This is a genomic window from uncultured Roseovarius sp., from assembly GCF_913057115.1.
In the GTDB taxonomy this organism is placed as follows: Bacteria; Pseudomonadota; Alphaproteobacteria; order Rhodobacterales; family Rhodobacteraceae; genus Roseovarius.
The window spans coordinates 1-87029 of the sequence record NZ_CAJXNN010000012.1 but is presented as its reverse complement, the minus strand read 5'-3'; the positions used below and the strand labels follow the sequence as shown (position 1 = coordinate 87029).

The 87029-nt window shown below is 60.0% G+C and carries 87 protein-coding genes, 2 tRNA genes and 1 riboswitch; of the genes, 50 read left to right on the top strand and 39 right to left on the bottom strand.

The window, feature by feature from the left end:
• Positions 1-19: 19 nt before the first annotated feature.
• Positions 20-109 (bottom strand) — tRNA-Ser (locus QZ498_RS07415).
• A gap of 199 nt (positions 110-308) precedes the next feature.
• Between QZ498_RS07415 and QZ498_RS07410 the strand changes: the two genes are divergently transcribed.
• From QZ498_RS07410 to QZ498_RS07380, 7 genes are read left to right on the top strand one after another with little or no spacing between them, the layout of a single operon-like run.
• Entirely contained in the window at positions 309-1208 is a 900-nt protein-coding gene (locus QZ498_RS07410; protein WP_294621193.1) for an SPOR domain-containing protein, read from the top strand.
• Between the two features lie 13 nt (positions 1209-1221).
• A complete protein-coding gene (locus tag QZ498_RS07405; protein ID WP_294621192.1) occupies positions 1222-2388 on the top strand; it encodes a D-alanyl-D-alanine carboxypeptidase family protein in 1167 nt (388 codons plus the stop codon).
• Entirely contained in the window at positions 2385-3011 is a 627-nt protein-coding gene (gene tmk / locus QZ498_RS07400; RefSeq protein ID WP_294621190.1) for a dTMP kinase, read from the top strand. The genes QZ498_RS07405 and tmk overlap by 4 nt, the downstream gene beginning before the upstream one ends.
• The gene (locus QZ498_RS07395; protein ID WP_294621189.1) at positions 3008-4159 is read left to right on the top strand and encodes a DNA polymerase III subunit delta'; all 1152 of its coding nucleotides are present in this window, start codon (positions 3008-3010) and stop codon (positions 4157-4159) included. Before tmk ends, QZ498_RS07395 begins: the two co-directional genes overlap by 4 nt.
• A 24-nt stretch (positions 4160-4183) precedes the next feature.
• Positions 4184-4990 carry a TatD family hydrolase gene (locus tag QZ498_RS07390; protein WP_294621188.1) on the top strand — a complete coding sequence of 269 codons (807 nt, stop codon included), beginning with the start codon at positions 4184-4186 and terminating at the stop codon, positions 4988-4990.
• Positions 4990-5787, top strand: a complete 798-nt coding sequence (locus QZ498_RS07385; protein WP_294621187.1) for an MBL fold metallo-hydrolase — start codon at positions 4990-4992, stop codon at positions 5785-5787. The genes QZ498_RS07390 and QZ498_RS07385 overlap by 1 nt, the downstream gene beginning before the upstream one ends.
• A gap of 5 nt (positions 5788-5792) precedes the next feature.
• Positions 5793-6722: an AEC family transporter gene (locus QZ498_RS07380; RefSeq protein WP_294621186.1), complete on the top strand. Its 930-nt coding sequence runs from the start codon at positions 5793-5795 to the stop codon at positions 6720-6722.
• A 233-nt stretch (positions 6723-6955) separates the two neighbouring features.
• Here QZ498_RS07380 and QZ498_RS07375 read toward each other — a convergent pair whose 3' ends face one another.
• The 11 genes from QZ498_RS07375 to QZ498_RS07325 all read right to left on the bottom strand — a co-directional run bounded on the left by QZ498_RS07375 (position 6956) and on the right by QZ498_RS07325 (position 16421).
• Entirely contained in the window at positions 6956-7327 is a 372-nt protein-coding gene (locus tag QZ498_RS07375) for a hypothetical protein (protein ID WP_294621184.1), read from the bottom strand.
• 314 nt (positions 7328-7641) lie between these two features.
• Positions 7642-7929, bottom strand: coding sequence for a hypothetical protein (locus QZ498_RS07370; protein ID WP_294621183.1), 288 nt, complete (start codon positions 7927-7929; stop codon positions 7642-7644).
• 152 nt (positions 7930-8081) lie between these two features.
• The gene (locus tag QZ498_RS07365) at positions 8082-8360 is read right to left on the bottom strand and encodes a metalloregulator ArsR/SmtB family transcription factor (RefSeq protein WP_294621196.1); all 279 of its coding nucleotides are present in this window, start codon (positions 8358-8360) and stop codon (positions 8082-8084) included.
• A gap of 98 nt (positions 8361-8458) precedes the next feature.
• Positions 8459-9691 carry a mandelate racemase/muconate lactonizing enzyme family protein gene (locus QZ498_RS07360; protein WP_294621182.1) on the bottom strand — a complete coding sequence of 411 codons (1233 nt, stop codon included), beginning with the start codon at positions 9689-9691 and terminating at the stop codon, positions 8459-8461.
• A gap of 104 nt (positions 9692-9795) precedes the next feature.
• The gene (locus QZ498_RS07355) at positions 9796-10881 is read right to left on the bottom strand and encodes a zinc-binding dehydrogenase (RefSeq protein ID WP_294621181.1); all 1086 of its coding nucleotides are present in this window, start codon (positions 10879-10881) and stop codon (positions 9796-9798) included.
• 66 nt (positions 10882-10947) lie between these two features.
• Positions 10948-11664: an alpha/beta fold hydrolase gene (locus QZ498_RS07350; RefSeq protein WP_294621180.1), complete on the bottom strand. Its 717-nt coding sequence runs from the start codon at positions 11662-11664 to the stop codon at positions 10948-10950.
• The gene (gene pcaD / locus QZ498_RS07345; RefSeq protein ID WP_294621179.1) at positions 11657-12445 is read right to left on the bottom strand and encodes a 3-oxoadipate enol-lactonase; all 789 of its coding nucleotides are present in this window, start codon (positions 12443-12445) and stop codon (positions 11657-11659) included. The genes QZ498_RS07350 and pcaD overlap by 8 nt, the downstream gene beginning before the upstream one ends.
• Before the next feature lie 271 nt (positions 12446-12716).
• A complete protein-coding gene (locus QZ498_RS07340; protein ID WP_294621178.1) occupies positions 12717-13916 on the bottom strand; it encodes an endonuclease/exonuclease/phosphatase family protein in 1200 nt (399 codons plus the stop codon).
• An 11-nt stretch (positions 13917-13927) separates the two neighbouring features.
• On the bottom strand, positions 13928-14908 hold the full coding sequence (locus QZ498_RS07335; RefSeq protein ID WP_294621176.1) for a threonine/serine dehydratase: 981 nt from the start codon (positions 14906-14908) through the stop codon (positions 13928-13930).
• Complete coding sequence (locus QZ498_RS07330) at positions 14905-15738, bottom strand: alpha/beta hydrolase (RefSeq protein ID WP_294621175.1); 834 nt, start codon at positions 15736-15738, stop codon at positions 14905-14907. Before QZ498_RS07330 ends, QZ498_RS07335 begins: the two co-directional genes overlap by 4 nt.
• A 2-nt stretch (positions 15739-15740) precedes the next feature.
• Positions 15741-16421 (bottom strand): haloacid dehalogenase type II, encoded by a 681-nt coding sequence (locus QZ498_RS07325; RefSeq protein ID WP_294621174.1) that lies wholly within the window; start codon positions 16419-16421, stop codon positions 15741-15743.
• Between the two features lie 197 nt (positions 16422-16618).
• On the opposite strand from QZ498_RS07325, the gene QZ498_RS07320 reads away from it, so the two are divergent.
• Both QZ498_RS07320 and QZ498_RS07315 read left to right on the top strand, forming a co-directional pair.
• Positions 16619-17047, top strand: coding sequence for a peptidylprolyl isomerase (locus QZ498_RS07320; protein WP_294621173.1), 429 nt, complete (start codon positions 16619-16621; stop codon positions 17045-17047).
• A 106-nt stretch (positions 17048-17153) separates the two neighbouring features.
• Complete coding sequence (locus QZ498_RS07315) at positions 17154-17771, top strand: hypothetical protein (RefSeq protein WP_294621172.1); 618 nt, start codon at positions 17154-17156, stop codon at positions 17769-17771.
• Between the two features lie 122 nt (positions 17772-17893).
• On the opposite strand, the gene QZ498_RS07310 is transcribed toward QZ498_RS07315, so the two are convergent.
• Together QZ498_RS07310 and irrA are read right to left on the bottom strand one after the other, a co-directional pair.
• Complete coding sequence (locus QZ498_RS07310) at positions 17894-18880, bottom strand: NADPH:quinone reductase (RefSeq protein WP_294621171.1); 987 nt, start codon at positions 18878-18880, stop codon at positions 17894-17896.
• 11 nt (positions 18881-18891) lie between these two features.
• Positions 18892-19311, bottom strand: coding sequence for an iron response transcriptional regulator IrrA (irrA, locus tag QZ498_RS07305; protein ID WP_294621170.1), 420 nt, complete (start codon positions 19309-19311; stop codon positions 18892-18894).
• 349 nt (positions 19312-19660) lie between these two features.
• Between irrA and fabA the strand changes: the two genes are divergently transcribed.
• The 6 genes from fabA to QZ498_RS07275 all read left to right on the top strand — a co-directional run bounded on the left by fabA (position 19661) and on the right by QZ498_RS07275 (position 24490).
• The gene (gene fabA, locus QZ498_RS07300; protein ID WP_294621169.1) at positions 19661-20170 is read left to right on the top strand and encodes a bifunctional 3-hydroxydecanoyl-ACP dehydratase/trans-2-decenoyl-ACP isomerase; all 510 of its coding nucleotides are present in this window, start codon (positions 19661-19663) and stop codon (positions 20168-20170) included.
• A gap of 12 nt (positions 20171-20182) precedes the next feature.
• Positions 20183-20512, top strand: a complete 330-nt coding sequence (locus tag QZ498_RS07295; protein WP_294621168.1) for a zinc ribbon domain-containing protein YjdM — start codon at positions 20183-20185, stop codon at positions 20510-20512.
• Positions 20513-20693: 181 nt separating this feature from the next.
• Positions 20694-21923, top strand: a complete 1230-nt coding sequence (gene fabB, locus QZ498_RS07290; RefSeq protein ID WP_294621167.1) for a beta-ketoacyl-ACP synthase I — start codon at positions 20694-20696, stop codon at positions 21921-21923.
• A 7-nt stretch (positions 21924-21930) separates the two neighbouring features.
• Positions 21931-22722: an enoyl-ACP reductase gene (locus QZ498_RS07285; protein WP_294621166.1), complete on the top strand. Its 792-nt coding sequence runs from the start codon at positions 21931-21933 to the stop codon at positions 22720-22722.
• A 79-nt stretch (positions 22723-22801) separates the two neighbouring features.
• On the top strand, positions 22802-23083 hold the full coding sequence (locus QZ498_RS07280; RefSeq protein WP_294621165.1) for a hypothetical protein: 282 nt from the start codon (positions 22802-22804) through the stop codon (positions 23081-23083).
• Between the two features lie 105 nt (positions 23084-23188).
• Positions 23189-24490 (top strand): glycine cleavage T C-terminal barrel domain-containing protein, encoded by a 1302-nt coding sequence (locus QZ498_RS07275; protein WP_294621164.1) that lies wholly within the window; start codon positions 23189-23191, stop codon positions 24488-24490.
• Here the strand turns inward: QZ498_RS07275 and QZ498_RS07270 are convergent.
• Positions 24487-25356 (bottom strand): hypothetical protein, encoded by an 870-nt coding sequence (locus QZ498_RS07270; RefSeq protein ID WP_294621163.1) that lies wholly within the window; start codon positions 25354-25356, stop codon positions 24487-24489. The genes QZ498_RS07275 and QZ498_RS07270 overlap by 4 nt on opposite strands.
• 109 nt (positions 25357-25465) lie before the next feature.
• On the opposite strand from QZ498_RS07270, the gene miaB reads away from it, so the two are divergent.
• Complete coding sequence (gene miaB, locus QZ498_RS07265; protein ID WP_294621161.1) at positions 25466-26791, top strand: tRNA (N6-isopentenyl adenosine(37)-C2)-methylthiotransferase MiaB; 1326 nt, start codon at positions 25466-25468, stop codon at positions 26789-26791.
• 18 nt (positions 26792-26809) lie between these two features.
• Here the strand turns inward: miaB and QZ498_RS07260 are convergent, their stop codons facing one another.
• Positions 26810-27529 (bottom strand): hypothetical protein, encoded by a 720-nt coding sequence (locus QZ498_RS07260; RefSeq protein WP_294621160.1) that lies wholly within the window; start codon positions 27527-27529, stop codon positions 26810-26812.
• 489 nt (positions 27530-28018) lie between these two features.
• On the opposite strand from QZ498_RS07260, the gene QZ498_RS07255 reads away from it, so the two are divergent.
• The 9 genes from QZ498_RS07255 to trmB all read left to right on the top strand — a co-directional run bounded on the left by QZ498_RS07255 (position 28019) and on the right by trmB (position 35640).
• Positions 28019-28597: an OmpA family protein gene (locus tag QZ498_RS07255; protein ID WP_294621159.1), complete on the top strand. Its 579-nt coding sequence runs from the start codon at positions 28019-28021 to the stop codon at positions 28595-28597.
• A 12-nt stretch (positions 28598-28609) separates the two neighbouring features.
• Entirely contained in the window at positions 28610-28915 is a 306-nt protein-coding gene (locus QZ498_RS07250; RefSeq protein ID WP_294621158.1) for a hypothetical protein, read from the top strand.
• Between the two features lie 154 nt (positions 28916-29069).
• Positions 29070-30080, top strand: a complete 1011-nt coding sequence (locus tag QZ498_RS07245; RefSeq protein ID WP_294621157.1) for a PhoH family protein — start codon at positions 29070-29072, stop codon at positions 30078-30080.
• A gap of 21 nt (positions 30081-30101) precedes the next feature.
• The gene (locus QZ498_RS07240) at positions 30102-30479 is read left to right on the top strand and encodes a hypothetical protein (protein WP_294621156.1); all 378 of its coding nucleotides are present in this window, start codon (positions 30102-30104) and stop codon (positions 30477-30479) included.
• Between the two features lie 106 nt (positions 30480-30585).
• Positions 30586-31083: an rRNA maturation RNase YbeY gene (gene ybeY / locus QZ498_RS07235; protein ID WP_294621155.1), complete on the top strand. Its 498-nt coding sequence runs from the start codon at positions 30586-30588 to the stop codon at positions 31081-31083.
• Positions 31084-31130: 47 nt separating this feature from the next.
• Entirely contained in the window at positions 31131-32027 is an 897-nt protein-coding gene (locus tag QZ498_RS07230; protein WP_294621154.1) for a CBS domain-containing protein, read from the top strand.
• 4 nt (positions 32028-32031) lie between these two features.
• Complete coding sequence (lnt, locus tag QZ498_RS07225) at positions 32032-33555, top strand: apolipoprotein N-acyltransferase (protein WP_294621153.1); 1524 nt, start codon at positions 32032-32034, stop codon at positions 33553-33555.
• A gap of 39 nt (positions 33556-33594) precedes the next feature.
• Positions 33595-33642, top strand: a riboswitch (SAM-SAH riboswitch).
• A 6-nt stretch (positions 33643-33648) separates the two neighbouring features.
• Complete coding sequence (gene metK, locus QZ498_RS07220; RefSeq protein WP_294621152.1) at positions 33649-34815, top strand: methionine adenosyltransferase; 1167 nt, start codon at positions 33649-33651, stop codon at positions 34813-34815.
• Positions 34816-34923: 108 nt separating this feature from the next.
• The gene (gene trmB / locus QZ498_RS07215) at positions 34924-35640 is read left to right on the top strand and encodes a tRNA (guanosine(46)-N7)-methyltransferase TrmB (RefSeq protein WP_294621151.1); all 717 of its coding nucleotides are present in this window, start codon (positions 34924-34926) and stop codon (positions 35638-35640) included.
• Between the two features lie 24 nt (positions 35641-35664).
• Here trmB and QZ498_RS07210 read toward each other — a convergent pair whose 3' ends face one another.
• The gene (locus tag QZ498_RS07210) at positions 35665-36837 is read right to left on the bottom strand and encodes an FAD-binding domain-containing protein (protein ID WP_294621150.1); all 1173 of its coding nucleotides are present in this window, start codon (positions 36835-36837) and stop codon (positions 35665-35667) included.
• Between the two features lie 198 nt (positions 36838-37035).
• Between QZ498_RS07210 and QZ498_RS07205 the strand changes: the two genes are divergently transcribed.
• From QZ498_RS07205 to QZ498_RS07185, 5 genes are all read left to right on the top strand, one after another.
• The gene (locus tag QZ498_RS07205) at positions 37036-37674 is read left to right on the top strand and encodes an ATP-dependent Clp protease proteolytic subunit (protein WP_294621149.1); all 639 of its coding nucleotides are present in this window, start codon (positions 37036-37038) and stop codon (positions 37672-37674) included.
• A gap of 145 nt (positions 37675-37819) precedes the next feature.
• Positions 37820-39082 carry an ATP-dependent Clp protease ATP-binding subunit ClpX gene (gene clpX / locus QZ498_RS07200; protein ID WP_294621148.1) on the top strand — a complete coding sequence of 421 codons (1263 nt, stop codon included), beginning with the start codon at positions 37820-37822 and terminating at the stop codon, positions 39080-39082.
• A gap of 138 nt (positions 39083-39220) precedes the next feature.
• The gene (locus QZ498_RS07195) at positions 39221-39604 is read left to right on the top strand and encodes an NADH:ubiquinone oxidoreductase subunit NDUFA12 (RefSeq protein ID WP_294621146.1); all 384 of its coding nucleotides are present in this window, start codon (positions 39221-39223) and stop codon (positions 39602-39604) included.
• A 12-nt stretch (positions 39605-39616) separates the two neighbouring features.
• Entirely contained in the window at positions 39617-40072 is a 456-nt protein-coding gene (gene mlaD / locus QZ498_RS07190; RefSeq protein WP_294621145.1) for an outer membrane lipid asymmetry maintenance protein MlaD, read from the top strand.
• Positions 40069-40428, top strand: a complete 360-nt coding sequence (locus QZ498_RS07185) for a DUF2155 domain-containing protein (protein ID WP_294621144.1) — start codon at positions 40069-40071, stop codon at positions 40426-40428. Before mlaD ends, QZ498_RS07185 begins: the two co-directional genes overlap by 4 nt.
• On the opposite strand, the gene aat is transcribed toward QZ498_RS07185, so the two are convergent.
• Positions 40392-41042, bottom strand: coding sequence for a leucyl/phenylalanyl-tRNA--protein transferase (gene aat, locus QZ498_RS07180; protein WP_294621143.1), 651 nt, complete (start codon positions 41040-41042; stop codon positions 40392-40394). The genes QZ498_RS07185 and aat overlap by 37 nt on opposite strands.
• 93 nt (positions 41043-41135) lie before the next feature.
• Between aat and QZ498_RS07175 the strand changes: the two genes are divergently transcribed.
• Complete coding sequence (locus QZ498_RS07175; RefSeq protein ID WP_294621142.1) at positions 41136-41816, top strand: class I SAM-dependent methyltransferase; 681 nt, start codon at positions 41136-41138, stop codon at positions 41814-41816.
• Between the two features lie 51 nt (positions 41817-41867).
• Here the strand turns inward: QZ498_RS07175 and accC are convergent, their stop codons facing one another.
• The 3 genes from accC to QZ498_RS07160 all read right to left on the bottom strand — a co-directional run bounded on the left by accC (position 41868) and on the right by QZ498_RS07160 (position 44430).
• Positions 41868-43217, bottom strand: coding sequence for an acetyl-CoA carboxylase biotin carboxylase subunit (accC, locus tag QZ498_RS07170; RefSeq protein ID WP_294621141.1), 1350 nt, complete (start codon positions 43215-43217; stop codon positions 41868-41870).
• Positions 43218-43227: 10 nt separating this feature from the next.
• Complete coding sequence (gene accB, locus QZ498_RS07165; protein WP_294621139.1) at positions 43228-43722, bottom strand: acetyl-CoA carboxylase biotin carboxyl carrier protein; 495 nt, start codon at positions 43720-43722, stop codon at positions 43228-43230.
• A 171-nt stretch (positions 43723-43893) separates the two neighbouring features.
• Entirely contained in the window at positions 43894-44430 is a 537-nt protein-coding gene (locus QZ498_RS07160) for a LuxR C-terminal-related transcriptional regulator (RefSeq protein ID WP_294621138.1), read from the bottom strand.
• A gap of 127 nt (positions 44431-44557) precedes the next feature.
• Here QZ498_RS07160 and queC point away from each other — a divergent pair, with 127 nt between their 5' ends.
• From queC to queF, 4 genes are read left to right on the top strand one after another with little or no spacing between them, the layout of a single operon-like run.
• Entirely contained in the window at positions 44558-45256 is a 699-nt protein-coding gene (queC, locus tag QZ498_RS07155) for a 7-cyano-7-deazaguanine synthase QueC (protein ID WP_294621137.1), read from the top strand.
• Positions 45256-45612 carry a 6-carboxytetrahydropterin synthase QueD gene (gene queD, locus QZ498_RS07150; RefSeq protein ID WP_294621195.1) on the top strand — a complete coding sequence of 119 codons (357 nt, stop codon included), beginning with the start codon at positions 45256-45258 and terminating at the stop codon, positions 45610-45612. The genes queC and queD overlap by 1 nt, the downstream gene beginning before the upstream one ends.
• Positions 45591-46337: a 7-carboxy-7-deazaguanine synthase QueE gene (queE, locus tag QZ498_RS07145; protein ID WP_294621136.1), complete on the top strand. Its 747-nt coding sequence runs from the start codon at positions 45591-45593 to the stop codon at positions 46335-46337. Before queD ends, queE begins: the two co-directional genes overlap by 22 nt.
• Before the next feature lie 13 nt (positions 46338-46350).
• The gene (gene queF / locus QZ498_RS07140) at positions 46351-46815 is read left to right on the top strand and encodes a preQ(1) synthase (RefSeq protein ID WP_294621135.1); all 465 of its coding nucleotides are present in this window, start codon (positions 46351-46353) and stop codon (positions 46813-46815) included.
• Positions 46816-46953: 138 nt separating this feature from the next.
• Here queF and QZ498_RS07135 read toward each other — a convergent pair whose 3' ends face one another.
• The 7 genes from QZ498_RS07135 to QZ498_RS07105 all read right to left on the bottom strand — a co-directional run bounded on the left by QZ498_RS07135 (position 46954) and on the right by QZ498_RS07105 (position 54884).
• Complete coding sequence (locus tag QZ498_RS07135; protein ID WP_294621133.1) at positions 46954-47226, bottom strand: glucose-6-phosphate isomerase; 273 nt, start codon at positions 47224-47226, stop codon at positions 46954-46956.
• Between the two features lie 396 nt (positions 47227-47622).
• A complete protein-coding gene (gene acs / locus QZ498_RS07130) occupies positions 47623-49572 on the bottom strand; it encodes an acetate--CoA ligase (protein WP_294621132.1) in 1950 nt (649 codons plus the stop codon).
• 87 nt (positions 49573-49659) lie between these two features.
• Complete coding sequence (locus QZ498_RS07125; RefSeq protein ID WP_294621131.1) at positions 49660-50415, bottom strand: ABC transporter ATP-binding protein; 756 nt, start codon at positions 50413-50415, stop codon at positions 49660-49662.
• Positions 50416-50430: 15 nt separating this feature from the next.
• Entirely contained in the window at positions 50431-51186 is a 756-nt protein-coding gene (locus QZ498_RS07120) for an ABC transporter ATP-binding protein (RefSeq protein WP_294621130.1), read from the bottom strand.
• 12 nt (positions 51187-51198) lie between these two features.
• On the bottom strand, positions 51199-52401 hold the full coding sequence (locus QZ498_RS07115) for a branched-chain amino acid ABC transporter permease (RefSeq protein WP_294621129.1): 1203 nt from the start codon (positions 52399-52401) through the stop codon (positions 51199-51201).
• A 3-nt stretch (positions 52402-52404) separates the two neighbouring features.
• Positions 52405-53436 (bottom strand): branched-chain amino acid ABC transporter permease, encoded by a 1032-nt coding sequence (locus tag QZ498_RS07110; RefSeq protein WP_294621128.1) that lies wholly within the window; start codon positions 53434-53436, stop codon positions 52405-52407.
• A gap of 101 nt (positions 53437-53537) precedes the next feature.
• The gene (locus tag QZ498_RS07105) at positions 53538-54884 is read right to left on the bottom strand and encodes a substrate-binding protein (RefSeq protein WP_294621126.1); all 1347 of its coding nucleotides are present in this window, start codon (positions 54882-54884) and stop codon (positions 53538-53540) included.
• 222 nt (positions 54885-55106) lie between these two features.
• On the opposite strand from QZ498_RS07105, the gene QZ498_RS07100 reads away from it, so the two are divergent.
• The 7 genes from QZ498_RS07100 (at position 55107) to QZ498_RS07070 (ending at position 63827) form a co-directional block, all read left to right on the top strand.
• Positions 55107-56417: a helix-turn-helix domain-containing protein gene (locus tag QZ498_RS07100; RefSeq protein WP_294621125.1), complete on the top strand. Its 1311-nt coding sequence runs from the start codon at positions 55107-55109 to the stop codon at positions 56415-56417.
• Between the two features lie 71 nt (positions 56418-56488).
• Complete coding sequence (locus QZ498_RS07095) at positions 56489-56857, top strand: response regulator (protein WP_294621194.1); 369 nt, start codon at positions 56489-56491, stop codon at positions 56855-56857.
• Positions 56858-57132: 275 nt separating this feature from the next.
• The gene (locus tag QZ498_RS07090) at positions 57133-59823 is read left to right on the top strand and encodes a sensor histidine kinase (protein ID WP_294621124.1); all 2691 of its coding nucleotides are present in this window, start codon (positions 57133-57135) and stop codon (positions 59821-59823) included.
• A gap of 84 nt (positions 59824-59907) precedes the next feature.
• Positions 59908-60951, top strand: coding sequence for a FliM/FliN family flagellar motor switch protein (locus QZ498_RS07085; protein ID WP_294621123.1), 1044 nt, complete (start codon positions 59908-59910; stop codon positions 60949-60951).
• A 97-nt stretch (positions 60952-61048) separates the two neighbouring features.
• Positions 61049-61372: a TraR/DksA family transcriptional regulator gene (locus QZ498_RS07080; RefSeq protein ID WP_294621122.1), complete on the top strand. Its 324-nt coding sequence runs from the start codon at positions 61049-61051 to the stop codon at positions 61370-61372.
• Between the two features lie 85 nt (positions 61373-61457).
• Entirely contained in the window at positions 61458-61667 is a 210-nt protein-coding gene (locus tag QZ498_RS07075) for a hypothetical protein (protein WP_294621121.1), read from the top strand.
• A gap of 90 nt (positions 61668-61757) precedes the next feature.
• A complete protein-coding gene (locus tag QZ498_RS07070; protein WP_294621119.1) occupies positions 61758-63827 on the top strand; it encodes an enoyl-CoA hydratase-related protein in 2070 nt (689 codons plus the stop codon).
• Here QZ498_RS07070 and QZ498_RS07065 read toward each other — a convergent pair.
• Positions 63824-64039: a hypothetical protein gene (locus QZ498_RS07065; RefSeq protein ID WP_294621118.1), complete on the bottom strand. Its 216-nt coding sequence runs from the start codon at positions 64037-64039 to the stop codon at positions 63824-63826. The two genes, QZ498_RS07070 and QZ498_RS07065, sit on opposite strands and share 4 nt — an antisense overlap.
• Before the next feature lie 141 nt (positions 64040-64180).
• On the opposite strand from QZ498_RS07065, the gene QZ498_RS07060 reads away from it, so the two are divergent.
• Entirely contained in the window at positions 64181-64441 is a 261-nt protein-coding gene (locus QZ498_RS07060) for a DUF2312 domain-containing protein (protein ID WP_294621117.1), read from the top strand.
• A 10-nt stretch (positions 64442-64451) separates the two neighbouring features.
• On the opposite strand, the gene QZ498_RS07055 is transcribed toward QZ498_RS07060, so the two are convergent.
• Complete coding sequence (locus QZ498_RS07055) at positions 64452-65327, bottom strand: hypothetical protein (RefSeq protein ID WP_294621116.1); 876 nt, start codon at positions 65325-65327, stop codon at positions 64452-64454.
• Between the two features lie 129 nt (positions 65328-65456).
• On the opposite strand from QZ498_RS07055, the gene QZ498_RS07050 reads away from it, so the two are divergent.
• Positions 65457-65532 (top strand) — tRNA-Thr (locus QZ498_RS07050).
• Between the two features lie 12 nt (positions 65533-65544).
• Here the strand turns inward: QZ498_RS07050 and QZ498_RS07045 are convergent.
• The 5 genes from QZ498_RS07045 to QZ498_RS07025 all read right to left on the bottom strand — a co-directional run bounded on the left by QZ498_RS07045 (position 65545) and on the right by QZ498_RS07025 (position 71695).
• Positions 65545-66963: a pyridoxal-dependent decarboxylase gene (locus tag QZ498_RS07045; RefSeq protein WP_294621115.1), complete on the bottom strand. Its 1419-nt coding sequence runs from the start codon at positions 66961-66963 to the stop codon at positions 65545-65547.
• 61 nt (positions 66964-67024) lie between these two features.
• Positions 67025-68143 carry an acetoin utilization protein AcuC gene (locus QZ498_RS07040; protein WP_294621114.1) on the bottom strand — a complete coding sequence of 373 codons (1119 nt, stop codon included), beginning with the start codon at positions 68141-68143 and terminating at the stop codon, positions 67025-67027.
• A 244-nt stretch (positions 68144-68387) separates the two neighbouring features.
• A complete protein-coding gene (locus QZ498_RS07035; protein WP_294621112.1) occupies positions 68388-68858 on the bottom strand; it encodes a thioesterase family protein in 471 nt (156 codons plus the stop codon).
• Positions 68859-68907: 49 nt separating this feature from the next.
• Positions 68908-70416: an Asp-tRNA(Asn)/Glu-tRNA(Gln) amidotransferase subunit GatB gene (gene gatB, locus QZ498_RS07030; RefSeq protein ID WP_294621111.1), complete on the bottom strand. Its 1509-nt coding sequence runs from the start codon at positions 70414-70416 to the stop codon at positions 68908-68910.
• Positions 70417-70492: 76 nt separating this feature from the next.
• The gene (locus QZ498_RS07025; RefSeq protein ID WP_294621110.1) at positions 70493-71695 is read right to left on the bottom strand and encodes a hypothetical protein; all 1203 of its coding nucleotides are present in this window, start codon (positions 71693-71695) and stop codon (positions 70493-70495) included.
• Positions 71696-71952: 257 nt separating this feature from the next.
• On the opposite strand from QZ498_RS07025, the gene QZ498_RS07020 reads away from it, so the two are divergent.
• A complete protein-coding gene (locus QZ498_RS07020; RefSeq protein ID WP_294621109.1) occupies positions 71953-72597 on the top strand; it encodes a transglycosylase SLT domain-containing protein in 645 nt (214 codons plus the stop codon).
• A gap of 9 nt (positions 72598-72606) precedes the next feature.
• Here QZ498_RS07020 and pepN read toward each other — a convergent pair whose 3' ends face one another.
• The gene (gene pepN / locus QZ498_RS07015) at positions 72607-75159 is read right to left on the bottom strand and encodes an aminopeptidase N (protein ID WP_294621108.1); all 2553 of its coding nucleotides are present in this window, start codon (positions 75157-75159) and stop codon (positions 72607-72609) included.
• 106 nt (positions 75160-75265) lie between these two features.
• Between pepN and QZ498_RS07010 the strand changes: the two genes are divergently transcribed.
• The 5 genes from QZ498_RS07010 (at position 75266) to QZ498_RS06990 (ending at position 78762) form a co-directional block, all read left to right on the top strand.
• The gene (locus QZ498_RS07010) at positions 75266-75463 is read left to right on the top strand and encodes a hypothetical protein (protein ID WP_294621107.1); all 198 of its coding nucleotides are present in this window, start codon (positions 75266-75268) and stop codon (positions 75461-75463) included.
• Positions 75464-75502: 39 nt separating this feature from the next.
• Entirely contained in the window at positions 75503-76999 is a 1497-nt protein-coding gene (locus QZ498_RS07005; RefSeq protein WP_294621105.1) for an FAD-binding domain-containing protein, read from the top strand.
• Positions 76999-77154 (top strand): DUF2256 domain-containing protein, encoded by a 156-nt coding sequence (locus QZ498_RS07000; protein ID WP_294621104.1) that lies wholly within the window; start codon positions 76999-77001, stop codon positions 77152-77154. The genes QZ498_RS07005 and QZ498_RS07000 overlap by 1 nt, the downstream gene beginning before the upstream one ends.
• Positions 77155-77251: 97 nt before the next feature.
• Positions 77252-78028: a gamma-glutamyl-gamma-aminobutyrate hydrolase family protein gene (locus tag QZ498_RS06995; protein ID WP_294621103.1), complete on the top strand. Its 777-nt coding sequence runs from the start codon at positions 77252-77254 to the stop codon at positions 78026-78028.
• Positions 78029-78228: 200 nt separating this feature from the next.
• Positions 78229-78762, top strand: a complete 534-nt coding sequence (locus tag QZ498_RS06990) for a flavodoxin domain-containing protein (protein WP_294621102.1) — start codon at positions 78229-78231, stop codon at positions 78760-78762.
• A 24-nt stretch (positions 78763-78786) separates the two neighbouring features.
• On the opposite strand, the gene QZ498_RS06985 is transcribed toward QZ498_RS06990, so the two are convergent.
• The 3 genes from QZ498_RS06985 to QZ498_RS06975 form a co-directional block, all read right to left on the bottom strand.
• On the bottom strand, positions 78787-84639 hold the full coding sequence (locus QZ498_RS06985) for a Hint domain-containing protein (RefSeq protein WP_294621101.1): 5853 nt from the start codon (positions 84637-84639) through the stop codon (positions 78787-78789).
• A 3-nt stretch (positions 84640-84642) separates the two neighbouring features.
• Positions 84643-85137: a choice-of-anchor L domain-containing protein gene (locus tag QZ498_RS06980; RefSeq protein ID WP_294621099.1), complete on the bottom strand. Its 495-nt coding sequence runs from the start codon at positions 85135-85137 to the stop codon at positions 84643-84645.
• A gap of 192 nt (positions 85138-85329) precedes the next feature.
• The coding region (locus tag QZ498_RS06975) for a Hint domain-containing protein (protein ID WP_294621098.1) at positions 85330-87029 on the bottom strand (1700 nt) is incomplete at its 5' end.

Sequence of the window (87029 nt, the reverse complement as noted above, 5' to 3'; positions counted from 1 at the left end):
TTTATAAATAAAATATGGTTGGCGGAGGAGGTGGGATTCGACCCCACGGTACGCTTTCACGCACGCCGGTTTTCAAGACCGGTGCATTCGACCACTCTGCCACTCCTCCGCTGAAGTTCCTCTACACCGCCGATTCCGATTCTGGAAGGTGGCTGGTGTGGAAATCCGCCGAACCCATACCGGCAGACTTTTCTTGTCGCGCACAAGGCGTTAGGATGCCCTTGTGCGGCATCGCCCGCAGGATGGAATGAAAGCCGGGCAAACCGGCATCGTGCAGAGCGGCGCGTGTGACAGGCAAGGAATGAGGCATGACAGGTCAAGGCAATGGCAAACGGTGCGGTATGTGGCGCATCGCTATGATCAGCGCAGGGGTGCTGCTGGTCTCGGGATGTGACGAGACAGGGCAGTTCAACAACCCGTTCACGGCAAGTGGTGAAACCGCCGAGGCAGCGGGCACCACCGACAGCACTTCGGTCAAGCTGGTCGAGCGTGACGTCGAAGCCCCGGATGTCTTCCAAGTGACCGACATGGGCCTTTGGGATGGCCGCCCGTCACTGGGTGGTGTTTGGGTGGCGCATCCGGACGTGAAGGAACCCGAGCGGGTCATCATCCGCAACAACGAGAATTCCAAGTTCGTGATCGGGGCATTGTTCCGGCGCGAACGTGAGAACCCGGGCCCGGTTCTGCAAGTGTCGTCGGATGCCGCCGCGGCGCTGGGCATGCTGGCAGGGGCGCCGTCGCAGCTGAACGTGACCGCCCTGCGCCGCGAGCAAGCGCCTGACCCGGCTGCCGCCGACCCCGCCCCGGCCGGCGAGTTGGACGCGCCGGATGCCGTCGAGGAAACCGCGCTTGACCCGGTTGATCCGGTGGCCGGGGCCGCCGCGGCGCTGGACGATGTTGAAAGCACGAATGAGATTCAGCCCGCCGCCGCACCGCCTGAAACCACGCCCAAGCCACGGCCTGCGGCGTCGCCGCTTGAAAAGCCGTTCATCCAGATCGGCATCTTCAGCATTGAGCAGAACGCGCGCAACACCGCCACCGCCATGCGTCAGGCGGGAATGGTGCCCGTTGTGAAAGAGCAAACCTCACAGGGCAAGACATTCTGGCGCGTGATCGTTGGGCCGGCCGGATCGAAATCCGAGCGGTCGGTCTTGTTGAAAAAGATCAAGGGGGTCGGCTTTGACGATGCCTATCCCGTTACGAACTGAGGGCTGATCCAAAATGATCCGCATCTTCCGATTTTTTGCCGCTGTGTTGCTGGCTGTCGCGATGGGCTTGCCTGCACAGGCCTTTGAAACCCGGGCCAAGTCAGCCTTTGTGATGGACATGACCACCGGCACGGTGCTTCTGAGCAAGAATGCGGATCAACCCTTGCCACCGGCCTCCATGTCCAAGCTGATGACGCTTTACGTGACTTTCGAGGCCATTCGCGACGGGCGCCTGACATTGGATGAACGCCTGCCGGTCTCGCGCCACGCGATGAGTTACGGTGGCTCCACCATGTTCCTCGACACCACCGACCGGGTGCGCGTGGAAGACCTGTTGCGCGGGATCATCGTTTTGTCGGGCAACGACGCCTGCGCGGTGATTGCCGAGGCGCTGAGCCCGGATGGAACCGAGGCGGGTTTCGCCCGCTTCATGACCCAACGCGCACGGCAAATGGGCATGACCAATTCCACCTTCACCAATTCCAATGGCTGGCCTGCGGCGGGTCACCGGATGAGCATGCGTGACCTCGCGCTTCTGTCGCGCCGGTTGATCGAGGATTTCCCCGGCTTCTACCCGATGTTTGCCGAAACGGAATATGCCTTTGACGGGCGCGCGCCGCAAAACGTCCGCAACCGTAACCCGCTTTTGGGGCTGGGGATCGGGGCGGACGGCCTCAAGACGGGTCATACGCAGGAGGCGGGCTATGGCCTGACAGGATCGGCCAAGCAGGGCGAGCGGCGGATCGTCTTCGTCATTTCCGGGCTTGAGACGACCCGCGCCCGCGCCGAGGAGGCCGAAAGCATCGTCAATTGGGCCTTTCGGCAATTCGTCGAGAAATCCATCGTCAGCGCTGGGACTGAAGTGGCGCGGGCCAATGTCTGGATGGGCGACGCGACCAGCGTCGGCTTGACCCCGGCGGCGGATGTAACAACGCTCGTGCCGGTTCTGGGCGGGGACGAGATGCAGGCCGAAGTGGTCTATCACGGCCCCCTGCATGCGCCGATTTCGAAAGGCGACGAGTTGGGAGAGCTGATTTTCGCCCCGGGAGAGTTGCCCGAGACACGCGTGCCCTTGGTGGCGGTGCGGGATGTGCCGCGTGGCGGTTTCATGGCGCGGCTGCGCACGGTCTCGGAACACCTTTTGATGCGCTTGCGCGAAAGGTCCGAGGGCACGCTTTGAGCGGGCCGGGACGGTTCATCAGTTTCGAAGGTATTGATGGGTCGGGCAAATCCACCCAGGCACGGCGCTTGGCCACGCATCTCGAAGGGCAGGGGCATGACGTCGTCCTGACGCGCGAACCCGGCGGCAGCCCCGGTGCCGAGGATATCCGCGCGCTTGTGCTGGAAGGCGAGCCTGACCGTTGGTCGCCGGAAACCGAGATTTTGCTGTTTACCGCCGCCCGCCGCGACCATCTGGAGCGCACCATTCTGCCCGCGATCGAGGCCGGCAAAATCGTGATCTGCGACCGCTTTGCCGATAGCACCCGGATGTATCAGGGGTTGCGCCGCGACGGCCTGCGCGCATTGGTTGATCAATTGCATGACCTGATGATCGGACGCGAGCCTGACCTGACCGTGCTGATCGACATGGACCCCGCGACCGGTCTGCAAAGGGCCTTGTCACGCGGAGCCGGGGAGGAGCGGTTCGAATCCTTCGGCAATGACCTTCAGGCCAAGATGCGCGCCGGGTTTCTGGAATTGGCGGCCGAGTTCCCCGACCGTTTCGTGACCATCGACGGCAGCCGTGACATGGACGAGGTGGCCGCTGACGTCACCCGCACCGTGACGGGTTGGCTGTCATGAGCGACGCAGGCACCCCGCTTCCCGACCGCATAGACGGCGCGCCGCACCCGCGCGAAACCCAACGCCTGATCGGGCAGGGGGCCGCCGAACAAGGGTTCTTGGACGCCTTCAATACCGGCCGTTTGCACCACGGCTGGCTGATCACCGGGCCGCGCGGCGTGGGCAAGGCCACGCTGGCATGGCGCATCGCACGCTTCCTTCTGGCCAGGCCTTTGGAAGATGACGGCGGGCTTTTCGGTGATACCCCGCCACAGCCCACCACGCTGGACATCGACCCCGAACACCCCGTCGCCCGCCGGATCATGGCAGGCTCGGACCCAGGCCTTTACCTTGTCCGCCGGGGTGGGGCGGGCAGTTCCGACCGCGACCGCGACAAGAATTTTGAGGAAGGCAAGTTTTCGCAAGACATCCGCGTCAGCGAAATTCGCGGCTTGGCCCGCTTCATCCACCTCAGTTCCACCGAAGGCGGGCGGCGCGTGGTCATCGTCGATGCCGCCGACGAGATGAACATGCAGGCCGCGAATGCCCTGCTGAAGATGCTGGAGGAGCCCCCCGCCCGCACAACCCTTCTGCTGGTCAGCCACCAGCCCTCGCGGCTTTTGCCCACCATCCGCTCGCGCTGTCGTGAATTGCGGCTGACGGCCCTGGCGCCCGAGGACATGGCCGCCGCATTGGCGCAGGCCGGGGTTGACCCCGGCCCCGATACGGCGGCTCTTGCCGAATTGTCGGGCGGCTCGGTGGGTGAGGCCGTGCGGCTGATGAACCTTGGCGGCTTGCAGATCTATGCAGAACTGGTCGCCATTTTCAAAGGGCTGCCACAGCCGGACCGGGGCAGGGCGCTCAAACTGGCCGAGGCGGCGGCCACCCGTGGTGCCGAGGAAAAACTCGACCTGCTGATCTGGCTGGTGGACCTCTTTCTGTCGCGCCTCGCGCGCAGTGGCGCACTTGGCCCACCGCACGTCGAAGCCGCCCCGGGCGAAGCCGAATTGTTCACCCGCATGGCCCCGCACGCCCATGCGGGCCGTGCCTGGGCCGATTGCGCGCAGGAGGTCGGTGCCCGAACCCGCCACGCCCGGGCGGTCAACCTTGACCCTGCCGCATTGGTCCTAGATACCGTGTTCAAGATTCAGCAAACCGCGGCGGGATAATCGGCCCGCCTGCCAAGGGGCGACATGACCGACAAAATCCAGATCACCGATAGCCACTGCCACCTCGATTTCCCCGACTTCGACGAGGAGCGCGGCGCCGTCATCGACCGCGCGCTTGCGGCCGGCGTCACCCGCATGGTCACCATTTGCACCAAACTGCGGCTGGAACCGCAAGTGCGCGCCATCGCCGAGGAATACGCCCCCGTCTTCTACGCCGCAGGCACCCATCCGATGAGCGCCGCCGATGAACCCATGGCCACAGTGGAGGAACTGGTCACTCTCGCCCAACATCCCAAGTTTGTCGGTATAGGCGAAACGGGCCTTGATTACCACTACACCTCTGAGAGCGCCGAGGTGCAAAAGCAAAGCCTGCGCGTGCATATCGAAGCCGCCCAGGAAACCGGCCTGCCGCTCATTATCCACGCCCGCGCCGCCGATGACGACATGGCCCGCATCCTGACCGAAGGCTATGAGGCCAAGCCTTATACTTGCGTCATGCACTGCTTCTCGTCGGGCGCGGAGCTGGCCAAAACCGCCCTAGACCTTGGCTTTTACCTTTCGATGTCCGGCATCGCCGCCTTCCCCAAATCCACCGAATTGCGCGAGATTTTCGCCACCGCCCCGGTGGATCGTATCTTGGTGGAAACCGACGCGCCCTACCTTGCCCCGCCGCCCTATCGCGGTAAGCGCAACGAGCCGGCCTATACCATCCACACCGCCCAGAAAGGCGCCGAGGTCTTCGGGCTGGACTGGCCCGAGTTCGCCGCGCAAACACAGGCCAATTTCGACCGTCTCTTCTGGAAGGCCGCGCAATACAAGGCCGCCGCGTAATGGGCGAATTGCGGTTTAAAATCCTTGGCTGCGGCTCTTCGGGGGGCGTGCCGCGCTTGGGCGGCAACTGGGGCGATTGCGACCCGGAAAACCCCCGCAACTATCGCCGCCGCTGCTCGCTTCTCATTGAACGCGAAGGCGAAGGTGGGGTCACCCGCGTGTTGATCGACACCTCGCCCGACCTGCGCGCGCAGCTTCTGGATGCAGGCGTAGGCGAGCTTGACGCGGTGCTTTACACCCATAGCCACGCCGACCATGTCCACGGGCTCGACGATCTGCGGATGATCGTTTTCAACATGAAACAACGCCTGCCGGTCTGGGCCGATGGCGATACGCAAAACGCGCTTTACGCGCGCTTCGGCTATGCCTTCATCCAACCCGAAGACAGCCCCTATCCCCCGATCCTTGATATGCACACCATCACCGGCGATGTGACCATCGAGGGCGCGGGCGGGCCCGTGACGCTCACGCCGTTTGAGGTCAACCACGGCTCGATCGAGGCGCTGGGCTTCAAGGTGAACGGTGTGGCCTACCTGCCGGATGTGGCCCAAATCCCCGAGGATGTCTGGCCCGTGCTGGAAGGGCTGGAGTGCTGGATCCTTGACGCCCTGCGGCGCACCCCGCACCCCACCCATTCGCACCTTGAGCAATCGCTGGACTGGATCGCCCGCGCCGCCCCCAAGCGCGCGGTGCTGACCAACATGCATATCGACATGGATTACCAAACGCTGGTCGAGGAAACGCCCGACCACATCACCCCGGCCTATGACGGCATGACCCTGACCTTCCCGGTCTAAGCCCGATGCAGGCGCTGATCGAGGTCATCTTACCGGTCTTCGTGGTCATCGGCTTTGGCTATCTGGCGGTCTGGCGCGGTTGGTTTTCTCAGGCGGGCGTCGATGGGCTGATGAAATTCACCCAGAATTTCGCCATTCCCTGCCTGCTGTTCACCGCCATCGCCCGGCTCGATCTGGGCCAGCATTTTGACTGGCGGCTTTTGCTCAGCTTCTACACCGGCGCTTTGACGGGTTTCCTCTTGGGCCTCTTCGGCGCGCGCTTCATCTTTGGCCGCGATTGGGAAGATTGCGTCGCCATCGGCTTTTGCTGCCTGTTTTCCAACTCCGTCCTTCTGGGCCTGCCGATCACCGAACGCGCCTATGGTGTTGACGCTTTGGAGGCCAACTACGCCATCATCGCCGTCCACTCGCCCTTCTGCTACGGCATCGGCATCACGGTGATGGAGGTGCTGCGCGCGCGCGGCACACCGGGCCGGGCGCTGCTGGGCAAGGTGCTGAAGGCGATGTTCTCCAACGCGCTCATCATCGGCATCGCGGCGGGGTTCATCGTCAACCTCACCGGGTTGCCCATCCCCGGCGTGCTGAACGACGGGCTCGACATGATGGTGCGCGCGGCCTTGCCTGCGGCGCTCTTCGGCCTTGGGGGCGTACTGGTGCAATACCGCCCCGAAGGCGATTTGCGCATCGTGCTTTACGTCTGCGCTGTGGCCCTTCTGGCGCACCCGCTGGTGACCAGCCTGCTTGGCCGGGGCTTGGGCCTTACGACCGAGGCCTACCGCTCGGCGGTGCTGACCGGCGCGATGGCTCCGGGGATCAACACCTATATCTTCGCCAACATGTACGGCCGCGCCCGCCGCGTGGCGGCCTCGGCGGTACTCATCGCCACCGCCGTCTCGATCCTGACGGTCTGGATGTGGCTGGGGACATTGCCATAGGGCTCATTGCTACGCTCCTCGCGAAGACGCCCGTCAGGGCGGATGAGCGCGCCAGACACCCCGGACGCAACGCGTGGTTGCCTCGCCAGACATGTCCCTTTCTTTGCATTAACAGGGAACGGCGGCTTGAGGGCTCCACGTATGCCGTGTCCTGCCCGAATGGCGGCTTTGAGCAGTGCTGAAAAACAGCCAAGTCGCGGCGAATGATCGTCATGCAGTGATCGGCTGCAATTCTAGAATAACTCTCGTGGCTGGGCTTTTGCCGAGGCGAGGTCGCCCGGTTCGTTGATGGTGAAGGGGGCCGCAATGCTGTAGGAATTCTTGTCCCAAAAATCGGTGATTCCCGGTGGCCAGCGACCGCCTTCGATCAAGACCCTGATCAAATTGCCCTCGAACAGGCGCACGACAGTCTCGCCATCCTCTGCACGGGTGCCTTCGATCTCTTTCCTAACGTCAACCCGCTGCGCGCAAGCCATTTGAAAAACCCGATCACTCACAGTCATCTCGATATGGATTTCGTCCCGCTCGTCATCCCATGTGCCGGGCTGCGTCGTTTTTCTGATCCACCCGATCTCGGTCAAGGGAATGATCAGCGCAACCTCCATCGTCCTGCGCCCAGATCGGGTATATCCCGGGTGGAGGAGGTTCACCTGAACGTCGCGCGGCGTGAACCGCAGAAGCCACATTGGATGTTTCGCCCGTCGCCAACCTCGGATAAAGGCGAAGATTGCGTAGACGCCGAACAAGCAGGTTGCCAGGCCAAGTACGGCAGCAGCAAAAAGGATTATACCGTCCAATGGCTGTCGCAGAACACCATAGGTGGCAAAGCCGAAGAGAATGCAGAACATTCCAACCATGCCAGAGGTAACAAATTGGTCCCTTGCGCCATGAAACACGGTCAATTCGTCGGCTTGCACTCTTACATGGACCATCTTCCAATCCCACCTTTGCGAAAACACTCGACCGCAGCTTTTGAATAGCCGTAAATACCTGTCATCTCAATGCGTCCAAAGTCGGCAATCTCGATGCCGAGAACACCTTTCTTGGGCGCATCATCAGCCCGCACAAGCGGTCCATGCGGATCCGGATACCTGTTTCGAGGAATGACCATCGCGTCCTGTAGAGCCGAGGTTCGCAAACGCTTATCCTGCGCGAAGAAGCCCGTAAGGGCTGATGAGCGCGCGCCGGGTAAACGTACGAAACTCACGTACGTTTCGTACGTTTCTCACCGCGCGCCCTGTTAACCCGCCGGGGTGCCGACAAAAATACCGACGCGATACCGACGTTATACCGATGCGTTACAGCTAGGGGTTTCTGTTGTTAACCAAAGGGTTAGGGGAGATTCGCGGCGCTAGAGGATCACCCGCAGAATTGCCGGTACAAAAGTTCGATCAACTCTTGGGTCTTTTCATCGGCCAGGCGGTAGTAAATCGTCTTGCCCTCGCGCCGCGTGGCGACCCGGCCCTCCTGCCGCAACCGCGCCAGGATCTGGCTGACCGCCGCCTGCCGCATGTCCAACAGCTCTTCCAGTTCACCTACCGATTTCTCTCCCGAGCCCAAGTGGCAAAGCGTCATCAACCGTCCCTCATGCGCCACGGTCTTGAGAAAGGCAGCCGCCTCCTTGGCGCTTTGTTCCATTTCCTTGGGCGGGGCGATGGTTTCGGGTTTGGTCAATTGGGTCGTCCTGATACTGCGCGTTTCGCCTTATTTAGCACGGCTTTTCAGAAAGGCCCAGATCACTCCGTCTTGGGCGGCGCACCTCCGGCAAAGCAGTTGCCGTTGACGTAGTCACAAGGCTCTTCCTGCATCTGAAGATGCAAACCAGTGTCCTCATAAGGGTGGGCACGCGCCAAACCCTCGTCAACCTCGATGCCCAGCCCGGGGGCCTCAGGCGGGGTGATAAACCCGTGATCGACCTGAATTGTGCCTTTTATCAAGGCATTATGGAACGGGGTCTCGATGGTTTCGGCCATCAGCAGGTTGGGGATCGAGGCGGCCAGATGCACATTGGCGGCCCATTCCACGGGGCCTGCGTAAAGGTGCGGGGCCATCTGGGCGTTATAGACCTCGGCCATGGCGGCGATCTTCTTGCACTCCCAAATGCCCCCCGCGCGGCCCAAGGCCGGTTGCAGGATGCTGGCCGCCCCCTGGCGCAGGACGGGGGCAAATTCGGCCTTGGTACACAGGCGTTCGCCGGTGGCCACGGGGATGCGCACCGCACCTGCCACCTTGGCCATTTCGGCCACGCAGTCGGGCGGGGTGGGTTCTTCATACCAAAGCGGGCTATAGGGTTCGATCGCCTGTCCAAGGCGAATGGCCCCGGCGGTGGTGAATTGCCCATGGGTGCCGAACAGCAGGTCGGCGCGGGTGCCCACGGCCTCGCGGATGGCGCGGCAGAAATCGACCGACATCTGGATATCCGACATGGCGGGCATATGACCGCCGCGCATGGTATAGGGGCCGGCGGGGTCGAATTTCACCGCCGTATAGCCCCGGCCCACGCAATCCAAAGCGGCCTCTGCCGCCATCTCGGGCGAGGTCCAGAATTCGGGCATGGAGTGCCGGGGCAGGGGGTATAGGTATGTGTAGGCGCGGATACGCTCGTTCATCCGCCCGCCCAGCAGCGCCCAGACGGGCCGCTCGCGCGCCTTGCCCAGAATATCCCAACAGGCAATCTCGAGCCCCGCGAAGGCCCCCATGACCGTCAGGTCGGGCCGCTGCGTGAAACCCGAGGAATAGGCGCGGCGGAACATAAGTTCAATGTTTTCAGGGTTTTCGCCCTGCATGTGACGGACAAAGACATCTTCGATGACGGCGCGCATGGCCTCTGGCCCGACGCTGGCGGCGTAGCATTCGCCCCAGCCGGTGATGCCATTGTCGGTGGTGACTTTCACCAAGATCCAATAGCGCCCGCCCCAGCCGGGGGCCGGGGGCGCGGTGATGATGATATCGAGGTCTTGCAGCTTCATGGGCGGGCTCCGATGTTTGTGTTTCGGATCGCTTTGCGATCCGACCGGGGCGAGGGGCGCTGCCCCTCGCGCTCCCCGGAGTATTTGGAGAAAGATGAAACGGGTTACTTCAGCATGATCACGTTGCGCCGCGCATTGCCTTGTTTGGTATCCGCGATGGCCTCGTTGATTTGTTCAAGGCTCCAGCGGTTCGAGATCAATTCATCCAGTTTCAACCGGCCCTGTTGGTACATGTCGATCATCCAAGGGATGTCGCGCTTGATCACCACGTCACCCATTTTCGAGCCGACCATGGACTGCCCGGCGGCGGCGAAACTGCCGGCTTCATAGGTGGAGGCTGCCCCAGTGGCGGGCATGCCGACCATGATGACCTTGCCGCCGCCCGCGATGTAACGCGGAGCCTGATCATAGGCCTGTGCCGCGCCCACCGTGACCAGCACCGCATCGGCCCCGCGCCCCATGGCGGCCTTGGCCGCGCGCCAGGGTTTGTCTTGGGTGGCCAGAATGCCGTCGGTGGCCCCGAACGCCTTGGCGTCTTCGAGTTTATCTTCGTTCATGTCGACGGCCACGATACGCCGTGCGCCCGCGATCCGCGCGCCTTGGATAGCATTGAGGCCCACGCCGCCCGCGCCGATCACCACCACGTCTTGGCCCGCGCGCAGGTTGGCCGCGTTGACCACGGCACCCACGCCGGTGACCACGCCGCAAGCCAGAAGGCTGGCGGCATCCATGGCCATTTCGGCGGGGGTTTTGACCACTTGCGAGTGATGCACCACGACCTTTTCGGCGAAGGCCCCACAGGCCATGGCCTGGTGCAGCTTGCCGCCATCGGCCAGTGTCAGCGGGCCGTGGTCGCCGTCATAGGGCGTTTCGCACCCCGTAGGCCGGCCTGATCCGCAAGAGGGGCACTCGCCACAGGCGCGGATGAGGGTAACGACCACCGGGTCGCCCTCGGCCACCCCGGTGACACCCGCGCCCACGGCGGTCACATAGCCCGCGGCCTCGTGGCCATAGACGGCCGGGAGCGAACCACCCCAGGCCCCTTCGGCATAAGAGATATCCGAATGGCAGATCGCCACGGCCTCGAGCGTGACTTCGACCTCGCCCATTTCGGGCGCGCGAAGGTTGACCTGTTCTATGGTCATTGGTTGCCCGAAGGCGTGGCAGACGGCGGCCTTGATTGTCGGCATGGGTCCTCGCTCCCTGTTCTTTTGGCAAAGGGTTACGGGAATGGCGCGCGGGTGCAAGCGGGGATTTTACCGGGTCTGTTGTGTGACCTGATCAATGAGCTGCGCCAGTCGTCCGGGCATGGAAAAAAACGGCGAATGACTAGAGGGCAGGGCACGGATATCCGCCTCGGGCCAGCTTGCCGTCATGCTGCGTTGATACTCGGGCGGGATCGCCTGATCGTCGTCACAGCGGATGTAGGTTTTGGGCACGCTGGCATAGGCCGCGCCAAGGCGTATCGGAGTGGCTTGCGGCTTGATCGCCTGCACACAGAGGTTTTGGCGGGCATAGTCGACCGTGCCCTCCGGGCAATCGTGGTAAAGCGCCTTGGCCAAGTGACTGTCGCGGAAGGTAAAACCCAAGCCATCGGGGGTTTTCTCGATGGCCTCCAAAAGCGGCTGACGCGGGGCCTCCATCCGCATATCGACCAATGAGACCCCATCGCGCGGCGCATAGGCGCAGAGATAAACCAAGCGCGCGATTTTACCGGGGTTGGCTTCGGCGGCGGCGGAGATGGGAAAGCCTGCCATGGAATGGCCCACCACCACGGCGCGGCCGGTGATCGCGTCAAGGATGGCTTGCGCATAATGGTCCAGCGTTATCTCAGCGATGGGGCAGGGGTTGGCCCCATGACCGGGCAGGTCAATGGCGCGCACATCGTGCCCCAGCTCTTCCAGCTTGGGGATCACATCGCGCCAACACCAGGCGCCATGGCAGGACCCATGCACCAGGACGATCTCAGACATGGCCCACCTCCTTCAGAAACCCGGTCAGGACCTCGGCATAGGCCTTGGGCTGATCGACGCAAGGCAAATGCCCCGCCTTGCGCATCAGGTGAAAGCGCGCGCCGGGAATAAGATTGACGGTCTCGCGCACCAGATCGGGCGGGGTGGAACCATCCTCGGACCCGGCAATGCCCAGTGTGGGCAGGCGCAAACCGCTGGTGGGGGTGTAGAAATCCGTGCCCGCAATGGCCGCCGCACATCCCGCAAAACCGCGGGGCGGGGTGCGCTCCAACATATGCCGCCACGCGTTGATCTCGGGCGTGGCGCGAAAGGCGCGGGGGAACCACCGTTCCAAGGTCGCATTGGACAGGGCCGCAACACCGCCCTGTTTCACGGCGGCGATCCGTTCGGCCCACATCTCGGGCTGGCCGATCTTGGCGGCGGTGTTCGACAGCACCATGGCGCGCATCAGGTCCAGCCGCTTGACAGCCAAACCCTGCGCCACCATGCCGCCGATCGAGAGCCCCACGAAGACACAATCGCGCACGCGCAAATGATCCAATAAACGCTCGGCATCGCGCACAAGCGCCCCCATGGAATAGGGCCCCTTGGGGCAATCCGACAAACCGTGACCGCGCATGTCATAGCGGATGATACGCAAGCCTTTGGGCAGGTGCGGCAGCACGTCATCCCAAAGCCGCAGGTCGGTGCCCAGAGAATTGGCAAACACCAAGGGCGCGCCATCGGGCGTGCCATCCTCGCGATAGTGCAGGGCGATATCGCCCAGATCGGCCATTTGCATATGTCATCCTCCCTTGGCCTCAGATGCCCGCCCCTTGCCTCCGGGGTCAAGCCCTGACCCAAAGGCGCGGCTGCGCCGCAGAGGTTTGTTAGGATGAGGGGCGCTGCCCCTCTTGGCCTTTGGCCAATTCACCCCGGAGTATTTGGAGAAAGATGAAGGAAAAAGGTGCGTTTCATCTTTCAAAAAATACTCCCGCCGGAGGCACCCCGACGAGGCTGTCAGAGACAGACTCCGAGATGCCAAGCGAGCGCCAAGGGCGCGCTCAATCAGGTCAGTCCAGCCGGATATGCGCCATGATCTGGCCGTGATCGGAGGCCAGCTTGTTATAGGGGGCCTCGGCGTGGGAGCCGTCGGTGATATGGTCGTTGAACACGCTGAAATAGGTCATTTCGCCGATCCGGCCCGGGAATTCGGGGTGGAAGTGGCGGCTTAGGTAGATCTGGTCGATGGATTCGAAAACCCCGCCAAAGGCCGTCGTATAGACCATGTCGCGCAGGGATTTGCGCACAAACAGCCGCTCGGCGGGATGCAGTGACAGGCGTTCCACATCTTCGGTGATCTGGCGGTGTTCTTCGTCGGAGTAGCGGTCCGAAGGGGATTGCGCATCGTGGCGCAGCATCCAGGCGTAGTTTTTGAAGGGGCGTTCACCGCTGATGATTTCCGAGCTGACCGCATGTTCGCCATCGTTGAAATCGCCCAGCACCATCACCGGATGACCAGCCTCCAGTTCGGCCACGATTTCGCGCCGCAGGACCCAAGCCTCGGCCATGCGCCGGATGGCGGCGCGCAGGCTGCCCATGGCGCGGCCGACCGCGTCGTATTGGGTGAGGTCCTCTTCGGGGGCAAACTCCGCGCCTTGCGGTTTGATATATTCCCCAAGCTTCGATTTGAGGTGGCAGTTGAAGACGGTGACCACCCGGTCGCCCACCGGCACCCGCGCCTTGAGAATCGGCCGCGACAGGCGGCGCAGGGTGTAGTGCCCCGCCTCGGCATCTTCCATGCCGCGCAGCGGTGCGAAGGGGATGCGCAGTGGCTCTGGCAAGTCCTGAATGACCTCAGGTTGCCCATGAAAGCCAAAGCGCGACAGGATCGCCAGACCCGGGCGGCGTTTGCCCGGCACCCCTTCGTCGGCCGTGTTGGGAGCGAAGGCGAGGCTGGCCTCGCTATAGGGTTCCACCTTGAGCTTTTGAAAAATCACCTTGCGATGATAGCGCTTTGAGCGGTCGGGGATCGTTGCGTCATTCAATTCGGTGGCACGCGTATTGGTCTCTTCGATCACGGCGCGCAGGGCCTCTTGCTCGAAAATTTCCTGAAAGCCCACGATATCGGCGTTCATCGACAAGAGTTGATCCGCCATCCAATCCTCTTTCCACGCGTATTCCTCAGGCGTGTAGGATTGAAACTCGTAATATTCCTTATCGGGGCCAATCAGGTTTTTGACGTTGAAACTGGCAATCGTGAACTCGGTCATTGGGGCTCCTGTCAATCGCTAAGGGTGTCGAGGGCGCGGGTGAACATCGCCTTGTCCACGTTCCCGCCCGAGATCGTACAAATCACCGTATCGCCTTCGATCTGCGATCCGTGAAAAAGGGCTGCGGCCAAGGCCACGGCCCCGCCCGGTTCGGCCACCACCTTGAGCCGTTGCCACGCCAGTGCCATGGCGCGCAGGGCCTCGTCTTCGCTGACCACAAGGCCCGGCCCGCAGAGGCGTTGCATGATCGGGAAGGTGATCTGCCCCGGTGCGGGCGTCACAATCGCATCGCATATCCCGCCCGAGCCTTGCGCGTTTCGCTCAATCCGCCCGGAAACAAGCGAGCGCGCAGTATCGTCAAACCCTTCGGGTTCCACGGGGCGCGCGCGCATCCCCGGGGCCTCGGCCTCAAGCGCAAGGGCAATCCCTGAGGTCAGGCCGCCACCTCCACAACAGACCAGGACATCGGCTTCGGTGACGCCCAGTTCGGCCGCTTGCGCCGCAATCTCAAGCCCGCAGGTGCCTTGCCCGGCGATCACCTCAGGTTCGTCATAGGGTTTGATCAGGGTCAGGCCGCGCTTGCTGCGCAGGGCTTCGCCCACCTCTTCGCGGCTTTCGCCGCCGGGACGATCATAAAGCACCACTTCGGCACCAAGCGCGCGGGTATTGGCGATTTTCAACGCTGGCGCGTCATTGGGCATGACGATCACCGCCGGTACGCCAAACTCGCGCGCGGCCAGCGCCACGCCCTGCGCGTGATTGCCCGAGGAAAAGGCCAGCACGCCCTTTTCGCGCACCGCCGGATCAAGCGCCGAAACCGCCGAACGCCCGCCGCGATACTTGAAGCTGCCGGTGTGTTGCAGGCATTCAGGCTTCACCAGAACCCGCCGCCCGGCAATCTCGTCCAGAAAGGGCGAGGACAGCAGCGGCGTGCGCCGCGCATGGCCTTTCAGGCGCTGGGCGGCCGCCCGGATCATGTTAATATCGCTCATGCGCTTTGCTCCAAAAGGCTATGGATGGCCTGCAAGGCCTCCTTTTCATCCAAGAAGGGCACATGCCCCCGGTCCGGCACCGTGGCGGCGATCAGGCCGGGGTGCCGCTCTTGCATCACCTCCAATGTCCCGGCGGTCAGCAGGTCGGAATTGGCCCCGCGAATGGCCGCCACGGGGATTTCCTTCAACCCGTCGAACAAATCCCACAGGTTCGGGGCCTCGCCCACACCCGCTTGTCCGATCAGCGCATCGCGCAGCTTGGGGTCATAACGCAGGGCAAGCCCCGCACCCGGCGCATCCTCCCACATGAATTCGGCCTGTTCGCGCCAGCGCGAGACCGGCACACCGGGAAAATCATGCGCGTGGCCCGAGGCCAGCGCTTGCGCGGCGGCATCCAGATCGGGGAAGGGGGGTGTTTTGCCCACGTAATCCATGATCCGCTCAAGGCCCGCGGCATCCACCACCGGGCCGATGTCATTCAGAACCACGGCTTGCAAACGGTCCGAATGCGTCACCGACAGGGCCATGGAAATCAACCCGCCGCGCGAGGTGCCGATGATCGTGGCGCGCGCCAACCCCAGATGATCCAGCAATTCGATGGCATCCTCGCCCTCGCGCAGGATGTTATAGGTCATCGGGTCGCTGGCATATTCCGACTGCCCCCGTCCCCGGTAATCCATCCGGATCAGGCGTACCCCCGGCAAATGCGGCGCAAGATAGGAAAAATCCGCGCCATTGCGCGTCAGCCCCGCAAGGCAGAGCACCGGGCGGCCTTCGCCCTCATCGGTGTAATGCAGGCTCAGCCCGTCAGATGTGGTAAAACGCGGCATGGTCAGACAAGCTCCGGAATGTTTGTCAAATCGGACAGGATGTGATGCGGCGTGGCGGGCAGGCGATCCACCGGATCGCCCGCGCGGTTGACCCAGGCGGTGGTAAAGCCATAGCCCGCCGCGGCCCCTGCATCCCATCCATTGGAGGAGACAAACAAAACCTCGCCCGGCGCACAGCCAAACCGCGCGCCCACCATGTCGTAAACCACCCGTGCGGGCTTGAAGACTCCCACGCTTTCCACCGACAAAACATCGTCAAGATAGCCCCCGATGCCCGCCGATTGCACAGCGGCATCCAGCATATCGGGGCTGCCGTTCGACAGGATGGCGCAGGTCATGCCGCGCGCTTTCAGGGTGGCCAGCATATCGGGCACCTCCGGATAGGCGGCCAACTCGCGATACAACTGCAAAAGCCGGGTGCGCAGGTTCTCGTCGCCATTCAGCCCCGAGGCCTCGAGCGCCCAATCCAAGCCATCCTTTGTAACATCCCAAAAATCGCAATGCTGGCCCATGACCGCGCGCAACCATGTGTATTGCAACTGTTTCAGACGCCAATGCTCGGCGATCTGTGGCCAATGCTCGGCAAAACCCTCACGCCCCGGCTCTTCGGCAGCCATGCGCGCGGCGGCGGCCACGTCGAACAGCGTGCCATAGGCATCGAAAATACAGGTTGTGATCGGCATGGCTCCCCCTTTGGTTTCGGCCGAAGACTTGCATGGATCGCAGGGTTGGGGAAGGGGCTTTGGCACCGGGGCCAGATTTGCTCGGCGGGTTGTTTGCAATCTTTGGGCGCAATGCTTAGACTCTGCGTCAGACACACCCAAGCACCCGTGCCATGGCACGGCCTTGCAAACCCATCCCCAAACAGATTGGATACCTCATGACGCAAGTCAAATCGGGCGATACTGTCCGCATTCACTATACCGGAACACTGACCGACGGTCAGACCTTCGATAGCTCCGAAGGGCGCGACCCGCTGGAATTCACCGTGGGTTCAGGGCAGATCATCCCCGGCCTCGACGCCGCCATGCCCGGCATGGAAGTGGGCGAGAAAAAGACGGTAGAGATTGCCGCCGACGACGCCTATGGCCAGCCCGACCCCAACGCCCAACAGGCCGTGCCGCGCGCTGAAATTCCTGACGATATCCCGCTTGATCTGGGAACCCAGTTGCAGGTCCAAACCCCGCAGGGCCAGGTCATGCCCGTGACCGTGGTCGAAGTGACCGAGGAACAAGTCACGCTCGACGCCAACCACCCGCTGGCGGGCAAGGACCTGACCTTCAACATCGAACTGGTCGAGATCGCCTGAACTGCGTCCGGTTGGAGTTTCAAGGCGCGCGTGAGGGGGGCCTCACGCGCGCTTTTCTTTTGTGCAGGTCGCGATAGGGTAGGGGCAAAGCCCGGAGGCCACCTGCATGACCACCCCCACGCCCACCGAAAAAATCCTCACCCGCATCCGCGATTTGCAAGATGAGCTTGAGGCCGAATTCACCCGTCGCCGCAAGCAGTTCCGCTATAGCCTGCAAAATGGCCGCGTGGAGTTCGAGAGCGAAATTCGCAAACAGCATCGGGCCTTTCGCGTGCGGCTTTCGACCTTCCTGCGCCGCACCCGGCCCATGGTGGTTCTGACCGCACCGGTGATCTATTCGCTGATCATTCCCTTTGTCCTGCTCGACCTTTTCGTGACGCTCTACCAACGCATCTGCTTTCCGGTCTACGGGATCGAGCGCGTCAAACGCGCCGATTTCATCCGGGTCGATCGCCACCACCTGGCCTATCTCAATGCCCTGCAGAAGCTGAACTGCATCTATTGCGGCTATTGCAACGGCCTCATCGGCTACGTGCAGGAAATCGCCGGCCGGACCGAAGCCTACTGGTGCCCCATCAAACACGCCGCCCGCGTCGGCGCGCACCACGCTTATTATGCGCAATTCGTCGACTACGGTGATGCCGAGGGCTTCCAGGAGGGCCTGCAAGCCTCGCGCCAGCGGATCACGCAGACGGGCCTGTCAGGCATCAAGCCGGGGGACTGAAGCGGCAAACGGGTTTCTGGTCCAAGCCCGTTCGAACGGGCTTGCAGCGCGCGGTTTGCAAACCGCGCATCAAAGCGCCTTGCAAGGCGCTTCAACCAAACCGTTTCGAAACGGCTTCAGCCCTAACCCATCTCCAGCAGAACCGCACCCGCGCGTCCTGGGGTCATCACTGCGTCATGTGCCTTGGCGCAATCTTCAAGCGCGAACCGCGCGCCGATCTCGGGGCGGAGCGCGCCACTGCTCAAGGCTTCGTGCAGGCGTGCGATGATAACCTGTCGCTGGGGCATTGGCAGGATGTAGATCAAGGTGATGTCGATTTTGAGCGCCTTGAACAGGTAAGGCCCAAAGGGCAGGGTGGGGGCCATCTCTTTGCCAGACCCATAAGCAGCGATCGTGCCCAAGGGTCGCATGATCTCGGCCAAAAGATCGACATTGCTCCCGAATTCCACTTCCACGGCACGATCCACGCCATCCGGAGCCACGCTCTTGATTTGCGCGGCCAACTCCGGGTCGGCATAGTCAAAGACATGATCGGCCCCGGCGTCGCGCACCCGGTCCATGGCCTTGGGCGCGCATGTGGCAATCACTCGCGCGCCACCCGCCCTGGCCAGTTGCACCGCGTTATGCCCCACAGCCCCGGCCCCGCCCGCAACCAGCAGGGTTTGCCCGTTCACATCGCCGCCGCCAAAAACCACCTGCGCTGCGGTCAGCCCGGGAATGCCAAGTGTGGCCCCAGCCTCAAGCGACACGCCGTCGGGCAGGGTCACCGCCTGCTCCGAGGGCAGGGCGATGTACTCCGCCGCCGTGCCAAAGGCGCGTTGCCACTGGCCGTTCCAAATCCAAACGCGTTCACCCACGCGGGCGCTATCCACGCCCTCGCCAACGGCCTCAACCACACCCGCCCCATCGGAATGCGGCACGATCTGCGGAAAGGCAGGCTTGGTCACACCGGGCCGCGCCCCGGCGCGGGCCTTGGCATCCGAGGGGTTAACACCGGAATAGGCCAGCCGCACCAGAACTTCGCCCGGTCCGGGTTTGGGAAGCTCCCGATCATCAAGCGACAAAACGTCTTTTGCCGGTCCGAACCGTTCGTAGGCAATACAACGCATGCTGGTTGAAATCACTCGGTCCGCCGCAGACGGATCACCACATCGACACTGGCAATCTCGGCCCCGTCGGGGGCCTTGGGCAGCTGCGATATCTGCAATTCCTCGGCGGGGGCATCGGTCAGCCGATCCTCCCCTTCCCAGAAGAAATGCGGGTGGTCATGGGTGTTGGTGTCGAAATAGCTTTTCGACCCATCCACCGTCACTTCCTGAATAAGCCCGGCATCGCAAAACGCCTTCAGCGTGTTATAAACCGTGGCCAACGAAACACTTTCGCCCATGTCCTGCACATCCGAAAACAGGCTCTCGGCGGTGACATGGCGGTGCTGCCCGTCGCCCACCAAAAGCGTGGCCAGTGCCACGCGCTGCCGGGTCGGTCGCAGACCCGCGCCGGCCAACCAGTCGGTGCCTCGTTTAACAGCCTCTGTCATCATCGCGCAAACCGTCCTTTATCCTTCCGGTAATATAGGGGGCAGACCCGGTATATTTCAAACAATTTCCTGCAAAGCGGAGGACCGGCAACCCCGGATCAGGGCAAGCCCCCTGTGCGAGTCGCCGCGCAATCGCGGCCTGTGGTGCGATCAACTCTTACGACGATCCGTCGTAGAGACATTGCACCACGGCGTCGATCAGCGCCGGTTGGAGACAATAAAGTTGACGCACTGCCCCGGAACCGTAGCCCGACTTGCCGCGCGACAAGGCTCATCGGGCTTGCAAGGATCAATTCCACGGTGATACAGGAAGGTCCACCACCGAAACCGGATAAACGAAAGGTGCGCCTGAATGGCCGATTACCCGAGCAGCTTCGATCGCGATGACCTTCTGAAATGCGCCAAGGGTGAGCTTTTCGGCCCCGGCAATGCGCAACTGCCCGAACCGCCCATGCTGATGATGGACCGGATCACCGATATCTCGGGCGATGGCGGCAAGCACGGCAAAGGCCATGTGGTTGCCGAGTTCGACATCACCCCCGACCTGTGGTTTTTCGAATGCCACTTCCCCGGCAACCCGATCATGCCCGGCTGCCTTGGCCTTGACGGCCTGTGGCAGTTGACCGGCTTCAATCTCGGCTGGCGCGGCTGGCAGGGGCGCGGCTACGCGCTGGGCGTGGGCGAGGTGAAACTCACCGGCATGGTCCGTCCCGACCGCAAAATGCTCACCTACTACGTCGATTTCACCAAGGCCGTGCAAACCCGCCGCCTGACCATGGGCGTGGCCGATGGCGTGGTCGAAGCCGATGGCGAGGTGATCTACCAAGTCAAGGACATGAAAGTTGCGCTCAGCGAAAGCTGAGCCAACACGCCCATGGACTTGCCCCCCTGTCCCGAATGCGCCTCGGCATACACCTATGAAATGGATGCCCTTCTGGTCTGCCCCGAATGCGGCCACGAATGGTCCGCCAATGACAAGCAGACCGATGTGATCCGCGACAGCGTCGGCAACCCGCTGGCCGATGGCGACACCGTCACCGTGATCAAGGACCTCAAGCTCGGCGGCACCTCGTCGTCGGTCAAGGTCGGCACCAAGGTCAAGAACATCCGGCTCGTCGATGGCGACCACGATATCGACTGCAAAATACCCGGCGTCGGCCAAATCGGCCTGAAATCGCAGTTCGTGAAAAGGGTGGCGAAGTAGCCCCCCTTTCATCTTTCCCAAAATACTCCGGGGGTTTGGGGGCAGCGCCCCCAAGGCCTGCGTGGCCTGAACGCAAAACCAGCCTGCGTGGCGTAGCCACACCGCATGGTCACAGCCCTTCCTGCTTGCACCATCGGGGCGCACTGTCATACACAGTTCTTAACAAACCTAAGGAGGCCACATGCGCCGCGTCGTCGTTACAGGGCTGGGGGTTGTCTCCAGCATCGGCAACAATGCCCAAGAGGTTCTCGCCTCGCTCAAGGCCGGCAAATCCGGCATCACCGCCAACGAGGCGATGGCCGAACACGGCTTTCGCAGCCAGATCGCCGGCGACGTGAAACTCGATATCGCCGAGCACGTGGATAAACGCACCCTGCGTTTCATGGGGCCCGGCGCGGCCTATGCCCATATCGCCATGGGGCAGGCCATCGCCGATGCCGGGCTTGAGGAAAATGATATCGTCAACCCGCGCACCGGTCTGGTCGCGGGCTCCGGCGGGCCCTCGACCTCGGCCATGCTGGCCGCGCATCAAACGGTACTGGAAAAAGGCTCGCCCAAGCGGATCGGGCCCTTTGCCGTGCCCAAATGCATGTCCTCGACCGTGTCGGCCAACCTCTCGACCGCCTATCAGATCAAGGGCATCAACTACTCGATCACCTCGGCCTGTTCCACCTCGCTGCATTGCATCGGCAATGCCGCCGAACAGATCATGATGGGCAAGCAGGACGTGATGTTCGCCGGTGGCGGTGAAGAACTCGACTGGACCTTGTCGTGCCTCTTCGACGCGATGGGGGCGATGTCCTCGAAATACAATGACACGCCGGAAAAAGCCTCGCGCGCCTTTGATGCGGACCGCGACGGGTTCGTCATCGGCGGCGGCGGCGGCATGCTGGTGCTGGAAGATCTGGAGCACGCCAAGGCGCGCGGCGCCAAGATCTATGCCGAGGTCACGGGCTATGGCGCCACCTCGGATGGTCACGATATGGTCGCGCCCTCGGGCGAGGGCGGCGAACGCGCCATGCGCATCGCGCTCTCGACGCTGCCCGAGGATCGCAAGGTGGGCTACATCAACGCCCATGGCACCTCCACCCCGGTGGGCGACGTGGGTGAGGTCGAGGCCGTGCGCCGCGTCTTTGGGACCGGCACGACACCGCCGATCAGCTCGACCAAATCCATGACCGGCCACAGCCAGGGGGCCACCGGCGCGCAGGAGGCGGTCTATTGCCTGTTGGCGCTGGAACATGATTTCATTATTCCATCGATCAACGTGGAAACCCTCGATCCGGCGCTGTCCCCTGCCGAGATTGCGACGGCCCGCGTCGACGACGCCGGGCTTGATAGCGTCATGACCAACAGCTTCGGCTTTGGCGGCACCAACGGGTCGATGATCCTCAGCAAATATCACGGATGATTTTCACATGAGCAATTCCATGCAGGGAAAACGCGGCCTCATCATGGGCGTGGCCAATGATCGCTCCATTGCCTGGGGCATCGCCCGCGCCATGGCCGAGGCCGGGGCCGAGCTGGCCTTCACCTATCAGGGCGAAGCCTTCGGCAAACGGGTCGAACCCCTTGCCGCTTCTGTCGGTAGCGATTTCCTTGTCGATGTGGATGTCACCGATGACGCGTCGCTGGATGCGGCCTTTGCGGCGCTGGCCGACAAATGGCCGACGATTGATTTCGTGGTTCACGCCATCGCCTATTCGGACAAATCCGAACTGACGGGCCGTTTCATGAACACCAGCCGCCAGAATTTCAAACACAGCCTTGAGATTTCGGCCTATTCCTTCATCGACGTGGCGCGCCGTGCCTACCCGTTGATGAAGGACAACGGCGGCACACTTCTGACACTGACCTACCAGGGCTCCAACAAGGTTGTACCCAACTATAATGTCATGGGTGTGGCAAAGGCGGCGCTGGAATCCTCCACGCGTTACCTCGCCAATGACATGGGGCCCGACGGTATCCGCGTGAACGCCATCTCGCCCGGTCCGATGAAAACCCTTGCCGGGGCGGCCATCGGCGGGGCGCGCAAAACCTACAAGCACACCGACATGAACGCGCCCCTGCGGGCCAACGCCACGCTTGAGGCGGTGGGCGGCACCGCCGTCTGGCTGGCCTCGGATGCGGGGGCCTTCACCAGCGGCGAGATCATCCATGTCGACGGTGGCTATCACGTTCTGGGCATGCCGCAGGCCGAAAACCTCTGACCAAAAATTACCCCGCCTCTGCCTTAATTGGCCCCGGCCCTGCCCTATTTTCGCCATGTGATTTGGCCAAAAAATGGGCATGGAACACAGAGCATCACACCAATCCCTTCGCAAGGTCGAGAAGGCCCGCCTTCGTCAGGAGGCCTACCTCCGCCGCGCCCGCATCGCGAAAAAATGGGGGCGCCGCTGCCTCTGTCTCATGGTGGTGTCAGCGGGCGTGGTCGCATGGCAAGACCCGGCCCTTGGCCCCAAGATCCAGATGGCTGTGGCTGATGCGGCCCATGCCGCCGATGTGTACTTCGGCGGTGACGGCAACGCGCGGGACATGGTCGTAGCGGCTCTGCCCGACATCCGCTCCTAAAACCGTCTTGGGCGACGACTCGCATCGCCCGACGAGCCATCCGCGCCGCAATTCGTGACCGCGCCACGGGTTGATCGCGCAATAGGCGATGCCCATCTTTGTCGCATGACACATCAGAACCGTACCCACCCGAACGTTCCGGGCGTGGATCAATCGGATCGCACCGTGCCCGTCAACCTGCGCCAGTCCGGGCCGACCTCTGTTCAGATGCTGATATCGACGCGCGTGCGCAAATCGCCCTTCTGGCATTTGTCGATCGAGGCCGGGGCCTGGCGCGCCACCGTCTACAACCGCATGTACCACCCGCGTGCCTATGCCCGCCCCGAAGATGGCGGCGCGATGGCCGAATATCGTGCGCTGGTGAATGGCGTGACGCTTTGGAACGTCGCTGTCGAACGTCAGATCTGCGTCAAGGGGCCGGACGCCGAAGATTTCGTCAATACCGTCATCACCCGCGACGCCACCAAGATCAAACCGATGCACGGCAAATACTGCATCCTGTGCAACGACAAGGGCGGTATCCTGAACGATCCCGTCCTTTTGCGTCTGGCCGAGGATGAATTCTGGTTCTCGATCTCCGACAGCGACCTGATGCTTTGGTTGCAAGGCGTCAACATCCCCCGCCGCTGGGATGTCGACATCACCGAACTCGACGTCGCCCCCCTGCAAATCCAAGGGCCGCTGTCCGAAGACCTCATGGCCGACCTGATCGGTGAGGAGGTGCGCGACATCCCCTATTACGGAATGATGGAAACCAAGATCGAAGGCTGCCCGGTCGTGATCAGTCAAACAGGCTTCAGCGGCGAAAAGGGCTACGAAGTCTATGTCCGCAACGCCTCCGAGACGGCCGAGCCTGTCTGGTACGCCATTCGTGGCATGGGCGCGCGTTATGGCCTGCGGGTGATCGCCCCGGGCCACCACCGTCGGATCGCGGCGGGTATCCTGTCATGGGGGCAGGATATGGACGCTGAGACCTCGCCGTTCCAAGTCAACCTTGCCTACCAAGTGCCGCGCAAGAAAACCGCCGACTACATCGGCAAAGAGGCGCTGGAACGCCAGCGCGCGCAAATCGAGAAAGGGGACTATCCTTTCGCCCTCAAACTCGTCGGCCTTAAGATGGGCGGCCTGCCGATCACCGATTACGCGCCCGATTTCTGGCTGGTGGCGAAGGAGGACGGTACACGCTGCGGCTATGTCACCTCGCCATGGTACTCGCCCGAGTTGGAGCAAAACATCGCTCTGGCCTATGTTCCTTGGGAAAAAACCGCCATTGGCACGCGCCTCAAGGTGGAACTCCCCGAAATGTACCAAGAAACATCCGGCAAGTCGGTCGATGCCATCGTCAGCGAAGTGCCTTTCGTGCCTTCAGAACACCCAAGCGCACGCGAACAAAAGAAAGCCGGTTAAAACCACTGCCCCGGTTCCATCAGGCCCAAATCCAGCAACTGTCGCGAGTGCCACTCGAACGGCGTGGAATTGTGCCACTTGAACGTATGGATATCAAAGGTGGAGCCGGGGTTCGCCTTGAGCGCCTTGGCCGTCCGAAATGAAACAATCGCCGCCGTCAGGTTGTGATGCCACGGGCAGGCATAGGTATTGTATTCCTCATCCGTAAAGGTGTGATCGTCGCGCAGGATCAAATCGGGCTTGGATTTGAAAAGGGCGATTCGGTCGATCTTGCGGCGCTTGGCCGGGATATGCTCTTCGTACCGCCAGCGTAGGCCGCCGAAGAAATCCAACTGCCGCTCCTTGGGGTAGTTGTGATTGTCCGGATCGTTCCGCGCCAAGGCATAATACCCGGATTTGTCCAGATGGGCATCTTCCAGCGACACGGCGTTCGGATGGACCTCCAGATCCCCGGCATAAAGGTCGATCACGTAGCAAAGCATGGCATCGCGGCGCTCTTCTGTGTGGAAGGTCAGCAACTCTCCGACCGTTCGGGTTTCGCAGAAGGGATAGAACAGGTATTCGGCGTTGAAGCAGTAATACATCCAAAGCCCCGGTGCCGCGGCGGCGATGCGGTTAACCGCGTCGACATAGTCGGCACCCTTGGCAATGTCGAAATCAATCCGCGCCACCTTGTCCACCACATCTTCGGGCAGGTCGAAGGCCTCGGGCATCAACACCAGAAGCTGTTTGAAACCGCTGTCCAGATGGTGGCGCACCGTGCTGCCGACTTCGATATCATCTTCCACGAAAATCATCCCCACAGGCCCTTGTTTCAGGGTCGTGTCGGCTGACTTCAAAAAGGCGTCTAGGCTGTCGTAATACATCAACGGTCCCGGTTTTTTGCGATAACGTCGGCCAATTCGCATTCCATTGCAAGCGACCCTTGCCTTGGTGTAGGGAAGCGGCCTGAAACCTTGCGGGAGTCTGTCCAACATGGCCGAACCGAAAAAGCTCTTCATCAAGACCTACGGCTGTCAAATGAACGTCTACGACAGCGAGCGTATGGCCGAGGCCATGGGCGGTGCGGGCTATGTGGAAACCAACAGCCCCGACGACGCGGACATGATCCTGCTCAACACCTGCCACATCCGCGAAAAAGCCGCCGAAAAGGTCTATTCCGAACTGGGCCGATTCCGCACGCTCAAGGATGAAAACCCCGATCTGAAAATCGGCGTTGCGGGCTGTGTGGCGCAGGCCGAAGGCGAAGAAATCATGCGCCGTCAGCCGCTTGTCGATATGGTCGTCGGTCCGCAAAGCTACCACCGCCTGCCACAGATGGAGGCCAAGGCGCGCGAAGGCAAAAAAGCCCTCGATACCGACTTCCCGCTCGACGACAAATTCGAGACCCTGAAAAACCGCCCCAAGGCGAAACGCGGCCCCACCGCCTTCCTCACTGTCCAAGAAGGCTGTGACAAATTCTGCGCCTTCTGCGTCGTGCCCTATACCCGTGGGGCCGAGGTTAGCCGCCCCGCCACCCGCATTCTTGATGAGGCCCGCGATCTGGTTGAACGTGGCGTGCGCGAAATCACCCTGCTGGGTCAGAACGTCAACGCCTACCACGGCCAAGGCCCCGATGGCGGTGACTGGACCCTCGCGCGCCTGATCTGGGCGCTGAACGATATCGACGGGTTGGAGCGTATCCGCTTCACCACCTCGCACCCCAACGATATGGATGATGCCCTCATTGCCGCCCATGGCGAGTGTGAAAAACTCATGCCCTACCTGCACTTGCCCGTGCAATCGGGCAGTGACCGCATCCTCAAGCGGATGAACCGTAAGCACACCGCCGAAGAATATATCCGCCTGATCGAACGCATCCGCGAAGCGCGCCCCGACATCCTGATGTCGGGCGATTTCATCGTCGGCTTCCCCGAAGAAACCGACGCCGATTTTCAGGCCACAATGGACCTTATTGAAGAGGTCAAATATGGCTACGCCTTTTCCTTCAAATACTCCACGCGCCCCGGCACCCCGGCGGCAGAACGCGCGCAACTGGACGAAGATGTAAAATCCGAACGCCTTTATCGCCTGCAAGAGCGGATCACCCACCACCAGCGCGCCATCCAAGACGCCATGGTGGGCCGCGAGGTCAGCGTGCTCTTCGAAAAGCCGGGCCGCCTTGAGGGGCAAATGGTCGGCAAATCCGAGTATCTGCATGCGGTACACGTGGCAAATTGCACGGCCAAGCCGGGCGATATCGCCCGCGTCAAGATCGTTGAAAGCGGCTCGAACTCCCTGTCGGGTCAACTCGTCGGCTGATGCCGGCAGGGCAGGGGCTTACAGCAAACTGATGCTAGACCGTTGCGAGGCCACGTCATCGGCCAGTTGATTGGCGGTTCTGATATGCCAGTCCAGCCCGCTTTGCCCACGCGCGGCCGCAGTCTGCAGGTTGCGCACCGCCCGGCGCATGTCGGCCTCGCTCAGGCTCAGCGCCTCTGCCAAAGCCGCGCGCTCGGAATTGACCTTTGCAACACCGCGATCATGCTCGGCCCGGCTGATCTGGCCGCCGGCCAGTTGCAGGGCCAAGGCGTTCAACCGCTCCTCCTGCGCCGCCAGCAGGCCGGGCAGATCGTCACGCAGGCTTTCAAACTGGTTCGAGGCATTGCGCAAGCTCCGGCTCAGCTCGGGCTCGTGGACAAGCTGCATGCGCTTTTTCACGCTGCGCTGGCCCGCAGCACGGCCCGCAATGGCGCCCCCGGCCGCGCCAACCGCCGCGCTGGCCGCGCATTTGCCGATATGGCTTGAGGCGACAACCGCCAGACCACAGCCCACTGCGGCCCCGATCGCACCGCCCTTGAGGGTCGATTGCATCACGATCTCATCGGCCATCTGCTGCAAGGCATCCACCTGCTTTGCAACGCTGCCGTCGACAATGGGATCGTTGTGAAAATAAAGCGCGGCATTCTCCGCTCGCGAGGCCTCCGGCGTGACTTGCATGCAGGCGCTCAGGGCGGTCGCGGCCATCAAGGGAACGAGGTAACGGGCTTTGCACATCATAACGGGCCGGGCCTTCTTTGCGTTTTCTTCAACAATCCCTCGGCTAAACCCGAAATTTGTCCAAATTTTGGCAACAGTTGACTTTGTGCGCCCTGCGTCATCGCCCATCGCCGATTGCCGCAAATCACTTGTCCCAAATGAACCCTGTACCCCGGGCGGCCGGCCCTTGACGAATTTCTGATTCCAATCGCTCACCCGGTCGCCGCGCAGGCAATGAACCAACCACGGCTGCCCAAGCCTCCAACCCGTGCCCGGGGCCGGCACCGGAGGGCGCTCTGCAAAGTTGGCCTAAGTGATAGAATTCACGCAATTTTTGATTTTTGCAGGCAAGTCTTGCCGCAACACTAGTGACTGTTTCCAGATATGACACAATATCTGGTGAATAATTCTTCACATCGTTCCTAAACTTGTTAAAGTAAAAGGATAATTCGTTTGGGGGTGGCTGGTTACCGCTGTCCTCGTTGGGGGAAAACAAAAAGGACAGTGGCTGTGGCGAAAGATATTTGCAGAACAGTGCGCAGCGTTCTGGGGGGGCTTGCTGCCGTCGCCCTCGGACTTGCAGTATCGGCGGATGCCGGGCTGGCGCAGGAAGGGCAGCGAACGGTCAAGGGTGAGATTTACACACCCGGCATCTGGGTCGATCCCGACGGGTGCGAACATTGGGTCATGGATGACGGCGTCGAAGGCTACATGACCCCGCATGTCAGCCGCCAAGGCATCCCGGTCTGCCGCCGGGGCAATGTCTGCGGCGTGATGAACTCCGATCAGTATTTCGCCACCGACAGCGCCAAGATCAGCGTCGCAGGTCAGCGCCGCCTGCAAGATTTCTTCCGCAAGACCGGCGCCGTGTCCTACATCATCACCGGCCACACCGACAGCCGCGCCTCGGATAGCTACAATATGCGGTTGTCCTATCGCCGGGCCAACTCGGTGGCGCGCGTCGCCCAAAGCGTCGGCGCCCGTATCGCCGATGTCCGCGGCTATGGCGAACGCATGCCCAAGGCGACCAACAACACGGCGGCCGGTATGCAGAAAAACCGTCGCGTCGAAATCATCTGCATCAACTGAGGGGCCGGTCCAATGAAAAACGTGAAACTCATGCTCGCGCTGCCCGTTGTCGGCCTTCTCGCCGCTTGCGATGCGAGCACCGACAAGTCCTTCGACCGCCAGTTCTTCGACCGCGACCACCTCAGCGGAATGCGCGCCGGAATCTGGGTTGACCCCAACGGCTGCGATCACTGGATCATCGACGACGGTGTCGAAGGTTATCTATCGCAACGTCTCGACAAATACGGCAAGCCGGTCTGCTCTGGTACCGCCCCGCCAACCGTCGCCACCGGCGATTTCAAACAGGGCTCCACCAGCATTATCGGGGATCCGATCTAAGGTGGCACCGCATGCATTTGCCAATCAAACAGCCGCAGGATCGCCTCCTGCGGCTGTTTTCGTCTCAAATGCGTGACAATGTCGAACCCGCCCTTGCGCCTGCCCGCGCAACTTGGCACCCTTCTTCCATAAGCTGCCAACCTTGGAGAGTTGATTGAACACCACCGTGCTGCCTCCGCCCGACGATGCCCTGCACGAAGCGGCGATCGAATTTCCCGATAACCGCCTGTTGATCGACCTGTGCGGCGAGTTTGACCGCAACCTTGCCGATATCGAACAAAAGATGGGCGTGCAGATCTTGCGCCGCGGCAATCAACTGGTCGTCATGGGCGAAGAGGCCCCCGCCAAGGAATCCATCGAAGTTCTGAGCGCGCTTTACCAACGTCTTGAAACCGGCAAGCCGGTCGAGGCGGCCGATGTCGACCGCGAATTGCGGATGGACACCGGCGACGATGGTACCGGCACCCGCGACGGGGATCAGCTCGAAATGTTCAAGGGCGGCCGGGTTGAAATCAAGACCCGCAAGAAACTGGTCGAACCGCGCACCGATGCGCAAAAAGCCTATGTCAAATCGCTCTTTGCCAATGAACTGGCCTTCGGCATCGGCCCGGCCGGCACCGGCAAAACCTATCTTGCGGTAGCGGTCGGCGTGTCGATGTTCATCGAAGGCCATGTTGACCGGATCATCCTGTCGCGCCCGGCGGTCGAGGCGGGCGAGAAACTGGGCTACCTGCCCGGCGACATGAAAGACAAGGTCGACCCCTACATGCAGCCGCTCTACGACGCGCTCAACGACTTTCTTCCCGGCAAACAACTGGCCAAGCTGATCGAGGAAAAACGCATCGAGATCGCGCCGCTGGCCTTCATGCGGGGCCGGACGCTGGCCAATGCCTTCGTGGTGCTCGACGAGGCGCAAAACGCCACCTCCATGCAGATGAAAATGTTCCTCACCCGCCTCGGCGAAGGCTCGCGCATGGTTGTCACCGGCGACCGTAGCCAGATCGACCTGCCGCGCGGTGTGACCTCCGGTTTGCACGATGCCGAACGCCTGCTGAAATCCATACCCAATATCGCCTTCAATTATTTCTCGGCCAAGGACGTGGTGCGCCACCCGCTCGTTGCCGCCATTATCGAAGCCTATGACAAAGATAACCCCGCCGCTTAGGTGCGCCTGAGGCCCTGCAAAATGATACGATCCAAAGTCGGCTATACCGCCGTGGCACTCGCCACGCTTACAGCCCTCGTTCATCTCTTTGTCGGCACACCCGAAACCGCCGCGCCACTCCTGGCCTCTGACTTGCCCGAGGTGGCCCGCGGCACCGGATTTCTCGTCTGGCATTTTCTCAGCGGGCTGTTGTTCGTTCTCGCGGCCACCGTTGCCTATGGCACATGGGGCCAAAACCGCGCTTTGCTCGGCCTCGCCGCTATCCAGTCCGCCACCATGGCCGTCATCGGCCTGATCCTGCCGCTCATGGTCGGCATCGGTTATGCCGTTTTACCGCAAGGAGGTCTATTCGCCGTCCTCACAGGGTTGATCCTCTGGGCGCTCAAACCCACCACATAACGCGCCTCTCCATTCCCTTGACGCCCGACAGAAAACACGCGAATGCCTCTTCTTCTGTTCACAAATATCCCGGGGGTCCGGGGGCAGCGCCCCCGGCTTGTGCCAAATGCTCACCGATACGCTCATCGAAGACCACCGCTGGCAAGCGGCCGGGCTTGAGGCCCTCGCCGAAACCGCGGCGCGGGCCACGCTCACCCACCTTGGCCTCGATCCGGCAGATTGGGAAATCGCCGTTCTGGCTTGCGACGACGCGCGCATCGCCACCCTCAATGCATCGTTTCGCGAAAAACCCACGCCCACGAATGTGCTTAGCTGGCCCGAGACTGATCTCACCCCCGAAATTGCCGGCGCCTTCCCCGAAAAGCCCCCGCAAGGGGGCGATGAGGGGCCGCAGCATCTGGGCGATATCGCCATCGCCTTTGAGACCTGCGCGCGTGAGGCGACTGAACAGGACAAGCCCATGGCCGATCACGTTACCCATTTGCTGGTCCATGGCACGCTGCACCTGCTGGGCTATGACCATATCCGTGACCAAGATGCCACTTTGATGGAAGCAACCGAGGCTGCCATACTTGGCAAACTGGGTCTCCCTGACCCATATTAGGGCAATACCCGGGGGCCGTGACCCCCACCAACCGGACAAAAGAGACAATGGGCGACAGTACCGAAGACTCCTCTAACGCGGCGCAACGCGCGCAGCCCGAGGGGCAAGACCAAAGCGACGAGGAACAGGGCGGGTTCTTCCGCCGTATCATCGGGGTTCTCAGCCAGGGTGAGGATGATGCCCCATCAGAAGATAACCCGCGTGACACCGACTCGAGCGGCCTGCCGCCCGGCATGGGCAATCTGCGCGACATGGCGGTCGAGGATGTGGCCATTCCCAAGGCCGATATCATCTCGGTCCCGGCCTCGATCAGCAAGGATGAACTGGTGCAGGTGTTCCGCGACAGCGGGCTGACACGTTTGCCCGTCTTCGAGGGCACGCTCGATACCCCCATCGGTATGGTTCACCTCAAGGATTTCGCGCTCAAACATGGCTTCAACGGCAAAGGGGGCGGGTTCTCGATCACCAACACCCTGCGCCCCTTGCTCTACGTGCCTCCCTCCATGCCGATCGGCGTCCTGCTGCAGAAAATGCAGAACGAGCGGCGGCACATGGCGCTGGTCATCGACGAATACGGCGGGGTGGATGGCCTTGTCACCATCGAAGACCTGATCGAACAGGTCGTCGGCGAGATCGAGGATGAGCACGACCTCGACGACGCCCAGTTCTGGACGCAGGAACGCCCCGGCGTCTACCTTGCCCTCGCCAAGACCCCGCTTGAGGAATTCGAGGCCGAGATCGACCAATCCCTGACCGATACCGAGGAAGTGGACGAGGAAGAGATCGACACGCTGGGCGGTCTGGTCTTCATGCTTTTGGGGCGCGTTCCGGTGCGCGGCGAAGTCGTCGAACACCCCGCCGGCGTCACCATAGAAGTGACCGAGGCCGACCCCCGCCGCATCAAGCGCCTGCGCGTACAGATGCCCGGCGTGTCGGATAGCTGACCCCATGCAAAGTGCCCTGCGCCTGAGGGACAGCGCTACTCACCTGCGCCCCCGTTGGCGGCTCGCGTTGCTCTTTACCCTTGGCGCTCTGGCCGCCACCGGGCAGGCGCCCTTGGGCCTGTGGTGGCTCTCGATTCCGGCTTTTGCAGGCTGTTTTGCGGTGCTGCCCGCCTTGCCCGGCTGGCGCGCGGCGGCTTGGGGCGGTTGGGCCATGGGGGCGGGCTATTTCGCGCTCTCGCTCAGTTGGATCATCGAGCCGTTCCTCGTCGATATCGCCCGCCACGGGTGGATGGCGCCCTTCGCGCTGTTCGGGCTTGCGGGCGGCTTGGCGCTGTTCTGGGCGCTGGCCGCCGGGCTGTCGCATCGCCTGCGTGGCGGCGCGCTGGGCCTTGCCTGCGCGCTCACGCTGGCCGAGGCGCTGCGCGGCACCGTCCTTACCGGCTTTCCCTGGGCGCAACCGGGCCACGCGCTGATCGACACGGGCCTTCTGCCGCTGGCCTCTGTCGCGGGCTCGCTTGGCCTGACAGTCGCGCTTTTGGCCACAAGCACGGCCCTTACCGCTCTGCTCACCGGCCCGCGGCTTGCCGGTGTTGCGGGTCTGCTGGGCTTTGCCGCGCTCTTCGCCGTGACAGGGCAACTTCCACTCGCGCCGCCAACGCCGCAAGATGCCCCCAAGGTCCGCCTGATCCAGCCCAACGCGCCGCAGCACCTCAAATGGGATCCGGCCCATATCCAGACCTTCTTCGATCGCCAAATCGCCTTTACCGCTGAACCGGGGCAGGACGGCAACCGCCCCGATCTCATCGTCTGGCCTGAAACGGCCATCCCCGTGCTGCTGAACGATGCACAACCAACGCTCTCCGCCATAGCCCGCGCCGCCCGAGGCGCGCCCGTGGTGCTTGGCCTGCAACGCCGCGATGGGCTGCGGCTTTTCAACTCCCTCGTGGCGCTCGATGACACGGGGAAGGTCACGGCGCTTTACGACAAGCATCACCTCGTCCCCTTCGGCGAATACATCCCATACGGCGATACCCTGCAGAAATTCGGCATCACTGCCTTCGCCGCCCAACGTGGCAAAGGCTACTCCGCTGGCCCCGGTGCTCAGGTCATCAACCTTGGCGCCTTGGGCCGCGCCCTGCCGCTCATCTGCTACGAAGGGGTTTTCCCGCAGGATGTGCGCGCCGCCCCCGGTCGCGCCGATGTCATGCTGCTCGTCACCAATGACGCATGGTTCGGGCGTATCTCCGGCCCCTACCAACACCTGGCCCAAGCCCGCCTGCGCAGCGCCGAACAGGGGCTTCCGATGATCCGAGTCGCAAATACCGGCATCTCGGCGGTGATCGATGCGCGCGGCCGGATCACCGCGCAAATCCCCTTGAACGAGGCCGGATGGCGTGACGCGCCGCTGCCGCCGGCCATGGACCCCACGCCCTATGCGCGCATGGGCGATTGGCCTGTCCTCTTGGCGCTTCTTTGTCTTCTGACCTTGTCGTGTGTCTACAACAGGCGCAAACGCTCCGGGACTTAGCGATTGACCCCAAGCGCCCTTGCGCGTAACCACCTTTCAATCCCGTCACAACGGCTTCCTGGCGTGACGGCAGACATTAATGGAGCACCTTACATGTCCCGACAAAACTATATCTTCACCTCCGAATCCGTTTCGGAGGGCCACCCCGACAAGGTCTGCGACCGGATTTCCGACGCCATCCTCGATGCCCTCATCGCAGAAGAGGAAAACGCCCGCGTCGCGGCTGAAACTTTTGCCACATCTGGCATGGTCGTTATCGGGGGGGAGGTCGGGCTGTCCGATCAGGAATTGCTGCGCAACTACATGGGCCGTATCCAACAGATCGCCCGCGATTGTATCCGCGACATTGGCTATGAACAGGAAAAATTCCACTGGAATACCTGCCATGTTCTGAACTTCCTGCACGAACAATCCGCGCATATCGCCCAAGGGGTCGACCGCGACGGGGCAGGGGATCAGGGCATCATGTTCGGCTATGCCACCAATGAGACCGAGGCGCTCATGCCCGCGCCGATCCAGTTCTCGCACGCCATCCTGCGCCGTCTGGCCGAGGCGCGCAAATCCGGGGCCGAACCCGCCCTGCGCCCCGATGCCAAAAGCCAGATTTCCCTGCGTTACGAAGATGGCAAGCCGGTCGAGGTGATGCAGATCGTACTCTCCACCCAGCACGAAAGCGAAGACCAGAGCAGCGATGACATCCGCGCGATCGTTGAACCTTACATTCGCGAGGTTCTGCCCGCCGACTGGATCAGCGACAAAACCGAATGGTGGGTCAACCCCACCGGCACCTTCGTCATCGGCGGCCCCGATGGTGACGCAGGGCTCACCGGCCGCAAGATCATAGTCGACACCTACGGCGGGGCCGCGCCGCACGGCGGCGGTGCGTTTTCCGGCAAAGACCCCACGAAGGTCGACCGCTCGGCGGCCTATGCCGCGCGCTACCTTGCCAAGAACGTCGTCGCTGCCGGTATGGCCGAACGCTGCACCCTGCAACTTTCCTATGCCATCGGCGTGGCCAGGCCGCTGTCGATCTATGTCGACACCCACGGTACTGGCCAAGTCCACGAAACGGACATCGAAAAGGCCATCCGCCAGTCGATGGACCTCACCCCGCGCGGCATCCGCGAGGCGCTGGATCTTAACAAACCGATCTACCAGCGTACGGCGGCCTATGGTCACTTCGGGCGCGAGCCCGAGGCCGATGGTGGCTTTAGCTGGGAACGCACCGATCTGGTCGAGACCCTCAAGAAATCCGTATGATGATCGCCCGCCCCGTCAGTGTTTCGTACGACTCGTACGCATCACTTTCGGGGCGGTTCGATTTTCGTACGAAACTCACGTACAAAACGTACGAGTCGTACAACTCTCATGACCGCAGATAAGCACCCCTCCGGCGCCCCGTGGCGCAACTTTTATGGCCGCTTCAAAGGCAAGGGCCTGCGCAAATCGCAGGAGGCCTACCTTGACGAAGACCTCGCCAAACTTTCGCCGGGGGCTGTCGGGTGGGACGTGAATCCAGAGCGTGAACCCATTGACCTAAAAGGGCTTTTTGGGGATCGGGACGTCTGGCTTGAAGTCGGGTTTGGTGGCGGCGAACACATGGTGCATCAGGCCGTGCAGAACCCGGACGTGGGGTTCATCGGCTGCGAGCCTTACATCAATGGCGTTGCCATGCTCTTGGGCAAAATTCGTGACTCCGGAGCACAAAATATAGCGGTCCACCCCGGTGACGCCCGCGATATGTTTGATGTGCTGCCCCCCGCAAGCATCTCCCGCGCCTTCCTGCTATATCCCGATCCCTGGCCCAAGAAGCGCCACCACCGTCGCCGTTTCGTCACGCCCGAGCACTTAGAGCCGCTCTCCAAGGTGTTGAAAAAAGGCGCTATTTTCCGGGTGGCAACGGATATTCCCGACTATGTCCGCCAAACGCTGGAGCAAGTGCCTCGGCATGGCTTCGAATGGCTGGCCGAGGGACCTTCGGAGTGGCGAACCCCTTGGAATGATTGGATTTCTACCCGGTATGAGCAAAAAGCCCTGCGCGAAGGCCGGGTGCCGCATTATCTGACCTTTCGTAAGATTGGCTGATAAGCCTTTGATTCAAAAAAGATTTCAAAGGCCCAAGTCATCCAGAAACTCACCGATATGATCCTTGAAACGGAAGAACCCATGGGTCGCATTTGGCCAAGTCATTGAATCATAAGGGTTAATCACGCGGATCAAGGATATCCCCTGCGGCGTCAACCGGCTGTCCAGATCATCAAGCACATCCCGCGCCGGTCCAGTTGAGCCGTATGGCGTAACCACTTGATCTAATTGATTAGTCTTGGCCCAAGCCGCAATTGCCTCGGGCGTTTCATGCTCCCCGGCATCCGTTCCAAGCCGTGCGCCCCAACGTGCCACCGTATCCTCCATGGCCCCTTTGGCAAAGCGTCGCACATCCTCGGACACAGCCAAGGGCGACCGCGCGTCACAGGTTACAAGTCGCGTGAAGGTCAGCGGATAAACATCGGATTCAAATAGAGGATTCAGATTTAGATCATCGTCATGGATAAGAACGCCAACACGCTCTGCCGGGTTCCACGGGGGCGTTTGTGGCGGCTCACCGCGGGGCGGATGCCCTTGGCTGCTCAATGGATGAGCGTCGCGGGCCAAGCCCTTGGGGTTAAACCTGTTTTCGGTGAATTTGTGAATATTGTCCGGCCGCGCGAGATAAGTTTTGCCGATGGTCTGCAAGCCACCGACCCAACGCCAGCCCAGCGTGTTTGACGCCGGATCACCATCAAGCAAATGCCGCAGGAACAAATCTGCGCCCAACTCCCAAGGCAGATTAAGCGTGTGAATCCAGATAGATGCAAACCACATCCTCGCGTGATTGTGCAAGTATCCGGTCTCGCGCAACTCCTTGGCCCAATGGTCGAAGGCATCAATACCAGTCTCGCCGTTGCAGGCATCGTCCCAACGCTGCCGCAACCCGCTTTCGGCCTTGGTGCGATCCAAGGCCCGCGCCAGCCCTGCGCGGTACTGGCCCCAGACCCCCGGGCGCAACTCCAGCCAACCTTTCCAATAACTTCGCCAGAAAACTTCATGTATGAATTTTTCCGCCGCAGCGCGCGAATGTCGGTTCAAGACCGTCTGCAAAACCTCCTTTTCCGTAACAAGGCGATGACGCAGATAAGGGGAAAGCTGTGACACATGAACATGGCTCTCTGGGCCAAGGTCATAGTTGCGCAGCCGGGCATAATCCCGGCCTGCATGGGGCGCAAACCCCTTCAAACGCTCCAAGCCTTTGTTTCTGGATGGAAAAAACCTGTTCATCTTTCAACCCGCCTTGCGAGGGCATTCCAGCTAGAGCGGGCCATCGAGAGATCAAGATGCCATGCAAAACAGTTTCCGCGCCCCTTGCAGCTACCCCTGCACGACACTAAGACTCCGTTAGCACATGATCTCTAAACTCCCTCCACACCCACAGGCAGGCGGAATATGACAGACCCATTCGAGACCTACATGAATACCCTCGTCCCAATGGTGGTTGAACAAACCAGCCGCGGCGAGCGTGCCTACGACATCTTCTCGCGCCTGCTCAAGGAGCGGATCATTTTCGTCAACGGCCCTGTCCACGACGGCATGTCCAGCCTGATCGTGGCGCAGCTGCTGCACCTGGAGGCGGAGAACCCGAAAAAGGAAATCTCCATGTATATCAACAGCCCCGGCGGCGTCGTGACCTCGGGCCTGTCGATCTACGACACGATGCAATACATCAAACCCAAGGTCAGCACGCTGGTCATCGGGCAAGCGGCCTCCATGGGGTCGCTCCTGCTGACCGCTGGAGCCGAAGGCATGCGTTTCTCGCTGCCCAACAGCCGAATCATGGTTCACCAACCGTCTGGCGGCTACCAAGGGCAGGCCACCGACATCATGATCCACGCCGAAGAAACCATGAAGCTCAAGAAGCGGCTCAATGAAATTTACGTGAAGCACACGGGGCAGACGCTGAAGAAAGTTGAGGATGCGCTTGAGCGGGACAACTTCATGTCACCGGAAGAGGCCAAGAAATGGGGCCTCATCGACGAAATCGTCGAGAATCGCGCCAAGGCAGAGGGCGACGGCGACGATAGTTAACAAAGGCCTGCCGCGCCCCGCGGGGCGCGGTGATTTTTGACATTGTGGTGGTGCTGCGCCTGTCTTAAGCTGGCCTGATGAAGACGAAGACCACGCGGCGCGCAAGCGCCCGCTAAACCGGGGCCTACAGCCCGAAAGGTACGTTATGGCGAACAACTCTGGCGGTGACAGCAAGAACACGCTCTATTGCAGCTTTTGCGGGAAAAGCCAGCACGAGGTGCGCAAACTGATTGCCGGGCCAACCGTGTTCATCTGTGATGAATGCGTTGAACTGTGCATGGATATCATCCGCGAGGAAACCAAAAGCGCTGGCCTGAAATCCAGCGAAGGCGTGCCCACCCCGCAGGAAATCTGCCAAGTGCTGGATGACTATGTGATCGGTCAGGCCATGGCAAAACGGGTATTATCCGTCGCTGTTCACAACCACTACAAACGGCTGAACCATTCCGGGAAAAGCGATATTGAGCTGCAAAAGTCCAATATTCTGCTCATCGGTCCGACGGGGTGCGGCAAGACCCTGCTCGCCCAAACTCTGGCTCGTATTCTGGACGTGCCCTTCACCATGGCCGACGCGACCACGCTGACCGAAGCGGGCTATGTGGGTGAGGACGTGGAGAACATCATCCTGAAACTGCTTCAGGCCAGCGAATACAATGTCGAACGCGCGCAACGCGGCATCGTCTATATCGACGAGGTCGACAAGATAACCCGCAAATCCGAAAATCCGTCTATCACCCGCGACGTGTCCGGCGAAGGGGTGCAGCAGGCGCTTCTGAAGCTGATGGAAGGCACCGTCGCCGCTGTGCCTCCACAGGGCGGGCGCAAACATCCTCAACAAGAATTCCTGCAGGTGGACACGACGAACATCCTGTTTATCTGCGGCGGGGCCTTTGCAGGGCTCGACAAGATCATCGCACAGCGCGGCAAAGGCAGTGCCATGGGCTTTGGCGCAGATGTGCGCGATGTGGACGAACGTGGCATCGGCGAAATCTTTACCGATCTCGAACCCGAGGATTTGCTGAAATTCGGTTTGATTCCGGAGTTCGTCGGCCGTCTGCCCGTGATCGCAACGCTGGAAGACCTGGACGACGACGCCTTGGTCACCATCCTGACCGAGCCGAAGAACGCTTTGGTCAAGCAATACCAGCGTCTGTTCGAACTGGAAGATGCGCAACTGACCTTCACCGACGATGCGCTCAAGGCCATTGCCAAACGCGCGATCGAACGCAAAACCGGGGCCCGTGGCCTGCGGTCGATTCTCGAAGATATCCTGTTGAATACCATGTTCGACTTGCCGGGCATGGAAGGTGTCGAAGAGGTGGTCGTGAACGAAGAGGCCGTCACCTCCGACGCCGCACCTTTGATGATCTATGCCGATCAGAAGAAGGAAGGCGCAAGCGCTGGATAGTGAGGCCAATGTTTGGTTGGTTTGAAAGCCCCGCGATCTTCAGGCGGGGCTTTTCTTTTGCCATATAGCCAAGGGAGCGGCACTGGACTTTACCCCGGCAATTCGCCATACAAGGCACCAAGATATCAGGAGTCTATCATGGGTATTCTCAACACTCTTCTGCGCGCCGTGACATGGTGGAACGGGCAGACGCTCAACACCCAGCTTTACACATGGCGCAAGGGCGTCAAGGTGGGCGAAGATGAGCAAGGCAATACCTTCTACCGCGATCACGAGAACAAGCGCCGGTGGGTGATTTTCAATGGCGAAGCCGAGGCCAGCCGCGTAAGCCCTGATTGGCACGGCTGGTTGCACCATACCTTCGACGAACCGCCAACCGATCGCCCACTTGATCACAAGGCTTGGGAAAAGCCGCATGAAGAAAACCTGACGGGAACGGCCTTGGCCTATGCTCCGGCCGGGTCGATCCGGCGCCCTGAACCTGTCGAGCGTCGGGATTACGAGGCTTGGACCCCGGAATAAGGCGGCACGCTCATGTCTGAAAACACCACCGAAGTACTCGTTGGCGGCGCTGTTCTTGCCGTGGCGATTGGGTTTCTTGTCTATGCCGGGCAGGCCACGGGCCTATCCGGTGGCCAGAGCGAGTACGAACTTGCAGCCAGCTTCCGTAGCGCCGATGGCGTGGACCTTGGCACGGATGTACGCATGGCGGGTGTCAAGGTGGGCCGTGTGACCGGCATCGAGCTTGACCCCACAACCTATCGCGCCAGCACGGTTTTCACCGTGCAGGAAGGTATCGAAGTCCCCGATGACAGTGCCGTGGCGGTCAGTTCCGAGGGCCTGCTTGGGGGTAACTACGTCGAGATTCTTCCCGGCGGTTCGCCGTTCTATTTTGAACCCGGCGACGAGATCGAGTTTACCCAAGGCTCGGTCAGTCTTGTCTCCTTGCTGATGAAATTCGTGGCAGGCGACGAGGACAACGGGGAATGATCCGCCCAGCCCTTGCCCTGACACTTGCGCTTTCCGGTGCTGCTGTTGCGCAAGAAGCCGTGGATTTGGGCACAGGGGCCGTCCTGCGCGGTCTGGACAAGGTTAGCGGTGATGTCGTGGACCTGCGATTGAAAAACGGCGAAAGCGCCGCACTGGGCCGGTTGACCGTGCGATTGGGCGAATGCCGCTTCCCACAGGGCGACCCCGCCGCAGATGCCTTCGCCTTTGTCGCGATTTCCGAGGAAGGCCGCGAGCAACCCGTTTTCCAAGGCTGGATGATCGGATCATCCCCCGCTCTGAACGCGATGGAGTACCCGCGTTATGACGTCTGGGTTCTGCGCTGTACGACCGAATAAGGGTCCTCGCAAAGCGGCAGGCCATGTATGTCGGCATCGCCTTGCAGTGCCTCGTGAAGGCGGCTGTGATACTCTGCCCTGCTGATTTCAATCGCCCCCAGACTGGACAGATGCGGCGTAATGAACTGCGTATCAAAAAGCGTGAAGCCACAACGATCAAGGTGATCCGTCAAATGCGCAAGCGCGCGTTTTGAGCCATCGGATCGCGGCGATACCATGCTTTCACCAAAAAACGCGCGGCCAAGGCTGACTCCGTAAACGCCACCGGCAAGGTCTTGTCCCTCCCATATTTCAAGGGAATGCGCGTGGCCCAATCTGTGCAATGCCGTGTAAAGCTGCCGGATTTCCGCGTTGATCCAGGTTTCGTCGCGGTCGGCGCAGGCCTCAAGAACCGCTTCGAAATCGGCATTCAAAGTCACCCGGTATGCGCCTCGCCGCATACGCCGCGCAAGCGAGCGAGAAATGTGAAACTCCTTGAGGGGAAGAATCCCACGCCGCCGTGGATCAACCCAGAATACCTCGGGATCATCGCGATGCTCCGACATCGGAAATATCCCCGCGGCGTAGGCCCGCAGCAAAAGCTCGGGCGTCAAGATCGGTTCATCTTTGGTCATCACAATTCGAGGTATAATCCCATGGTCGCTTAACCTTTCAGTATCGGCACCCGGAGTAGACCTGCAAGGGCGGGGCGACGAAAGGATCATCCAATGTCTTATCATCAGCATATACCGGCCGGGTTTCTGGACAGCGACGTCAATTTGATGGCCAACCGTATTCAGGCCCGCCATGCGATTTTGGTGGATGGTTTTCGGCATGTAATTGCGGATTCGACCGTCCTTCTTTTGGGGGCCGAAGATGGGCGGTGGTGCTATACCTTTGCCGCGGCTGGCGCTTTGCATGTGGTCGGCGTCGAAGAAAGCAATGATATGGTGTCACGGTTTCTTCAGCTTCCCGAAATCGGCCTGGGGGAACGCATAGAAATGCGCGAGGCGAACCCGATCGAAGCCTTGGCCACGGATGCCGAAGCGGGCCGCACATATGACATCGTGGTGCTTTTTGATGTGATTGACAGGCTTGGCAACCTGCATGCACTCCTGCACGCGATCAGGGCCGTGAAGCCAAGGCTCGTCGTGATCGACGGACTATTCGCAATGACCGACGATGCGGTTTTCGTCATGGAAAATCACCGTGGCCCCGTACCCGAGAGTTACGTGAACCCAAGGCTCATTCCTAGCCGAGGGGCTATTGCCAAGGCGGCGCGCGACACGGGATTCGAAATGGATTGGATAGATTGGTCTCGCCTCCCCGAGGAAGACCGCTTGGGGCTGTCGGATTACTATCAATCCGGCCCACAACGTCGTCAAAGCCTTACCTTGATGCCGACGTAAGACAGTCTTCGATCGTTGGTCCACGAAAGCGGGCCAACGCCCAACGCCCGCTCAATCCTGCAGGTTGGTCTCCAGCCAGTGTTCCAGCCAATGGATGTTGTAGTTCCCTGTCAGGATATCCTCTTCCTGCAAGAGCGCGTGGAAAAGCGGCACCGTCGTATCGACACCATCCACGATCAATTCTCCCAACGCCCGGCTAAGCCGGGTCAGGGCGCCTTGGCGGTCTTTTCCATGCACGATCAGCTTGCCAATCAGGGAGTCGTAGTAGGGCGGAATACTGTAGCCGTCGTAAAGTGCTGAATCCATCCGCACGCCAAGGCCGCCGGGCGCATGGAACTGCGTGATTGTGCCAGGGCGCGGCGAAAACTCGGGCAGTTTTTCGGCGTTGATACGCACTTCGATAGCGTGCCCGTTGATCTGTAGGTCCTCTTGCGTAAAGGACATCGGATGCCCCTCGGCAACGCGGATTTGCTCTTGGACCAGATCAACGCCAAAGATCGCCTCGGTGACCGGGTGCTCGACCTGCAAGCGGGTGTTCATCTCGATGAAATAGAACTCGCCATTTTCATACAGGAATTCGATCGTGCCTGCGCCGGCATAGTTGATGGTCGCCACCGCATCGGCGCAGATCTTGCCGATGCGCGCCCTCTCTTCTTCGGTAATGCAGGGGCCAGGGGCCTCCTCGAAAACCTTCTGGTGACGGCGCTGAAGTGAGCAATCCCGCTCACCTAGATGCACAGCCTTACCCTTGCCGTCGCCAAAAACCTGAATTTCGATGTGGCGTGGGGTGGTAAGGTATTTTTCGATATAGACTTCATCATTGCCAAAAGCGGCCTTGCCCTCTGACCGGGCCGTCATGAAGGCGTGTTCCATGTCCGCGGCGTTTTGTGCCACTTTCATCCCACGTCCGCCACCGCCAGCGGTGGCCTTGATAATCACCGGGTAACCGATCTCTTCGCCCAGCTTCTTGGCCTCGTCGAGCGAGGCCACACCACCGTCCGAACCGGGCACACAAGGCACGCCTAGGTTCTTCATCGTGTCCTTGGCGGTGATCTTGTCGCCCATGACCCGAATATGCTCTGCGGTGGGGCCGATGAAGGTCAGATCGTGGTCCTCGACGATCTGCACGAAATTCGCGTTCTCCGACAAAAAGCCATAGCCGGGGTGAATGGCCTGCGCACCCGTCACCTCGCAGGCGGCGATGATCGCCGGGATCGACAGGTAGCTGTCGGTGCCCGGCGGCGGGCCGATACAGACCGATTCATCGGCCATGCGCACATGCATGGCGTCGGCGTCAGCGGTTGAATGCACCGCGACGCTCTGAATACCCATCTCACGGGCCGCGCGAATGACGCGCAGGGCAATCTCACCACGGTTGGCGACGAGGATCTTGTCGAACATGCGGTGATCCTTACTCGATGATCATAAGTGGCGCGCCATATTCCACGGCGGCACCATCTTCGACCAGAATACGTTTCACCGTTCCGCCGCGCGGGGCGGGGATGTGGTTCATGGTCTTCATGGCTTCGACGATCAGCAGGGTATCGCCTTCGGCCACCTTGTCGCCCACACTCACGAAGGACGGCGCGCCGGGTTCGGCCTGCATGTATACAGTCCCCACCATCGGAGAGGTGACGGCGCCGGGGTGGCTTGCGGGGTCTTCGGCGGGCGCGCTGTCGGCGGCGGCTGCCGGGGCCGCTGCGGCGGCGGGGGCGGCCGGGGCGGCTGCCGGGGCAGGGGCGCTGACTTGGGCCACAACTTCCTGACGGCGGCTTACCTTGACGTTGAGCGAGTCATTCTCGCCATAATCCCGTTTGACCGCAAGTTCGGTCAGTTCGTTGTCGTTGAGCACTTCGGCAAGAGCCTTGATGAAGGCGACATCGGAGTCATGGGGTTTGTTCGGCATCGGGTTCCTCGACCGTTGCGGCAGTTCTTGGCACGTCTGCCGCGTTCATGATTTTGGCCGCTTATAGGGCAAGCGTTTGCCATAGAAAAGTGGGCAATCGTCCTGCAAAATGAGGCAATATTCAGCGGATTGCGAGGGGGAATTTCAAAAAAGGTTACGCAACGTCCGCTTTTATAGCGGCATACCGGATAATTTTGCCACCAGTTCCGCCAGTTTCCGGGCCCCGAACTTCTCCAGCAACCGCGCACGGTACACCTCGACTGTGCGATAACTCAACTCCAGTTCAAGGCCGATCTCCTTCGAGGTCAGGCCCCGACAAGTGAGAATGGCCACCTCGCGCTCGCGCTGCGTCAACTCTACGAGGGGGCGTTCTTCAGACAGGTCCGCAAAGGACCAGATGCCGCGCCGAAACGGGTCATCCGGGGTCAGGGATTGCCCCCGCACCCGGCACCAAAAAAGCTCCCCGTCCCGCCGCTTCATCACCCGCTCATCCGAATAGCGCCCGGTGTCGCGCATAGCGGCAAGGGCGCGCTCGCCAATCCGGCTGTAGTCCTCGATCGACGGATAGTAGCGCGCCAGAGGAACACCGGCATAATCCGCCGGGTTGTCGCCAAAGATCGCAGCGAATTGCAGGTTCACATGCTGGATGATCCGCTTTTCCAACACGGCAAGGCCCACCGGGGCATGATCAAAGGCAAGCGCGGTCATCTCCATGCCCGTCTTATGCCCGCTAAATGCTGCATATGCAAAGGCCCGGCGCTTGCCAAAACTTGCCAAACCCACTAGATGCGCCCCATGCGGTCGCAGCCTACCCGCTCAAAACAAGGACTAAAAAATGAAAACTCTTGTCATCTGCTCGGGCGGGCTGGATTCCGTCACGCTTGCCCATAAGGTCGCCTCTGAACGCGAGTTGGTGGGGCTGGTGTCCTTTGACTATGGCCAACGCCACGCCAAGGAACTCGACTCCGCCGCCGCCTGCGCCGCGCGGCTTGGCGTGCCGCATCACGTCATCGACATTCGCAATGTCGGTGCGGCGCTCTCCGGCTCGGCTCTCACCGACGATCTGGATGTGCCCGATGGCCACTACGCCGAAGAGACCATGAAAGTCACCGTGGTTCCCAACCGCAATGCCATCATGCTGGCCATCGCCTTCGGCATGGCCTCGGCGCAAAAGGCCGATGCGGTGGCCGCCGCCGTTCATGGCGGCGATCACTTTATCTATCCCGATTGCCGCCCCGGCTTTATCGACGCCTTCCAGACGATGGAAAACAAGGCGCTTGAGGGGATGGGCGAGGTGGAGCTTTACACGCCCTTCGTCACCATCTCCAAGGCCGACATCGTCACCGAAGGGGCCAAGCACAACACCCCCTTTGCCGAAACATGGTCCTGCTACAAAGGCGGCGAGCTCCACTGCGGGCGCTGCGGCACCTGCGTGGAACGGCGCGAGGCGTTTCACCTCGCGGGCATCGAAGACCCCACAGGCTACGCCGATCCTGACTATTGGCGGCAAGCCACCGGAACGGAGGGCGCATGATGTATACGATCACCAAGGAATTCCATTTTTCCGCCTCGCATCAACTCTTTGGCCTGCCCGAAGACCACCAATGCGCCCGCCTGCACGGCCATAACTACATCGTGGTGGTGGAACTGCGGGCCGAGGACCTGAACGAACACGGTTTTGTCCGTGATTACCTCGATCTCGCCCCCCTGAAACGCTACATCGACGATGAATTGGACCACCGGCACCTGAACGATGTACTGGGCGATGACATTGTCACCGCCGAATGCATGGCCAAGCACTTCTTCGACTGGTGCCGCGCCAAATGGCCCGAGGTCAGTGCGGTAAAGGTCAGCGAAACCCCCAAGACATGGGCGGAATACAGGCCGTGAGCGACGACACCACCATTCGCGTCTCGGAAATTTTCGGGCCGACCATTCAGGGCGAGGGCGCCCTCATTGGCGTGCCTACGGTCTTCGTGCGCACCGGCGGCTGCGACTACCGCTGTAGCTGGTGCGACAGCATGCACGCCGTGGACAGCGCCTATCGCGCCACTTGGAAACCCATGCAGGCCGAGGATGTGATGGCCGAGGTGGCGCAGCTTTCAGGCGGCGCCCCCCTGATGGTCACGCTCTCGGGCGGCAACCCGGCGATCCAACCCTTCGGCCCACTGATCGAGTTGGGCCAGACGCGCGGCTACCGTTTCGCGCTGGAAACCCAAGGCAGCGTCGCGCGCGATTGGTTTTCCGACCTCGATATGCTGGTGCTCAGCCCCAAACCGCCCTCCAGCGAGATGCAGTTGGATTGGGACATCTTTGATGACTGCATCAAGGCCGGGCAGGGGGCCGAAACCGTCCTGAAAATCGTGATCTTTGACGAGGTGGACTACCTCTGGGCGCGCGATGTGGCCGCGCGCTACCCCGATCTGCCCGTCTATCTGCAACCCGGCAATCACACCCCCCCCCCGCCCGAGGATGACACCGCCCAAGTGGATCAAGAGGGCGTCGATGCCCGCATGCTCTGGCTGGTCGACCGGGTGATGGAAGATAAATGGTACGAGGCGCGCGTTCTTCCGCAGTTGCATGTCATGCTCTGGGGCAACAAGCGCGGCGTTTGAGGAGAGAAAGACCATGAGCGACGATATCTACAAGAACCTCAAGCAACTGGGCGGCGATACGGTTCAACCGCAAAGCCCCGAAGAGGCCGAGCTTGAGCGCGTGCAAAACCCACAGGCCGATGTGGCCTATAACGTGCGCTTTGTCTGTCCTGAGTTCACCTCGCTCTGCCCGATGACCGGGCAGCCCGATTTCGCGCATCTTGTGATTGATTACGTGCCGGGCGACTGGCTGGTGGAAAGCAAATCGCTCAAACTCTTCTTGGGCAGCTTCCGCAATCACGGCGCGTTCCACGAGGATTGCACCGTGACGATCGCCCGCCGTCTGGCCGATTTCCTAAGCCCGCAATGGCTTCGTATCGGCGGCTATTGGTATCCGCGCGGCGGCATCCCGATCGATGTGTTCTATCAAACCGGACCACAGCCCGAGGGCGTCTGGATTCCCGATCAGGGCGTGCCCCCCTATCGCGGGCGCGGCTAAGGCCGATCACGCAAAAAACGGTGCAAGCCGTTTCGAAACGGCTTGGGCCAAGCGCCTTGCAAGGCGCTTTTCACGCGGTTTCGAAACCGCGTGATCCAAGCCCGTTCGAACGGGCTTGGCCTTTGATTTAACGGTACATCAGCGGCAGGGCGCGCGGTAATAGGTGCCGTCACCATTGGCATAGGCACAGGTGTTGTTGGCCCGGTTGCGCGCCACCAAGGCGCCGGCCGCGGCCCCCGCAAGGGTAGACACCACGACCCAATCATTATCCGCGCCAAGGGCCTTTGCACTGATAAGACCAAGACCGCCGCCGACAAGTGCGCCGGTCATCTCGCGTTCCTGTTCCACCGTCATGCAGCCGGCGAGGCCCATCGCGGCCACGAGGCCAAGTCCTTTGATGCTGATCTTCATAATCTCTCCTTCGCCTTTCGAAGTGCTGACCGATGTTAGCATGGAGGCATGGAACATCGTTGCGGATCAATGACCATGCGCAAAGATTCGCTGATGTCCTTGATGCGGGCCGTCCTTTGGTGGTGCCGGGGCGGGCGAAACGTACAAAACGCCCGTACGTTTTGTACAATCTTCCCCGTACTTCCTGTTAACCCGCCGAAGCGCTGAGAAATATACCGACGCGATACCGCACAAATACCGACGCGATGCCGCTGGATATTCTTGTTGTTAACCAGTGGTTTGCAGGTGATTCGGCGCATCCTGTTCCGCGGCCCCGGTCCGGTTGCCGACAGGACCTCGAAAAAAGCCCCCGCACGACGCCTCGTGCGGGGGCAATCTTTGGTTATCTGCGCAAGTTCAATCGCGGTTCATGCGATTTTCGATCAGCTCGTCCACAACACTGGGATCGGCCAGTGTCGAGGTATCCCCAAGGCTGCCATAGTCGTTCTCGGCGATCTTGCGCAGGATACGGCGCATGATCTTGCCAGACCGGGTCTTGGGCAGGCCCGGGGCCCACTGAATGAGGTCGGGGGCTGCAATCGGGCCAATCTCGGTGCGCACCCATGTGCGCAGCTCCTTGCGCAGCTCCTCGGTGGGCTCCTCGCCGGACATCAGGGTAACGTAGCAATAGATGCCCTGTCCCTTGATATCATGGGGATATCCAACCACGGCTGCCTCGGCGACCTTCGAGTGGGCGACCAATGCGCTTTCCACTTCGGCGGTCCCCATGCGGTGGCCCGACACGTTGATCACATCGTCCACACGGCCGGTGATCCAGTAATCGCCATCCGCGTCGCGACGACAGCCGTCCCCGGCGAAGTAGTAGCCCTTGTAGTCCGAGAAATAGGTCTTCTCGAACCGCTCATGATCGCCCCAAACGGTGCGCATCTGGCCCGGCCAGCTGTCTTTCATGCACAGCACGCCTTCGGTCGGGTACTCGTGGATTTCCTCACCCGAGGTCGGCTCAAGCACCACGGGCTGCACGCCAAAGAAGGGCTTCATCGCCGAACCGGGCTTGGTGGCATGGGCGCCGGGCAGGGGGGTCATCATGTGCCCGCCGGTCTCGGTCTGCCACCATGTATCGACGATCGGGCAGTTCCCTTTGCCGACAACATCGTTGTACCAGTTCCAGGCTTCGGGGTTGATCGGCTCACCCACAGTGCCCAGAACTTTAAGATCGCTGAGATCGTATTTTTCAACGAATTCAGTGCCTTGCCCCATAAGAGCGCGGATCGCGGTGGGGGCGGTGTAGAACTGGTTGACCTTGTGCTTTTCGCAGACAGCCCAGAACCGGCCAGCATCAGGGTAGGTCGGCACACCTTCGAACATCAGCGTTGTCGCACCATTCGCAAGCGGGCCATAGACGATATAACTGTGCCCGGTGACCCAACCCACGTCAGCGGTACACCAGAAGATATCGCCTTCGTGGTAATCGAAGGTGATCTCATGGGTCATCGAGGCCCAGACAAGGTAGCCGCCATTGCAGTGTACAACGCCCTTGGGTTGCCCGGTCGAGCCTGAGGTGTAGAGAATGAATAGCGGGTCTTCGGCGTTCATCTCCTCCGGCGGGCAATCCGCGTCGACCTTCTCCAGTTCTTCATGCAACCAATAGTCCCCTTCCGAACGCCAAGCGATCTGATCGCCGGTGCGCTTGACGACAAGGCATTTCACGTCGTCCGTGTCATGCAGCAGGGCTTGGTTGACGTTATCCTTCAGCTTGGTGCGGCGACCGCCACGGGGGGCGGTGTCGGCGGTAATCACCAGCTTGGCGTCACAGCCGTTGATCCGTGCGCCAAGGGCGTCGGGCGAGAAGCCTGCGAAAACGATGGAGTGGATGGCGCCGATGCGGGCACAGGCCAGCATGGCATAGGCCGCTTCGGGGATCATCGGCAGGTAGATCACCACGCGGTCGCCTTTGCCGATCCCGAGGTTCTTGAAAACATTGGCCATTTTGGAGACGTTTTCATGCAGCTCATTATAAGTGATATGCTGCGCTTCGTCTGTCGGCTCATCGGGTTCCCAGATGATAGCGGTCTGATCACCACGCGTGGCAAGGTGGCGGTCGATACAGTTTGCCGCGACGTTCAGGCTACCGTCTTCAAACCATTTGATCGAGACATTGCCGAAGTCATAGTTGACGTTTTTAACCTTGGTAAAGGGCTTTATCCAGTCGACACGCTTGCCGTGCTCGCTCCAGAAGCCTTCAGGGTCATTGATGGAGGCGGCGTACATTTCCTCGTATTTGGCGGCGTCCACGTGGGCGTTCGCAACCATGTCGGAGGAGGGCGGGTGAGTTTTGTCAGACATGTCAGACCTTTGGTTTTTGAAAATTCGGTCAAGGGTTAAAGGCCTGCCCGAGGGGGTGCAATCCGACCTTCGGGCAGGGATCGCGCGTTAGATAGCGAGGTATTCTGCGCGCAGTTCCTCGTTTTCGAGAACTTCAGAAGCCGAGCCGTCGAATACGATGGACCCGGTATCAAGGATCACAGCCCGATCAGCCAGTTCGAGCGCGCGCACGGCGTTTTGCTCCACGAGAACGGTCGTGATGCCTTGTTCCTTGATGATGCGGAGAGTCTTCTCGATCTCGTCCACGATCACCGGAGCCAGACCCTCATAAGGTTCGTCCAGCAACAAGACCTTGATATCACGCGCCAGAGCGCGGGCAATGGACAGCATCTGCTGCTCACCACCTGATAGAGTTACGCCCTCTTGCTTGCGGCGTTCGCCGAGACGGGGGAACAGTTCGTAAAGACGGTCGAGCGACCAGCCAATCGGCGGCGCGATCTGGGCCAATTGCAGGTTTTCCTCGACGGTCAAGCCGGGGATGATGCAGCGGTCTTCGGGCACAAGACCAATTCCCGCCGCTGCTGCCTGATGGCTTTTCATGCTGTGAAGCGGCTGGTGGTCCAGCCAAATCTCGCCATGGTTCACTTGCGGGCTATCCATACGGGCAATCGAGCGCAGGGTGGTGGTTTTCCCGGCACCGTTGCGGCCAAGAAGTGCGAGGATTTCGCCTTCGTGGACGTTAAAGCTGATGCCTTGAACGATGTAGCTTTCGCCATAATAGGATTGCATTTCCCAGACCGACAGGAAGGCCGGGGCGGTTTCGGCGTAGTTCTTGCCTTTGGAGAAGTCGGGTTTGACGTTCATCTCGTGATCTCCTTCTTACGCCGTTTCGCCAAGATAGGCTTCGCGGACCTTCGGATGGCCTTTGATCTTGTCTGGAGTGTCTTCGACCAGAGGTGTGCCTTGGGCCAGAACAGTGATCCGCTCCGCCAAACTGAACACAACATGCATATCGTGTTCAATGATGGCGATCGTGATATCACGCTCGTCCTTGATTTGCTTGAGCAGGTCGATCGTGTTGTTGGTATCGGCCCGCGCCATACCGGCGGTGGGTTCGTCCAGAAGCAAAAGGCGCGGCTCTTGTGCCAGACACATGCCAATCTCAAGGCGCCGTTTGTCACCGCGGCTCATCGAGGCCGAGTGCATGTGGCGCTTGTCACCCATGCTCAGGCTTTCCAGCATGTTTTCCGCCTGTTCGACGATCTCTTTCTCGTTGGCGGTATCCTCCACGGCATGCATCCGGAAGGCCCCATCGCGTTTGGCGAAGATCGGGATCATCATGTTTTCCAGAACGCTCAGATCACCGAAGATTTCCGGTGTCTGGAACACCCGTGAGATACCCATCTGGTTGATCTCGTAAGGCTTTCGCCCCAGAACGCTTTGCCCGTCGAACATGACACTGCCCGTGTCAGGGATCAGCTTGCCCACCAAGCAATTGAGCAGGGTGGATTTGCCCGCCCCGTTGGGGCCGATGATCGCGTGGCAGGAGTTCTCTGCCACGCTGAGGTTGACGTCGCCCAGGGCCTGAAGGCCACCGAAGCGTTTGTTGACGTCCTTGACTTCAAGAATGCCCATCGTTGGCCCTCCTTATTCTGCGGGTTCAGTGCTGGTGGATTTGTCGGACTTGTCTTCGGATTTCTTGCGACCAAACAGGCGCGAGATCCGTTGACCAGCCTCGACAAGACCACCGGGCAGGAAAATGACGACAAGCATGAACATCAAGCCCAGTGTCAGGTGCCAGCCCTTGCCGATAAAGGGGTAAATCATGCTGACGATGATGTCTTCGAGACCATCGGGCATGAAGGCGAACCAGCCATGCAGGATGTCCGAATTGATCTTGGACAGGATGTTCTCCATGTACTTGATCAAGCCAGCCCCCAGAACCGGACCGATCAGGGTGCCGACACCGCCAAGGATCGACATCAGGACAACCTCACCCGAGGCGGTCCAGAACATCCGTTCCGCTCCGGCAAGGGGGTCCATCGCGGCCATCAAGCCACCGGCCAGACCGGCGTACATGCCCGAAATCACGAAGGCCGCCAAAGTATAGGGACGTGCATTCAGGCCCGTGTAGTTGAGGCGCTGCTGGTTCGATTTGATTGCCCGCAGCATCATGCCGAAAGGCGACCGGAAGATGCGGATCGAAAGGTAGAAGGACAGCAGCATGATGATGGCGCTGAAGTAATAACCCGTCGAGAAGGTGAAGACCCAGTCGCCAAGTTCAAGCTGCGAACTGCCGCGCATCTCCATGCCGAACAGGCCGGGGACGGGGATATTGTCGCTCGAAGCGGCTCCATCGAGAATGCGCGGGTCATCAAGAGCCAGCTGAAGGCCGGTTTCACCGCCGGTGATCGGCGTCAAAACCGAGTAGGCCAGGGCATAGGTCATCTGCGCGAAGGCCAAGGTCAGGATCGAGAAGTAGATGCCTGAACGGCGGAGCGAGACATAACCGATGACCAAGGCGAACAAGCCGGCAGTGATCACCGACAGGATGATCGCCGGAACCACATTCATGCTCAGCAGTTTGAACATCCATACGGCGGCGTAAGATCCCACCCCGAGAAAGGCCGCGTGACCAAAGCTGAGATAGCCGGTCAGGCCAAACAGGATGTTGAAGCCGATGGCGAAAATCCCAAAGATCACAAACCGCTGCATAAGGTCGGGGTAGCCGGCGTTGAATTGTGCCATGCCCGACCCGGCAGGGAAGGGGTTCAGGATAAACGGTGCGAACAATGCAAGCGCCGCCACGAGGATCAAAAGCGAGGTGTCTTTTTTGTTGAGGCCTAGCATGGATCAGTCCTCCATCACGCCTTTGCGACCCATAAGGCCACGTGGACGTGTCAGCAGAATAATAATGGCGACCAGATAGATGATGATCTGGTTGATGCCCGGAATGAGGTCGATGATCTCTTTCATCGAGGCGAAGCTTTCGAGGATACCCAGAAGGAACCCGGCAAGCACCGCACCCGGCAAAGAGCCCATGCCACCCACGACGACAACCACGAAGCTCAGAACAAGGAAGTCCATGCCCATGTGGTAGTTTGGTGAATTGATCGGCGCATACATCACCCCGGCAAGGCCCGCCACGGCAGCGGCGATACCGAACATGATCGTGAACCGCTTGTCGATATTGATACCCAGAAGGCCCACTGTTTCACGGTCGGCCATGCCTGCCCGAACAACCATTCCGAAGGTGGTGAATTGAAGGAATGCGAAAACGGCACCGATGATCACGGCTGCGAAGGCAAAGTAAACCAGACGCCAATATGGATAGATGATCTGGTTGGCCTCCATTCCCAGCATCGCGCCAAAGTCGAACGAGCCTGTGAAGGCCTCGGGCGCGGGGGTCGGGATCGGGTTGGCACCATAGAAATACTTGATGATCTCCTGCAACACGATGGCAAGGCCGAATGTTACCAGGATCTGGTCGGCATGTGGGCGCTTGTAGAAATGCTTGATCAAGCCGCGTTCCATGGCCACACCGATCAGGATCATGATCGGAATCGCAAAGAGGATAGCGAGCGGAACGGCCCAATCTATGATGACGTCCCCGGTTTCCTTACCAAACCAGTCGTGCACATAAGGCACGTCCACTTTCAAAGGGTTGCCAAGGAAATCGGTCCGCGATTCATCAACGACTTCATGGCTGATGGTGATGATACGAGACAGGGTAACAGCGCAAAAGGCGCCGATCATGAAAAGCGCCCCGTGGGCAAAGTTCACAACCCCGAGCGTGCCGAAGATGAGAGTAAGTCCTAGCGCAATGAGAGCGTAGGCAGAGCCCTTGTCGAGCCCGTTTAGAATTTGGAGGATGATTGCGTCCATCAGTCCACCCTTCGCGATTCAGTGTGATTGAGGCGTGATCACCCTGCGGGGATCAGGCGTGTCCGGTCGCGCACTGGCTGTGCGCGACCGGGGAGGCGAATTTATGCGCCGTTGTTGCACGAACCCAGTGCGCCACCCGCGAATTGGGGGTGATCCGGAGCGTAGGTGACCTGCTCTGCCGGGGTCACTTCCACGATTTCCAGAAGGTCGAATTCGCTGGTCGGGTTTTCTTTACCCTTCACGACGAGAACGTCCTTAAAGCACTGGTGATCTTCGGCGCGGTAGAGCGTCTTGCCGTTGCCCAGACCGTCGAATTCGTAGCCCTCGAGGGCCTCGACCACGGCGCAAGGTGCGAAGCTGCCGGCACGTTCCACGGCATCCGCATAAAGCAAGGTCTGCACATAGCAGGTGTGCGCCGCCTGGCTCGGCGGGAAGCCGTATTTTTCGCCGAAGGATTTGACGAATGCCTTGGAGCCTTCGTCGGTCAGCGACCAGTGCCAGTTGGTGGAGCCGAAGATGCCCTTAACGTTTGCACCAGCACCACGCGCCATCAGGCGCGAGTAGAGCGGAACGATGATCTGGAAGTCTTTGCCGTTCACCTGCTTGTCGCGCAGGCCGAACTGAACTGCGTTGGTCAGCGAGTTCACCATGTTGCCGCCGTAGTGGTTCAGAACCAGCGTGTCGGCACCCGATTGAAGGACCGGGGCGATGTAGGACGAGAAGTCGGTTTGCGTCAGCGGTGTCTTCACTGCGGCGACGGTTTCCCAACCCATGGCCTCGGTCGAGGACTTGATCGCCTCCTCGGTTGTGTAGCCCCAGTTGTAGTCGGCGGTCAGGTGATAGGCTTTACGATCCGAGCCATAGTTTGCCTTGAGCACCGGTGCCAGAGCTGCGCCCGACATGTACGAGTTAAAGAAATGGCGGAAGCCGTTGGCCCGCTTGTCTTTACCCGTGGTGTCGTTCGAGTGCGTCAAGCCTGCCATGAAGATGACACCTGCCTCTTGGCAGAGGGCCTGAACGGCAACGGCCACACCGGAGGACGAACCGCCGGTGATCATGATGGCGCCGTCCTTTTCGATCATCGACTTGGCCGATGCGCGGGCCGCGTCCGACTTGGTCTGCGTGTCGCCGGTGACGTATTCGACCTTCTTGCCAAGGATGCCGTTACCTTGCAGCGCCTTGGAACTGAAGGTGTTCATCATGCCACCGTCGCCACCACCGTTCAGGTGCTCAACCGCCAGCTCATAGGCGCGAAGCTCGTCTGCGCCCTCATCAGCGTAGGGGCCGGTTTGCGGCACGTTGAAGCCGAGGGTGACGGTGCTGCCCGTGGGTTCATTGGTGTAAGCCGCAGCGGATGAAGCTGTAAAGATCGTCGGCAGCGCAACGCCGGCGCCAGCAACAGCGCTGGTCTTGAGCAAGCCACGACGAGTCAGGTTCGAATTGGACATTGATATCCTCCCGTTGAGAAAATTCGATTGGGAAGGGCCTCCTCTGCGCCTCCCCAACGGCACAAGTGTGCAAGGGAATTATGGTGGGGGGTAAGAAAATTTCGCAACAACTGCTTCCATTGGCACGATAATTTTGTAAAAATATAAACAGTTTGCTGTTGGGGTTTGTAAAAAACTCTGCATTCCGTAGCGGAAACCCTGTGAATCGTTAGGATTTTGGAAATGATCGACAGCACCATGATCGGCACGCGCATCAGAGAAAAGCGCATGTCAATGGGCATTCGACAGACGGAGTTGGCAAAAGCAGCGGAAATCTCACCGTCTTATCTGAACCTTATCGAACACAATCGTCGGAGAATCGGCGGCCGAACTCTATTGAAGCTGGCGGACGCGCTCGAGGTGGAGCCGGCGCTGCTTTCCGAAGGAGCAGAGGCGACGCTCATCTCTGCTCTGCACGAAGCGGCTGGAGCCCAGAAAGAGCATCAGGCGGAGTTGGCTCGTACAGAGGAATTCGCAGGCCGTTTTCCGGGGTGGGCGCAACTTGTGGCAAGCCTGCACCAAAGAGTCGAAAGCGTCGAGCGAAGCGTGCAAAGCCTAACAGATCGAATGGCGCACGATCCCCATCTTGCGGCATCGCTTCACGAAGTGATTTCGACAGTGACGGCAATCAGGTCAACAGCGTCGATTCTTGCCGACACGCACGAAATCGAACCCGAGTGGCAGCATCGGTTTCACAGAAATATCGGCGAAGACAGCCGGCGTTTGGCCGAAGGTGCGCAAGCGCTTGTGCGCTATCTTGAAGCGGGGCCGGACGGCGATGCTGAATTCCTGTCGCCACAGGATGAATTGCACGCGGTTTTAGATGAGGCGGGTTATTCCTTCGCGGCGATCGAGGAAGCGGCTGATCCCGTCGCGGCGGTTGCGAGGGTCGAGGATGACTTGTCCGAGAAACTGGAAAGTGCTTCCTCGCGTCGAATGCTGCACTTGGTCTTGAAACAATATGCCTCTGATGTGGGGCGTGTCTCATTGCTGAGCCTGCGGACGGCTCTGGCCGCCGAGGGGCTTGAGCCTGATGCCTTGGCGCGCCGTCTCGGCATCGGTTTGCCGTTGCTCTTTCGTCGGCTTGCGACGCTTCCCGAGGATGAGGTAGGCCCCATTGGTCTGATTGTTTGCGACAACTCGGGAAGCTTGTTGTTTCGCAAATCCATTGATGGATTTGGAACACCCAGTGTGGCAGGCGCTTGTGCCTTGTGGCCAGTGTTTCATGTCATGCGCCAGCCGGGTGCGCCCATCAGAGTTCACCTGCGGCAAGCCGGGCGTGTGAATGTCAGCGTTTTGGCAATGGCCGCAGCCGAGCAAGTGACGCCGCCGACCTTTGATCAACCCGCATTGACGCAAGGCTATATGCTTTTGCTGCCGGAGCGAGATGGTGATGCTATCCCGTCGGTTGATGTCGGTATCACATGTCGGATTTGCCCGCGCGAAGACTGTGCGGTTCGGCGTGAGCCATCCATCATATCGCAGGCTTTTTGACTTGTCGTCCAAGTTTCACGATAAATGAACTGCCGCAACAGGTGGTGACATCGGAAGGGGAGGCCGATGGCATGAATAAGAAAGTACTTCTTATTGAAGATGAGCCGAACATCATTGAGGCAATCAGCTTCATTTTGTCTCGTGACGGGTGGGACGTCAAAACACATGCCAATGGTCATGACGCGATGGATGCCGTTCGCGACCGCGCCGCGGATCTGATCATTCTGGATGTGATGCTTCCGGGGCGCAGCGGTTTCGACATACTCAAAGATATTCGTGCCGATGGCGCGCTGTCGGACACACCGGTATTGATGTTGACTGCACGTGGGCAGGACAAGGACAGGGAAATGGCCGCACGCGTGGGCGCCAACCGATTCATGACAAAGCCCTTCTCGAATGCCGATGTGCTGGAAGCCGTGCGATCCATGGTCGCAACATGAGCCCGAAGCAAAGACGCATGCCGGTCTTCGTAGAGCGAAAAACCTATCGCCGGCGTCGTATGGCGGATGGCGCGCGCATGCTGCCAATATTGGGCGCGCTGTTGTTTTGCATGCCCTTGCTATGGGCTGTCAGTAGTCCGCCGAAGACAACGGTGACGATGTTTTATCTCTTCTTGGTCTGGATTGCTCTGTCCGTGACCTCGGCGATCATCTCGCGGCACCTGCACGACGATGATAACGGATCACAGAGCGATGCCGAAAACGGGGGGCGTTGAATGGCATCGCTGAACGTTCTCGTTCTTGTATGTTTGATTTACGTGATCTTTCTGTTTGCCGTCGCATTCGCGGCGGATCGTGCCGCCTTGCATGGTCGCGGTGCTTGGCTTCGGTCGCCGATTGTCTACACTTTGTCCTTGTCGATCTATTGCACGGCATGGACTTTCTACGGTGCGGTCGGCTTTGCCGCACGTTCGGGACTTGAATACGTCACGATCTATCTTGGCCCCACCCTTGTTATGATCGGCTGGTGGTGGACGCTTCGCAAGATGGTACGGATTGGGCGCAGTCAGCGCATTACCTCCATTGCCGATTTGATTTCCTCTCGGTACGGAAAGTCCAACAGTCTGGCTGTCTTCGTTACGGTCTTGGCTGTTATTGGCACAACGCCTTACATCGCGCTGCAACTGCAGTCTGTGACGCTGTCTTTCAGTATTTTCGCGGAAACTGACATGATCAGCGGAGGCCCCTCCAGCCAGCAATCCACCGCTTTCTGGGTCGCCTCGGGCCTTGCGGTTTTCACGATCCTTTTCGGAACACGGAACCTTGACGCGAATGAACGGCACCATGGTGTGGTCATGGCTATCGCGTTGGAGGCTGTCGTGAAACTCTTCGCGCTTCTTGCCGTGGGGGTCTTCGTGGTTTGGGGATTGTCTGGGGGCGTTGCAGAGACTTTGGCTCAGATCGACGCATCGCCAATTTCTCAGTTTGAAGTGACCAATAGCCGTTGGATCGGTCTTACGATGTTGTCTGCCGCCGCGTTCATCTGCCTTCCACGGATGTTTCAAGTGATGGTCGTCGAAAACGAGGACGAAGGCCACCTGCGCACAGCGTCATGGGCTTTCCCGGCCTACCTGATGGCGATGAGCCTGTTCGTCGTACCTATCGCTGCCGTCGGCTTGGAAAGATTGCCGGCAGACGCGAACCCCGACCTTTTTGTGTTGACCTTGCCGTTGCAGGAAGGCCGTGATGGCCTAGCCATCCTGTCGTTTTTGGGCGGGTTCAGCTCGGCGACGTCAATGGTGATCGTGGCAGCCATTGCCCTTTCTACAATGGTGTCCAACCACATTGTCATGCCCATCTGGCTTTGGATGTCGGGTGAAAGCGCCATGGTTTCCGGTGATGTTCGTAGCGTGGCACTCTTGGCGCGGCGCCTTTCGATCGCCGGGATCGTATTCTTGGGCTACTTGTATTTCCGCGTGTCCGGCGGCGGTGCAGCCTTGGCGGCGATTGGGTTGATTTCGTTTGTCGGTGTCGCTCAGTTTCTACCGTCCCTCATGGGCGGGCTCTTTTGGCGCGGGGCGAACCGAGTCGGAGCGATTGCTGGCTTGGTCGTCGGTGCCATGGTCTGGATGTACTCCTTGTTCCTGCCCAGTTTCGGCGACACGGTCTTCCTGCCTCAACAGGTCATCGAGAATGGTCTATTCGGGCTGTCGTGGCTGCGTCCGCAAGCCTTGTTCGGGGCCGAAGGCCTAGACCCTATAGTGCATGCGGTGATGTGGTCTTTGCTGCTCAATACATTCGTATTCTTTGTCGTCTCGTTATTGAGCTTCCCGCGCCCCATAGAGCGGTTGCAAGGGGCACAGTTCGTGAATGTTTTTCAACACTCGGGCACCGCCGGGTCTTGGTCGGGTGGATTGGCGCAGAGCGAGGATCTGCTCATTATGTCGCAGCGAATCATGGGGGCGAGCGAGGCACAGGCCTTGTTTGCGGGGGCTGCTCGGCATCAGGGAATTGCCGGCTTACTGCCTGAGCCAACTCCGGATTTCCTGCAACAGCTTGAGCGCGAATTGTCAGGCTCGGTAGGGGCGGCTACTGCACATGCGATGATCAGTCAAATCGTTGGCGGCGCGACCGTCTCGGTTGAAGACCTTATGGCCGTCGCCGATGAAACCGCACAGATCATGGAATACTCCAGTCGGCTCGAAGCGAAAACGGAAGAGCAAGCGAGAACGGCAAGGCAACTGCGCGAGGCGAACGAAAAACTCACTCAGTTGTCCGTACAAAAAGATGCGTTTCTCAGCCAGATCAGCCATGAACTTCGCACGCCAATGACCTCCATTCGGGCGTTTTCGGAGATCATGCGGGATACGGAAGGCCTGACCGAGGACGAACAGAACAAGTATTCCTCAATCATTCATGACGAGGCCGTGAGATTGACACGCCTTTTGGACGATCTTCTTGACCTGAGCGTTCTGGAAAACGCCCAGGTTGTCTTGAACTGGCAAACCGGCAATCTTTCAGAGGTGCTTGATCGAGCGATATCGGCCGCAGGCGTGAACGAACCCGGTTTCAAGGTTGATCGAATACGCGCCAAGGAGCAACTCGAACTCAGATCCGATTTGGACAGGCTGGCTCAGGTTTTCATCAACGTAATTTCGAACGCGCGAAAGTATTGCGATGCAAGTGATCCGGTTCTGCGGATACGTAGCAAGCAAAGCGGCGGCAACCTGATTGTGGATTTCATCGACAACGGCTCGGGCATTCCAACCGACAAGCAGGCCCTGATATTCGAGAAGTTTTCCAGGATCGGTGAGACAAAGGCCGGGGGGGCCGGGCTTGGGCTTGCCATTTGCCGCGAAGTCATGGCCAGACTCTCGGGGACGATCACCTATCTTCCCGGACAGAATGGCGCAGCGTTCAGAGTGACCATCCCGATTGACGTTGAGGCGGCGAAGGCGGCGGAATAATCCGGGGTGAAGTAATGTCTTGGTAACCAAACTGCCCTTATCCTCGGGATTGTAGGGCGCAAGGGCAGTGGCAGACACGTCAGTATGCAAGGCAATCAATCGGTCATACATCGCAAGGCGCAGGTCGCACGTGAAGAATTTGACGCGCGCGGCATGTCGACGTCCAAGGCATTGCGTCTGGGCTTGGCACGTGTCGCCGACGAATACTACGACTTGCCACTCGTGGTGAACACGGTTGAACAAAACCGGATCACTCAGACTACCTTGCAGGCGAATGTCGAGGATGACGGATTGCTGGTGGTGTTGGATGGTCCTGAACACCTGCGCGGAGGGCTGTTGCTGGACGCCCAATTTCTTGCCGCGATGATCGAAGTTCAGACAACCGGAAAGGTTCGCGAGGGACATGCTGAACCTAGACCGGTCACGCCAACGGATGCAGCCATATGTGCGCCATTCATTGACCGGCTATTCGAAGCGGTTCAACGGCAGTTGGCAGATAAGGCGCGATCGGAGCTCACAGGGTGTTTTCGTTTTGGCGATCGTGTTGAAGATGCCCGCGCACTCAGCCTTTCGCTCGACGCGCCCGAGTACGATGTTCTTCGCTTGTCAGTAGACTTGGCGGAGGGGGCAAAGAATGGTGTGCTGACGATCATACTGCCCATTGTTCCGGAACTGGCGACGGATCAAAGTGAAAAGGCGGCGAAATCCCACAGGCGGGATGCCGCCGATCTGGGCGAGGTTATAAGGAATGCCCCGGTGACGCTGAATGCTGTGCTTGCTCGGCTGGAAATGCCTTTGAAGCATGCTTGCAAGCTGCAAGTCGGTATGCGGTTTCCAATTTCACCGTCGGCGTTGAAAGACACGCAATTGACGGCTACGGGTGGGCATGTCGTGGCCCAAGTCGTTCTGGGGCAAGTCAATGGATTTCGGGCTGCGCGTCTGGTCTCGGGTCGTCACGGGCCGCTACCAAATGAGGCCGACGCGGCAGAGGGTCAATCTGACAAACTGGGGCAAAGTCAGGACATCAAAATGGTAGTGACCAAGGATGATGGGTTTGCAAGTCCTGCGGTTGCCAACGACATCTTAGCGCCCGATCAAGGTGTCGATACCGAGGCAGAACTGACCTGATCGAGTCAAGGCCAAACCCTGTCCGAAAGCAGGTTGATATGGGTCAAAGCGCGCGCTTTTTGCCCATGCAAGGTTATTGCAGGTCAGGAGGATGCTAATGAAAACGCCCGAGGATTTCCGGAAGATTCTGATGTCACGTTTGGCGGAATTGGACAGCCGTTTGCATGAAATTGAGGCAGAATTGGATGAGCCACACTCGAAAGATTGGGAAGATAGCGCGGTTGAACGCGAAGGGGATGAAGTTCTTGAGCAACTTGGGCAAAGTGGACTGGACGAAATAGCGCGGATTCGCGCAGCGCTTAAACGAGTTAGAGACGGGTCATTCGGGCAATGTGTTCAGTGTGGTGAAGAGATTTCACACGAACGACTGGAGACTCTGCCAGACACGCCACTGTGTCGCAATTGTGCCGCTGCGCTTTGACTGCCAATCCGAGGCTGCGACGGATTTCGTCTTGTGTGTTCGGGTTCTTGGTTGCGGTCAAGGGAAGATGTCTAGGGAGAGAGGAATGTCACAGTCACTCAAAGCGCTTGCGCAGCTTGTAGAAGAAATCGAAGCCGCCGATGCGAAAGATCGCCCGGCTTTTGAGCCGCGCCTTTCTCGAATGATCGACGATGTGGAGGCGGGCGGCGAGATTGTACCCGCCCGAGTGAAATGCCTCCATGAGGAACTGGTGAACGAGAAAATCGAAGCGCAGTTCGACAACATGCCGGTCTGAACCTGCGCGTGGCCTCGCGCAAAGCCTTGCGCGATGGGCCATACTTCGTACTAATTGCCCTTGAGACAAGTCGTCTAAGATGGGGGCAGTGTGGTTTCAGAGGTAAACGAAGAGCGGGACGACGGCATAGCGGTGCTGGAACTCAACCGGCCCGTGGCCAACGCGCTTGCGCCGTCTTTACGCAAAGAGCTTGCATCCCGCCTGACAGCGGCCTTTGCCGACCCCGCCGTAAGAGCCATCGTCCTCAAGGGCGCTGGGCAGGGGTTTTCCTCCGGCGTCGATATCACCGAATACGAGCGACCTTTGGAGGCGCCTAGGGTCGGTGACCTTTGCAAAATGATAGAAGACGCGCCCAAGCCAGTGGTGGCCGCTTTGCACGGATCTGCTTTGGGTGCCGGGTTCGAATTGGCATTGGCCGCACATGCGCGCGTCGCCGACCGTTCAGCTCGTGTTGCTTTGCCCGAAGTCACTCTGGGCTTGATCCCGGGGGCAGGGGGCACGCAACGCTTACCTCGGTTGACAGGCGCGCAAGTGGCTTTGGAGTTTTTGCTCGCGGGGCGCGCCACGGAGGCAAAAGACGCGCGTTTGCGCCGAGTTTTCGAGCGACTGGTTGATGGGGACCCTCTCGATGAGGCCAAGGCGCTTGCCAAAGACATGGCCACATCCGGGACGTGGAAACGGACACGAGACCGCGACCCGGGCTTGACCGACCCCGAAGGCTACCAGCAGGCCGTGCAAGCGGTAGCGGCGCGGATCGCTGCTTTGGACAGCGCTGAACGCGATATCGTGAAATGTGTCGAGGCTGCACTTCTTTTGCCCTTTGACCAAGGGATCATTTTTGAACGTGCCTTGTTCGATGATCGCATCAAGTCCCAGGCCGCTCGCGCTTCACGCCATGCCTTCGCGTCAGAGCGTCGGGCTGGTGTGATGCCTGAAATCGCCCAAGGGCAGGCGCGGCCCGTCCATCACATAGCGTTGTTGGGTCAAGGCGCATTGATGGTCGAGTTGGCCATCCTAGGCTTGGACGCAGGCCATGAGGTCGCCCTCGTCACCGGGGCCGATGCACAGGCCAAGGCGATCATGGACCGGGTCGCCGCGATCTATGACGCAGCGGTGAAGCGTCAACGCCTTCAAGCAACTGTAAAAGAACAGCGCTTGTCACGCTTGAAGAGTGCTGATCTTGCAAGTGCATTAATGCAGGCCGACCTTGTTCTGGATGATGGCGCGGTTCCGTTGCCGGATGACGCTCTGGCGCTGCGGCCCGGTGCCGTTTGGGCCAGCTTGCAAGGAGAAACGCCTGATCCCAAGCGTATCAGCACTGTTCAGGCAGCCGAGATGCATGTGGTTCTCAAGCACAGCCGTCCGGCGCATAGCACCCACCTGGTTGAGCTCGCCGTGCCAGGAGCAACCAGACCAGATGCCATTGCAACGGTTACCCGAAGTATGTCTGCGGCGGGGCGCACCACGGTCCGCAGCGGGCTTGTCCCAGGCTTGTTAAGCGGTAACCTGTTTTTTGCTTTGTTCGGCGCGGCCTTGGCGCTTTGTCGTGCGGGCTATGAACCGGACAGAGTTGACAAGGCGGCACACGACCTTGGATTTCGTAATGGGCCTTTTGAAACCGCTGACATTCTAGGGTTGCCGCAAGTGCTGAGCCGCCATGAAAGCCTTTCCAAGGCGCGTGGGCAAAGAGCACCCAAGGAGTTGGCAATACTTTCTGCCCGTATTGCGGCAGGCGCAAAGGGGCGCGCTGTCGGCAAAGGTATATACCTTTACGAAAATGGATCGCCGCAGTCAGACCCCACCCTGTCAGAGTGGCTGGCGGCTTGGCGACAAGACGGGCAGGGGCCCTTGCCCGATGGAGCTGATGTTGAGCGGGCTTTGCACGCTGCATTCGTCAATGAGGCGGTGCGGTTGATCGAAAACAAAACTGTTTTGAGAGCGGCTGACCTTGATGTTGTCGCGGTCAAGGGCATGGGCTTCGATCGGCGCTTGGGTGGCCCATTGCTTCAAGCGGATTTTCGCGGGGTGTTCTCGCTTTTTCAGGCCATGCAAAACCTTGAAGCGCTCGACCCGATGCTTTGGACTCCCCACGCGAAAATCCTGGAAATGGTGAAGAATGGCGAAGGGTTTTTCGGGCGTGTCGGTGAACACACGTCCTAACCCAACATGATGCCGACAATCACCATCATCAGGCCAAGAACGGATATGAATAGCGCGCCGGTGTTGAGGGGAACCACCTTTCTGACGGCCTCTCGCAGCGCATCTTCACTCAAACCCGACGTCCGGGCTTTCCAGACCTTGAAGATGCACCAGATCAGGCCGACAAGGCCAAGCAAGGACACCAGGGCACCAGCCCAAACAAGAATTTCCATACACGCCCCTCCAAGTCCTGCCTGCGCAAAATCGACTAGCTCATGAAACGAGCGACCGCAAGCCATCGGGCGAAGTTGCAGCTTGCAGCACCCGGGCAGGACAGGTAGGCAGAAGACCCACCGCAAATCATGAGGCGTGCCATGAATGACCTGAACCCCGATGCCAGTTATCGCGTGACTGCCGATGAACTTCGCCAGTTCATTGAGCGTTTCGAGCGCCTTGAAGCGGAAAAGAAAGACATCGCCGACCAACAAAAAGAAATCATGGCCGAAGCAAAGTCGCGCGGCTACGATACGAAGGTAATGCGCAAGGTGATCGCACTGCGCAAACGGGACAAGGACGATATCGCCGAAGAAGAAGCCGTTCTGGAGATGTACAAGGAAGCCTTGGGCATGAGTTAAGGTGAGAAGCCTACGGTGAGATCATGTTGATCCCGGGGATTCTCTCGATCTCGTACAGGTCCTCGTCGTAGCCTTCGGTCAAACGGTCGATGAGGTCTTCGGTCCACCCGGAGACGTCAAGCTCCTCTTCAATTGCCGTTTCCTCTGCAAACTTGTCCAGAAACGCGACGATGACGCGGCGTTTCTGTGCTTCGGTCATGCCGGGGTGCGCGTTCATGTAGCTACGGAAACGCGACACCCCCGGTTTGCTCATGATCTCGTACAAGAGCGAAAACTCGCCTTTGAATTCCGTGTTGGGATCGAGCCATGCGATCTCTCGGATGATTTGCCCCCAAATAAGCGGTGTATCCTCATTGCACCAGACCGTGATCGGAAGTTCTGGAAAAGCATGCCGTAATCGTCCAATCAACTCTGACCAGCGAACTGTCGTTGGTGCGGCTCCGTTCAGGTAATCATCCATGGTGCCCTGTGGCGCACTTTTGAACATTGCCGGTAGAAATGCTGCCGGATTGCGAATTGCGAGAAACAACTCGATCTGATCTCCCGCGAAGATTTGATGGAAGGCAGCCATGCGGGCATCTGCCGCTGAATAGAGCACCCCCCCAGACGCCGCCATGCGCGGCGTTCCGAAGAAACCGTGGTTCGACAATATGATACGGTCAGCAGTCTCGTCTTCAACGATGGCGTCATGGGCAACCTCGCGCGCTTCCGAAGACAAACCAGTGTCAGCCGCAGCATGCAGCATGTCGCGCAAGAGCTTGCGATACCTCGTGGGGCTTGGCACATGCGTGCCGCGTTCGGCCAGCAGTTCCCGGTTTGAGGCCAGACATTTTACCAGCCTGTCCTCGTCGGTCATATGCGCACCCGCATGAATAACGACCTGCATTCGTAATCCGTTCTGTATCTACTGAGAAACAGCGCCAATATAATGGCTTTCTCAGGCAGTTAAACCGCTTTTAAGAATGCGCGATTCCGTCTTGCATACCGTGCGCGTTCTGCGTATCCACGACGCCGTGCCCCTATAGCTCAGCTGGTAGAGCAACTGATTTGTAATCAGTAGGTCGGGAGTTCGAGTCTCTCTGGGGGCACCACGTTCAAAGCAGCTACTTTTCGGTAAGCGGTTCCGCCAACAGTGCCAAAGTGCGGCTGATGTCCTCGCGCGTCGTAAGCGGGTTGATCGTGCAAAGCCGCAGCGCACTACGGCCTTGAAGCGTCGTCGTGGACACCGTGGCAAAGCCGCTTTGCGATAACCGGTCGGCGCGTTTGCTGTGTTCGGCGGCATCGGCACCTTTCAGGGCAAAGCAAATGATCCCAAGTTGCGCAGGTGTCATCACCTTCCATGTGTCCGGATCGGCCCTTAACTGTCGTTCGGCCTCTTCGGCCAGGTCCATGCCGTTCTGCACCGCTTCGATGAAGGCGGGGGCGCCATACGTCCGCAAGGACATCCAAAGTTTGAGGGCGCGCGACCGGCGCGTCAATTCCAACGATCTGTTGCCGTAGTTCACGGCGTTTTCTGATTGCACATCTTTCAGGTATTCGGGGTTCATGGAAAAACACCGATCCAGTGCTCCGGGGCGGGTGACGAAGCACATGCCCAAATCATAGGGCTGGAAGAACCATTTGTGCGGATCCAATACGATCGAATCGGCGCGCTCCAATCCTTTCAGAACATTGCGACCAGCATCGGTAATGGCTGCAGGTGCGCCATAGGCTCCATCGACATGCAACCACATACCGTGCCTGTCACAGATGTCTGCAATGGCTTGCATTGGGTCGGCCGCCCCGGTGTTTGTCGTTCCTGCGGTTGCCACGGTCATCATGGGGCGACGACCTTGAGTGATGTCGGCCTTGATGGCCATGCTCAGGGTTTCGGGGCACATTCGCAGGTCACCGTCTGACGGCAGAATGCGGATGTCCTCATCGCTCAAGCCCATTTGCCGGAGATTGCGAGGCAGTGAGGCATGCGTCTGGTCCGTCAAATACGCCACACCGCGCCCGATTTCCGAGCGCGCAACGCTGAAGCCCGTGAAGTTGGCCAGCGACCCCCCGGACAGCAGGACACCTTCGGTATGGCCGGGCAGGCCCAACATTTCCGCCACCCAGGAAATGACGGTGTTTTCAATGATGGCTGGGCCAGACCCGCCGCCCCAACTGGCGCAAATCGTATTGAAACCCGTTCCCATCCAATCGCCTAGGATCGCAGCGAAGGATGCCGGCCCCGGCACGCGGGCAAAATAGCGTGGATGGTCACCATGCTGCATGTGGGTGAGGGCGACCTCGGCCATCAGGTCGAGCGAGGCGTCAGGGCTCATTGGCTCTTTCGGGAGCGCGCCGCCAAGTTTTTGCGCGAGTGTATCGGCATCCCCGGTGGTTATCACCGGCTCGGCATTGCGCCGTTCGAACCGATCCACCACCATATCCACCACCTTATGCCCAAGGCGCCGCATTTCATCCGCCGACAGGCCAAGAGTATCTGCGGGTATTGCAAAGGGGTCGTCACTGTAGGGCGGCTTGCGTTGCATGGGGGCTCCGGAGCTTTGGAATGTCCAAGGCTTCACCCGGATCGCATGGATTTGCAAGCCGTCACAGCCAAACGGCCTGTCTTGCTTTAAGGCGGCGCACCCGATCCTTGACATCCTCTGAAACAGGCCCGTGCCGTGGCATATCGAGAAGGGTCGTTGTCCAATGGCGCGGCCGGGGGCCAAGTGATTTTCGATGCCACTCCAACCCCTCAAGGAGCCTGCGGGCATTGCCCGGCAAGGTCGGCGGAATCTCAAACCCGTTCAAAACCGCCCAAAGCCCGGACCATAGGCGGGCAACCGACCACGGGTTATAGCCACCGCCCCCCAGCATCAGGAAACGCGGGGTCATCGGCCGTAGCATGCGAAGGGCGTCCAGGTGAGCGTTGTTCGATAACGCCAGCCGTGAAAGCGGGTCTTCCAAAACGGCGTCTGCACCGCATTGAAAGACAATCGCCTCGGGTCGATGCTGCGCAACTGCTGGCAAGATGACCTCATGCAAAGCAAGCGAGAAATCATCGTCATGCGCCCCCCGTGGAAGGGGCAAATTAATTGCCGTTCCCTTTGCCGTGTCGTCGATACCACCGGTGAACGGCCAGCGTTTTTCCTCATGCGTCGAGATCATCAACAGGCCGGGCGTTCCCGCCATGGCGATTTCCACACCGTCCGAGTGATGCGCGTCGATGTCGACATAGGCGACCCGCGAAAGACCATTCGCAAATAGGGCCTTGAGGGCCAAAACCGGGTCGTTGAGATAGCAAAACCCACTGGCGCGATCGGCCAGCCCGTGATGTGTGCCGCCGCCCGGATTATAAACGGCTCCGCCAGATATGATCATCTCGGCCCCCAAAAGCGATCCGCCTGCTGCTGTCGCGGGGCGCCTGAACATCTCCGGGAAAACAGGGTTTGACAGAGTTCCAAGTCCATGACGATGCTGGATGGTTTCTGTCACGGCTTGGCTGTCTTCTGCCAACTGTAAGGCGTCGATATAACGATCGGTGTGAAAGGCTTTCAGGGCCTTGGGACGTGCGCGCGGACTGGTGCGATACTGCGCGCTCGGGAGCCAGCCCATAGCCTGTGACAGGTCAATCGTGGTCGGAACCCTCGGGATTGATAGGGGATGACGCGGGCCATAACTCGAGCCACGATATACATTCGAGCCTATGAAAATGGGTCGCGTCATACCTGCTAAGGTAGCGAGATATCTTGCGAATGGTAGCTATTGTCGCCCCACAGTGGCATCCAATGCCTCGACTTCATCGCCTGTCGTCGGACAGCCAAGCGCGTGCCGCTCAAACAACAGGTGGATTTACGCAAGACGTCGAATAGGCCACCCGCAAATTCCGGGGATAGGGTTTGAAGAGTGGCAGAAGACTTCGGCCACAAGCCAACAAGTTGACCACCGGGATATTCTTGGGTGGTGGAAACTACATCCCGATGGACCTCCCCACGCCCTCAGGGCGGGGCAGGTGCGCTTGCGCCGCGGCCATCGCCGAGACCTTTGACATGATGTCTTTCGGCATTGGTGCCACGCGTGGACCCGAAAGATCCACGTGCAGGGTCATGCCTTCGCCTGTAGCCGCCAGCCAGCCATCCTCGTGATACATTTCCTGATAACTATGAAAACGCTTTTCATCGAAAGCGATCAGCCAAAAGGAACAGCGCACCTTGTCACCCAGCTTCACTTCGCGAAGGTAGCGCACATGAAATTCGGCCGAGAATGTCGTGTGATTGGCCGATTTCACATAATCGGGCCCAAATCCAAAGGTCTCGAAGGCTTCGTCGGCCGCCCGATCGAACAAGACAGTGTAATACCCCATGTTGAGGTGATTGTTGTAGTCGATCCATCCGGTCTCGATCTCAAGGAAACTGGACATGAAAGGTTGGTCTTGGGTCATGTCATATCCTTTTCTGCCGGCTCACTGAGGAATTGCCTGTCAATTCAGGCTAGAGGCCCAGCTTGGCTTGCACGATTTCATTCACCGATTTCGGGTTGGCCTTGCCGCCGGTCGCTTTCATAACCTGCCCAACGAACCAGCCCGCGAGTTTCGGGTTGCTTTGCGCCTTTTCGACCTGTGCGGGGTTGTCGGCGATAATCTGGTCAACCGCCGCCTCGATCGCGCCGGTGTCGCTGACCTGCTTCATGCCGCGGTCTGCCACAATTTTCTCGGGTGCCTCGCCGGTCTCAATATGGATTTCCAAAACTTGCTTGGCAATCTTTGTCGAAATTTCGTCCTTCGCCACCATCGAAAGGATCGCGGCGTTCACCTCGGGCGAGACGATCTCGCGCGGGCCCACCTCGGCCTTGTTGGCACGGCCCAGAACCTCGTTGATGACCCAGTTCGCCGTTTTCTTGCCATCACCGGCCCCCACCGACTCCTCGAAATATGTGGCCAGGTCGACGTCGGCGGTCAGAACGCTGGCGTCATATTCCGTCACCCCATAATCAGTGACAAAGCGCGCCTTTTTCTCATCGGGCAGCTCGGGCAAACTGGCCGCGATACCATCGACCCACTCTTGTTCGATCTCCAAAGGCAGAAGGTCGGGGTCGGGGAAATAGCGGTAATCATGCGCTTCTTCCTTGGAGCGCATGGAGCGGGTCTCGTTCTTGTCCGGGTCGTAAAGCCGGGTTTCCTGCACCACCTCACCGCCCGCTTCGACGATGCCGATCTGCCGGCGGGCCTCGAATTCGATGGCGGCCTGAATGAAGCGCATGGAGTTCATGTTCTTGATCTCGCAGCGCGTGCCAAGGTGGCTGAAATCCTGCGTTTCCATGTATTTCTCATAGGCACCGGGCTGACAGATCGACACGTTCACATCGGCCCGCAGGTTGCCGTTTTGCATGTTGCCGTCACAGGTGCCCAAGTAGCGTAGGATCTGGCGCAATTTGGTGATATAAGCCGCGGCCTCCTCGGGGCCTCGAATATCGGGGCGGCTGACGATCTCCATCAAGGCCACGCCGGTCCGGTTGAGGTCGACGAAGGACATCGCGGGGTCCATGTCATGCACGGATTTGCCTGCATCCTGTTCGACGTGAATACGCTCGATGCGCACCTTGCGGGCGATGCCTGGCTCCATATCCACAAGAATTTCACCCTCGCCGACAAGCGGGTGGTACAGCTGCGAAATCTGATAGCCCTGCGGAAGGTCGGGGTAGAAATAGTTCTTCCGGTCGAAAGCCGACCAAAGGTTGATCTCGGCCTTCAGGCCAAGGCCTGTGCGCACGGCTTGTTCGATGCAGAATTCGTTGATCGTGGGCAGCATGCCCGGCATCGCCGCGTCCACGAAAGACACATTCGAATTGGGTTCCGCCCCGAATTGCGTGGAGGCGCCGGAAAACAGCTTGGCTTTTGACGCGACCTGCGCATGAACCTCCATCCCGATCACAAGTTCCCAATCGTGCTTCGCGCCTGCGATCACCTTGGGTTTCGGGGCTTCATAGGTAAGATCCAACATGCCGATCGTCTCCATCGCTTTTGACTTGGGCGTTCTAGGCCAGAGGCGCGCGACGGGCAAGGGCGCCTTGCGCGAATTACAGGGCGGGCAGTCGGTACATCCCGGCGTTGGAAAATGCGATGGAGCTTCCTTCGGCGAGTTCATCTGCAAATCGCGTGGCGATGATCCGCAAGGCGGTTTGCCGCCCCTTGTTGATCAAGGCCCGGCGCGAGGGCAGGGCCGGGGTCTGGCCCGGGGACAACAGGGCCTGAGACCAGATCAGGGGATGCAGTTCTTGAAGGTAGTCGCCCAGTATCCAGTCAAGGCAATCGTGCAAACGTTTCCGCGTCGCCTCAGCACGGCTTGAAAGCCGTATCTCCGGGTTGGGGGCCATGGATACGGCACAAAATGCGGCCCACAGGTTGGTAACGTGCTGGTCTTTCTTTGCCTCTAGAATATTGCGAATGCCATCGGCAAAGAAATCAGCATCCAAAAGCTCAAGCGCTCCACGGTCCAACGCCAAGGCGTCGAAATACACCCAAGCATATCCGCCGTCCCCCCAGACATCACTGGTGCGAGACGCGGTTCGCCGTGCCTCAAGTTCCAGCGTATCGTAGCTGCCGAAATGCGCCGGCAGCAAATACTGCCCGAGGGCGCGCATGTGCCGGTGCCCATCGGGGTCAAGATCAATCAATTTTTGATAATCATCGGCAACGCGATGTTCTTTTTGCCGGAACGCAGCCGTCAAAGCGCATTGCGCCGCGGCCAGAGAGGGCGCGTCCAGATCGATACCGTCATGCGGTGCAAGGATGTCTCTTGCCCGGTTGAAATGGTGCAACCAATGGCGCTGACAGTCTTCTTTCTTGTGAATGTTGGCGCTTCCGGCTGTTCGCCATGCCCAGCCAATATCAATATGCGCCATGGCCACGACGAGCGCACAGCAATGATCGCCAAAATACTCTGCCTGAACCTCTTCAAGGGCGTTGATGCCGGATGGGTCCGGTACGGCGCCATCGGTGATTGCATCCTCTGCGGCTGCGACAACATCCGAACGTGCGCCAAAGGCCAATAACATCGAAGCGATCTCGCCACCCGGCGTCGCGAGGCGGCAGTCATCGGCATACTGAATTTGCTCCGACAATTCTTCCCACATCTCCTGACGCGCCAGTTTCTGCCCTCTGTCCTGATGTGTGGCCCGCGCCATTTCTTCGTCCGACACCGGCAACGAGGGCAGCAGGATACGCTTGCTTAACGCGTCGAGGTCATGCTCTGACCGAGTGTTGCGGCGAAAAAGACTCAATGGTCCACGCCCAGATCCTTGGCCGCGCGCCCGGAAATTTACCACATTGCGGTCACTGCCATTGGCCTGATTGGACGGAAAAGGCATGTGATGTCCCCGGATAGCTTGTTGAATCGCTCAATGATCAAGATCGTCGTTCAATCCGGCCAAAACTTGGCAAGGCTAAGGAGATGAATGGGAATTTCATTGGCGCAGAGTCAGTTGATTTGTCGGCAAAATCCCTTCAAAGTCTCGTCATGAAGTGGGTAAGTATCTGTTTGATCACACTATTTGTTTGCTTTGGCGGGGTGACTCTTGCCGAGTCACAGCCCCAAGTGCGCCCTCCGGATGGTCGGGATGGCAATATTCCGCGCACGCGTTGGAGCAATCTGCCAGACGGACATCTTTGGACTCGCGCGGCAGTCTCGGCCCTGCGTGGCCACGGCGCCCCCCTGACACAGATCGTGCCGCGCGATATCGCCGATTGGTGCCCGGCCTATCCCGAGGCAGGCGCCGGGGGCCGCGAGGCTTTCTGGATTGGTCTTTTGTCCGCGCTCGCGAAACACGAAAGCACATACCGACCCTACGCCGTTGGCGGCGGTGGGCGGTGGTTCGGCCTTTTGCAAATCTTGCCGGCGACGGCGCGCGGCTACGGCTGCCGTGCCCGGAGTGGGCCGGCCCTCAAGCATGGGCCTGATAACCTGAGCTGCGCGATCCGCATCATGGCGGTGACCGTCCCGCGCGACGGCGTGGTGTCGCGCGGCATGCGCGGAGTCGCGGCCGATTGGGGGCCGTTTCACAGCTCCGGCAAGCGCCGTGATATGATGGCCTGGATGAAACGCCAAAGCTATTGCAAGCCGATGTCATCCGTACGCCCAAGATTGCGCCCGGACCGCGTCTCGCGCCTGAAGAGCGACGGCTAGTGACCTGTATCATGCATTGCGGATACGGCTGACCATCTCCGTCGTGTCGCGGCTCAAGTCCGGCGTGGCAAGGATACGATCAAGCTGCGCGGCAATCTTGGCCTGACGCGCCGCATCGTACCGTTTCCACGTCTCGAAGGCCGAACACATGCGTGCCGTGGTTTGCGGGTTGAGAGGATCAAGCGCAATCAACCAATCTGCCAGAACGCGATACCCCCCGCCATCCGCTCGATGGAACCCGGCAGGGTTCATCGTCAGCGCGCCCAGAACCGAACGGAAGCGGTTGGGATTCCTGATCGTGAAATCGGCGTGTTGTGTCAGCGTCTCGGTGGTCGACGCGGCGTTTTCGGGGGCGGCGTTCACGATTTGCAGCATGAACCACTTGTCGATAACCAAGCGATCCTCGCGCCATTGCTCATAGAAGCGCGCAACAGCATCATCGCCCTTGCCCGCTTGCAGCAGGCAAGAAAAGGCTGCGAGTTGTTGGGTCATATTGTCGGCGTCATCGTATTGCCGTTGTGCCTGTGCCCCACCATCCAACCGGGTGATCATGCCAAGCGCCGTATTTGCCAAGGACCGCGCGCCGGATTGTTCCGCATCGGGCCGATATGGGCCAGGTACCTGATATTGCGCATAAAGTTTGGGCGCTAGGTCTTGGAAATGCTCCGCGCGCGCATGGCGCAGGGTTTCAAGCGCGTCCCATATGGCCTGAGGGTCAGGGGTATGGCCTTTCTCGTGCAGGGTCTGGGCCAGTTCGTCCTGACTGGGCAGGCCAAGGGCCAAGGCGCGGAAGGCCGGGTCGAGGCTGTCGTCGCGCGCCATGGTCAGGGCCGCCTCCAAATAGGCGCTATCCGGTGCGCCGTTATGCTGGATCATCTTGATCAAACCATCACGCGCAAGGGCGCGGCCAGCTTCCCACTTGTTGAATGGGTCTGTATCATGCGCCAGAAGGAAGGCCCGTTCGGCATTGTCCGACGGCCGCTCAAGGATCACGGGTGCGGAGAAATCACGCAGGATCGACGGAACAGGGCGCGCGCTCAGCCCGTCGAATGTGAAGCTTTGCCGCGCTTCGGTCATTTCCAGAACCCGCGTTCCGGCAATCTCATCGCCGTTTGGCCCAAGCAACCCAACCGCGATGGGGATGACTTGCGGCTCTTTCGTATCCTGCCCAGGCGTTGGTGGGGTGTCTTGTTCAAAGTGAAGGGTATAGGTGCCGTCGTTGAAGTCCTCCGTGACGCGCAGCCGCGGCGTGCCCGCTTGCGTGTACCACCGTTTGAACTGGCTCAGGTCCCGCCCTGTGGAGTCTTCGAACACCTTTAGCCAATCCTCGATTGTGCAGGCTTGGCCATCGTGGCGCTCGAAATACAGCGCGACGGCTTTCGAATAGGCACCATCTCCCACAAGCCGTTTCAGCATTCCGATAACCTCGGCACCCTTTTCATATACCGTCGCGGTGTAGAAATTATTGATCTCGACAAAACTGCTGGGGCGCACCGGATGCGCCAAGGGGCCGTTGTCCTCACGGAATTGACGTGCCCGAAGCATCATCACGTCCGAGATCCGCTTGACCGGCGCGCTGCGCATATCCGAGGTGAATTCAGCATCGCGAAACACCGTGAGCCCTTCTTTCAGGCAAAGCTGGAACCAATCCCGGCAGGTGATGCGATTCCCCGTCCAGTTATGGAAATATTCATGGGCAATGATTGCCTCGATTCTTTCAAAATTCGCATCTGTACTTGTTTCTGGGCTGGCAAGAACGCAGGATGAGTTGAAAATATTCAACCCTTTGTTCTCCATCGCGCCCATGTTGAAATCATCCACGGCGACCACGTTGAACACATCCAGATCGTATTCGCGCCCATAGGTGTCTTCATCCCATTTCATGGATTTCTTGAGGGCTTCCATGCCGAAAGCGCATTTGCCCTCGTCACCAGGGCGCACCCAGATATTCAATTCGACATCCCGGCCGGACCGGGTGGTAAAGCGGTCGGGGTGATTGATCAAATCCCCTGCAACGAGTGCAAAAAGATACGAGGGCTTGGGCCAAGGGTCATGCCACTCGGCAAAGCCGTCACCCTTGTCCAAAAGGTTGCCGTTGGACAGCATCACCTTTTCCTCACCCTCGATCCGCACAGTGAAAACACTCATCACATCCGGTCGGTCCGGGTAATAGGTGATTTTCCGAAACCCCTCGGCCTCGCACTGGGTGCAGTACATGCCGTTCGACATGTAGAGACCCTCCAGGGCGGTGTTGTCCACTGGGTCGATCTCGACCTCCGCCTCCCAGACGAACGGTGCATCCGGAACCTCGCAGGTCAGACCATCCTTGCCTACTGTCGGCGTCACGGTCTCGCCATCCACCCGCGCGGCGACAAGGCGCAGGCCCTCGCCATGCAAAAAGAACTCACGGTTTTGTGACGATGGATTGGGCCTGAAGGATATCTTGCTGATTACGCATGTTTTTTTCGGACTCAGGCGAAACGTCAGATGAACGTCGTCCACCAGGAAGGCTGGCGGCGTGTAGTCGGACAAATAGATCGTCTGGGGCGAGGCGTCTTTCATCGCGGGCGTCTCCATCGGTGAAACTGTTCACCGAGACGTTAGGGCGATGAGGGCAGGTCTGCAACGTGATCCCTGCCTGAAGTGAAATCCGAATTGGAGGCCTAGAATGTCAGCACCCGACACCAATGTCGAAAAGCAAAAGGAAAAGCACAAAACCGCCCTCATGGGCATTCGCGGTGTCATGGTCTTTGCGGCTGTTCTTCTGCTCGGTCTGGTCCTCTGGCTTTCCTATCAAGGTCAGGAGCCACGCGATGTCGAGACCAAGATCGACGGTCGGACCGGTGAAGAAGTCAGCGTGGAATAAGCCTTCCCCGCCCGGCTCTCTGCGCTAGATAGATCGCGCATGAGCGATCTTGCAATTTGTTGGTTCAAGCGCGATCTGCGCATCACCGATCACGCCGCGCTGCAGCTTGCCGCGCGGCATGGTCGCGTCTTGCCGCTCTACATCCTCGAACCGAGCCTTTGGCAAGGAAACGATGCATCCGGGCGTCAATACGGGTTCTTGCTCGAATGTTTGAAGGACCTTCGTCAAGACCTTGCCGGTGTGGGCGCCGAGTTGACAATACGGGTGGGCGATGCCGTGGAAATCCTCGAAGACTTGCGCCGAAAACATCGTGTGACGCATCTGTTAAGCCATGAGGAAACCGGCAACCAATGGACCTTCGAGCGCGACCTGCGCGTGGCAGACTGGGCGAAAGGCCAAGGGGTCCAGTGGACGGAACTGCCGCAATCCGCTGTGGTGCGGCGATTGAAAACCCGCGACACTTGGCAATCACGCCGAGACAAGTTCGTTAGACAGATGACCATCGCGGCTCCGACGGCACTGGCAGGCCCAAACGAGCCCAGTGATGAAGTACCACAGGCGGCGGCCCTGGGATTGCGCGATCATTGCCCCGAAAGGCAGTCGGGTGGGCGCCAAGCGGCGCTGAAAACGATCCATAGCTTTCTTATGGAAAGAGGGCGTAACTATCGCACGGCCATGTCATCCCCGCTGGAAGGGGCGCAGGCTTGCTCACGGATCAGCCCTCATTTGGCGTTTGGCACGCTCTCGGTTCGTGAAGCCACGCAAGCTGGCCTTCGACGGTCCAGCGAGGTGAAGGGCGCTCGGGACGGCTGGTCTGGTTCCATGAAGTCTTTTCAATCCCGTCTGGCGTGGCGCGACCATTTCATCCAGAAACTCGAAGACCAGCCAGACCTTGAAAACCGCTGCCTACATCCCGCCTACGAAGCGCTGCGCCCGACCGAGCCGGACAAGGCGCGGCTTGAGGCTTGGTCAACAGGCACTACAGGCCTTCCGTTTTTCGATGCCTGTATGCGGTCCCTCAGCGCCACCGGCTGGCTTAACTTTCGGATGCGGTCCATGGTCATGGCGGTCGCCTCATATCACCTTTGGCTCGACTGGCGGGCCACCGGCCCGGTGCTGGCGCGGCTTTTTACCGACTACGAGCCGGGCATTCATTGGAGCCAAGTCCAGATGCAGTCAGGCACCACCGGGATGAATGCGATCCGTATCTATAACCCCGTGAAACAGGGATATGATCAAGACCCGACAGGGGCGTTCACGCGTCATTGGCTGCCCGAGTTGCGCGATCTGCCTGATGCGCACCTACAGGAGCCATGGACATGGGGCAGGGCGGATGAGATCCTTGACAAGATTTATCCCGCTCCGATCGTAGACGTTGCCAAAGCCGCAAGAAAAGCGCGAGAACGCGTTTGGGCCGTGCGAAAAGAGGCCGGTTTTCGAGACGAGGCCGCTCGTCTTGTCACAAAGCATGGCAGCAGAAAACGTCGTCGCCCCGGTATCCCGAAACCGGATCGGCAAATGAGCTTCGATCTGTAATGGCCCGACAGAACCCCAAAACCAAACTGCCGACAAAATCCTGCGTGACCTGCGGCCGTCCGTTCACTTGGCGGCGCAAATGGGCGCGCGACTGGGACAACGTGCGCCACTGTTCCGAGCGTTGCCGCCGAAATCGCGCCTCAAAACGGCAATAGGCCCTGCGCAGGCGCGCGATGACTTGTGCGATCATTCGCGTTTTCTTATCCATTATAAGTCTTTAATTAGTTGTGAAGTGCAATTCGAAGGGCCCACATGACACGTCCGGTTATCGGCATTATTGGCAATCACTACCTGATTGATGACAGCTATCCGGTGCATGCCGGCGGCACGATGAATTCCGAGGCGATCGCGCAGGTGGCGGACTGCATGCCAATGCTCGTGCCCAGTGACCCGCGGTTCGTTTCTGTTCCTGAATTGCTTGAAACCTGCGATGGCTTTCTGCTCACCGGCGGGCGGCCGAATGTTCATCCCGAGGAATACGGCGAAAGCCCGACCGACGCGCATGGCGCATTCGACCGCAATCGTGATGCGATCACTCTGCCGCTCGTGCGCGCCTGTGTGGAACGGGGCCAGCCCTTGCTCGGTATTTGCCGCGGTTTTCAGGAAGTGAACGTTGCCATGGGCGGCACACTTCACCCCGAAATCCGCGAACTGCCGGGCCGTGACAACCACCGCATGCCCCCCGATGGCACCTTGGAGGAAAAATTCGCACTACGACATACGGTTCGTTTCACCAAAGACGGTGTATTCCACCGCCTCATGGGGGCCGAAGAGGTGATGACCAACACCTTGCACGGTCAAGGTGTGGTGAAACCGGGGCAGCGCGTGGTGATCGACGGCCATGCACCCGATGGCACCCCCGAGGCGATCTATATTGACGGTGCGCCCGGTTTTGCCCTGTCGGTTCAATGGCACCCCGAGTACAATGCCGCGAATGATCCGGTCAGCAGGCCATTGTTCAGCGCTTTCGGCGAAGCCGCGCAACTATGGGCGAAGGGGCAGGCTGCACAGGCGCTCAAAACCGCTTGAACGCACTCCGCCGTGTCGTTGATCCATGACAAGGGCGAATGTGGGCTGACGGGTATCATGCGCCTGTCCGAGTTAAAGTGCTCCGCCTTTCACTCTCGACATCAATCAAAGGCGGAACGCGCGCAACGATTGAACCGAGCACTGCATTTCGCGAAAAGCTGTGATGCAGGTTTTTCGCGAAACGCTTTAGGGAGGTGACCGTGAAAATCCTCATTGCCTATGCAACGACCGAAGGACAAACGCGTAAAATCTGCCGCTTTTGCGCAGACGCATTAATCGACAACGGCCATTCCGTGGAGCTACTGAACCTTGGCGACGATGAAGACGGTCTCGACCTGTCCAGGTTCGATGCGGCTATTCTGGCTGCATCGCTCCATCTCGGTGCCTACCAGGTCGCAATCGAGAATTTTGCCGAAAACCATAGTACGACCCTGGAGAATATTCCCACGATGTTCCTGTCTGTTTCGCTGGCCGTGGCCAGCGGGGAGGCCGATGATCTGAACGAACTCGAGGAAATTGCACAAAGGTTCTTCGAGAACACCGGCTGGCATCCGGCGCGGGTCGAGCATGTTGCCGGCGCATTTCGCTTTACCCAGTATGATTTCTTCCGCTCCTTGGCGATGCGCTGGGTTGCTGCAAAGCAGGGTCAGAAGGTCGATCCAAACAAGGATCGGGAATACACGGATTGGGACGCCTTGCATCGCGCCGTTCTGGACTTCGCGCAATCCGTGTAACCCTGGCTCTCAGTCGGAACGCCTCTAGAAGACATGCCCCTTGAGGTTGATCGCCTCATGCGCCTTGAGGCAGGTTCGCGCCGTCTTTCCGTGGCGATATGGCGCGGAACGAAGCTCGGGGAAGATCGCGAAAAGCTCCTCCCGCGCGGCCTCGTCCACGGCCTCCAGCCCCACGTCACCTGCGTGGAAACTCTCGGTCGCGATCCCATCGGCATAGATCACCTCGTGGCGGTCGAACATGAGATGAATATAGGTCACCTCGTCGACCTCGCGTTGCACCACCTCGCGCCCGTCGATCAGGTGCTTGGCAGGCACCAGAACTTCCGACTCCCCGAATAACAGCTCGGCTCGGTAGCCGGTAAAGAGAATCCGGTGCTGCGGCGAAACCAGCAGCCCCTCGCAGGCACCCTCCAAGGCGTTCACGCCCACCCGCACCGGGGCAAAGCGGCCCTGTCCGGGCACCGTTCGCTTGCCGATCCAGCGGATCGGTCGCAGCCCATGGTCGCGGGTGACCACCATATCGCCCTCGCGCAACTCCTCGATGCGGCGCTCGCCTTGGGCGGTCAGGATGCGGGTGCCCGGAGTGAAGCAGATGATGTTCTCGATTTCCGAGAAGTTCACCACCGTGCCGTCGGTCATGGTGAAGTTGCCCGATAGACCACCCGCCGCGTCGTCGATATTGGTAAAGGTCAGGTCGGTCTGGCTGTAATCCGGTCCGAGATACAGCGTATCGCCAGTGGTCTCGTCCCCCTCACCACCGGTGATCGAGATGCTATTGTTAACAACCTCGCCCAGATCGGCCACGGTGAAGTAATCGTCGCCATCGCCGCCAGTGATTGTATCGCCTTGGGCGGCTGTGATCGTATCGTTGCCCGCGCCGCCATCAATAAGGTCGCGCCCGGTGCCGCCCTCGATGATGTCATCACCGCCCAGACCGAAGATCGTATCGTTGCCATCTCCACCCAGGACCGAGTCATCGCCCGAACCTGCCAGATCATCAGCAAAGATATAGTCGTTGCCGGCCCCGCCTTCGATGGTGTCATTGCCCGAACCACCATCAAAGGTATCGTTGCCGTCACCGCCAACAAGGCTGTCTTGACCGATACTGCCATCCAGATTGTCGTTGCCCAGACCACCGATAAGGGTGTCGTCGCCGTTTTCCCCATAAAGGAAGTCGTCGCCCGCGCCGCCATCGATACTGTCGTTGCCATCGAAAGGCTGGGAGGCGTCGTTGTTGGTCACACCATCGCCGCCGCCGATGGTATCATTCCCATCCCCGGCCAAAACCGTGTCATTGCCATCGCCCGCAACGATACTGTCGTCGTTGCCATTGGTCTGACTATCAAGGTTGTCGACGAAATCGCCATCCGGATCGCCCGAATAGCTGCCGTCGATTAGATCGTTCCCGGCAGAGCCCTCCACGATGTAATCGCTTTGCGCGATGCCCATGGCGGCCAGAGCGTCGTGGTCCGTCACATCCGCCGGGGCCACACCGATCAGGGTGATCGACTCGCCATTGGGAAAGCTCAGAACCGCATTTCCGCTGCCATCGTCACTGACGGTGACATCCGAAACCAGAACCGGGTTGCCATCGGCGTCAGTCAGGCCCGAGGTGTCGATCTGATCCTGACCGGTGAAGGTGCCATCGCCATTGTCGATGGGGCCTTCGAAGCCGGAAACGGTATCATCCCCGTCGCCATCTTCCAGAACCACCGTATCGGTCGCACCGTCGCCCGCGCCAACATCAAAAGTGTCGTTGCCCGCACCGCCATCGACGGTATCGGCCCCGGCACCAGTGCTGATGTTTTCTTCCCCGGTCGAGCCGATGACACTGTCATTGCCCGTTCCAAGCGTGATGTTTTCAATCTCGCTGAAGCCCGCCGTTGAGGTGCCATCGCTGAGCGTGCCGCTTTCGGGGTCCGAAGCGATGCCCGCTGTCAGGTCAAGCGTGGTATCTGCCGTCACCGCGCTTGCATCCAGGCTGTCGCCCGCGGTCTCGTCGGTTTCGCCGCCGGTGATGGTGTCGTTGCCGAAGCTGTCGGTCAGGGTGAAGGTATCATCCCCGTCCGACCCCAGAAGCGTGTCATCGCCAAGCCCACCTTCGATCAGGTCGTTCCCGGCCTGGCCGTCGATGCTGTCATCGCCCGCGCCACCTTGCAGGGTGTCGCTTTCGACGCTGAAGCCGCCCATGATGGTGTCGTTGCCGTCACCACCCGTGGCAAGGTCTTCGCCCAAATCGGCGTCTATGTAGTCGTTGCCAGCACCACCGTCGATGGTGTCATTGCCATACCAGCCGTGCAACTCGTCGTTACCAAGGCCGCCCGAGATGCTGTCGTCGCCGTTGCCGCCATGGGCCGAGTCATCGCCATCGCCGCCGAAAATGGTGTCATTGCCATCTTCGCCGCGCAGGGTGTCGTCACCGACCTCGCCCAACAGGGCATCGTTGCCGGTGCCGCCTAACATGCTGTCGTTGCCAAGCCCGCCGGTCAGCGAGTCATCGCCCGCTTCGCCAAAGACAGTATCGGCCCCGTCGCCGGCCAGAACAGTATCATTGCCGTCTTCGCCAAAGACCTGGTCGTCGCCGGTGCCCGCGTCGATGCTATCGTTGCCAAAGCCCGCGCTGATGGTGTCGTTGCCAGCACCTGCAAGGATGCTGTCATCGTTGTTACCGGCAAGGTTATCGCCCGCATCCACGCGATCGCCTTCGGGGTCGCCCGTGTAGGCCGGGTTGATCACATCGCCGGAAGCGGTGCCTTCGACGATGTAATCCGGGGCAGGGATACCCATGGCCTCAAGCGCGGCAGGGTCGCTGACTTCCGAGGCCAGAACGCCGACAAGGGTGATCGATTCCCCGTTCGGGAATTGCAGGATCGCATCGCCCGTGCCATCGCCATTGGTGTCGGTGACGGTTACATCGTCGGTATTGACCAGTGCGCCACCGGCATCGGTCAGGCCCGACAGGTCAAGCTGATCCTGGCCTGTAAAGGTGCCATCGCCATTGTCGATGGGGGCCTCGAACCCGGTGATCGTGTCATCGCCATCGCCATCGGCCAGAACGATGGTGTCATCGGCCCCGTCACCCGCACCAATGTCGAAGGCATCGTTGCCCGCGCCACCGTCGATCGTGTCGGCACCCGCGCCGGTGCTGAATGCGATGGTGTCGTTGCCATCCGAGCCGATCACGCTGTCGTTGCCCGCGCCCAGCATGATGTTTTCGATATCTGCAAAGGTCGCGGTCGAGCTGCCATCGCTGATCGTGCCGCTCTCAGGGTCTGCCGCGCTGCCAAATGCCGTCAGATCGACGGTGACATCGCCGGTAACCGCCGTGGCATCCAAGGTATCGCCATTGGTCTCGGAGGTGCCCCAACCTTCGATGGTGTCATTGCCGAAATTGTCTTCCAGCACAAAGAGGTCATCGCCCCCGCCACCGAACATGGAGTCGTCGTCAAGCCCACCTTCAAGCGTGTCGTTGCCATCGCCCGTGGTCAGCGAGTCGTCGCCGGTGCCACCGATGACAAGGTCAGCGCCACCATCGCTGCCCGAGGCCAGCGTATCGTTGCCATCTTGTCCCAGAAGCGTGTCGTCGCCCGATGCGCCATCAAGATAGTCGTCTCCGGCTCCGCCAAGCATCGAGTCGTTGCCAAGCCAGCCTTCCAAGCGGTCGTCCCCGGCATCGCCGAACATGGTGTCGTCGCCCGTGCCACCATAGACCGAGTCATTCTCGGTTCCGCCGTAAAGAAGGTCGTTGCCCGCGTTACCATAAACCTCGTCTTCGCCCGCGCCACCGGCCACGGTGTCCGAATTGTCGCCACCACTCAGCGAGTCATCGCCCAGATCGCCGTCAATCGAGTCATTGCCACCTTCGCCAAGGATGGTGTCGGCGTCATTGCCGCCTTCCAGCGTATCTTCGCCCAGACCGCCCAGCATGCTGTCGGTGCCGGTGCCGCCGGTGAGGCTATCGTTGCCACCCTCGCCCAGCAGGATATCGTTGCCGGTGTTGCCAAGGATCGTGTCATTGCCATCGCCGCCACGGACACTGTCATCGCCCGCGCCTGCATCAACGGTGTCGTTGCCAAGCGCCGCGATGACCGTGTCATTGCCATCACCGGCAAGGATGCTGTCATCGTTGTTGCCGGCGGCGTTGTCATTGCTGTCGACAAGATCGCCCTCGGGGTCGTCAAGATACCCATCGCTGATGAAATCATCCCCGGCGGTGCCTTCGACGATGTAATCGCGACCATCCGGAATGCCGATGGAGACCAGTTCCTCAACCGAGTCGACCGAAGTCGGCGCAACCCCGACCAGGGTGATGCTTTCCCCGCCGGGGAAGCTCAGAACAGCATTGCCGCTGCCATCGTCAGTGACCGTGACATCCGTCGTGGTGACCGGCGTTGTGCCGCCGTCCGAAGTCAGGCCCGAGACATCCAACTGATCGTTGGTCGTGCCATCGTCGCTGTCAGTCAGGTCAAAGCCGCTGACCGTATCTGCGCCCGAGCCATCGGCCAGAACGACCGTGTCACGGCCACCGCCAAGGCTGATATTCTCGATCTCGCTGAATGTGGCGGTTGACGTGCCGTCGGAAACGCTGCCCGCCTCGGGGTCATTCGATGTCAGGTCAACGGTAGTATCCGTGGTGACCGCACCAAGGTCCAACGTATCGCCACTTGTTTCGCCGGTTTCGCCGCCAACGATGCTATCGTTGCCGAAATCATCTCCCAGAATGACGGTGTCATCGCCATCGCCACCGTAAAGCGTGTCGCTGCCCACACCCCCGTCAAGCGTGTCATTGCCTTCGTTGCCATACAGGCTGTCGTCGCCCGTTTCGCCTCTGATGCCGTCGTCGCCCATCCCGCCGAGCACGGTGTCATTGCCAGTACCACCACGGATTGTATCATTGCCAAGGTCGCCGAGAATGCTGTCCGAATTCAGGCCGCCATAGACCCAGTCATCCCCGGATCCTGCTTGAATATCGTCTTCACCCGACCCGCCTTCGATTGAATCGTTGCCTAAGCCGCCATCCACCGTGTCATTGCTGTTTCCGGCTGAGATCGTGTCATCGCCGTCGCCGCCGAGAATACTGTCATTGCCTGCGCCCGTGCTGACCCAGTCATCCCCCAACCCTGCTTGAACAACGTCGTCGCCATAGCCGCTGTCGATCGAATCGTTGCCATCGCCGGCATCCACCGTGTCATTGCCCGTGCCGCCGAAGACGGTGTCATTACCCGCGCCGCCGAAGACGGTGTCATCACCCGCGCCCGAAACGATCGAATCGTCGCCCGCGCCCGCCTCGATGCTGTCCGCGTTCGACCCGTCGGAGTGATCGTTCGCATCGATCATGTCGCCTTCGGGGTCGCCGGCGTAGCCCGCATCGATCGTATCGTTCCCGCTTGTCCCTTCGACGATATAGTCAGGTAGAATGGGTTCTTCGAGATCGGCAAAACTCACGGAGTCCCTAAAAAAGTCATAAGAACCGAATGTGATGGTGTCACCCGGCTCAAGTGCAATCGTCGAGACAAAACCGTATTGAGTGCCGAAACTCCCATCCCCGAGACTGACGACATATACCATGCCGCTCTCGCCTGTCGTCGAGTTGGTGACGGTTGTGGCGGCTTGACTCCAGATGTTTGTCCCGGCCGGGAAGAACGTTGTACCATCCAGTGAAAGGCTCTGATCCAGCGCTTGGGCGCTGCCTGTATCAGGGCTGTTCGTGAAAAAGCCCGACGCAGATTCCTGAAAAACGGTGTCGTCGTCATTGACGAAGACCGTGTCAGGCGTGCCTGTCACGGTATGCGTGGTGTTCTGGCCTTGGAAACCTGTGGTCCCGGGGGCAAACCCGATGTCGGCCCAGCTGTAGAGATTGAAGGAATATTCTGGCATGTTCTACGCTCCCGTAAAAAGTGTGGGTCGCGTCGTGACGTCATCGGTCTGCAAAGACCTGCCATCACGGCAAAAAATCGCGTTCGCTTCGTCGTTGTTGGCGGCATATCCTCCGCCCTTGGAACTGCCCGGCGACAGGTTTTGTAGGTCAAAGGGCAGCGGATCGGACGCACCACCGCAACTCAGGCTTTCAAGCGCAAAATGCTTGTGCGAAGTAGTGTTGCCCTTGACCGCGTCGATTTCCGCGGCACTGTCCGGGGCTGTTTGGGCGCCCGAATTGTTGGTGAAATCCGTCACGTGCCCGGTGGCCAAGATGACAAGGGAGTTCGATTGCGTGAGGTCGCCCAGCGTTGCCCTTCCGCCCGTGTAGATCCCCGGTGCGGTTGCGGCCCCTGCATAGGTCGCATTGGCCACCGTGACGCCATCTCCGAAGATGGCATCCGCCATGTCCCACGCTGTTGCCGTCGTGTCGACGTTCAACCCATTAGCTTTCGCCATTACTCACACTCCACTTTTTGCCCCAAAATCCATTCTTGGTGTCCGGGGCAACACCACGTCCTTCGATTTTTCACGATGGCTTTGGCACAGTATGCACCGCGACCCTTGATACCTGTTTAACCAAGGTCTGCGGCGGCAATTCGGAGCAAATCTGACAATGTTGTGGCTGACTACACGCCTGACGAGTAACAATCAGGCCGCAAGGGCGAAATTGTCCTCGGACTCAAGCAAAAGCCGGGCTTCATGGGCCTTCAGGCACATGCGCGCGGTCTCGCCATGGCTGCTTGGATCGCTTCGCAAACTCGGGAAGGTGGTAAACATGTCCTCGCGCGCCGCGTCGGAAATCGCGGCGATGCCAACGTCACCAGCGTGAAAGCTTTCGGTGGCGGCACCTTCGGCGTAAACTATCTCGTGACGGTCGAACATCATGTGGAAATAGCTGACCAGTTTGCGCTCCACGATGCGCACGTCGCGGCCATCCACAAGATGCTTTGCGGCAACCAGAACCTCGTTTTGGCCGAACAACAGTTCCGCCTTGTAGCCGGTGAACAAGACCCGGTGTTGCGGGGATACCAGAAGCGGCCGCCGGGCTCCGTCCAGAACCGTGGAATTGATCGCTACGGGGGCAAATTTGCCGCGCCCCTCCACGGTGCTATGCCCGATCCAGCGGATCGGCTGATACCCGTGATCGCGCGTCAGGACCATGTCGCCCTGTTGCAGGGTTTCGATCGCGCGCTCGCCGCGGTCCGTCAAAATCCGCGTGCCCGGCGTGAAGCAAATGATATTCTCGATCTCCGAGAAATTCACCACCGTGCCATCGGCCATGGTGAAATTGCCCGAAAGCCCGCCGGCACCATCATCGGTATTGGTGAAGGTGATGTCGTCTTCGGTCAGGTCCGAGGTCAGTTGCAGGGTATCGCCGCTGGTCTCACCGCCTTCACCGCCGGTGATGTCGATGGTGCCGCTGCCCGCTTCACCCAGATCGCCCAGGACGAAAAGGTCATCGCCATCGCCGCCATAGGCGGTATCGCCCTCGGCCAGGTACATCTCGTCGTCGCCCAGCCCGCCATAAAAGCTGTCGGCGCCGATGCCCCCATCGAGCGTGTCATTTCCACCATCACCGAAAAGCGCATCGTCGCCGGCGCCACCACTCAGGCTATCGTCCCCGGCAATACCACTTGGCGGGCCGAGGATCAGGCTGCTGTCGGCCAGGTCCTCGGTTGTCCCACTGGGTGTGGTCACCTGTCCCGAGATCACCTGACCGCCAAGGTTTTCCCAATGACGAACCTCGATGGTGTAAAGCCGCCCGGCCTCCAACTCCACCTCGCCCGACCGGCTCGTCGGCGCTTGGTGGCGGTCATTGTCCATGAAACTGTCGGTGCTGCCGCCTTGGTTGGTAAAGGTCAGGGGGTCGCCGTTCTCGTCCAGAATGCGGATGGTCGAGCCATCGTCGGATGTGGTCGAAAACGTATAGGTCCCGTCCTCGGACGGCAAAAGCTGCGAGGTGTAGATGACGCCGAAGTCACTGGGGTCGCCGGTGGTGCCCCGGGCGTCGTTCACGAGGGTGGTGGAGTCGAAAATACCGGTCTGCCCGGTGCCGACCAGAGTACCGCTTTCGATATCAAAGGCCTGATTGTCGGCGCTCGTGAAGTTGTAGTCGTAGACTTGATACTCCCATTGCCCGGCTTCCGGCATATCGTCGCCGCGGATCGTATCGTTGCCGGCGCCACCGATGGCGGTGTCGTTGCCCGCCTCGCCAAAAAGAAGGTCGGCGCCATCACCGCCTTCAAGATAGTCATTGCCGCCGCCTGCCAGAACCGTGTCATCACCGCCGCCGATGCTATCGCCATCTACATCGGTGTAGGCGGCGTCGATACTGTCGTCGCCCGCCG

Bases quoted from the DNA above. Each gene is read 5' to 3' on its own strand.
- QZ498_RS07410 (WP_294621193.1), top strand. From the start codon at position 309: ATGACAGGTCAAGGCAATGGCAAACGGTGCGGTATGTGGCGCATCGCT.
- QZ498_RS07405 (WP_294621192.1), top strand. From the start codon at position 1,222: ATGATCCGCATCTTCCGATTTTTTGCCGCTGTGTTGCTGGCTGTCGCG.
- QZ498_RS07395 (WP_294621189.1), top strand. From the start codon at position 3,008: ATGAGCGACGCAGGCACCCCGCTTCCCGACCGCATAGACGGCGCGCCG.
- QZ498_RS07390 (WP_294621188.1), top strand. From the start codon at position 4,184: ATGACCGACAAAATCCAGATCACCGATAGCCACTGCCACCTCGATTTC.
- QZ498_RS07385 (WP_294621187.1), top strand. From the start codon at position 4,990: ATGGGCGAATTGCGGTTTAAAATCCTTGGCTGCGGCTCTTCGGGGGGC.
- QZ498_RS07380 (WP_294621186.1), top strand. From the start codon at position 5,793: ATGCAGGCGCTGATCGAGGTCATCTTACCGGTCTTCGTGGTCATCGGC.
- QZ498_RS07375 (WP_294621184.1), bottom strand. From the start codon at position 7,327: ATGGAGGTTGCGCTGATCATTCCCTTGACCGAGATCGGGTGGATCAGA.
- QZ498_RS07365 (WP_294621196.1), bottom strand. From the start codon at position 8,360: ATGGAACAAAGCGCCAAGGAGGCGGCTGCCTTTCTCAAGACCGTGGCG.
- QZ498_RS07360 (WP_294621182.1), bottom strand. From the start codon at position 9,691: ATGAAGCTGCAAGACCTCGATATCATCATCACCGCGCCCCCGGCCCCC.
- QZ498_RS07355 (WP_294621181.1), bottom strand. From the start codon at position 10,881: ATGCCGACAATCAAGGCCGCCGTCTGCCACGCCTTCGGGCAACCAATG.
- QZ498_RS07350 (WP_294621180.1), bottom strand. From the start codon at position 11,664: ATGTCTGAGATCGTCCTGGTGCATGGGTCCTGCCATGGCGCCTGGTGT.
- pcaD (WP_294621179.1), bottom strand. From the start codon at position 12,445: ATGCAAATGGCCGATCTGGGCGATATCGCCCTGCACTATCGCGAGGAT.
- QZ498_RS07340 (WP_294621178.1), bottom strand. From the start codon at position 13,916: ATGACCGAGTTCACGATTGCCAGTTTCAACGTCAAAAACCTGATTGGC.
- QZ498_RS07335 (WP_294621176.1), bottom strand. From the start codon at position 14,908: ATGAGCGATATTAACATGATCCGGGCGGCCGCCCAGCGCCTGAAAGGC.
- QZ498_RS07330 (WP_294621175.1), bottom strand. From the start codon at position 15,738: ATGCCGCGTTTTACCACATCTGACGGGCTGAGCCTGCATTACACCGAT.
- QZ498_RS07325 (WP_294621174.1), bottom strand. From the start codon at position 16,421: ATGCCGATCACAACCTGTATTTTCGATGCCTATGGCACGCTGTTCGAC.
- QZ498_RS07320 (WP_294621173.1), top strand. From the start codon at position 16,619: ATGACGCAAGTCAAATCGGGCGATACTGTCCGCATTCACTATACCGGA.
- QZ498_RS07315 (WP_294621172.1), top strand. From the start codon at position 17,154: ATGACCACCCCCACGCCCACCGAAAAAATCCTCACCCGCATCCGCGAT.
- QZ498_RS07310 (WP_294621171.1), bottom strand. From the start codon at position 18,880: ATGCGTTGTATTGCCTACGAACGGTTCGGACCGGCAAAAGACGTTTTG.
- irrA (WP_294621170.1), bottom strand. From the start codon at position 19,311: ATGATGACAGAGGCTGTTAAACGAGGCACCGACTGGTTGGCCGGCGCG.
- fabA (WP_294621169.1), top strand. From the start codon at position 19,661: ATGGCCGATTACCCGAGCAGCTTCGATCGCGATGACCTTCTGAAATGC.
- QZ498_RS07295 (WP_294621168.1), top strand. From the start codon at position 20,183: ATGGACTTGCCCCCCTGTCCCGAATGCGCCTCGGCATACACCTATGAA.
- fabB (WP_294621167.1), top strand. From the start codon at position 20,694: ATGCGCCGCGTCGTCGTTACAGGGCTGGGGGTTGTCTCCAGCATCGGC.
- QZ498_RS07285 (WP_294621166.1), top strand. From the start codon at position 21,931: ATGAGCAATTCCATGCAGGGAAAACGCGGCCTCATCATGGGCGTGGCC.
- QZ498_RS07280 (WP_294621165.1), top strand. From the start codon at position 22,802: ATGGAACACAGAGCATCACACCAATCCCTTCGCAAGGTCGAGAAGGCC.
- QZ498_RS07275 (WP_294621164.1), top strand. From the start codon at position 23,189: ATGACACATCAGAACCGTACCCACCCGAACGTTCCGGGCGTGGATCAA.
- QZ498_RS07270 (WP_294621163.1), bottom strand. From the start codon at position 25,356: ATGTATTACGACAGCCTAGACGCCTTTTTGAAGTCAGCCGACACGACC.
- miaB (WP_294621161.1), top strand. From the start codon at position 25,466: ATGGCCGAACCGAAAAAGCTCTTCATCAAGACCTACGGCTGTCAAATG.
- QZ498_RS07260 (WP_294621160.1), bottom strand. From the start codon at position 27,529: ATGATGTGCAAAGCCCGTTACCTCGTTCCCTTGATGGCCGCGACCGCC.
- QZ498_RS07250 (WP_294621158.1), top strand. From the start codon at position 28,610: ATGAAAAACGTGAAACTCATGCTCGCGCTGCCCGTTGTCGGCCTTCTC.
- QZ498_RS07240 (WP_294621156.1), top strand. From the start codon at position 30,102: ATGATACGATCCAAAGTCGGCTATACCGCCGTGGCACTCGCCACGCTT.
- ybeY (WP_294621155.1), top strand. From the start codon at position 30,586: ATGCTCACCGATACGCTCATCGAAGACCACCGCTGGCAAGCGGCCGGG.
- QZ498_RS07230 (WP_294621154.1), top strand. From the start codon at position 31,131: ATGGGCGACAGTACCGAAGACTCCTCTAACGCGGCGCAACGCGCGCAG.
- lnt (WP_294621153.1), top strand. From the start codon at position 32,032: ATGCAAAGTGCCCTGCGCCTGAGGGACAGCGCTACTCACCTGCGCCCC.
- metK (WP_294621152.1), top strand. From the start codon at position 33,649: ATGTCCCGACAAAACTATATCTTCACCTCCGAATCCGTTTCGGAGGGC.
- trmB (WP_294621151.1), top strand. From the start codon at position 34,924: ATGACCGCAGATAAGCACCCCTCCGGCGCCCCGTGGCGCAACTTTTAT.
- QZ498_RS07205 (WP_294621149.1), top strand. From the start codon at position 37,036: ATGACAGACCCATTCGAGACCTACATGAATACCCTCGTCCCAATGGTG.
- clpX (WP_294621148.1), top strand. From the start codon at position 37,820: ATGGCGAACAACTCTGGCGGTGACAGCAAGAACACGCTCTATTGCAGC.
- QZ498_RS07195 (WP_294621146.1), top strand. From the start codon at position 39,221: ATGGGTATTCTCAACACTCTTCTGCGCGCCGTGACATGGTGGAACGGG.
- mlaD (WP_294621145.1), top strand. From the start codon at position 39,617: ATGTCTGAAAACACCACCGAAGTACTCGTTGGCGGCGCTGTTCTTGCC.
- QZ498_RS07185 (WP_294621144.1), top strand. From the start codon at position 40,069: ATGATCCGCCCAGCCCTTGCCCTGACACTTGCGCTTTCCGGTGCTGCT.
- aat (WP_294621143.1), bottom strand. From the start codon at position 41,042: ATGACCAAAGATGAACCGATCTTGACGCCCGAGCTTTTGCTGCGGGCC.
- QZ498_RS07175 (WP_294621142.1), top strand. From the start codon at position 41,136: ATGTCTTATCATCAGCATATACCGGCCGGGTTTCTGGACAGCGACGTC.
- accC (WP_294621141.1), bottom strand. From the start codon at position 43,217: ATGTTCGACAAGATCCTCGTCGCCAACCGTGGTGAGATTGCCCTGCGC.
- accB (WP_294621139.1), bottom strand. From the start codon at position 43,722: ATGCCGAACAAACCCCATGACTCCGATGTCGCCTTCATCAAGGCTCTT.
- QZ498_RS07160 (WP_294621138.1), bottom strand. From the start codon at position 44,430: ATGACCGCGCTTGCCTTTGATCATGCCCCGGTGGGCCTTGCCGTGTTG.
- queC (WP_294621137.1), top strand. From the start codon at position 44,558: ATGAAAACTCTTGTCATCTGCTCGGGCGGGCTGGATTCCGTCACGCTT.
- queD (WP_294621195.1), top strand. From the start codon at position 45,256: ATGTATACGATCACCAAGGAATTCCATTTTTCCGCCTCGCATCAACTC.
- queE (WP_294621136.1), top strand. From the start codon at position 45,591: ATGGGCGGAATACAGGCCGTGAGCGACGACACCACCATTCGCGTCTCG.
- queF (WP_294621135.1), top strand. From the start codon at position 46,351: ATGAGCGACGATATCTACAAGAACCTCAAGCAACTGGGCGGCGATACG.
- QZ498_RS07135 (WP_294621133.1), bottom strand. From the start codon at position 47,226: ATGAAGATCAGCATCAAAGGACTTGGCCTCGTGGCCGCGATGGGCCTC.
- acs (WP_294621132.1), bottom strand. From the start codon at position 49,572: ATGTCTGACAAAACTCACCCGCCCTCCTCCGACATGGTTGCGAACGCC.
- QZ498_RS07125 (WP_294621131.1), bottom strand. From the start codon at position 50,415: ATGAACGTCAAACCCGACTTCTCCAAAGGCAAGAACTACGCCGAAACC.
- QZ498_RS07120 (WP_294621130.1), bottom strand. From the start codon at position 51,186: ATGGGCATTCTTGAAGTCAAGGACGTCAACAAACGCTTCGGTGGCCTT.
- QZ498_RS07115 (WP_294621129.1), bottom strand. From the start codon at position 52,401: ATGCTAGGCCTCAACAAAAAAGACACCTCGCTTTTGATCCTCGTGGCG.
- QZ498_RS07110 (WP_294621128.1), bottom strand. From the start codon at position 53,436: ATGGACGCAATCATCCTCCAAATTCTAAACGGGCTCGACAAGGGCTCT.
- QZ498_RS07105 (WP_294621126.1), bottom strand. From the start codon at position 54,884: ATGTCCAATTCGAACCTGACTCGTCGTGGCTTGCTCAAGACCAGCGCT.
- QZ498_RS07100 (WP_294621125.1), top strand. From the start codon at position 55,107: ATGATCGACAGCACCATGATCGGCACGCGCATCAGAGAAAAGCGCATG.
- QZ498_RS07095 (WP_294621194.1), top strand. From the start codon at position 56,489: ATGAATAAGAAAGTACTTCTTATTGAAGATGAGCCGAACATCATTGAG.
- QZ498_RS07090 (WP_294621124.1), top strand. From the start codon at position 57,133: ATGGCATCGCTGAACGTTCTCGTTCTTGTATGTTTGATTTACGTGATC.
- QZ498_RS07085 (WP_294621123.1), top strand. From the start codon at position 59,908: ATGCAAGGCAATCAATCGGTCATACATCGCAAGGCGCAGGTCGCACGT.
- QZ498_RS07080 (WP_294621122.1), top strand. From the start codon at position 61,049: ATGAAAACGCCCGAGGATTTCCGGAAGATTCTGATGTCACGTTTGGCG.
- QZ498_RS07075 (WP_294621121.1), top strand. From the start codon at position 61,458: ATGTCACAGTCACTCAAAGCGCTTGCGCAGCTTGTAGAAGAAATCGAA.
- QZ498_RS07065 (WP_294621118.1), bottom strand. From the start codon at position 64,039: ATGGAAATTCTTGTTTGGGCTGGTGCCCTGGTGTCCTTGCTTGGCCTT.
- QZ498_RS07060 (WP_294621117.1), top strand. From the start codon at position 64,181: ATGAATGACCTGAACCCCGATGCCAGTTATCGCGTGACTGCCGATGAA.
- QZ498_RS07055 (WP_294621116.1), bottom strand. From the start codon at position 65,327: ATGCAGGTCGTTATTCATGCGGGTGCGCATATGACCGACGAGGACAGG.
- QZ498_RS07045 (WP_294621115.1), bottom strand. From the start codon at position 66,963: ATGCAACGCAAGCCGCCCTACAGTGACGACCCCTTTGCAATACCCGCA.
- QZ498_RS07040 (WP_294621114.1), bottom strand. From the start codon at position 68,143: ATGACGCGACCCATTTTCATAGGCTCGAATGTATATCGTGGCTCGAGT.
- QZ498_RS07035 (WP_294621112.1), bottom strand. From the start codon at position 68,858: ATGACCCAAGACCAACCTTTCATGTCCAGTTTCCTTGAGATCGAGACC.
- gatB (WP_294621111.1), bottom strand. From the start codon at position 70,416: ATGTTGGATCTTACCTATGAAGCCCCGAAACCCAAGGTGATCGCAGGC.
- pepN (WP_294621108.1), bottom strand. From the start codon at position 75,159: ATGAAAGACGCCTCGCCCCAGACGATCTATTTGTCCGACTACACGCCG.
- QZ498_RS07010 (WP_294621107.1), top strand. From the start codon at position 75,266: ATGTCAGCACCCGACACCAATGTCGAAAAGCAAAAGGAAAAGCACAAA.
- QZ498_RS07005 (WP_294621105.1), top strand. From the start codon at position 75,503: ATGAGCGATCTTGCAATTTGTTGGTTCAAGCGCGATCTGCGCATCACC.
- QZ498_RS07000 (WP_294621104.1), top strand. From the start codon at position 76,999: ATGGCCCGACAGAACCCCAAAACCAAACTGCCGACAAAATCCTGCGTG.
- QZ498_RS06995 (WP_294621103.1), top strand. From the start codon at position 77,252: ATGACACGTCCGGTTATCGGCATTATTGGCAATCACTACCTGATTGAT.
- QZ498_RS06985 (WP_294621101.1), bottom strand. From the start codon at position 84,639: ATGCCAGAATATTCCTTCAATCTCTACAGCTGGGCCGACATCGGGTTT.
- QZ498_RS06980 (WP_294621099.1), bottom strand. From the start codon at position 85,137: ATGGCGAAAGCTAATGGGTTGAACGTCGACACGACGGCAACAGCGTGG.